Origin of the sequence: Methylobacterium sp. WSM2598, from assembly GCF_000379105.1 — a bacterium.
Classification (GTDB): domain Bacteria; phylum Pseudomonadota; class Alphaproteobacteria; order Rhizobiales; family Beijerinckiaceae; genus Methylobacterium.
Genome location: NZ_KB900609.1, coordinates 3,099,402 through 3,208,274, shown reverse-complemented (window position 1 = coordinate 3,208,274; position 108,873 = coordinate 3,099,402). Strand labels below are relative to the sequence as shown.

117 protein-coding genes, 1 tRNA gene and 10 pseudogenes (2 of these 128 running past the window's edge) are annotated in these 108,873 nt (G+C 70.2%); 56 read left to right on the top strand and 72 right to left on the bottom strand.

Annotated elements, in window-relative coordinates:
- Positions 1-212, top strand: the 3' end of a protein-coding gene (locus MET2598_RS41100) for a hypothetical protein (RefSeq protein WP_157182161.1). The gene continues 766 nt to the left of window position 1, outside the view; 212 of the gene's 978 nt are visible here — the last part of the coding sequence; the start codon falls outside the window, past its left edge; it ends in the stop codon at positions 210-212.
- Positions 213-238: 26 nt separating this feature from the next.
- On the top strand, positions 239-1,480 hold the full coding sequence (locus MET2598_RS0115180) for a TAXI family TRAP transporter solute-binding subunit (protein WP_018261404.1): 1,242 nt from the start codon (positions 239-241) through the stop codon (positions 1,478-1,480).
- Between the two features lie 171 nt (positions 1,481-1,651).
- Here MET2598_RS0115180 and tnpC read toward each other — a convergent pair.
- A pseudogene (tnpC, locus tag MET2598_RS36535) lies at positions 1,652-2,908 on the bottom strand (IS66 family transposase).
- Positions 2,909-3,034: 126 nt separating this feature from the next.
- Positions 3,035-4,225, bottom strand: coding sequence for an ABC transporter substrate-binding protein (locus MET2598_RS39195; protein ID WP_084673846.1), 1,191 nt, complete (start codon positions 4,223-4,225; stop codon positions 3,035-3,037).
- Between the two features lie 127 nt (positions 4,226-4,352).
- On the opposite strand from MET2598_RS39195, the gene MET2598_RS38140 reads away from it, so the two are divergent.
- Entirely contained in the window at positions 4,353-5,090 is a 738-nt protein-coding gene (locus tag MET2598_RS38140; protein ID WP_168169175.1) for a GntR family transcriptional regulator, read from the top strand.
- A gap of 50 nt (positions 5,091-5,140) precedes the next feature.
- Here MET2598_RS38140 and MET2598_RS36525 read toward each other — a convergent pair.
- Positions 5,141-5,434 (bottom strand): annotated as a pseudogene (locus MET2598_RS36525) (IS6 family transposase); the annotation flags it as partial.
- A 105-nt stretch (positions 5,435-5,539) separates the two neighbouring features.
- On the opposite strand from MET2598_RS36525, the gene MET2598_RS0115155 reads away from it, so the two are divergent.
- The 3 genes and pseudogenes from MET2598_RS0115155 to MET2598_RS0115145 form a co-directional block, all read left to right on the top strand.
- On the top strand, positions 5,540-7,048 hold the full coding sequence (locus MET2598_RS0115155; RefSeq protein ID WP_236728722.1) for a cation:proton antiporter domain-containing protein: 1,509 nt from the start codon (positions 5,540-5,542) through the stop codon (positions 7,046-7,048).
- 1,019 nt (positions 7,049-8,067) lie between these two features.
- Positions 8,068-8,325, top strand: a complete 258-nt coding sequence (locus MET2598_RS0115150) for a hypothetical protein (RefSeq protein WP_018261401.1) — start codon at positions 8,068-8,070, stop codon at positions 8,323-8,325.
- 567 nt (positions 8,326-8,892) lie between these two features.
- Positions 8,893-9,948 (top strand): annotated as a pseudogene (locus tag MET2598_RS0115145) (IS256 family transposase); the annotation flags it as partial.
- A 95-nt stretch (positions 9,949-10,043) separates the two neighbouring features.
- Here the strand turns inward: MET2598_RS0115145 and MET2598_RS0115140 are convergent.
- Complete coding sequence (locus tag MET2598_RS0115140) at positions 10,044-11,261, bottom strand: IS110 family transposase (RefSeq protein WP_018261399.1); 1,218 nt, start codon at positions 11,259-11,261, stop codon at positions 10,044-10,046.
- A 265-nt stretch (positions 11,262-11,526) separates the two neighbouring features.
- On the opposite strand from MET2598_RS0115140, the pseudogene MET2598_RS0115135 reads away from it, so the two are divergent.
- Positions 11,527-11,754 (top strand): annotated as a pseudogene (locus MET2598_RS0115135) (IS256 family transposase); the annotation flags it as partial.
- Between the two features lie 99 nt (positions 11,755-11,853).
- Here MET2598_RS0115135 and MET2598_RS41095 read toward each other — a convergent pair.
- Complete coding sequence (locus tag MET2598_RS41095) at positions 11,854-12,186, bottom strand: hypothetical protein (protein ID WP_157182160.1); 333 nt, start codon at positions 12,184-12,186, stop codon at positions 11,854-11,856.
- A 139-nt stretch (positions 12,187-12,325) separates the two neighbouring features.
- On the opposite strand from MET2598_RS41095, the gene MET2598_RS38135 reads away from it, so the two are divergent.
- From MET2598_RS38135 to sfnG, 4 genes and pseudogenes are all read left to right on the top strand, one after another.
- Entirely contained in the window at positions 12,326-12,595 is a 270-nt protein-coding gene (locus MET2598_RS38135) for a hypothetical protein (protein ID WP_157182159.1), read from the top strand.
- A 159-nt stretch (positions 12,596-12,754) separates the two neighbouring features.
- Positions 12,755-13,505: pseudogene (locus MET2598_RS39190) on the top strand (IS66 family transposase); the annotation flags it as partial.
- A 452-nt stretch (positions 13,506-13,957) separates the two neighbouring features.
- A pseudogene (locus tag MET2598_RS36515) lies at positions 13,958-14,651 on the top strand (NAD(P)H-dependent oxidoreductase).
- Entirely contained in the window at positions 14,626-15,759 is a 1,134-nt protein-coding gene (sfnG, locus tag MET2598_RS0115115) for a dimethylsulfone monooxygenase SfnG (RefSeq protein WP_018261396.1), read from the top strand. The pseudogene MET2598_RS36515 and the gene sfnG overlap by 26 nt, the downstream one beginning before the upstream one ends.
- Positions 15,760-15,927: 168 nt before the next feature.
- Here the strand turns inward: sfnG and trxA are convergent, their stop codons facing one another.
- Complete coding sequence (gene trxA, locus MET2598_RS0115110) at positions 15,928-16,251, bottom strand: thioredoxin (protein ID WP_018261395.1); 324 nt, start codon at positions 16,249-16,251, stop codon at positions 15,928-15,930.
- 624 nt (positions 16,252-16,875) lie between these two features.
- Here trxA and MET2598_RS42790 point away from each other — a divergent pair.
- The 14 genes and pseudogenes from MET2598_RS42790 (at position 16,876) to MET2598_RS42160 (ending at position 26,638) form a co-directional block, all read left to right on the top strand.
- Positions 16,876-17,250, top strand: a complete 375-nt coding sequence (locus MET2598_RS42790) for an ATP-binding cassette domain-containing protein (protein ID WP_084673845.1) — start codon at positions 16,876-16,878, stop codon at positions 17,248-17,250.
- Positions 17,202-17,387 (top strand): annotated as a pseudogene (locus MET2598_RS39180) (transposase); the annotation flags it as partial. The gene MET2598_RS42790 and the pseudogene MET2598_RS39180, both read left to right, overlap by 49 nt.
- Before the next feature lie 65 nt (positions 17,388-17,452).
- Positions 17,453-18,414, top strand: a protein-coding gene (locus MET2598_RS39175) for an IS630 family transposase (protein ID WP_085984597.1) whose coding sequence is annotated in 2 segments (ribosomal slippage) — positions 17,453-17,792 and positions 17,792-18,414 — 963 coding nt in all. Because the reading frame shifts where the segments join, the coding sequence is not laid out codon by codon here.
- 315 nt (positions 18,415-18,729) lie between these two features.
- Positions 18,730-19,977, top strand: a complete 1,248-nt coding sequence (locus tag MET2598_RS0115095; protein WP_018261392.1) for an SfnB family sulfur acquisition oxidoreductase — start codon at positions 18,730-18,732, stop codon at positions 19,975-19,977.
- Positions 19,978-19,987: 10 nt separating this feature from the next.
- Positions 19,988-20,923 carry a methanethiol S-methyltransferase gene (gene mddA, locus MET2598_RS0115090; protein WP_236728720.1) on the top strand — a complete coding sequence of 312 codons (936 nt, stop codon included), beginning with the start codon at positions 19,988-19,990 and terminating at the stop codon, positions 20,921-20,923.
- Positions 20,924-21,294: 371 nt separating this feature from the next.
- Positions 21,295-22,332, top strand: coding sequence for an IS110 family transposase (locus MET2598_RS0115085; RefSeq protein ID WP_018261390.1), 1,038 nt, complete (start codon positions 21,295-21,297; stop codon positions 22,330-22,332).
- Between the two features lie 566 nt (positions 22,333-22,898).
- Positions 22,899-23,086, top strand: a pseudogene (locus tag MET2598_RS0115080) (IS481 family transposase); the annotation flags it as partial.
- A 9-nt stretch (positions 23,087-23,095) separates the two neighbouring features.
- Positions 23,096-24,034, top strand: coding sequence for a homocysteine S-methyltransferase family protein (locus MET2598_RS0115075; RefSeq protein WP_026190732.1), 939 nt, complete (start codon positions 23,096-23,098; stop codon positions 24,032-24,034).
- A gap of 173 nt (positions 24,035-24,207) precedes the next feature.
- Positions 24,208-24,879 (top strand): annotated as a pseudogene (locus tag MET2598_RS36510) (transposase); the annotation flags it as partial.
- Between the two features lie 115 nt (positions 24,880-24,994).
- On the top strand, positions 24,995-25,261 hold the full coding sequence (locus MET2598_RS40470) for a hypothetical protein (RefSeq protein WP_018261387.1): 267 nt from the start codon (positions 24,995-24,997) through the stop codon (positions 25,259-25,261).
- 41 nt (positions 25,262-25,302) lie between these two features.
- Positions 25,303-25,668, top strand: a complete 366-nt coding sequence (locus tag MET2598_RS0115060) for a hypothetical protein (RefSeq protein WP_018261386.1) — start codon at positions 25,303-25,305, stop codon at positions 25,666-25,668.
- Positions 25,669-25,681: 13 nt separating this feature from the next.
- The gene (locus tag MET2598_RS0115055) at positions 25,682-25,924 is read left to right on the top strand and encodes a hypothetical protein (RefSeq protein ID WP_012333858.1); all 243 of its coding nucleotides are present in this window, start codon (positions 25,682-25,684) and stop codon (positions 25,922-25,924) included.
- Between the two features lie 113 nt (positions 25,925-26,037).
- Positions 26,038-26,430, top strand: a complete 393-nt coding sequence (locus MET2598_RS0115050; RefSeq protein WP_026190731.1) for a hypothetical protein — start codon at positions 26,038-26,040, stop codon at positions 26,428-26,430.
- A gap of 34 nt (positions 26,431-26,464) precedes the next feature.
- A complete protein-coding gene (locus MET2598_RS42160) occupies positions 26,465-26,638 on the top strand; it encodes a hypothetical protein (protein ID WP_018261383.1) in 174 nt (57 codons plus the stop codon).
- A 793-nt stretch (positions 26,639-27,431) separates the two neighbouring features.
- On the opposite strand, the gene MET2598_RS0115030 is transcribed toward MET2598_RS42160, so the two are convergent.
- From MET2598_RS0115030 to MET2598_RS0114965, 13 genes are all read right to left on the bottom strand, one after another.
- Positions 27,432-28,043, bottom strand: coding sequence for a hypothetical protein (locus MET2598_RS0115030; RefSeq protein ID WP_018261380.1), 612 nt, complete (start codon positions 28,041-28,043; stop codon positions 27,432-27,434).
- Complete coding sequence (locus MET2598_RS0115025) at positions 28,040-28,525, bottom strand: hypothetical protein (protein WP_018261379.1); 486 nt, start codon at positions 28,523-28,525, stop codon at positions 28,040-28,042. Before MET2598_RS0115025 ends, MET2598_RS0115030 begins: the two co-directional genes overlap by 4 nt.
- Positions 28,526-28,722: 197 nt before the next feature.
- Positions 28,723-29,325 carry a hypothetical protein gene (locus MET2598_RS0115015; RefSeq protein WP_018261377.1) on the bottom strand — a complete coding sequence of 201 codons (603 nt, stop codon included), beginning with the start codon at positions 29,323-29,325 and terminating at the stop codon, positions 28,723-28,725.
- Between the two features lie 117 nt (positions 29,326-29,442).
- Positions 29,443-29,670 (bottom strand): hypothetical protein, encoded by a 228-nt coding sequence (locus MET2598_RS0115010; protein ID WP_018261376.1) that lies wholly within the window; start codon positions 29,668-29,670, stop codon positions 29,443-29,445.
- 73 nt (positions 29,671-29,743) lie between these two features.
- On the bottom strand, positions 29,744-30,028 hold the full coding sequence (locus MET2598_RS0115005; RefSeq protein ID WP_018261375.1) for a hypothetical protein: 285 nt from the start codon (positions 30,026-30,028) through the stop codon (positions 29,744-29,746).
- Entirely contained in the window at positions 30,025-34,395 is a 4,371-nt protein-coding gene (locus MET2598_RS0115000; RefSeq protein WP_020493656.1) for a tail fiber domain-containing protein, read from the bottom strand. Before MET2598_RS0115000 ends, MET2598_RS0115005 begins: the two co-directional genes overlap by 4 nt.
- Entirely contained in the window at positions 34,392-34,784 is a 393-nt protein-coding gene (locus tag MET2598_RS0114995) for a hypothetical protein (RefSeq protein WP_018261374.1), read from the bottom strand. The genes MET2598_RS0115000 and MET2598_RS0114995 overlap by 4 nt, the downstream gene beginning before the upstream one ends.
- 73 nt (positions 34,785-34,857) lie before the next feature.
- Positions 34,858-36,819, bottom strand: coding sequence for a hypothetical protein (locus MET2598_RS0114990; RefSeq protein ID WP_018261373.1), 1,962 nt, complete (start codon positions 36,817-36,819; stop codon positions 34,858-34,860).
- Between the two features lie 7 nt (positions 36,820-36,826).
- Complete coding sequence (locus MET2598_RS0114985; RefSeq protein WP_018261372.1) at positions 36,827-37,330, bottom strand: hypothetical protein; 504 nt, start codon at positions 37,328-37,330, stop codon at positions 36,827-36,829.
- 6 nt (positions 37,331-37,336) lie between these two features.
- Positions 37,337-38,371 (bottom strand): phage late control D family protein, encoded by a 1,035-nt coding sequence (locus tag MET2598_RS0114980; RefSeq protein ID WP_018261371.1) that lies wholly within the window; start codon positions 38,369-38,371, stop codon positions 37,337-37,339.
- Positions 38,372-38,383: 12 nt separating this feature from the next.
- Positions 38,384-38,614, bottom strand: a complete 231-nt coding sequence (locus MET2598_RS0114975; protein WP_018261370.1) for a tail protein X — start codon at positions 38,612-38,614, stop codon at positions 38,384-38,386.
- 4 nt (positions 38,615-38,618) lie between these two features.
- Positions 38,619-39,044 (bottom strand): phage tail protein, encoded by a 426-nt coding sequence (locus MET2598_RS0114970; protein WP_026190730.1) that lies wholly within the window; start codon positions 39,042-39,044, stop codon positions 38,619-38,621.
- Between the two features lie 23 nt (positions 39,045-39,067).
- On the bottom strand, positions 39,068-41,803 hold the full coding sequence (locus tag MET2598_RS0114965; protein ID WP_210163405.1) for a phage tail tape measure protein: 2,736 nt from the start codon (positions 41,801-41,803) through the stop codon (positions 39,068-39,070).
- Here MET2598_RS0114965 and MET2598_RS42510 point away from each other — a divergent pair.
- The gene (locus MET2598_RS42510; protein WP_210163404.1) at positions 41,790-42,164 is read left to right on the top strand and encodes a hypothetical protein; all 375 of its coding nucleotides are present in this window, start codon (positions 41,790-41,792) and stop codon (positions 42,162-42,164) included. The genes MET2598_RS0114965 and MET2598_RS42510 overlap by 14 nt on opposite strands.
- Before the next feature lie 376 nt (positions 42,165-42,540).
- On the opposite strand, the gene MET2598_RS0114960 is transcribed toward MET2598_RS42510, so the two are convergent.
- From MET2598_RS0114960 to MET2598_RS0114795, 34 genes are all read right to left on the bottom strand, one after another.
- Positions 42,541-43,062, bottom strand: coding sequence for a phage tail assembly protein (locus MET2598_RS0114960; protein WP_018261367.1), 522 nt, complete (start codon positions 43,060-43,062; stop codon positions 42,541-42,543).
- 53 nt (positions 43,063-43,115) lie between these two features.
- The gene (locus tag MET2598_RS0114955) at positions 43,116-43,643 is read right to left on the bottom strand and encodes a phage major tail tube protein (protein WP_018261366.1); all 528 of its coding nucleotides are present in this window, start codon (positions 43,641-43,643) and stop codon (positions 43,116-43,118) included.
- 66 nt (positions 43,644-43,709) lie between these two features.
- Positions 43,710-44,996 carry a hypothetical protein gene (locus MET2598_RS0114950; protein ID WP_018261365.1) on the bottom strand — a complete coding sequence of 429 codons (1,287 nt, stop codon included), beginning with the start codon at positions 44,994-44,996 and terminating at the stop codon, positions 43,710-43,712.
- Positions 44,997-45,084: 88 nt separating this feature from the next.
- A complete protein-coding gene (locus tag MET2598_RS0114945) occupies positions 45,085-45,597 on the bottom strand; it encodes a hypothetical protein (protein ID WP_018261364.1) in 513 nt (170 codons plus the stop codon).
- Positions 45,598-45,626: 29 nt separating this feature from the next.
- Complete coding sequence (locus tag MET2598_RS0114940; RefSeq protein WP_018261363.1) at positions 45,627-46,397, bottom strand: hypothetical protein; 771 nt, start codon at positions 46,395-46,397, stop codon at positions 45,627-45,629.
- Between the two features lie 18 nt (positions 46,398-46,415).
- Positions 46,416-46,979, bottom strand: coding sequence for a phage tail-collar fiber domain-containing protein (locus tag MET2598_RS0114935; protein WP_026190729.1), 564 nt, complete (start codon positions 46,977-46,979; stop codon positions 46,416-46,418).
- A complete protein-coding gene (locus tag MET2598_RS0114930) occupies positions 46,972-47,634 on the bottom strand; it encodes a phage tail protein I (RefSeq protein ID WP_018261361.1) in 663 nt (220 codons plus the stop codon). Before MET2598_RS0114930 ends, MET2598_RS0114935 begins: the two co-directional genes overlap by 8 nt.
- Positions 47,627-48,622: a baseplate assembly protein gene (locus MET2598_RS0114925; RefSeq protein ID WP_018261360.1), complete on the bottom strand. Its 996-nt coding sequence runs from the start codon at positions 48,620-48,622 to the stop codon at positions 47,627-47,629. Before MET2598_RS0114925 ends, MET2598_RS0114930 begins: the two co-directional genes overlap by 8 nt.
- Before the next feature lie 22 nt (positions 48,623-48,644).
- On the bottom strand, positions 48,645-49,064 hold the full coding sequence (locus tag MET2598_RS0114920; RefSeq protein WP_018261359.1) for a GPW/gp25 family protein: 420 nt from the start codon (positions 49,062-49,064) through the stop codon (positions 48,645-48,647).
- A gap of 1 nt (position 49,065) precedes the next feature.
- A complete protein-coding gene (locus MET2598_RS0114915; RefSeq protein WP_018261358.1) occupies positions 49,066-49,353 on the bottom strand; it encodes a hypothetical protein in 288 nt (95 codons plus the stop codon).
- A gap of 17 nt (positions 49,354-49,370) precedes the next feature.
- Complete coding sequence (locus tag MET2598_RS0114910; protein ID WP_018261357.1) at positions 49,371-49,934, bottom strand: phage baseplate assembly protein V; 564 nt, start codon at positions 49,932-49,934, stop codon at positions 49,371-49,373.
- Positions 49,931-50,704, bottom strand: coding sequence for a hypothetical protein (locus tag MET2598_RS0114905; RefSeq protein WP_018261356.1), 774 nt, complete (start codon positions 50,702-50,704; stop codon positions 49,931-49,933). Before MET2598_RS0114905 ends, MET2598_RS0114910 begins: the two co-directional genes overlap by 4 nt.
- Positions 50,701-51,114 carry a hypothetical protein gene (locus MET2598_RS0114900; RefSeq protein WP_018261355.1) on the bottom strand — a complete coding sequence of 138 codons (414 nt, stop codon included), beginning with the start codon at positions 51,112-51,114 and terminating at the stop codon, positions 50,701-50,703. Before MET2598_RS0114900 ends, MET2598_RS0114905 begins: the two co-directional genes overlap by 4 nt.
- Before the next feature lie 7 nt (positions 51,115-51,121).
- Complete coding sequence (locus MET2598_RS0114895) at positions 51,122-51,457, bottom strand: DUF2190 family protein (RefSeq protein WP_018261354.1); 336 nt, start codon at positions 51,455-51,457, stop codon at positions 51,122-51,124.
- Between the two features lie 89 nt (positions 51,458-51,546).
- The gene (locus MET2598_RS36505; RefSeq protein WP_051086512.1) at positions 51,547-53,268 is read right to left on the bottom strand and encodes a prohead protease/major capsid protein fusion protein; all 1,722 of its coding nucleotides are present in this window, start codon (positions 53,266-53,268) and stop codon (positions 51,547-51,549) included.
- An 88-nt stretch (positions 53,269-53,356) separates the two neighbouring features.
- Positions 53,357-54,019, bottom strand: a complete 663-nt coding sequence (locus tag MET2598_RS0114885; protein ID WP_026190727.1) for a hypothetical protein — start codon at positions 54,017-54,019, stop codon at positions 53,357-53,359.
- Positions 54,020-54,045: 26 nt separating this feature from the next.
- Positions 54,046-55,572, bottom strand: a complete 1,527-nt coding sequence (locus MET2598_RS36500; protein ID WP_018261353.1) for a phage portal protein — start codon at positions 55,570-55,572, stop codon at positions 54,046-54,048.
- Positions 55,573-55,574: 2 nt separating this feature from the next.
- Positions 55,575-55,775, bottom strand: a complete 201-nt coding sequence (locus MET2598_RS0114875; protein ID WP_018261352.1) for a phage head-tail joining protein — start codon at positions 55,773-55,775, stop codon at positions 55,575-55,577.
- Between the two features lie 9 nt (positions 55,776-55,784).
- Positions 55,785-57,842: a terminase gpA endonuclease subunit gene (locus MET2598_RS0114870; protein WP_018261351.1), complete on the bottom strand. Its 2,058-nt coding sequence runs from the start codon at positions 57,840-57,842 to the stop codon at positions 55,785-55,787.
- 3 nt (positions 57,843-57,845) lie between these two features.
- A complete protein-coding gene (locus MET2598_RS36495) occupies positions 57,846-58,430 on the bottom strand; it encodes an ArsR family transcriptional regulator (protein WP_157182157.1) in 585 nt (194 codons plus the stop codon).
- A gap of 139 nt (positions 58,431-58,569) precedes the next feature.
- Positions 58,570-59,172 (bottom strand): hypothetical protein, encoded by a 603-nt coding sequence (locus MET2598_RS0114860; protein WP_018261349.1) that lies wholly within the window; start codon positions 59,170-59,172, stop codon positions 58,570-58,572.
- Positions 59,173-59,289: 117 nt separating this feature from the next.
- Positions 59,290-60,195: a hypothetical protein gene (locus MET2598_RS0114855; RefSeq protein ID WP_018261348.1), complete on the bottom strand. Its 906-nt coding sequence runs from the start codon at positions 60,193-60,195 to the stop codon at positions 59,290-59,292.
- A 371-nt stretch (positions 60,196-60,566) separates the two neighbouring features.
- Entirely contained in the window at positions 60,567-62,342 is a 1,776-nt protein-coding gene (locus MET2598_RS36490; protein WP_018261347.1) for a DNA primase family protein, read from the bottom strand.
- Between the two features lie 34 nt (positions 62,343-62,376).
- Positions 62,377-62,616, bottom strand: a complete 240-nt coding sequence (locus MET2598_RS36485) for a hypothetical protein (RefSeq protein ID WP_018261346.1) — start codon at positions 62,614-62,616, stop codon at positions 62,377-62,379.
- The gene (locus MET2598_RS41090) at positions 62,609-62,776 is read right to left on the bottom strand and encodes a hypothetical protein (RefSeq protein ID WP_018261345.1); all 168 of its coding nucleotides are present in this window, start codon (positions 62,774-62,776) and stop codon (positions 62,609-62,611) included. Before MET2598_RS41090 ends, MET2598_RS36485 begins: the two co-directional genes overlap by 8 nt.
- Positions 62,773-63,291: a hypothetical protein gene (locus MET2598_RS0114835; protein ID WP_018261344.1), complete on the bottom strand. Its 519-nt coding sequence runs from the start codon at positions 63,289-63,291 to the stop codon at positions 62,773-62,775. Before MET2598_RS0114835 ends, MET2598_RS41090 begins: the two co-directional genes overlap by 4 nt.
- A gap of 1 nt (position 63,292) precedes the next feature.
- The gene (locus tag MET2598_RS0114830; RefSeq protein WP_018261343.1) at positions 63,293-63,628 is read right to left on the bottom strand and encodes a hypothetical protein; all 336 of its coding nucleotides are present in this window, start codon (positions 63,626-63,628) and stop codon (positions 63,293-63,295) included.
- The gene (locus tag MET2598_RS0114825) at positions 63,625-63,837 is read right to left on the bottom strand and encodes a hypothetical protein (RefSeq protein ID WP_018261342.1); all 213 of its coding nucleotides are present in this window, start codon (positions 63,835-63,837) and stop codon (positions 63,625-63,627) included. The genes MET2598_RS0114830 and MET2598_RS0114825 overlap by 4 nt, the downstream gene beginning before the upstream one ends.
- Positions 63,837-64,424, bottom strand: a complete 588-nt coding sequence (locus MET2598_RS0114820) for a hypothetical protein (RefSeq protein WP_018261341.1) — start codon at positions 64,422-64,424, stop codon at positions 63,837-63,839. The genes MET2598_RS0114825 and MET2598_RS0114820 overlap by 1 nt, the downstream gene beginning before the upstream one ends.
- A 3-nt stretch (positions 64,425-64,427) precedes the next feature.
- Positions 64,428-65,633: a DUF7146 domain-containing protein gene (locus MET2598_RS0114815; RefSeq protein ID WP_018261340.1), complete on the bottom strand. Its 1,206-nt coding sequence runs from the start codon at positions 65,631-65,633 to the stop codon at positions 64,428-64,430.
- Between the two features lie 4 nt (positions 65,634-65,637).
- On the bottom strand, positions 65,638-66,774 hold the full coding sequence (locus tag MET2598_RS0114810) for a hypothetical protein (protein ID WP_026190726.1): 1,137 nt from the start codon (positions 66,772-66,774) through the stop codon (positions 65,638-65,640).
- A 2-nt stretch (positions 66,775-66,776) separates the two neighbouring features.
- Positions 66,777-67,148: a hypothetical protein gene (locus tag MET2598_RS0114805; RefSeq protein WP_036270379.1), complete on the bottom strand. Its 372-nt coding sequence runs from the start codon at positions 67,146-67,148 to the stop codon at positions 66,777-66,779.
- Between the two features lie 81 nt (positions 67,149-67,229).
- Positions 67,230-67,457 carry a hypothetical protein gene (locus tag MET2598_RS0114800; protein ID WP_018261338.1) on the bottom strand — a complete coding sequence of 76 codons (228 nt, stop codon included), beginning with the start codon at positions 67,455-67,457 and terminating at the stop codon, positions 67,230-67,232.
- Positions 67,458-67,463: 6 nt separating this feature from the next.
- Positions 67,464-67,943 carry a hypothetical protein gene (locus MET2598_RS0114795; RefSeq protein ID WP_018261337.1) on the bottom strand — a complete coding sequence of 160 codons (480 nt, stop codon included), beginning with the start codon at positions 67,941-67,943 and terminating at the stop codon, positions 67,464-67,466.
- 351 nt (positions 67,944-68,294) lie between these two features.
- Here MET2598_RS0114795 and MET2598_RS0114790 point away from each other — a divergent pair, with 351 nt between their 5' ends.
- Positions 68,295-68,603: a hypothetical protein gene (locus MET2598_RS0114790; RefSeq protein ID WP_157182156.1), complete on the top strand. Its 309-nt coding sequence runs from the start codon at positions 68,295-68,297 to the stop codon at positions 68,601-68,603.
- Positions 68,604-68,810: 207 nt separating this feature from the next.
- Here MET2598_RS0114790 and MET2598_RS0114785 read toward each other — a convergent pair whose 3' ends face one another.
- Together MET2598_RS0114785 and MET2598_RS0114780 are read right to left on the bottom strand one after the other, a co-directional pair.
- The gene (locus MET2598_RS0114785; RefSeq protein WP_018261335.1) at positions 68,811-69,011 is read right to left on the bottom strand and encodes a hypothetical protein; all 201 of its coding nucleotides are present in this window, start codon (positions 69,009-69,011) and stop codon (positions 68,811-68,813) included.
- Positions 69,011-69,289 carry a hypothetical protein gene (locus MET2598_RS0114780; RefSeq protein WP_018261334.1) on the bottom strand — a complete coding sequence of 93 codons (279 nt, stop codon included), beginning with the start codon at positions 69,287-69,289 and terminating at the stop codon, positions 69,011-69,013. The genes MET2598_RS0114785 and MET2598_RS0114780 overlap by 1 nt, the downstream gene beginning before the upstream one ends.
- Before the next feature lie 80 nt (positions 69,290-69,369).
- Here MET2598_RS0114780 and MET2598_RS36480 point away from each other — a divergent pair, with 80 nt between their 5' ends.
- The 4 genes from MET2598_RS36480 (at position 69,370) to MET2598_RS0114760 (ending at position 72,548) form a co-directional block, all read left to right on the top strand.
- The gene (locus tag MET2598_RS36480) at positions 69,370-70,461 is read left to right on the top strand and encodes a hypothetical protein (protein ID WP_157182155.1); all 1,092 of its coding nucleotides are present in this window, start codon (positions 69,370-69,372) and stop codon (positions 70,459-70,461) included.
- 523 nt (positions 70,462-70,984) lie between these two features.
- Complete coding sequence (locus MET2598_RS0114770; RefSeq protein ID WP_157182154.1) at positions 70,985-71,260, top strand: hypothetical protein; 276 nt, start codon at positions 70,985-70,987, stop codon at positions 71,258-71,260.
- Between the two features lie 8 nt (positions 71,261-71,268).
- Positions 71,269-71,769: a hypothetical protein gene (locus MET2598_RS41085; protein ID WP_157182153.1), complete on the top strand. Its 501-nt coding sequence runs from the start codon at positions 71,269-71,271 to the stop codon at positions 71,767-71,769.
- Positions 71,770-71,984: 215 nt separating this feature from the next.
- Entirely contained in the window at positions 71,985-72,548 is a 564-nt protein-coding gene (locus tag MET2598_RS0114760; RefSeq protein WP_018261330.1) for a hypothetical protein, read from the top strand.
- A 53-nt stretch (positions 72,549-72,601) separates the two neighbouring features.
- Here MET2598_RS0114760 and MET2598_RS0114755 read toward each other — a convergent pair whose 3' ends face one another.
- Entirely contained in the window at positions 72,602-72,922 is a 321-nt protein-coding gene (locus MET2598_RS0114755; RefSeq protein ID WP_018261329.1) for a hypothetical protein, read from the bottom strand.
- Positions 72,923-73,035: 113 nt separating this feature from the next.
- On the bottom strand, positions 73,036-73,353 hold the full coding sequence (locus MET2598_RS0114750) for a hypothetical protein (protein ID WP_026190724.1): 318 nt from the start codon (positions 73,351-73,353) through the stop codon (positions 73,036-73,038).
- Between the two features lie 26 nt (positions 73,354-73,379).
- On the opposite strand from MET2598_RS0114750, the gene MET2598_RS0114745 reads away from it, so the two are divergent.
- Genes MET2598_RS0114745 through MET2598_RS0114710 form a run of 8 tightly spaced genes read left to right on the top strand, consistent with a single transcriptional unit; the run spans position 73,380 to position 76,626 of the window.
- Entirely contained in the window at positions 73,380-73,769 is a 390-nt protein-coding gene (locus MET2598_RS0114745) for an HNH endonuclease (RefSeq protein WP_018261327.1), read from the top strand.
- A gap of 30 nt (positions 73,770-73,799) precedes the next feature.
- The gene (locus MET2598_RS0114740) at positions 73,800-74,135 is read left to right on the top strand and encodes a hypothetical protein (protein WP_018261326.1); all 336 of its coding nucleotides are present in this window, start codon (positions 73,800-73,802) and stop codon (positions 74,133-74,135) included.
- Positions 74,135-74,773, top strand: coding sequence for a hypothetical protein (locus tag MET2598_RS0114735; protein ID WP_018261325.1), 639 nt, complete (start codon positions 74,135-74,137; stop codon positions 74,771-74,773). Before MET2598_RS0114740 ends, MET2598_RS0114735 begins: the two co-directional genes overlap by 1 nt.
- Before the next feature lie 16 nt (positions 74,774-74,789).
- On the top strand, positions 74,790-75,098 hold the full coding sequence (locus MET2598_RS0114730; protein ID WP_018261324.1) for a hypothetical protein: 309 nt from the start codon (positions 74,790-74,792) through the stop codon (positions 75,096-75,098).
- Entirely contained in the window at positions 75,095-75,583 is a 489-nt protein-coding gene (gene ssb / locus MET2598_RS0114725; RefSeq protein WP_018261323.1) for a single-stranded DNA-binding protein, read from the top strand. The genes MET2598_RS0114730 and ssb overlap by 4 nt, the downstream gene beginning before the upstream one ends.
- Before the next feature lie 20 nt (positions 75,584-75,603).
- Positions 75,604-75,900 (top strand): hypothetical protein, encoded by a 297-nt coding sequence (locus MET2598_RS0114720; RefSeq protein WP_018261322.1) that lies wholly within the window; start codon positions 75,604-75,606, stop codon positions 75,898-75,900.
- Positions 75,894-76,187 (top strand): hypothetical protein, encoded by a 294-nt coding sequence (locus tag MET2598_RS0114715; protein ID WP_018261321.1) that lies wholly within the window; start codon positions 75,894-75,896, stop codon positions 76,185-76,187. Before MET2598_RS0114720 ends, MET2598_RS0114715 begins: the two co-directional genes overlap by 7 nt.
- Before the next feature lie 37 nt (positions 76,188-76,224).
- A complete protein-coding gene (locus tag MET2598_RS0114710; RefSeq protein WP_018261320.1) occupies positions 76,225-76,626 on the top strand; it encodes a MucR family transcriptional regulator in 402 nt (133 codons plus the stop codon).
- A gap of 98 nt (positions 76,627-76,724) precedes the next feature.
- Here MET2598_RS0114710 and MET2598_RS0114705 read toward each other — a convergent pair whose 3' ends face one another.
- Complete coding sequence (locus tag MET2598_RS0114705) at positions 76,725-77,051, bottom strand: hypothetical protein (RefSeq protein ID WP_018261319.1); 327 nt, start codon at positions 77,049-77,051, stop codon at positions 76,725-76,727.
- Positions 77,052-77,137: 86 nt separating this feature from the next.
- On the opposite strand from MET2598_RS0114705, the gene MET2598_RS0114700 reads away from it, so the two are divergent.
- The 4 genes from MET2598_RS0114700 (at position 77,138) to MET2598_RS0114685 (ending at position 79,475) form a co-directional block, all read left to right on the top strand.
- Positions 77,138-77,500, top strand: a complete 363-nt coding sequence (locus MET2598_RS0114700; RefSeq protein WP_018261318.1) for a hypothetical protein — start codon at positions 77,138-77,140, stop codon at positions 77,498-77,500.
- A 110-nt stretch (positions 77,501-77,610) separates the two neighbouring features.
- The gene (locus MET2598_RS0114695) at positions 77,611-77,904 is read left to right on the top strand and encodes a hypothetical protein (protein ID WP_018261317.1); all 294 of its coding nucleotides are present in this window, start codon (positions 77,611-77,613) and stop codon (positions 77,902-77,904) included.
- Positions 77,897-78,223 (top strand): hypothetical protein, encoded by a 327-nt coding sequence (locus MET2598_RS0114690; RefSeq protein WP_018261316.1) that lies wholly within the window; start codon positions 77,897-77,899, stop codon positions 78,221-78,223. The genes MET2598_RS0114695 and MET2598_RS0114690 overlap by 8 nt, the downstream gene beginning before the upstream one ends.
- Positions 78,216-79,475: an integrase gene (locus MET2598_RS0114685; RefSeq protein ID WP_018261315.1), complete on the top strand. Its 1,260-nt coding sequence runs from the start codon at positions 78,216-78,218 to the stop codon at positions 79,473-79,475. The genes MET2598_RS0114690 and MET2598_RS0114685 overlap by 8 nt, the downstream gene beginning before the upstream one ends.
- A 95-nt stretch (positions 79,476-79,570) precedes the next feature.
- Here MET2598_RS0114685 and MET2598_RS0114680 read toward each other — a convergent pair.
- A tRNA-Lys gene (locus MET2598_RS0114680) sits at positions 79,571-79,646 on the bottom strand.
- 101 nt (positions 79,647-79,747) lie between these two features.
- On the opposite strand from MET2598_RS0114680, the gene MET2598_RS0114675 reads away from it, so the two are divergent.
- Positions 79,748-80,833: a hypothetical protein gene (locus MET2598_RS0114675; RefSeq protein ID WP_018261314.1), complete on the top strand. Its 1,086-nt coding sequence runs from the start codon at positions 79,748-79,750 to the stop codon at positions 80,831-80,833.
- A gap of 150 nt (positions 80,834-80,983) precedes the next feature.
- On the opposite strand, the gene tgt is transcribed toward MET2598_RS0114675, so the two are convergent.
- Together tgt and queA are read right to left on the bottom strand one after the other, a co-directional pair.
- The gene (gene tgt / locus MET2598_RS0114670) at positions 80,984-82,120 is read right to left on the bottom strand and encodes a tRNA guanosine(34) transglycosylase Tgt (protein WP_012335216.1); all 1,137 of its coding nucleotides are present in this window, start codon (positions 82,118-82,120) and stop codon (positions 80,984-80,986) included.
- The gene (gene queA, locus MET2598_RS0114665; protein ID WP_018261313.1) at positions 82,117-83,205 is read right to left on the bottom strand and encodes a tRNA preQ1(34) S-adenosylmethionine ribosyltransferase-isomerase QueA; all 1,089 of its coding nucleotides are present in this window, start codon (positions 83,203-83,205) and stop codon (positions 82,117-82,119) included. The genes tgt and queA overlap by 4 nt, the downstream gene beginning before the upstream one ends.
- Before the next feature lie 100 nt (positions 83,206-83,305).
- Between queA and MET2598_RS0114660 the strand changes: the two genes are divergently transcribed.
- Both MET2598_RS0114660 and MET2598_RS0114655 read left to right on the top strand, forming a co-directional pair.
- On the top strand, positions 83,306-83,506 hold the full coding sequence (locus MET2598_RS0114660; protein WP_018261312.1) for a hypothetical protein: 201 nt from the start codon (positions 83,306-83,308) through the stop codon (positions 83,504-83,506).
- Positions 83,507-83,666: 160 nt separating this feature from the next.
- On the top strand, positions 83,667-84,554 hold the full coding sequence (locus MET2598_RS0114655) for a cation diffusion facilitator family transporter (protein ID WP_012335213.1): 888 nt from the start codon (positions 83,667-83,669) through the stop codon (positions 84,552-84,554).
- A gap of 36 nt (positions 84,555-84,590) precedes the next feature.
- Here MET2598_RS0114655 and MET2598_RS0114650 read toward each other — a convergent pair whose 3' ends face one another.
- The 3 genes and pseudogenes from MET2598_RS0114650 to MET2598_RS0114640 form a co-directional block, all read right to left on the bottom strand.
- On the bottom strand, positions 84,591-86,033 hold the full coding sequence (locus tag MET2598_RS0114650) for a methyl-accepting chemotaxis protein (protein ID WP_018261311.1): 1,443 nt from the start codon (positions 86,031-86,033) through the stop codon (positions 84,591-84,593).
- Positions 86,034-86,519: 486 nt separating this feature from the next.
- Positions 86,520-88,342, bottom strand: a pseudogene (ilvD, locus tag MET2598_RS36475) (dihydroxy-acid dehydratase).
- 90 nt (positions 88,343-88,432) lie between these two features.
- Positions 88,433-88,789 (bottom strand): hypothetical protein, encoded by a 357-nt coding sequence (locus MET2598_RS0114640; RefSeq protein ID WP_012335211.1) that lies wholly within the window; start codon positions 88,787-88,789, stop codon positions 88,433-88,435.
- A gap of 190 nt (positions 88,790-88,979) precedes the next feature.
- On the opposite strand from MET2598_RS0114640, the gene MET2598_RS0114635 reads away from it, so the two are divergent.
- Positions 88,980-89,579, top strand: coding sequence for a cation transporter (locus tag MET2598_RS0114635; protein ID WP_012335210.1), 600 nt, complete (start codon positions 88,980-88,982; stop codon positions 89,577-89,579).
- Between the two features lie 48 nt (positions 89,580-89,627).
- Here the strand turns inward: MET2598_RS0114635 and glmS are convergent, their stop codons facing one another.
- From glmS to glmU, 5 genes are all read right to left on the bottom strand, one after another.
- Entirely contained in the window at positions 89,628-91,454 is a 1,827-nt protein-coding gene (gene glmS / locus MET2598_RS0114630; protein WP_018261310.1) for a glutamine--fructose-6-phosphate transaminase (isomerizing), read from the bottom strand.
- Between the two features lie 160 nt (positions 91,455-91,614).
- On the bottom strand, positions 91,615-92,304 hold the full coding sequence (locus tag MET2598_RS0114625) for an anti-sigma factor (protein WP_018261309.1): 690 nt from the start codon (positions 92,302-92,304) through the stop codon (positions 91,615-91,617).
- Positions 92,301-92,465: a hypothetical protein gene (locus MET2598_RS41080; protein WP_018261308.1), complete on the bottom strand. Its 165-nt coding sequence runs from the start codon at positions 92,463-92,465 to the stop codon at positions 92,301-92,303. The genes MET2598_RS0114625 and MET2598_RS41080 overlap by 4 nt, the downstream gene beginning before the upstream one ends.
- Before the next feature lie 331 nt (positions 92,466-92,796).
- Positions 92,797-93,312 carry a DUF4188 domain-containing protein gene (locus tag MET2598_RS0114615; RefSeq protein ID WP_026190722.1) on the bottom strand — a complete coding sequence of 172 codons (516 nt, stop codon included), beginning with the start codon at positions 93,310-93,312 and terminating at the stop codon, positions 92,797-92,799.
- 121 nt (positions 93,313-93,433) lie between these two features.
- Positions 93,434-94,789, bottom strand: a complete 1,356-nt coding sequence (gene glmU / locus MET2598_RS0114610) for a bifunctional UDP-N-acetylglucosamine diphosphorylase/glucosamine-1-phosphate N-acetyltransferase GlmU (RefSeq protein WP_012335205.1) — start codon at positions 94,787-94,789, stop codon at positions 93,434-93,436.
- Positions 94,790-94,950: 161 nt separating this feature from the next.
- Here glmU and MET2598_RS0114605 point away from each other — a divergent pair, with 161 nt between their 5' ends.
- Positions 94,951-96,639, top strand: a complete 1,689-nt coding sequence (locus MET2598_RS0114605; RefSeq protein WP_012335204.1) for a glucan biosynthesis protein D — start codon at positions 94,951-94,953, stop codon at positions 96,637-96,639.
- Positions 96,639-98,750, top strand: coding sequence for a glucans biosynthesis glucosyltransferase MdoH (gene mdoH / locus MET2598_RS0114600; RefSeq protein WP_012335203.1), 2,112 nt, complete (start codon positions 96,639-96,641; stop codon positions 98,748-98,750). Before MET2598_RS0114605 ends, mdoH begins: the two co-directional genes overlap by 1 nt.
- Positions 98,751-99,055: 305 nt before the next feature.
- Here mdoH and MET2598_RS0114595 read toward each other — a convergent pair whose 3' ends face one another.
- A complete protein-coding gene (locus MET2598_RS0114595; protein ID WP_018261306.1) occupies positions 99,056-100,315 on the bottom strand; it encodes an FAD-dependent monooxygenase in 1,260 nt (419 codons plus the stop codon).
- Positions 100,316-100,449: 134 nt separating this feature from the next.
- Between MET2598_RS0114595 and tesB the strand changes: the two genes are divergently transcribed.
- From tesB to MET2598_RS0114575, 4 genes are all read left to right on the top strand, one after another.
- Positions 100,450-101,319: an acyl-CoA thioesterase II gene (tesB, locus tag MET2598_RS0114590; RefSeq protein ID WP_012335201.1), complete on the top strand. Its 870-nt coding sequence runs from the start codon at positions 100,450-100,452 to the stop codon at positions 101,317-101,319.
- A 378-nt stretch (positions 101,320-101,697) separates the two neighbouring features.
- Entirely contained in the window at positions 101,698-102,036 is a 339-nt protein-coding gene (locus tag MET2598_RS0114585) for a P-II family nitrogen regulator (RefSeq protein ID WP_012335200.1), read from the top strand.
- Between the two features lie 71 nt (positions 102,037-102,107).
- Positions 102,108-103,610, top strand: a complete 1,503-nt coding sequence (locus MET2598_RS0114580) for an ammonium transporter (protein WP_012335199.1) — start codon at positions 102,108-102,110, stop codon at positions 103,608-103,610.
- 363 nt (positions 103,611-103,973) lie between these two features.
- Entirely contained in the window at positions 103,974-106,514 is a 2,541-nt protein-coding gene (locus MET2598_RS0114575; RefSeq protein ID WP_018261305.1) for an FtsK/SpoIIIE family DNA translocase, read from the top strand.
- Positions 106,515-106,697: 183 nt separating this feature from the next.
- Here MET2598_RS0114575 and MET2598_RS0114570 read toward each other — a convergent pair whose 3' ends face one another.
- The gene (locus MET2598_RS0114570) at positions 106,698-107,270 is read right to left on the bottom strand and encodes a type 1 glutamine amidotransferase domain-containing protein (RefSeq protein ID WP_018261304.1); all 573 of its coding nucleotides are present in this window, start codon (positions 107,268-107,270) and stop codon (positions 106,698-106,700) included.
- Positions 107,271-107,445: 175 nt separating this feature from the next.
- Between MET2598_RS0114570 and MET2598_RS0114565 the strand changes: the two genes are divergently transcribed.
- A complete protein-coding gene (locus MET2598_RS0114565; RefSeq protein WP_012335196.1) occupies positions 107,446-107,652 on the top strand; it encodes a hypothetical protein in 207 nt (68 codons plus the stop codon).
- Between the two features lie 180 nt (positions 107,653-107,832).
- On the opposite strand, the gene MET2598_RS0114560 is transcribed toward MET2598_RS0114565, so the two are convergent.
- Positions 107,833-108,222 (bottom strand): hypothetical protein, encoded by a 390-nt coding sequence (locus MET2598_RS0114560; protein WP_012335195.1) that lies wholly within the window; start codon positions 108,220-108,222, stop codon positions 107,833-107,835.
- Positions 108,223-108,412: 190 nt separating this feature from the next.
- On the opposite strand from MET2598_RS0114560, the gene MET2598_RS0114555 reads away from it, so the two are divergent.
- Both MET2598_RS0114555 and MET2598_RS0114550 read left to right on the top strand, forming a co-directional pair.
- Positions 108,413-108,733 (top strand): DUF6496 domain-containing protein, encoded by a 321-nt coding sequence (locus MET2598_RS0114555; RefSeq protein WP_012335194.1) that lies wholly within the window; start codon positions 108,413-108,415, stop codon positions 108,731-108,733.
- A 72-nt stretch (positions 108,734-108,805) separates the two neighbouring features.
- A protein-coding gene (locus MET2598_RS0114550) for a hypothetical protein (RefSeq protein WP_018261303.1) crosses the window boundary here: on the top strand, positions 108,806-108,873 show its 5' portion. Its footprint extends 139 nt past the window's final position; only the first 68 of its 207 coding nucleotides appear in the window; the start codon lies at positions 108,806-108,808; its stop codon lies off the right edge, out of view.

The window sequence follows — 108,873 nt, the reverse complement described above, 5'->3', positions numbered from 1 at the left end:
GGGCGGCCTCGGCCGGTGACGCCGACGCGATCAACCTCCTGGGGCAAACCTACGACGAGGCTTTCCTGCACCGCCTGGGCAGTCGAGGGCTGAAGGCCGACCCGAAGCAAGCACGCATGCATGCCGAAGCGGCCGCTCAGGCTCGCCAGGGGAGCGTCCGACTCCAGGCACGAACGGGCTCCACAGGGGTGGCAAACGGGGGGATGACATGAGCTGCAAAAGTCGGACAACGGGATTGATGGCCCTCGCCGTCTCAGCCCTCCTGCTGGCTGGCGTACCCTGCTCCCCGGCAGGCTCGCGGGATACCTCCCAAGCCGCGGGCGCGTCCCAGGCCGCAGGGAAGCAGGCCGTATTGTCGGCCGGCGAGACGGAGCATGCGATCGGTAAACGCATGAACGCCGCGACCGTCTCGATTGTCACCGGCACGCCTGGGGGGACCTACTTCCGTGTCGGAGCGGACCTGGCCTTCGTCCTTGACGACGAGCGCCTGCGCGTCCTGCCCATCCTGGGCAAGGGGGCGGGCCAGAACGCCTACGACCTCCGGTTCCTGAAGGGCGTCGACCTCGCCTTTCTGCGCACCGACACGCAGGAGCAGTTGCGCGAAGACAAGCGCCTCGCCAGCATCGGTTCGCATATCCGCTACATCGCGAAGCTGTTCGACGACGAGCTGCATATCATCGGTCCGAACAGCGTCACGGAGGCGCGGCAGCTCGCGGGCAAGCGGGTGACCTTCGACGTCAAGGGCAGCGGCACCGATTACAGCGGCCGGGCGATGTTCCGGAACCTCGGCGTCACCGTGCAGGCGATCAATGTCGACCAACCGACCGCCTTCGAGATGCTGCGCAAAGGCGAGGTGGACGCGGTCGTCTCCGTGGCAGCCAAGCCCGTGGCGGTGGTGGCGGGTTTCGCTCCAGGCGATCGGTTCCACCTCATCCCCACCAAGTACGGCCCTTCGATCTCGGACGCCTATCTGCCGGCCTCACTGACGCGTCAGGATTATCCGAACCTCGTCCGCGACGAGGATGAAATTGAGACGCTGGCGGTCGGGACCGTGCTGGGGGTCTACAATCACCCCAAGGGATCCGAGCGTTATGCCAGGCTTGCCCGCTTCGTGGATGCCTTCTTCGGCAAGTTCGACGAGTTCCTGGCGCCTCAACGCCATTCGAAATGGCGGGATGTGAACCTCGCCGCCGGGGTCGGCGGATGGATGCGGTTCGAGCCCGCGCAGGAATGGCTTGATGCTCACCATGAGCCGCTCCCCGGCGCCGAGTTCATGGCCTTCCTCAACGAGCGGCGTCCGAGCGCATCGGCCGACAAGGAAGGATTGTACCAAGCCTTTCTGCACTGGCGTCGAGATCGCGGCTCAGCCGATAAGGAAGGATTGTACCAGGTCTTTCTGCGCTGGCGTCAATATCGCGGCCATTCTTTAGCCAGTTCGCCGGAGCATAACTCATCTCTGGTGAAAGTTCAGCTTAGGTAAAATAACAACTCATGTGTTTAGATTTTGTGACAAAGAAGAGAGTCTCTCCACAAGAGGAGCGCCCATGGATGCTTTAAATTAGGCGGGGTGACGTGGGCGATCCCCGTTGCTGCCTTCGCACCGATTCGTGTGAGAGCTGGGCAGTAATTACCCACGCCCGTGGCAGCGGGCTCAGGCGCGGATGGTCTTGAGGATGATGCCGAAGGTGTCGGCACCCGAGAGGCGAGCGGTGTCGACGACCGTGCGCACGTCCGCTTCGCCCGGTAGCCGTTCGTCACCTTCCGCTGCACCACTGCCGGGCGCAGGGCTCGCTCACACCCATTGTTCGTGACCTCCACGCGGACGGGATGGTCGAGGAAGACCAGGAGCTGATCGCGGGCGCGGCTGATCTTGGCTTGCAGCGCACGGGTCAGATCTCACCGGCTCGGGGCGGACAGGATGTCGGACAGCTGCCGTTCCAGCGCCCGCCGCTTGGCCGAGAGCGTCGAGGCAGCCAAGTCGGTGACGCGCTCGGCCAGGCTGAACACGGACCCGAGCCACAGCTACAGGCGCAACGGCACGGGATCGTCGCTGACCTCGGCCGCGTAGGCGACGTCGCGCGCCAGATGCGCCAGGCAGGTCTGGTGGCGCTCGCCGTGCCCTTGCTGGGCGGTGTAGCGGTCCGACAGCCACACCGCAGGCTGACCACCATCGCGTGCACGACGGAGGCAGCCCGCGTCGGGGCGGCGTGATGTACGACCGCCTCGTCCGAGCGGAAGACCCAGTGGTACGAGTTGCAGCCTTCGATCCGGGCGCCAGTCTCGTCCGAGGCGACCACCGCGGCCCGGCGCAGCGCCGAGACCGCCGCTTCGCGACCGGACCGGAACTGCCGCTGGGCGCGACGGAGCAGGTTCATCAGCCCGCCCTGGCTCAGGGTGAGCCCGAACAGGTCAGCCAGCGCCGCCTGCAGGCGACCGCAGGAGAGGGCCTGGAAGGTCTTCAGGTAGGTCGCCACCGCGTGCAACCGCGGGCCGAACGGCGTGCCGCCCACTTCCTTCGGCAGGGGGGGGCGACGACCCGAGTTCCGCAGGACGGGTAGCGCACCGCGAGCCGCTGATGCTGGGTGACGAGCGGCGTCACCTCCGGAAGCTCGACCTGCTCGCGCACGCTGACGATCTCGGCCGGCAGGTCCACAGCCAGAGCGCTGCCGCAGCAAGGGCACTGAACCGGGCGATGCGCGACGACCTCGTCGGGATCGGAGCTGAGCGTACGGCTGTGCTCCTCGTGACCGGGCTTGGCACCGCCAGGCTCGGCCTGCTCGCGCCGCTTCTTGCGATCAGTGGAGGGCGGCTTCAAGGAGGTGCGCGAGGTCTTCTCAGGCCGCTGCAGCCGCAGCACCAGCTCGATCAATTCCTCCTTGCTCAAACGCTCAAGATCACTGCGGCCCATCTCACGAGGGAATCAGCGAAATCAGCTTCCGGCAAGAGTCGCGGCGGGCTCCCTCCAGCGGCCTCGCTTGTGGGTCGCACCGCGCTCGTGCGCACCCCGTGGGTAATTATTCTGGTGAGTGTCGCTTTACTTCCACAAATTGCAGCGACTCTCATCTTTAGTAAACGCTGCTTGTTCGCCTGGGATAACCTCAATTACCTTGTAGTAATCCCACGGATATTTCGACTCGCTCGGAGACTTGACTTGCATGAGATACATGTCGTGTATCATTCGCCCGTCTGCCCGAATGTGGCCACCCGTCGCGAAGAAATCATTGATCGGCATCTCACGCATCTTAGCGACCACCGCATCTGAATCGCTGCTCCCAGCAGCCTTAACAGCTGAAAAATAGTGCCACGCTGCGGAGTAGTCGGCGGCCTGAACAAGAGTCGGCATCTTGGAAGTACGCGCTAAAAATCTTTTGGCCCATGCACGTGTTTTGTCGTTAAGATCCCAATACCAACCGTCCGTCATGTACATGCCCTTTGCGGCATTAAGCCCAAGAGCATGGACATCACTGAGATACATATTCATGGCTACGACTTTCATTTGATCGACGAGGCCAAATTCATCGACGGCCTTGATGGAGTTGATCGTGTCGGTTCCGGCATTCGCCAGTGCTAAGACGTCAGGTCTTGCGGCTTGAGCCTGAAGCAGGTACGACGAGTAATCAGCCGTGCCGAGCGGATGGCGGACAGAGCCGAGGGTCTTTCCACCCTGAGCCTGAACAACATCACGCGTATCCTTCTCGATTGCCGTGCCAAATGCGAAGTCGGCTGTAACGAAATACCAGGATTTTCCGCCTTGCTTGAGGACGGCGGAACCTGTCCCTTTCGAGAGGGCAATTGTGTCGTAGGCGTATTGTACGGTGTACGGCGTGCAGTCCTCATTCGATAGGCGCGACGTGGTTGCACCAATCGGCATGAAAATGCGTTTCTTGTCACGTGAAATCGCGTTGACGGCAAGTGCAACAGACGAGTTCGGGCCTGCTAGCACCATAGTGACACCATCTCGGTCGAACCACTCGCGCGCCTTCGCAGCGCCGATATCCGGCTTGTTCTGGTGATCGGCTGAGAAAAAGGTGATCTTCTGCCCGAGGACCTCCCCGCCAAAATCCTCGATGGCCATCTTCACGGCCTCGGCTCCGCCCGGGCCGTCAGCGTCTGCGAACACGCCGGACATGTCGGTCAGCAGGCCGATCTTAACCGGTGCTTCGCCCGCTCCAGCGCTGGAACATGTGAGACATGCGAGAGCGAAGGTAGCGGCGAAGCGTTGCATTGAGATTTTCTCCCCGGGGTTGGTTGCTTGTCACTCATCCGCATCTGATATGTCAATCGAGGATCAGATGCCACCCTATAACGTGTCAGCGGTGGCTGGCGGTTCGTGACCGCGCTTGGGAGTACGAGTGGTGATTGCGAAGGCTAACGGGCAGGCTTTGGGTGAGGAGAGTTGCCGCGGTGGGACAGCGTCGCCTCACGACAGCGCCGTCGAACCCGCTGCTGCACCCTCACTGCGCGATCAGGCCTACGAGGTGCTTGAAGAGCTCATCACGCTGCGCGTCCTCCCCGCAGGCTCGCTTCTTTCCGAAACATCGCTGAGCAAAAAGCTCGGCTTCGGTCGTACTCCCATACGTGAGGCGCTTCTCCGATTGTCGCTGGAGGGCTTAGTGGTAGTGCTTCCCCGCCGCGGCATCATCGTCGCGGAGATCGACACGCGGACGCAGCTGAAAATCCTGGAAATCAGGGCGGAGCTCGAACGGCTGGTCGTACGTCACGCGGCTCGGCTTGCCGCGCCGGCACAGCGAACGCGAATGCGCGCTCTTGCGGATGAGATTACCGCGACGGCCCATGACGGCGACGGCCGTGCCTTCATGCAGGTGCTTCGAGAGTGTCACGCGATCACAGCTGAGGCGGCAGATAACGAGATTCTCGCTGACATGATTCGTCGGGTGCACGGCCTATCGAGACGGTTCTGGTTCGCTCACTACGAAAAGTACGGCAGTCTCGAGAAGGCTGCTGAGCTGCATGCCGCGCGCTTGATTGCGATGGCCAGAGGCGAGCCAGAGCAGGCGGCGAGCTCATCAGACCATCTCGTGGAGTACCTCGAGAAATTTACTCGATCAACCTTGGGCATCGCGGTTTGAGGAGCAGTTTGATGCCTAACGAATTTCTAGATTTGTCTACTGAGCTTCATCTCTACATCGACCGCCCGCCACGAGTACATACGTCGGCCCTGGATCAGGACCTCCATCTCGTCCAGATCCCACCTGCTGGGCGATCGGAGTCGGAGGCGGCGGAGATTGCGGGCGAACACGAGCCCGAACTTGATCACCCAGCGCCGGACGCTCTCGTAGGTGGTCTCGATGCCGCGCTCGGCCAGGAGCTCCTCCACGTAGCGGTAGCTGAGGGTGAAGCGCAGGTACAGCCAGACAGCGTGGCGGATGATCTCGGGTGGGAACTGGTGGCGAGCGTACGAGATGGGCTGCATGCCCCCTGCCCTACCCCGACCCGAGCCGGCCTGCCACCGCTTCGCGTGACAACGCCACGGTGAGGGTAGAAGCGTCGGGGCGAGTGCGCGGCGGTGGAGCAAAGCTTGAGCAACTACCAATTCGTTGCACTTCTCCTCACCTCAATCGGGCCCGTTCTGGCCCTGGCGCGCATGACGAAGGTGCCAGACTCCATAGTCCTGTTCGGCCTAGGTGTTTTATCGGCCATCCTCCCCGGCCTGCCCGCGACCTCAGTTGATCCGCAATTCGTGCTCAATCTCCTTCTGCCTCCCATCATCTACGCCTCCTCCGTTCGGGTTTCTTGGCACCTCTTACGCTTTACATTCTGGCCAGGTGTTTTGGTTGGTGCGTTTCTTGTCGGGGCGACCACCACCGCAGTTGCTGCCGGAGCCCGCTTCGTCCTGCTACCCGGCCTCTCCTGGACCGGCGCCCTCCTGCTCGGCACTGTCGCGGCGATCTTCGACACCCGCCTGTTCCACGAGGCAAAGGGTCGCCCGGAAGTGCCGCGCGCTATCGCCGATACGCTCAAGGCGCGCGAGCTAACCGGCCGGTTGCTGATCCTCGCGACGTTCACCCTCCTGATCGAGATGGCCCAGGCTGGCGGTTCCACCTCGCCCTGGAACATCGCCGAGCACTATCTCTGGGACCTCCCGGCCGGTGTCGCGCTGGGCTGCACCATTGGCTACGGCATTGCTTGTGCACGCCAGCGAGTTGACCCAGCTCCGGTCGAGATCGCGATCTCCGTCGCGACGCCCTACGGAGCAGCCCTCACTGCCCACGCGCTCGGTCTGTCCGTGGTAGGTGCTATCACGGCTGCGGCCCTCGTCGTCTCGGCGGTGCGCATCGACCGGCGCACGGGCGCCCCGATCTCCTCATCCGAGGCTCGGGTGAGCTCCACGGCCTTTTGGGAGCAGGCGAGCCTCATGATCTCAAGCGCCTTGTTCTTCCTAGCCGGGCGTGCCCTGCCCCAGGCCCTCGAAGGTGTCGAAACCTGGGGCCTCTTGCGTCTCGCCGCAGCAACCGCGGGCGTTCTAGTCCTCGTGCTCACCGTGCAGTTCGTGGCATCGTACCTGGCCGGACACCTACCTCCGATCGCACGCGCCCTTGTGGCCGGAGGCGGCCGATCGGTGCCGTCTGGACGCGATTGCGCCCGAGCCGCCACGGTCATGACATGGTCGTCGACGCGCTCCGTGATTGGCCTCGTGATCGCGCTGTCGATCCCGGCAGCCCTGCCCGACGGCCACCCCTTCCCGGAGCGCAACGTCATCCTCGCGCTCGCGGCCGTGACCATCGTCGCGTCCGTTCTGCTGCAGGGGCTAACGCTCCGCGCCGTGGTCAAGCGGACGGCGCTCGCCGATGAGCAGCAGAGCGAGCAGGAGCGGCATCTGGCCCATCGCGCCATCGGCGAGGCCTTGGCCAACCCGGGTCCGCACCAGGTTAATGGGTTCGACGCAGCTCGTTCGGCTCTGGTGCGCCTGCGTGAGGAGGATCGCATCGGCGACGAAGTGCTGGTCGCGATGCTGCGTGAGACCGACTTGATGGCCCGTGCTGAGGAGGGAGATGCCCTGCCCGGAGCTGGTCCTCCTAATCCCTAAAATGCGAAAGGAGAGGCTGCGCCCAACTCACAGACGAACGGCCATGTCACGACGCATCAGAATTCTTGAATTGCGAGAAATCAGGCTTGAGGGCTGGACCCATATGCCGGCTTGGTGCTGAGATTCGATCCGCGAGACCCCGGAAGGTCCGGTGTTGGGTATTGAGCCGCCGTTCCGGCCGCCCTAATCGAAGGTCCGGAACTGGCGCATCTCGGCCGTTCAGCTGTCAACGGCTATGTCACTCCGAAGTGGTCGCAGCAGGTGCCGCGCTCCTCGGAGTCCCTCTGCTCAGTTGGGAAGTGCCCCCCATGATGGCGTTATCCACCGAGCCGCACCGCCTCGTGTAAAGCTCTTCCCCGCAAGCTGGACGCGAGTGCAACGTCGGCAGGCGCTTGTCACCCCGCGGCACACGGGCGGTTCACGGTTACCCGTACAGCTACCCGGCTTACCAAATGAGCCCTCGTGCAGGGCTAAAATCCCGCGTAAACCCTTTAGATTGTTGGTGAGCGCGCTGGGACTCGAACCCAGGACCTACAGATTAAAAGAAACTTCCTTCAAGCAAAACCTGCTTCGATTTCAATGGGGGCTGTGTCCAAACCGGCCACCCGATGCAGGCATCAACGAAGGCGTTGATGGAGGCGTTTGGACACAGGCCGGAGAAGGTTTGCGAACCGTCTGGGGATGCCTCAGCCTCGAACCATGCGCCCCGCTGATTCGCCCTCCCCCGCCGTCCTCGAACGGTCCCGCGGCCTCGCCAGCCTCTCGCGCTACAAGCATATCCGAGTGGTGGTCGCAGGCTCTCCTGCCTGAACTCGGCCGCTTTGGCCTCGCTGTGCCGTCCCGCCCACGATCCGGAGGATGCTATCGGGCGCCCGTGTTGCTGCAGAGTTAAATCTGCCATTCGAGGAGGTTGAAAATCTTCTGTTCGGCTTGGCTGGAGACACGGCGCCGCCAGACCGGTCTGGTAGCCGTGTGGAGCTACGAGCCGTAAAGTGATTAATTCGTAGTTACGTTGAGCTATGCCCGACACCCCCACCATCGGCGACCTCTACAAGCTCAAGCACGTCACCGACGATCAGCTCGACGCGGCCGTCCGAGACTGCCTGGACGACCCCTCGCCCGGCATGCGGTTTATCGCGGGGGGCGTGGCGCTCAACCTCGCCGCGGTGGTCCTGGCGAACCCATACGCGCGCGAGGTGCTGGCCCGGGCCGGCACGCCCGAGGCGCAGAAGCGGATGGCCGTTCGGACGGCCATCCTGCTGGCGAGGCCGGCCTGAGATTGGCTGACCGGCCTACCTCGCCTGCCAGTGGGTTCTCCCATGTCGCTCGGCCATCGACGGGCGGCCGGGCGTGCCAGGAGCTCCGGCCCGGCCGCCACATGGTCTCGACGGATCAGCCCGCCATGGGACCTCGCGGGCATGGCGGCTTGCGCGGACCGGCCCAGGGCAAGTACGGGGGGGGGGCGAAGGCCTCCCCCGGTCCGACTGAATGGCGACTGTAGCGCGGCGTGCCGGCGCGACATTGATCTAGAGCAGCTTGGGGCGGCGCTCGGTCCGCCTGCAGGTGCCGGACCATCACCCGTAGCGCTGGTTGCTGAAGTCGCGCAGCCCGTAGGTCCCGACGAGCCCGCGTACCTCCGCGGCGGTCAAGGCATGCCGCACCCGGGTAGTGGGTCAGTTTGAAATTTCGGCCGGGCGTTCGTAGCCCATCGAGCGAGCGGGGCGAGAACCGCAGCCGTGCGGCAACTGAGCTATGCGGGAGATTGGGTGACGCGCTGGGCGTGAGGGCGGCGTATCGAGGCGGGTGTCGAGCCTGCCAGAGCCTCTCAGTGAGAGCGATACGCCATGGACAGCCCTACCAACATCGTGCGGCTTCGTCAGCCGGATGAGATCGACGATTCCCTGACCGAGGTGCTGCGCGCCGGCGCCCGCCGCCTGCTTGCGCAGGCCGTCGAGCTCGAGGCCGAGGCCTTCCTCACCGCCATGCAGGACCTGCGGCTGCCGGACGGACGCGCCCGCCTCGTGCGCCACGGGCACGGTCCGGAACGCGAGATCCAGACCGGCATCGGCCCAGTGCCGGTCGCGCGGGTGCGCATCCGGGATCGCGGCGCGAGCAGCCCCGCGGAGCAGATCCGGTTCTCCTCGACGATCCTGCCGAAGTGGGCGCGGCGCACCCGCAGCCTGGATGCCCTGCTGCCGGTCCTGTACCTGCGCGGGATCTCCACCGGCGACTTCCAGGAAGCGCTCGCCGCCCTCCTGGGCAAGGACGCCCCGAACCTGTCGCCGGCCGTCATCTCTCGGCTGACGGCGAGCTGGGCGGACGAGTACGCTCGCTGGCAGGCCCGCGATCTCTCCGCCCGTCACTCCGTCTACGTCTGGGCCGACGGCGTCTACCTGCAGGCCCGGATGGAGGATCAGGCCGAGTGCATGCTGGTTCTGATCGGCGCCACGCCGGAGGGCAAGAAGGAACTGGTCGGCTTCCAGGTCGGGGTGCGCGAGAGCGCCCAGAGCTGGCGGGAGTTGCTGGTGGACGTGAAGCGGCGCGGGCTCTCGATCGAGCCGAAGATCGCGGTCGGCGACGGGGCGCTGGGCTTCTGGAAGGCGCTCGACGAGGTGTTCCCGGGCACGCGCCATCAGCGCTGCTGGCAGCACAAGACCGCCAACGTCCTCAACAAAGTGCCGAAGTCGCTCCAGCTGGCGATGAAGGCGGACCTGCGCGAGATCTCCGGAGCGTCCACCCGAGCGGCGGCCGAGGTGGCGATGGATGTCTTCGTTGAGAAGTACGGGACCAAGTACGCCCGCGCGAGCGAGTGCCTGACGAAGGACCGCGACACCCTGCTGGCGTTCTACGACATGCCCGCCGAGCACTGGGATCATCTTCGGACCACGGATGAGATGGAAAAGACCCGCTGCGCCTTCCATGGTAGTTTTCTCGTTGCGCGGACGACCTCGTGGCGAAGCGCGGAGCCTCGGCTGCAAGCTCCGCCGGGCCGCCGTCATTCGAGCCTTGCCGGTTTGAGGCGTCCGTGCACCGCCTTCGGTGGACGCGGCGTCCAGTGTGCCACGACCCGCTCGTAAGCCGTCTCGGCCCGCCGGGCGATCTCCATCTCCTGTTCGCGCAACGCCTTGACGTTGTAGGCGTAGGCCGGACCGCGCTGGTTGCCCTTCTTTTGCGGTTGCCCCGCCTGCAGTTCGAGCCCGCGGACCTTGGTGGCCACGAGGGCGGGGCGGGCCCAGAGATAGTCGGCCTCCTTGGTCAGCAGGTGCCAGCAGAGCACGGCGAGCTTGCGCGCCGTGGCCACCGCCGCGATCTGGTGACCACGCCGGGCGCGCACCCGCACGAAGAACGCGTGCAGCGGCCCCGGCGCTTTGGCGGCGGCCCAAGCGGCCTCGACCAGCATCGCCCGGGCCTGGCTGCGACCCGCCTTGCTGATGCGCCCGTGCTGGGCGAGCCCGAGGCCGGACTGACGCACGCGCGGATTGAGCCCGAAGTAGCTCACCAGCTTCTGCGGGCTGGAGAAGCGGCGCACGTCGCCGATCGCAGCGGCGAGCCCGGCGGCCACCGTCACGTTGATGCCGGTGACGGTGAGCAGGCGGCGCACCACGGGACTGCCGACCGTCGCCTCGCCGATCGCCCGGTCGAGGACGGCAAGGTCCTCGCCCAACGTGTCGAGCTCGCGCAGGTGCCGCCGTACTGCCGCGTGCTCGTCGTCGGGCAAGGCCTGCCGTTCCAGCCAAGCCCGGCCGACCCGACTGAACAGATCGGCGTGCGGGCATGGCGGCACGAGGTGGGCGTGCAGGATCGCGTGGGTCTCGTTCTTGAGGCGCGTGCGATGGCGGACGACCTGATTGCGTCGCGCCACGAGCCGGCGCAGCCGCTCGGTCGCCGCGTCCGGCGTCCAGACCTCCGGCAGGTAGCCCGCCGCATAGAGGTTGGCGAGCACGCCCGCATCGATCTTATCGGCCTTCACGTGCGCATGAGCGATCGCCTTCACCTGCAGCGGGTTGGCGATCACGACGCGTGCCACGTGCGGCCTCAGCAGGTGCGAGACGGCCATCGCGTTGCCGGTCGCCTCGATCACCACCTCATCGCTGGCCTGCAGGGTGCGGGCAAAGCCCTCCAGTCCGCTGCGGGTCATGTCGACCCGGCCGGCATGCCTGAGCCGGCCGTCCTCCCACACCACCACCTCGGCGAAGGTGCGGTGGAGGTCCATTCCGATCACGCGTCGCATGCGCGCTCCTCCTGGTCAGGTTGCGAGGGGGAGCGGCGGGCGACACGACACCTACGGATCCGCGCTCACGGCGCAACCGGGCGAGTCGCAGAGGCGGCCAGCTACTAACGCGAGCTCGCAGCTCGTCGAATACATCGGCCTGCCCGCACCTTCGTGCTCCCGGTGCCTCTGTCCCGGATGGTCGCACCATACGCCAAGCCCACCAGGAGCTCAGCCGAACCGCGGCACCGCCATCGTCATACCGGTTACGAACCCGATCGAGAGCGTGTTCGCCACGGTCCGACACCGCACCGTGCGGACCAAGGGCGCGCTCTCGCCCACGACCGCCAAGCTGATGGTGTTCAAGCTGGTGATGGCGGCCGCCAAGACCTGGCGGCGGCTGAAGGGCGAGAACCAGTTGCCGAAGGTGGTGGCGGGTGTCACTTTCCGGGACGGGACCGAGGTCGTCGCGAGCCCAGATCACCGCGCCGCCTGACCGCCTCCGTCACCCAAATTCCTGCATAGCTCGAGCCGATGTCGGCGGGTTACGCATGACAAGCGCTTTCGCATCCGGCGTCAAACTTATGCGCAAGGTCTAGTCCGAGTCATTGTCGGCCCGCGGCCTGCGCCGGCGCTTCGGCTTCTCGATAGAAGGGGCGAGCGCTAGTTTTTCCATCCGCACCCGATCGGCAGCAGCAAGCCATCGGTCACGCATCTCTGGCGTCATTATCTCCCACGCCAAGATAGCCGCGATAACATGATCCGGCGTGCCGCTCTCCCAATGTCCGCGCAACTGCCGCGAGACCGTGATCTCTGCAAAGCCGAGCAGTCGAGAAAGGGTGCGCTGGCTCAGCCCCGCCGCCCTTGCCCGCCTCTGCCACGGATGATGCTCCATGGGTTCGGCGCGTACCTCACTGCTATACGTCACGTCTAGCCCTCCGTCGCTCAGCTCAGCGCCTGCGATCTCCGCTGTTGACCCCTTATGCGTAGCGTATAAATATACGAGGCGAACAATTTGAGCAACGTGGCCGCGAGGACCATCGCGCACCGCGACTCGTCGGGGGAACATGCCCGCTACTTTCCGCCCCTTCCGGACGCCCCACGGCGCGTCCGTGCACCTCGCCCCGCACGCCGGCGCCCGCTCCTGGTGCGGCGTGGTCTGCATGGACCCGGTCGAGGGTGAGATCGCGCCCGTGCAATGGTGCGTGCGCTGCACCGCGGCGCTCACCGGCGTGCCCGAGCGCCTGCGCGCCGCGCGGCCGGGCGGCAAGCCCTCTGCCGCAGCGAGACCCCTCGTGTTCCCGAACGCGCGCCGCCCCGGCCACGGCCCGCGCTGAGGCCCAGCGGTGAGCGCGGGGCCTCCTGACTCTGACGAAACCGAGCCGCTGCGCGTCGCGCTACAGACTTTCCCGGCGCAAGAGGACCACAGGCGGCTCAGACAACTTGCGCTCGACGAAGACACGTCGCTGCAGCGCCTCGGCCTGGAAGCCTCGAAGATGAACCTGCTGCGGCGTGCGCAGGGCCGGTTCGTGGAAGGCCGTGAAGCCGCCGTCTCGGCGTTGCGCCGGGCCGCGGTGGTCGCCTCGGACGAGACCGACGTCCGCATCGAGGGCGGTAACGCCTACCATTGGGTCTTCCGCTCGGACGAGGCGGTGGTGTATCACGCTGCCCCGACCCGAGCCGCCGCGGTGGTGCACGCGACGATGGACGGGCACCGGCCCGCGGTGTGGCTGTCGGACCGCTCCACCGCCCAGCAGGGCCACGGCGAGCGTCACCAAACCTGCCTGGCGGCTCTGGCGCGCGAGGTCACTTATGCGGTCGAGGTGAGCGAGGATCAGGTGCCGCTGCGCCTGCAGCTGTGGCTGGGGTCGGTGTTCAGCCTGGCCGAGCGCGTCACCGGCCTGGCCGCCTCGACGCTCGCGGCCAAGCGCCGGGCGCTGGAGCGGCGGCTGTCCGCCATCCTGTCCGCCTCGAGCCGTTGCGATCTGACCCGCGCTCTGCAGGCTAAGATCAGCCGAGCCCGCGATCAGCTTCTGGTCTTCCTCGGCCATCCCGGCCGCGTGGCGGTCACCAACAACGGGTGTGAGCGCGCCCTGCGCCCGGCAGTGGTGCAGCGAAAGGTGACGAACGGCTGTCGGGCCATGTGGGCGGCCGCGGGTGAGGCGGATGGTGCGCACGGTCGTCGACACGGCCCGCCTCTCGGGCGCCGACACCTTCGCCACCATCCTCAAGACCATCGGCGCCTGATCGCCCCTCGCGCCGACCCTCTCATCGCAGGCAAGCTCAGCCGGCTCCGAAGCCGGGCCCGCCCCCCTAAGTAATTACCCAGGCCGCCCATCCGGAAGAAGTTTTTTGTCGACAAGCTGGTTATAAAGAAAGAAATTTACCGTTGACAGACATCCATATTACGTCAATTCTCTGTGTCGCCGGAGGGCGCGTGGATGCGATCGTCGCGATCAGTCGAGCATTCTTAATTTTTTCGATCGTAGAGCACCTGTGTCGCAGGCTTTATTGAAGGACGAGCACATGAGGACGATCAGCTCCAAGGTCATCGCGACCGCCGAAGTGATTTAGCTTCGCCCGCTCCTCAGCACGTGCTGTGAACTGGCACGAGATCCCTGGGCTTCGTTCCCGCCGCGCTTCTCCCGAGCCTGATCATCATCGCCACGAGCTTCGACGGCCGCAGGAGAACTTGTGCCATGCGCCTACCTCGCCTCGTTGCCTTTTCCGGCAGCCCCCGCCGCCCATCTAAGACCCGGAGCCTCGTCGAGACAGTGGCAATCGAGGTAGCGAACAGCAGACAGGTGCGCCTCGACATCTACGATCTCGTCGATGCCGATCCTGGCCTTGGTGCGGCGCTGCAGGGCCGGGATGCGACCCTGCCGGCGGCTCGCATCATCGATGCCACCGAGCGGGCCGCTGCGCTGATTGTCGGCACACCGGTGTACAAGGGCGCCTACACCGGGCTGTTCAAGCATATCTTCGATCTGGTTGATCCCCGTGCCCTGGTCGGCAAGCCGGTGCTGCTCACCGCCGCCGGAGGCGGCCCGCTCCATGCCCTGGTGGTGAAACACGCCCTGCGGCCGCTCTTCGGTTTCTTCGAGGCCCTGACCTGCTCCCACCACAGTCTACGCCAGTGATGCCGGCTTCACCGATGGACAGCTAACCGGCGCCGGCGTCTTGGCGGGTGCAGGCGCCGCTGCACAACAGCTCGCGGGTCTACCCGACGACCTGCAACGCTCTGACGCGCCACCCGAAACCGAGATGGCTGACCGTCACGTCGTTGGAAGGCGAGCCGCAAACCGCTGGGCCAACTCTTTTGACGACATTTTTCGCGTAACCCGTTCTGAGACAGGGATGAAACAACATGAGCACGCCTTCCGACCCGATTAAGTTCGCCTACTGGGTTCCCAATGTCTCCGGGGGCCTTGTCATCAGCAACATCGAGCAGCGTACAAGCTGGGATATCGATTATAACCGCAAGCTTGCACAGATCGCTGAGGCGAGCGGGTTTGAGTATGCTTTGACCCAGATCCGCTTCACCGCAGGCTACGGCGCTGACAACCAACACGAGTCCGTCGCGTTCAGCCACGCGCTCCTGGCAGCAACGACATCGCTGAAGGTCATCGCAGCAATCCTGCCCGGTCCTTGGACCCCAGTCCTCGCGGCCAAGCAGATTGCTACCATCAACCATCTCAGCAGTGGCCGGATCGCCGTCAACATCGTCAGCGGCTGGTTCCGTGGCGAGTTCCAGGCGATCGGGGAGCCCTGGCTTGATCATGATGAGCGCTACCGCCGCTCGGAGGAGTTCATTCGCTCTCTTCGCGGTATCTGGACTGAACGCAGCTTGACCTTCGCAGGCGACTTCTATCGCTTCCGTGACTACTCCATGAAGCCCAAGCCTATCGATCCACAGCCCGAGATCTTCCAGGGCGGATCGTCACGCGCTGCTCGGGATATGGCGGCCCGGGTCGCGGATTGGTACTTCACGAACGGGAACACGCCTGAGGAGATCCGCAAGCAGGTCGACGACATCCACGCTAAGGCGTCCGCGAACAATCACTCCGTTAAGATCGGCGTGAATGCATTTGCCATCGCCCGAGAGACGGAAGATGAAGCTAAGGCTGTCCTCGACGAGATCATCGCCAAAGCCAACCCAGAAGCCGTGCAGGGCTTCGCCGATCAGGCGAAGAATGCCGGCAAGGCCTCACCGGAAGGAGAGGGCAACTGGGCCAAGTCCTCTTTTGCAGATCTTGTTCAGTACAACGATGGCTTCCGCTCGAATCTTATTGGAACGCCGGAGCAGATCGCCGAGCGCATCATCGCGCTGAGGAACGCTGGCGCTGATCTCATCCTGCTGGGCTTCCTGCACTTCCACGAGGAAGTCGAATACTTCGGCAAATATGTGATCCCGCTGGTTCGCAAGCTCGAGGCTGAGAACCTGTCCGATAAGAGGTTTCTAAGAATACGTGCAAGGCCCGCCGCGCTCTTGGGCTCATAGGGCGCACGCCCAGCCGGGGCCCTTCATCAGACGGACAAGCGACTTATCGGACGGGCTCTGAGCAAACAGGAGCTGATCGAACTACGAATAATTTGAACCATTCGAGTATTTGGAAAGGGGGAGCCGGGCCTTGCGGCCCGGCTCTGGCGGAGCACTACGGCAGCGCGGTTAGGCGATCGCGGACTGGATCCAGCGCGACAGGTCGCCCTTCGGCGCCGCCCCGACCTTCTGGCTGGCGAGCTTGCCGTCCTTGAAGATCATCAGGGTCGGGATCGAGCGGATGCCGTACTCCGAGGCGATGCCGGGATTCTCGTCCACGTTCACCTTGGCGATCGTCACCCGGCCCTGCATCTCGCCCGCGATCTCCTCGAGCGCCGGCCCGATCGCCCGGCAGGGACCGCACCACTCGGCCCAGAAATCGACGACGACGGGCTCGGACGCTTCGAGGACATCCTGCCTGAAGCTCGCGTCGGTCACCTTCACGGTTGCCATCGCAAAACCCTCGTTTCTCCGGGACGCGGTAGACCCGGCTTCACCCCCGCGTGAGCGCCGCTTAGCAAGCTGCGAGAGTCCGATCAAGCTGGATAAGTAACGTAATCGAGAATATATGAAATCCAATATCCCAAGATATATTCTATGTACTATCTTGAATTCGGTATTACTCACGCCCCTTGCGCGACGTGGGTTTCCCTGATTCCCTTGAGGGATTGGCCGCAGGTAATTACCCACGCCCGCGGCAGCGGGCTCAGAGCCCGTCCGATAAGTCGCTTGTCCGCCTGATGAAGGGCCCCGGCTGGGCGTGCGCCCTATGAGCCCAAGAGCGCGGCGGGCCTTGCAGGTATTCTTAGAAACCTCTTATCGGACAGGTTCTGAGCGCCAATCCGAGCTGATCGCAGCCGAGTAATCAGGGCGGCCCCTCAGCCATCTTCCACAGAGCATTGGACATGACAATGCCGGGTGTTTCGCTCGAAGTGGCCGCTGCTGAGAAGCTGCGCCCACCCTTCGAAGGGAAGTGGATCTCTTGACCGCAGCCCTCTCGCAGTCCCGCAAGGCTTGCCGTGATGGCACAGAGCGGCGGGATCCCTCCGCTCTCGAACATCGGCGTGTCGTTCGGCGGTGTTGCGGCTCTCGCGGAAGTCACGCTGTCCGTGCGTCGCGGTGAGATCTGCTCGGTGGTTGGCCCCAAACGGGGCCGGGAAGTCATCCCTGAAGAACGTGGTGAGCGGCTTGTACAAGCCCGATCCAGGGACCGTTCGGCTTAATGGGCGAAGCTTTGGCGGGATCCGGTCGGATCGTCTCGGCCATTTGGGTGTCGCCCAAACGTTCCAGAACCTTGCGTTTTTTGGCGGGCTTTCCGTTCGGGACAACGTCAGCTCGGGCCTGACCGAGGCTGTGTTAAACCGCCCTGAACTGCTAAGGTTGTCCCGATCTGAGGAGATCAGGATGACCCGGTCCGCCTCGTCGAAGTGTTCATCCACGAACTCGACCTGACAGCTCCCGGCTTTGCCAGAGCCGTGCCCGAGGCGACCGCCCGTCCGGCCTACGATCCGGCGAGGTTGCTCAAGATCGACCTCTACGGCTACCTCAACCGCATCCCGTCAAGCCGCCGCCTGGAACGGGAGACCAAGAGCGGGTCCCGAGCCGCCAGCGACGGATCTGCGGGTGGCGCGTTGACGGGTGAAGGAGCTTTCCGATGCCCATACCCCTGTCTGTGGACCTGCGCGAGCGTGTGGTTGCTGCCGTGGCGGCAGGGGCCTCCTGCCATCGCGCTGCGGCTCGCTTCGGGGTCAGCGTGTCAAGCGCCAGCCGCTGGTCGGAGCGCTTCCGCCAGGAGGGGCAACTCGCCCCCAAGCCGATGGGCGGCGATCACACGTCGCAGCGGATCGAGCCCCATGCCGAACTGATCCTGGCGACCTCCCAGCAGGAGCCGCGCCTCGTCCTGCGCGAGTTGCGCGACCGACTGGCTGAGCAGGGCGTGCAGACCAGCACGAGTGGTCTGTCGCGCTTCTTCCAGCGGCACCGGATCACCTGGAAAAGGGGGCGACCTACGCATCTGAGCAGGAGCGTGCGGACGTAAGGGCCGCTCGCGAGGCTTGGTTCGAGGCACAGCTGGAGCTCGATCCGGACCGGCTCGTGTTCCTGGACGAGACGGCCACGGCTACCAACATGGCGCGGCGCTACGGCTGGGCTCCCCGTGGCGAGCGCTGCCGGCTCGCAGCCCCGCAGGGACATGACAAGACTACCACCGTCACGGCGGCCCTGCGCACGAGCGGGCTGTGCGCCATCGCGCTGTTGGACGGCCCCACGAACGGCACCCGCTTCCGCAGCTACGTCGCCGAGACCCTGACGCCGGTGCTGCATCTCGGTGACATCCTCGTCATGGACAACCTGCCCGCCCACAAGGTCGCCGGGGTGCGTGGGGCGATCGAGGCCGCGGGAGCGCGGCTGCTCTCCCTCCCGTCCTACAGTCCCGATTTCAACCCGATCGAGCAGGTCTTCGCAAAGCTCAAGGCGCTGTTGCGCAGTGCGGCCGCCCGCACGATCTCGGATCTCTGGGCAGCAATCCGGCAGGCCTTCACCCACTTCACACCGCAGGAATGCTGCAACTATCTCGACGCAGCCGGGTACGAGACCGACTTGGCTGGCGCTACATGACCGGGAACTGCTCTAGCTCGATCAGATCCTGTTTGCTCAGGCGCTCAAGTTCGCTGCGGCCCATCCTAGCAGGGAATCAGCGAAATTCACGCGGCGCAAGGGCGTTTATAATAGCAACTATAGGATCGCCTATATCGTCTTATGTGTTACTTTTCAATCTGCGGGGTAGCGAGATATAATATGGTACATTGTACAGTCAACAATATAAACATACATATATACTTCTAGAGCCTTTGCATGCTTCGCGAATTTGTGCGATTTCTAACTCGGTGGAGAGGGTCGCTCCGCTCCCGCCCCAATGACGGAAACAGCAGCATGACCGTTCAACCGAAGCATCCTGTCGGAAGCGGTGAGCCGGTACCCCCGGTCGAGCGCCCAGAGGGTAAGGCCTACATCATCAAGGATGATGCCGAGGCGATCGCCATTGCACACGATCTTGCGGCGCAGTTCCGGCCGGGAGCATCCGAACGGGATCGGGAGCGGATCTGGCCGAAGGACGAGCTGGATGCCTTCTCCCAAAGTGGCCTCTGGTCGATCAATGTGCCCAAGGCCTATGGCGGACCGGAAGTGTCTTACGTAACGCTCTCGCGCGTTATTGCCATCATCTCGGAGGCCGATCCTTCGCTAGGCCAGCTCCCGCAGAATCATTTAGGTGTTGTGGCAGCAATCCGCACCGTCTCAGACGAGGAGCAGAAACGGCAACTCTTCGCAGAGGTGCTCGCTGGCACCCGTTTTGGCAATGCATTCTCTGAGTTCGGCTCCAGGCGGGCGGTCGACTTTGAAACCAAATTCACCGATGCCGGGGATCATGTCGTCGTCAATGGCCGCAAGTTCTACGCGACCGGCGCGCTGCTGGCGCATCGGGTTCCGATCGTGGCTCTCGATGACCAGGGGCGTGCCTGGTACGCAATTGCCGATCGTGGGGCGCCAGGTCTGACCGTCATTGATGACTGGTCGAGCTTCGGTCAGCGCACGACGCTGTCGGGCACCGTGATCCTCGACAATGTGAAGGTGCCGAAAACGCACCTCGTTCCGGGCTACAAGGGCTATGACCGGCCGACCGCGGATAGTGCGATCTTCCAGATCATGCAAGCAGCAATCGATCTCGGTATCGCGCGGGCGGCCATCGCCGATACAATCGATTTCGTGAAGACCAAGTCTCGTGCCTGGGTCGATAGCGGGATTGATCGTGCCTCCCAGGATCCTTACACGATCCAAGCAGTTGGTGAGCTTTCAGTACGTGCCAGTGCAGCCGAGGCCCTTTTGGACCTGGCCGGGCACGCGGTGGACCGCGCCGTCGCCGAGCCAAATGAGCGGACGGCTGCAGAGGCGCAGGTTGCCGTTATGAGAGCGAAAATCCTCACCACCGAGATCGCCATCCAGGCGCCAAACAAGCTTTTCGAACTCGCCGGCACCCGCTCGACCCTCGCCGAGCACAACCTCGACAGGCATTGGCGGAACGCTCGCACTCACACACTGCATGATCCTGTCCGCTGGAAATACGCGATCGTCGGCAATTACTACCTCAATGGCGTCAATCCGCCGTTGCATGCCTGGAGCTGATCGAAATGCCTTGCTTCGTGCAACTCATTTCGCCTGTCAGGGCTCTGCCGAGCAGGCCCGCTCCGCCGCAGGGCAGTGCGAGGAACGCCTGTTGCGCCTTCTTGGTATCAGTGGGAGCCCGAGCCAGGGCTCCCGTACCGGCCGCCTGATCCGAGAGGTACGGGATTGGGCAGAGCGGGAACCCGATGTTGAAACGGACCTTCTGGAGGTTGCTGCAATGGGCCGGACCAGTGCGCTGCTTTATGGACTGTTTGCGTATGTGCTATTTCTGATCGCGTTTGTGTATGCAATCGGCTTTGTCGAAAACGCCGTTGTGTCCAAAACGATCGACAGCGGCGAGGCGGGCTCGCTCGGACCATCGCTTCTGATTAATATGCTGCTGCTGAGCCTGTTTGCGGTCCAGCACAGCCTCATGGCGCGCCCGTTCTTCAAGCGCTGGTGGCTCAAGGTGATCCCAGCCCCCGTTGAGCGAAGCACCTATGTTTTGTGCGCCAGTTCCGCTCTGCTGCTGCTGTTCTGGCAGTGGCGGCCGCTCCCCACGGTGATCTTTAGTGTTCAGACCTCGCCTTTTGATGCGGCCCTGATCGGGCTGTCCCTGTTCGGCTGGGGCTTGGCCCTGGTCAGCACGTTCCTGATTAGCCATTTCGAGCTGTTTGGACTGCGTCAGGTTTACATGAACTTTATCGGCCGGGACGCTCAGGATAATACGTTCAAAACCGCCGGCCTATACAACGTTGTCCGGCATCCGATCTACCTGGGCTTCATCATCGCGTTCTGGGCAACGCCCCAGGTGACCGCGGGCCGGCTGCTGTTTGCCCTGGTGACCACGGCCTATATTATGGTCGGTATCGCCCTTGAGGAGAAAGATCTGATCGCCGAACACGGCAATCGGTACAGGCAGTACAAACGCCAGGTCGCGATGCTGTTTCCCTTTCGTGTGAGGTGAACGATTAACCGTCAGGGAAATCCGAGATCGTCTCTCGACCCAAAAGCCTGGGTATGGGCTGCGGCCCCAAGCGCAAGGAGCGTACCGTCCCGTTGTTTGCCGATCCCGAATGGCAGGAGGTCATTCTCGACATCGATCCGGGAGAGCATGGGGAAGTGTGGGGGAGAATACCGGGGCTGGGCGTAAGCTGGCGGGTGGTCATGGTCGGGCGATCTCCAGGGTGAGGCTTCGAACGCCGTCACCCTAGATGATGTAACGGGAGCGCTGAACACCTGACCGCTTGAGGTCGGGTGGTCGTCCCTCAGAATGATGGTGGTCGAAGTCAACGGCGTCAGATTTGGGCCTGCGCCAAGCATCATCGAGGAACGACCATGAAGCAGTATGCCGGGATCAACGTATCTCTGGAAGCCTCTTACGTCTGTGTCGTCGATGCTGAGGGGAAGATTGTTCGCGAGGCGAAAGTGCTGAGTGAGCCCGACGCCCTGATCAGCTGGTTCGCCGAGCATCAGGTGGCAATGGAGCGGATCGGATTGGAAGCCGGGCCGCTGTCGCAGTGGCTCTACGCGTCCATGACTAAGGCCGGCTTGGCAGTGGAGCTGCTGGAGACCCGCCACGTGCGCGCAGCCTTCAAGACCATGCCGGTGAAGACCGACAAGAAGGACGCCCGCGGCATCGCTCAGCTGATGCGGCTGGGTTGGTTCCGCCCGGTGCATTGCAAGTCTGTCCCGGCGCAGGAGGTCCGTGCGGTGTTGACGGCGCGCAAGCTGTTGCAGGGCAAGCTGCACGACATGGAGATGAGCCTGCGCGGGATCCTGCGGGGCTTCGGGCTGAAGGTCGGCGCCACCACGCCGAAGACCTATCCGGCCCGGATACGGACGCTGGTCGACGGCCATCCCGCTCTGGAGGTGATCGCTAGCGCGCTGCTGAAGGCGCGAGAGGTGCTCGTTGAAGAGCTGCGCGGCATTGAGCGTCGGGTGCGGGCCATGGCGCGCCAGGACGAGAGGGCGCATCGCTTGATGACCACACCCGGCGTGGGCGTCGTGGTGGCGCTGACCTTCGTGGCGGCGGTGGACGAGCCGGAGCGGTTCCGCTCATCACGAGCGGTCGGACCCCACTTTGGCCTGACGCCTAAGAAGTACCAATCCGGCGAGATGGACTACACTGGGCGGATCTCGAAGATCGGCGACGCTGGGGTGCGCACCGCCCTCTATGAGGCCGCCGATGTCATCCTGACGCGGCCGGTGAAGGGATCTGACCTGAAGACCTGGGCCTTGAGCGTCGCCAAGCGCGCGGGTCCGCGCAAGGCCAAGGTCGCCCTCGCACGCAAGCTCGCAGTCGTGCTGCACCGGATGCTGCGCGACCAGACCACTTTCGTCACTTACAAAGCCGCGCCTCTGGCCGCCGCTTAGACCAGGAGGAGACGAGACACTCTTCGGGCGGGCTCATCACCATCAGCTCCCCGAGGCCGAGTCCCTTCGCCGGGACGATGGATCCGGTCAGGCCGTTCAGTGCACAGCAGCGCCGACGAGGTGACTGCGCGACCCTAGATAGGCCAACCGATCCTCAGCAGGCATCATCAAGCAGCAGCCCCGCGCTGACTGCGGACAGAAGCAAGCCTCCGGCGAAGAGATGACGCCCAGAAGGGATTGACACCAAGGCCCGTTACAGAAGTGCACTAACGCCAACGAAACGTACAAAGATCGGCGGAATTTAGCTCGCAATTGCAATTAGTTGGCGAGCAAGCATGTGGTGCGTTGTCGGCGTCTGTGCACTAGCGACCTGCTGATCGGCCATGACCGCCCAGGGCGGCGCGCTGCCCTCCGCAGGGCTCCGCGCGCCGCCCCAGAACCGTCGAGCCATCGTCCCGGTCGGCTACGGCATCCAGGACGTCGACAGCACGCCGGTCAACGAGGAGGCCGCGGTCAAAGCGGAAGCCTCTTGGGCCGAGCGCACCGAGCCGCGCCTCGACTGCTGGCATCCCTTCGACTGGGCCTGCGAGCAGAACACGGTCGAGCACCGCCTGACCAAGCCGCGCTTTCCATCGAGTAACGGTCAAGTTGAGCTCATGAACCGCACCATCATCTGCGCCATTCCCTGCAACTGTTCGTGGATATCGACAACTATGGCCGTCGGCTGAAGACGCTGCGCGGCCTCACGCCCTACGGATGCCGCATGCCTCAATTCCGAAATTCACTTCCTCAGCTCACCGGCCGCCCATTCTTGACCGAGGGCGGGGTTGCAACCACACTGAAATTCCGAGAAAAGATCGATCTTCCCGACTGTGCTCGCTTCCTCTTGCTCAATAGCACAGAAGGTCGATGTGCGCTCACGCGTTGCGTCGAGCCCTACCTGGAGTTGGCCAGGAAGAATCGGACGGGCCTGATCTTAGACACGCCGACCTGGCGTGCCAATCCCGACTGGGGTGCTAAGCTCGGCTATAACGCTGACGCTTTGGCCGAGGTGAACCGGGCTGCCGTCGGCTTTGTCGACGCACTCCGGCGTCAGCACGCACAGCCCGACCTGCCGTTCGTGCTCAACGGCGTCATCGGTCCACGAGGGGACGGGTACACGGCCGAGGCTACCATGTCGGCCGATGATGCCGCTGCCTATCACCGCCCGCAGATCGAGGTCTTCCAGAACAGCGAAGCCGATATGGTGAGTGCCGACACCCTCACCTTCGTCGATGAGGCCATTGGCATTGCGATCGCGGCCAGGGACGCGAAGATGCCGGTGGCGATCTCCTTCACGCTGGAGACGGACGGGCGTCTGCCTTCAGGCCAAACCCTCGGCTCGGCGATCGAGGAGACGGATGCCGCTACGGGCGCCTACCCGGCCTACTACATGATCGGCTGCACGCATCCGCTGCACATCGAACCCGCTCTGACCCGGGATGCCAGCTGGCTCGCGCGCATTCGCGGAGTACGGGCGAATGCCTCCACGAAAAGCCACGCCGAACTTGATGGAGCGTCCGATCTCGACAGCGGCGACCCGCAGGATCTCGGCTACCGCTACGCGACCCTGCGTAGCCGATTGCCCAACCTGAATGTGCTTGGTGGTTGCTGCGGGACGGACCACCGGCACATTGAGGCGATCTGCGAAGCCTGCCTGTGACCAGGTCAGCCTGGACGCGCTCTCCTGCCGATGTGAGGTCGCCGACTACATCCTGGCGCGCGGGGCCGACTACCTGCTGACACTCGAAGCCAACCAGGGCAAGATCTACGACGAGGTCCGGGCCTGGTTCGCCGCGCACGCCTTCGCCTACGGGGCCGACCTGCGGCTCCACCCGCGGCCAGCCCGCCTACGCACCCTGGCGCCTGGCCCTCGTCACCCTCCTGCAGTTCCGCGAAGGCCTGAGCGACCTCCAGGCCGCTGAGGCGGTGCGAGCCTGGATTGACTGGAAATACCTGCTGGCCCTCGACCTCGCCGATCCCGGCTTCGATCCCAGCGTCCTGTGCGAGTTCCGCGGCCGGCTGCTGCAGCACGAGGCCACTGGACGGCTGCTGGCCCGCATCCTCGAGGCCGCGAGCGACCACGGCGGGCTCAAGGCGCGCGGGCGCCAACGCACCGATAGCACCCACGTGCTCGCGGCGGTGCGCGATCTCAACCGCGTCGAGTTGCTGGCCGAGACGCTGCGGGCGGCCCTCGATGCCGTCGCGACCCTCGCCCCCGACTGGCTGCGCCGTGTCGCCCCGCCCGAGTGGCACGAGCGCTACGATCGCCGGATCGAGGATGCGCGCCTGCCGCCGAGCGGCCCCAAGCGCGAGGCCTACGCGCTCCAGGTCGGGGCGGACGGCTACCAACTGCTCAATGCGCTGGAGGGCGCGGGCACCCCACCACTCGCCACCACCTTGCCCGCCGTCGCCGTGCTGCGCCGGGTGTGGGCGCGGCACTTCGCGCGCGAACGGGACGGCAGCCCGCCCGCCAGCGCCATTCGGCTACGGCCCGCCCGGCCCCGACCAGCTCCACGAGCCTCGGCGCTGGTTCTGCCGCGAGCACCGAGCCGAGGGAATCGCTGCCTGGAAGTCGATGGGCGGCCGATCCGCCGCCGCGCGAGCGTGGAGGAGCTGTGAGATGACGACGATCCGCACCTGCGCCGGCATGGACGAGGACTTCCCGCCGGAGCGCCAGTGGATCGCCCGGCTGGGGAAGGAGATCCCGGCGGTGGCCGGCAGGGCGTTCGCGCCGTCCGCCATCGTCGTGTTCGCCGCCGACCCGGAGGAGCTGCTCGCCAAGGCGCGGGCGGCCGTTGCTGAGGAGGCGATGCTGGCCCGCCGGCAGGCTGCCCGCGAGGCGGCGAAATTCCCTCCCAGGCTTCCGCCCGGGCAACTGCCAAGCTAAAGCCAGCCCCGTCTGACCCCGCGCTACCCAAGGAGATTCGCGTGAACCTTACCGTACCCTGCTCGGACTGCGACGGCACAGGCGACACGACCGGCATCTTGCTCACCAGCATGCCGCCTCAGCCCAAGCCGAGCGCGCCGTGCTCCGGCACCGCGCAGGCGACGGCCGCGACCGGCGACGACCGCGAGGCCGCCCCTGTCCCTCCGGCGAGCCATTGGGACAAGCCACCGCCGATCACCCCCGAGCTGATCGAGGAGCTGCGCCACCGCGCCCGCACCTTCATCCGCCAGAAGTACCCGCTGACCTACGAGCGAGGCCTGATCGAGCTGATATCCACGCCCGAGTGGAAGGCGGCCTGGATCCTGGCCGAGATCCTCAAGGCCGACGCCGCCCCGCGTGCCGACTGAGCGGGACGTGACGATGACCGACGCGGAACGCGACGCGCGCGATCAGGCGCTGGCGGAGATCTTGACCTTTGAGATGCTGGCGGCCGGCGTCGAGGAATTCAAGCGCGCGCAGGTCGCGATCGCGGACGCGGACAAGACCGGCAATGTCGCAATCGGCTGCATCTGCGCCCGCGTGTACCTCGCGATGCGCGCGGCCGAGCCGAACGGGCCGGAGGCGTCGCTGCCGGCCCATGGTCTAACGCCGGGCTGCCAGTAGGCCGCCAATCCAGCGTTTGACGGATCGGCACAGGTTCCTCGGCCGCCCCGAGATTACGGACGGCAAGCCGGACGATCTGATTGGTGGCCGAGTAAAACAGACAAGAGGAAGTGATGAGCGAAGCATTTTGGAAGATCGTTGACGGTCATGGGCTCGATTGCATCCCGAGCGACGAGCACGAGGCACTGTTGACGATCTGCACCCGCCTCGTGCGCGCCGAGGCCGAGCGCGCCGCAGATCACCGCCGCGTCACGAGTGCCCTGGAACTCTCGAATGCGTGGCGCGAGCGGGCCGAAGCTGCGGAGGCCGAGCGCAACAGGCTGCGGGGGGCGCTGGAGAACAGCAACGCCCTCCTGGCGGCCATGCTGCACGAGAAGCCCGACGATGCGGAGATCTCGGCGCAGATCACCGAGAACCGGACGGCGATCCTTGGCCGCGCCGCCGTGGATCCGCCTTCGCGGCGGCGCGGGTTCGCGGTGAAAGACTCGTACTTTACGGACGACTGATCGCAGCGGCCCGGACAGTGGGACGGAGGATGAGATGTGGCTCGCGCAAGCCTTCTACGCCGATGAGCACGGCAAGAAGTGGCAGGTGATCGACGCCGCTTTGACCCCTGATCAGGTTGACGGTGCGATCCGCCGGCACAAGCAGGAGGGCGGCTGCCATCTCGTGGAGCTGTGGCAGCACGCCGGTTGCTTCCACGCAATCGGGTGAGGCGGAGGCGGTTCCGCCCAGGAGAAAGGCCCCGGCTTGCGCCAGGGCCGATCCCGTCTCCGCTGCGAGCGCAGCCGCCGTTTCAATCCGCGCCCCGGAGGGCGATCCCCGCGCTGGCGGGGGAGAACGAGCCGCATCATGGCACTGCCGGCAAGGATCGCAAGGGAGAAGAAGATGCCACACTGCCTGTACGACACCGCCTGGGTCGTGGACGACGACCAGCGCGAGCTGTCCCTGAGTCACCTCCGGGCGCAGCCCTGAAACGCCCGAAAAGCCCCCTGCCGGTCAGGGCAGGGGGCCAGGGGCCTCGAAGGCCAGATGTCGCACGGGGCGCCCCCTTACGGGGCGCCCCTTTCCCGTTCGCCAGGATGCCCTTGGACGGCCCAGATTTGGCCCAGGGCGGCCGCGGATGAGCCGGAGAAGGGCCTGTGGGCGCCCCTTAAGGGGCGCCCCAGCCGCCGGACGGCTGGCCCCCGCCATTGCGGCCCTGCATCTCCCGAAATCGACGCTCGAGCTTGCGATCCTCGTAGTCGGCCCGGATCAGGGCCAGCAGCGCTTCGACGGCTTCCGCCTGGGTCTTGGTGCTCTCGGCAATCGCGACCAGCGCCTCGACCAGCGCCTTGACGGGCGCCGCGGCCAGCAGCTCGGCCGGGTCGATCGGGTGGGGGGGACGTCCGCCTCCTTGCCCCCGCGCCGGTAAGCGGAGAGCCAGATGGCGATCACGACGACGAACATCACGGCGCTGGCGATCCCCTGGAGCCAGGGCGGCAGCGCCGCGATGGCAGTCTGGACTTCAGGCGGCATCGAGTGCGCGTCTCCGCTCGGCATAGCCAACGTCGAGTCCGGAACTCCAGACGTTCCACAGCTCCATGAGCAGGATCAGCCTGTAGATCCCGCAGGCGGCGCCGGGGACCGGGGAACTCCACGCCGAGAGCGTGACCTGAAGCCAGAGACCGCAGGCGAGGAACGCTGTCAGCGCGCGGATGTGGGGCGAGAACCGGAACCCTCGGTAGGTCCCGTTCACCGTCAGGGCTGCGATCCGCAGGCCGGCGACCGCCAGCATGAGAGCCCCCCAGGTTCCCTCGGGGGCGAGGCGGGCGAGGAGCGCCCAAGCCGGCTGGCCCGGGAAGATGTCGGGCGGCGTCCCGAACGTCCAGCCGAGCTGAAGCAGCAGGGCCGCGGCGAACCACTCCGTCGCCCGGAGCCGGAAATGCCCCCAGATCCCGACCAGGAACCGGAGCAGCGCCGCCCGGCGCCGTTCCGCGCGCGCCCAGCGGGCGAGCGACGGGTCGAGCTGGGACAGCGCCCGGATCACCGCCCGCTCCGTCTCGCGACGGGACGGGCGCGCGGCGATCCCGCCGGGGAGCGGAGCTGCCGGGGGGATCTGCCAGGGCATCTCGATCATGCCGCCGAGAGCTGCCGCTTCACGGCGTCGAGCACCGCCGCCTCGCTGGCCGAGGCGTCGAAGGGCAGGGCGCGGAACAGGAGAGGCACGAGGGCGTCGGGCCCGCCCGCCGCCCTGATGATCGCCGCGGGCGCGTGGGCCTGGAGGTAGCGGACGCCGGATGCGATGACCTGGGAGCCGAGGTCGACCGTCAGGGGCTTGCTTGGGGCGGCGCCCGCGACGGCGTTGGTCCCGTAGGCGATCCCGTTCCGAACCATCGTCTCGATCCGCGCCTGGGTGAAGATCAGGCCCAGGACCGGCGCGTACTGCGCGATGGCCTTGGCCAGGACGCCGGTCAGGATCGGGACCAGGAAGGCGGTCGCGATGTCGCTGCCGGCCTTGATCCAGCTGGACACGTCGAAGCTGACGGTCGTGTCGGCCGCCAGGGCCGGGGCGGTGAGGGCGAGCGCGAACAGCGCCGCGAGCAGGGGCAGGCGGGTCATGGGAGGAGACCTCTTAGGAGGGGAGTTCGCGCCGCGGGGCCCAGTGGCGCGCGGGGTGGGAGGAGCGGCCCTATGGCCGCCGCCGGTGGTCAGTCATGCCAGGGCAGCTCGGGCGCCCGGTCGGCGCAGCAGAGGACGCCGGCCAGACAGGCGAGGCAGGTGATGCAGGCCCAGATCATCGCGGGGTCGGCGGGCCGCTAGCCCGCCAGCTCCTTGCCGCACGCGGGGCAGAGGTTCGGCGTGACCCGGGCGTCGGTCGCGCCCGGCTTCGGCGCCGCACGGGCGGCGACCAGCGCAGCCTCGACCGCATCGGCGGAGACGCGCGCCTTGTTCAGCCCGTCGCCCGCGTAGTAGCTCTGCCCGCGGCTGACGGCCCGCTTGAAGCCGGTCGTCGGGGCGAGGACCGGGAAGCTCGCCCACTCCTGGGCGAGCGCCAGCCCGAAGGCGACGTCGGTCAGCTTGCCGGCCGCCCACTTCTCGTAGCCTCGCCGCTTCAGCAAGTGGAACCCCAGCTGATCCTGAAGATCAGGCGAGAACTGTTCCTTGCCGGAGAGGTCAAGTTCCTTGACGAGCCCCTGAAGGGTCGCCTTCATGAACTGGTATCTGCCGGCTGCACTAGAGCCGAAGCGGTTCGTCCAGGCCGTTCCGCTCGCGATGACGTCCGCGATCGTCATCTGAACCAGCGGCGTCGGGAGTTTGCGCTGGTTATTGCCGTAGATGGTGCCGTACCCCTCCGGCGCCTCCTTCGAGGCGATGAAGTCGAGCAGGCGCGCCGCGGGGGCGGGGATGGACTGGTCCATGGACAGCCTCGGGATCAGGGGGGCCGGGAGGGCGGGGGAGGCCCGGCCGAGAGCGCCGGGCCGATCGAAAGGGGGCGCCCGCCAGCAGCACCGCGAGCGCCAGGGCGGGCGCGGTCATCACCGGGCGCCCTTGCCGCGCTGGACGGTCACGAAGCGGACGGTCAGGCCCCTCAGGGCCTTGGGGTCCGCGCTCGCCAGCAGCGTCTCCCCCTCGCCCAGGCAGACGGCCGGGCTCGCGGCCCCGCAGGGACGGGAGAGCTGGTCAAGGGCGACCTCGGGGGTGTAGGCATCGATCGGCGTCCCGGCCGCGCAGACCAGGGCGACCAGAAGAAGGGCTGACGGCATGGGGACCTCCGGGCAGCGGGCAGCAAAAAGCCGCCCGGAGGCGGCTGTGAGGGCGGGGGGATGGGACGGGCGGTCAGCTCGCGGCGAAGAGGGCGGCGAGGTCAGCCTCGGCGTCGGACGCCACCCGGGCGCGGATCGGCGCCAGGGCCGCCTCGACCTGGGCGAAGAGGGCGTCGGCCTTGGCCGCCTCGGCCGGCTGGTAGACGGCGAGCGTCCCCATCCCGCCGACGCGGACCTCGATCGGGACGTCCGGGACGCCGGGGCCGGGGTAGCCCGCCGTGCCCTTGACCACGGTCAGGCCGGAGATGATCTGCTGCGCCCGCTGCTGGATGGCGGTCGCCTGCTCGAACTTGGTCATGGTCCTCTCTCCTTAGGTTGGCGGGCTTCGAGGGCGGCGAGGCGCGCTTCGAGGGCTGCGATGTGCGCCACCTGCCCCCCGATGAGGAGCAGGGCGAGCTGGTCGGGGCGGAAGCCGAAGCGGTCCCCGCCCTCCCATTCGTCGTGACAGACGAGGCCGTAGGCCCGCGGGTCGAGCCCGCGGGCCTCCGCCAGCGCGATCGCCCTCTGGACGGTCAGGCCGAGGTGATGGCGCGCCCCGCCCCCCTTCTCTGCGACGGAGGAGAGGAAGCGGAAGGTTCCGATCTCGGACGCGAGATCCTGCGCCCACGCGACCTCGGCCGGGGCGAGCGGGGCGACCTCGGTCTTTTCCCGGGCGTCGGACGTGTTGATCGACCCGACCTGGGCGTAGACCGTGCTCCAGGGGTTCGCGCTGCTGCCGAGGGTCAGCCCCCCGGCAGTGTTCGGGGTCAGGGCGGTCGTGGAGAGCCACAGCCGGTCCTGGGACCCGTCGTACCAGCGCAGGGTCGAGGCCGAGGCGTACATGGTCCAGTTCTGCGCGGCGCCGCCGCGGTCCTGGACGTAGATGCCGGCCGTCGTGCCGAGCGCCGAGAGCAGGCCGGTCGCGCTGACCGCGCCGCTGAACAGCGCGCCCGTAAGATCAGCCTTCGTCGGGTCGCGATAACCCTCGTGAAAGACCTTGTAAGCGGCGGCACCCGCGGACCATCCTCCGACTTTCCAATAGTTATCGGCGTCGATCCCGAAGTAAGCGGCATAGTAACCGGAGCGATGAAACTGCATATACGCCGCATCGGTCGATGCGCCGTTGCTCTTGATTTCAAGGCGGGCGAGGCTCCCGCTCGAAGTCGCCATCGCGCCGGTCGTGCCCTGGAAGCTCGCCGTGCCGCCCGTGAAGTTGGCGGACGTGCTGAAGGTCACGAGGCCGGAGAACGAGGCCACCGCCGCCGACAACGCCGGGACAGCGAACGTCGAGCCGTTCCAGGACCAGACGCTTCCGTTGGTGGTATCCCAGACACCTACGGCGGTCGCGGTCGCGTACTGGTAGATATTCCGCGAGGTGCCAACCTGGGCGTTCCACGGGTGTTTCTCCGCGGAGCGCGCATCGAGAGCGATGATGTCCGACGCGCTGGACGAGATCGCCGCGGAGAGCGTGAGCCCGGTGAAGGTCGGGCTGCTCCCGGTGGTCAGGCCGGAGATGTCGGCCTGGGCCAGGGCGACCGCTCCAGTCTTCCCGGCCACGGACGTGACCGGGAAGGCGATCGAGGCGGTCCCGACCGCCGTCACCAAGCCCTTGGCGTTGGCCGTGATGACCGGCACGACGGTCGTTGAGCCGAACGAGCCGACGTTGCTGTTGACGGTCGCCAGGGTCGCGGCGGCGGTCGCGTTCGCGGAGCCGTCGAAGCTGACCGACCAGGAGAGGTCCCCGGTCGCGGAGATGGACCGGGCCGCGGCCAGCTTGGTCGCCGTCGCGGCGTTGCCCGAGAGGGTGGCGACCAGCGTTCCGGCGACCGTGAACAGGCTGCCGTCCCAGGACCAGATGTTCCCCGAGGTCGAGTCGTAGACGCCGACCCCGCTCGCGGAAGCGTACTGGTAGACCTGCCTGCCGGCCGCGGTGGTCGCGAGCCAGAGGTTCTTGGCCGCCGCGGAGGCGTCGACCGAGAGGACGTTCGTGGCCGCCGTCGTCAGGGTCGCGCCGACCGTGAACGTGCTCCCGTTCCAGGCCCACACGGTCCCGGCCAGAGAGTCGTAGACCCCGGTCCCCGACGAGGACACGAAGGCATAGACGTTGCGCGAGGTGCCGGTCTGCGCGACCCAGGGGTGCTTCTCGGCGCTCCGGGCGTCGAGGGTCATCAGGTCGACCGCCGTGGTCGCGATCGAGGCGGACAGGGACAGGCCCGTGAAGGTCGGGCTGTTGCCGGTGCCCAGCCCCAGGACTGTGGCGCCGGCCGCCGCGGAGGCGGCGGTCAGGACGGCCCGCCCGGGCGTGCTGCTGTCCGTGATCGCCGTCGAGCCGATGGCGATGGCGGTGGCGCTCGCGGCCGTGACCAAGCCCTTGCCGTTCACGGTCAGGGCGACGGAGGTCGAGGCCGAGCCGAAGCTCCCCGGGGCGCTGTTGACCGTCGCGAGGGTCGCCGCCGCGGAGGCGGCGGCCGACCCGTCGAACGACACGGACCAGGAGAGGTCCCCCGAGGCCGCGATCGAGCGCGGGGTGGCGAGCTTCGAGGCGGTGCTGGCGTTGCCCGAGAGACTGCCGGTGATCGCGCCGCTCGCGGTCAGGTTCGTGACCGAGACGGCGCCGCCGAGCGTCAGCGTCGAGCCGGACCATGACCAGACCGTCCCGTTCGTGGAGTCGTAGACCCCGACCAGGGACGAGTTGGCGAAGGCGTAGATATTCCGCCCGGTCGCCACGGCCGCCACCCACGGCCGGAACTCCGAGCTGCGCGCGTCGACCGAGAAGCCGGTCCCGTAAGTCGAGACGATGGGCCCGGACAGGTAGGCGCCGGCGCTGGTCAGGGTCCCGGAGGCGGTCAGGCTCGCGATCGACACCGTCCCGGCGAGCGTGAAGGTGGTCCCGTCGTAGCCCCAGACGTTGCCGGAGGCGCTGTCGAAAACGCCGACGCCCGAGGCCGAGGCGTACTGGTAGACCTGTCGACCCGCGCCCGTAGTGGCGAGCCAGAGGTTCTTCGCGGTCGCGGAGGCGTCCACGGACAGGACATTGACCGCGCTCGTGGTCAGCGTGCCATTGACCGTGAAGGTCGAGCCGTTCCAGAACCAGACCGCCCCGGCAAGGCTGTCGTAGACGCCCGTGCCGGCGGAGCTGACGGTCGCGTAGATGTCCCGGCCGGTGGCGATCTGGGCCGTCCAGGGATGCCGCTCCGCGCTCCGGGCGTCCATTTGGAGCCCGTCCACGTAGCTGCTGACCAGTGGCCCGGACAGGTAGGCCCCCTGGAAGGAGGGCGCGTCCGTGGCCCCCAGGCCGAGCGCAGAGGCCCCCGCGGCCGCGCTGGCCGCGGTCAGGACAGCCCGGCCCGGGGTCGTGCTGTCCGTCACCTGCACCGCCGGGATCGCGACCGTGGCCGCGGCGGTGGCGTTCCCGGCCCCGTCGAAGGAGATGGACCAGGAGACATGCCCGGTGGCACTGATCGTGCGCGCGGTGGCGAGCTTGGTCGCGGTGTTCGCGTTTCCGGCGAGCGACCCGGAGAAGCTCCCGCTGATCGTCCCGGACGCGACGAGGTTGACGACCGAGACGGTTCCCGCGAGCGCGAAGGTGGAGCCGTTCCAGCTCCACACATTGCCGGACGTCGAGTCGTAGACGCCGACCCCGGCCGGGCCGGCATACTGGTAGACCTGTCGACCCGTCGCGGTCTGGGCGAGCCACAGGTTGACCGTCCGGCCCTGCGCGTCCGCCTTCAGCACGTCGACGGCGGGAGAGACGATGGTCGCGCCGACGTGGAACCCGGTCGCCGGGGTCCAGTACCAGACGTCGCCGTAGGTCGAGTCGTAGACCCCGACCGACGCCGCGCTGGCGAAGGCGTAGGTGTCCCGGCCCGCCGCGACGGTGACGACCCAGGGGTGGACCTCGTGCGCGGTCGCGTCCGCGCGGATGATGTCGACCGCACTCGAAGTGAGCGGGCCGGCCGCGCTGACCGCGTTCGCGGTCAGGACGCCGCCGACGATGAACTGGGTCCCGTTCCAGCCCCAGACGTTGCCCTGGAGGCTGTCGTAGATCCCGACGCCGCTCGCGCCAACGTACTGGTAGGTATTCCGCCCGGCCGCGACGGTGGCGAGCCAGGGGTTCTTCGCGAGCGCGCTGGCGTCGATCGAGAGGACGTTGACCGCGGGCGTCGTGAGGGAGCCCGTGACCGCGAAGGTCGAGCCGTCCCAGGCGTAGACGTTGCCCGCGAGGCTGTCGTAGACGCCCGTCCCGGTCGAGGCGACCCAGGCATAGATGTTCCGCCCGGTTCCGGTCTGCGCGACCCAGGGGTGACGCTCTCCGGTCCGCGCGTCGAACTCGAAGCCGTCGACGTAGGACGACACCAGGGGGCCCGAGAGGTAGGCGCCCCGGAATGCGGGCGCGTCCTCCGGGCCCAGGCCGAGGGCCGCCGCGCCGGCCGCCGCGTCCCCGGTCAGGACCGCGAGGCCGGACGGAGAGGCGTCCGTGATGTCGGCCGCGCGGGTCATGCCGGGCGGGCCGATCGGCCCGCGCTCGCCCGTGTCGCCCTTCTCGCCCCGCTCGCCAGGAGCGCCGGGCGGGCCGATCGGGCCCTGCTCCCCCTGTGGCCCGACCGGGCCGACGAAGCCGGGCAGGAACGGCTGACCCGGAGCCTGCCCGGCCGCGGGGCGCGTGACGGTCAGGCTGGTGATCACCGATCAATCCCTCGCTCGATCAGGGCGGTCCCAGTCACGACCCGGCGCGTCACGCCGTCCGCGAATGCCCGAATATCGAAGACGTATTGTCCGGCCTGGCCCTCCCGCATCTTGAGGACAGGGCAGAGGATCCCGAGCACAGTGCCGTCGCCGCCGACGACGAGGTCGGCGCGCGGCACGCCCGTCGGCGTGATCAGGCTCGGAGAGGCTAGATAAAAATACGCGGCGCCGTCCGTCGTGCCGCGCACGGTGCCGCGAAACATGATCCCGTCGAGCGGGATCGGAACATTGCTCGCATCGGGAAACTGCAATGCATCTCGCCAATCCTCGTTGAGTGCGGTCGTGACTGCGACTGTCAGCAACGGAAGGTCGAGGATCCGGGTCGGCATAACTTGCCTCGTGGCGTGCGAGATGGCACGGCGCCGCCCGAGGAGGGCGGCGCGCGGCGATCGAGAGGCGGGCTCAGTTGAGGGCGACGGAGCGCCAGGCGCCGCCGACGTAGACCCACAAGCGGTTGCCCGAGCTGTCGAGCTGCACGGGCGCGAAGCCGGCCGGGATCCCGACCGGCGCGCCGGTCGGCGCCCCGGCCGTGACCGGGAGCGCCGGCCACCCGTCCGTCGAGGCCGTGGTCATGCCAGAGCGCCCGAGGGCGACCGCGCCGCCGTTCGGGTTGACCATGAGCGGCCGCGTCGTCGAGCCCGGCTTGGCCGCCTGCACCCACGCGTAGGACCCGGCGAGCACGCCGGCGAAAATCCCGTCGTCGGTGGCCGCGCCCGCGCCGGCGCCGAGCTGCAGGCACGCGCCGCCGGCCTGCGCGTCGGAGAACGGCCGGGTCGCGCAGACCACGGACAGCGGGGAATTCGGGCTGGCCGTGCCGACGCCGAGGCTCGCCCCCGCGAGCCCGAACGGCGCCCCGGCCGCCATCACGGAAAAGTGCGCGCCCGTGGCGAGGTTGTTGAGCGCGCCCGAGACGTTGCCGCTCAAATCCGCCGTGATGCTGTAATAATCCGAGGCCCCCGCGGCAATGTCGATGCCGTATTTTTGGTTTTCGTCATGGTTTGCCATGCCGTAGACCGGGCCGACGCGACCGCCGGTGAACGACCAGTGCGAGACGCCGGCAGCAACGTAGACGCCGCTGTAAGTGTTATAGGCTTTGCGCGAGTTAAAACCGATTTGATAGTTTGAGAAATCAACATGCGCGCCGCCCTCAAGTCTCGCGCCCTCGCCGCCGTTGTTGATCGAGCGGCCGCCGACGAAGCTGAGCCCGGAGGTTTGCTGCGGCGTGCCCTTGATCCGGATCCCCGGATATCCGGTCTGCGTGCCGTTCGTCGCCGTCCAGAGGTTCGCGAACGCGAGCGTCGCGACGTTGCCGGTCCCGGCCGGATCGATCAGGAGGCCTTCATACGTCGAGGTGTCGAGGTAGGTATTGACGACGTGAAGTGCCTGCACCGACTGGCCGGACTGCGGATTGACCAGGATCCCGATCCCGCTCAACAAGAGGTCGCCGCCGACGAGCTGCGTCCCGCCATTGTGGCGGATTTCTATTCCCGCCCGGGTCATGCTGCCGATCGTCGGCTGCAGAACCATCACGTCGGCCGCATACGTGCCGAGATCCTGGAAACCGATGCGAATTCCGACGTAACCGCCGCCGGCGACGAGGTTCGCGACCCGGGTCAAAAACGCGTTCGGCCCGCCGTAAATATCGAGGCAGACGTACACGTTGACCGCGCACGCGACGTTCTCGATCTGCGCATTATAGGTGTTGCGCAGCGCGATCGTCGCGCCGGTCGTGCGCGGAACGGACGAAGTAAAGTTGATGTTTCTGACCCGCACGTGCGCCGGATTGACCGGGGCCGAGCCGTCGCCAATCTTGAACACGTCGCCGTCAAAGGTCGAATTGATGCACGACGGGTTCATGCCGTCGCCTTCAAAGGTCAAATTCGACTTCATGACCGTGAAGGGCAGACTGAGCGCGTAGCAAGCGGCCTGCGCGGGAAAGATGACCTTGCCGCCGTTGGGCCCGAACTTCGCCACGGCGCGCGCGAGCGCGTTGTCGATCGTGACCTCGCCGGGCGCCAGAAAGTCGGTGATGTAGCTGGCGCGGCCGAGGACCGCCGCGATCGTGTTGAGGGCGGTCGCGCCGGTCGGCTTGACGCTCACGCCCGAGCAGTCGCCGGTCTCGACGCACGTGCGCGCGGCCGTGACCGGGCGCAACAAGGCCGCGTCGCCGAGGCTGCCGTCCGGGTTGCGATAGAACAGCTTGCGGTCGGCGACGTTGATCGCGACCTCGGCCGTGCCGAGGGGATAGGCGCCGTCGAGCGCCGGGGCGGCGCCGGGCGCCGTGTAGCGGCGCAGGTCGGCCGCGCGCGCGGGAGCGGCCGCCGCCGCGAGTGCGGCGAGCGCCAGGACGATGATGCGGAGCATGGATGCCTCAGACGGCCGGGGGATTGAGAACGAAGGTCGTGAGCTGCCCGGCCCGGCGGGCGGCGATCGAGTAGGTCGGCGGCGTGGTCGAGGTGTCGGCGACCAGCGACCATTGCCCGTCCTGCAGGTCGGCGAGCGCGGGCGGTCCGCTCTTGGCGAGCGCGCGCCCGATCGGCGGGAGCTGGCCGGCGAGGGATTGCGCGAGGGCCGCCTCGTAGGCCGCGAGCATGGCGGCGATCGCGCCGTCGCTGCGGGTGAGCCAGACCTCGAAGCTGGTCACGATCACGTCGCGGCTGCTGGCGCCGCGGATCGTGCGAATGAGGTCGCCGGCGAGCATGTCCGGCGGCGGCGGCGGCGAGGGCGGTTCGCGCCCGGTCGGGGCGACCGCGCCGACGTCGACCTCATACCGCGCTTCCTCGTCGGTGAGCGCGATCTCGGAGCCGATCGCGACCTCTTGGCCGGCGACCCACCCGCCGGAGGCCGCCAGGACCGTGTAAAGCTTCGTCGCCATCGCCGGTTATTCCTCGCTCTCGCCGCGATCATCTTCGCCGGCGCCGCCCTGCGGCTGCTTGAGACTGAGGGTTGTCTCGGCGCTGCCGCGCGTGACTTTGTGCGTCACGCTCTCGATCCGGTACGTGCCATCGATCCCCGGGCGCGTGCCGCTCAGGACGCACGTCCCCTCGGCGCGGGCCGCGACGTCGAGCAGGATCGCGACCTCGCCCGAGCCGCCCTCGCGCTCCGACTCGGCCTTGCGGCCCCGGCCGTGATCCTTCGCGTGATCCTTCGAGGCGCGCGGCGCGGTCGGGAGGTCGAGGACCTCGGGCGCGCCGGGCGCGTCGCCGATCTCGACGTCTTCCGTCTGCCACTTGGCGGCCTTGCGGTCGTAGTAGCGGACCCTGGCCTTCGCGTAGCGCGGCCGGGTTTCCTTGGGGGAAATCCTCCAGGTCAGGAGATTGCCCGGCCGGGTCGCCTCGACGCTCGGCATGGTGCCGCCGGCCGGCGTCGCGCCGGCGCCGCGGGCCGCGAACACCGCCGTATCGCCCTGTATTTTGAAGGTGGCGCCGAGTTCACCGGCGAGTTCCTGGCCGAGCTGCAGAAAGCTGCGGCCCTCGGTCGACCAGTACGCCCGCTTGATCGCGCCGAGCTGCTTGTCGACCTTGACCCCCGAGAGCCCCGCCTCTTTGGCCGCGTCCCTCAAAAACTCCTCCAAGGTCGCGTCATCCTTGTGTTTGTGCAGGCGTTGCTTGGCCTTGCCGCGCTTGTCGACGCTCTTGCACGAGACCGAGAGCGTCATCACCCCGCCGCGCGAGCCCGAGGACTCGGCCGAGTCGACCACGCCCTTGAAGACGGTCACGCCCTCTAGGGCGATCTCGACCGGCGAGCCCTTGCTCGGGAAGCGGACCTGGCCGTCGGTGTCGTCGAATTCGAGCGTCGCGGTGTCGGAGCTGCCGCCGGCTTTGTCCGTGACCTCGATCGAGACGAGGTAAGGGTTCATCGCCGACGACGCGTCGGTGCCGTTGACGCTCACGCGCCATTCCGTCGCCAGGACCATGCGGGGCCTCGATCAGTCGAACAGGGACACGACCTTGCGGGGCGCGCGGGTCGTCGCCCGCGGCGGGTCGGGGAGCGTGACCCGGGTCCGCAGCGGGATCTCGGGCCCCTGGCCGGCGAGGCCCGGGTTCAGTTTCAGCGCCGCCGCCAGCATGGCCGCCGTATTGCCGGCCCGGCCGTAGGCGCGCCACAACAGAAGGTCGAGCGTGATCCGCCGACCTTGCACAGTCACAGTCTGCGGCATGACTTTATCCGAACAGCGACAGGACGTCGGAAATCAGACTGGCGCCGGCGGCCTCGCCCGGATCGTCGACGCGCTCTAACTTGATTTCGTATTTCACCTTGTAGGCGACGCCGGTCGGCGCGATCGCGTCGCCGTGGGTTTCCTTGATCGAGGTGATCACGAACCAGCCGAGCGCGTAGCCGTCGCCGCGCAAAACGAACTGCTCGGTCGCCCCGTCTTTGAGCGCGCGGGCGGCCTCAAGCTCGCTCAGGCCGCCCACGTGGTAGGGCAGGAACTCGCCGCCGAGGGTCAGCGTGTCGTCGCCCGCGCCCGCGACCTCGAAGCCTTTGCGCCGGCTCAGCAAGTCGTGCTTTGAATAATCGAACGTGTCCTCGCGCTCGACACTCGTCACGCTGAAAGGAAACGTGTCGAATATCAGTGGACCAATCATATATTGCACGGCGCGCCCCTAAGTCATGCGAAGTTATCGGAGAGCGCGCCGCGCACGTTCAGACCGGCCGAGGACCCGGCGGCCGAGGACCCGGCGGCCGCGGCCGGGCGGGCGGCGGCCGCGGCGTTGACCCGGCCGATCGAGGCGTTCGCCCCGGTGGCGGCCGAGGCGACCTGGCGCAGGATCGCGAGCGCCCGCTCGCCCTTGGCGATCAGCGCGTCGAGACCGCTGGCGTCGACGTCCGGCTTGACCGTCGCGGCGGTGATCTCGGCCAACTTGCCCTTGGTCTGGTCGCTCTTGGCGTCGAGCTGGTCGAGCCCGGCGGTGTCGACCTTCGGGGCGACCGTCTGAGCGTCGAGAGCCGAGAGCCCCTCGCGCACGCGCTTGAGCCGCTCGGCCGCGCGATCGCCCTGGTCGGCCGGGCCGCGCGTCAGGCCGGGCACGGCCGCCGGCGCCGGCGCGAGCCGGGCCCGCTCGACCTGGCGGTCGATCTGGTCGGCCGGGCCGCGCGCCCGCTCAACTTGGCGGCGAGGCGGCTCGGCTGAGCCCGGCGCGGCCGCCGGCGCCGGCGCGAGCCGGGCCCGCTCGACCCGGCGGTCGATCTGGTCGGCCGGGCCGCGCGCCCGCTCAACTTGGCGGCGAGGCGGCTCGGCTGAACCCGGCGCGGCCTCCGGTGCCGGCGCGCGCTTGTCCCGCACCGCCCGGCGGTCGAGCTGGTCGGCCGGACCCTCGCGCCGGCCCGTGAGCGCGTCGCGCTCGGCCTGCAGCCCCTTGATCCGCGCCTCGGCCTTGCCGACCTCGGCCGTGGTCGCCTTCGCGCGCTCGGCCCCGGCGTCGCCGTCGACGATGTCGGCGAGCTTGCCGATGACGCGGTCGAGCATGCCCGGCTCGGGCGCTGGCGCCGTGAGCCGCTCGATCGTCGCGCGCTCGGCCGCGATCCGCTCGTCGAGGTCGGCCACGGTGCCGCGCTTGCGCTGCGCCTCGGCCAACTCGCGGGCGATCCGCGCGGTCGGCGTCTCCTCGCCCCGGAGCAGGGCCGGGAGGCCGCCCTCGTTCACGGCCTCGGCCGACTCAAGCTTGGCCCCGACGAGAGCCCCGACGCTCAGGGTCCCGGCGGTGATCGCCCCGCCGATCACGGCCGAGGCCGCCGCGAGCACGCCGCCGCCGGCGGCCGCCCCGGCCGCGGTGCTCGCCGCCCCGCCGGCCGCGCCGCCGAGCGCCAGGCGCCCGGCCGCCGCGGTGAGCGCGGTCGCCGAGGCGCGCAGCGAGATCGCCGCGCCGATCAGGCCGAGCGTCCCGGCGCCGGTGGCGATCTTGCCGCCGAGCCAGGCGAGCGCGCCGGCCGCCGCGAGCGCGGGCCGCGGCAGCTCGGCGAGCCCCTGCACCGCGTGCGCGGCCGCGTCGGTGAGGTGGGTCAAAAAGCCCCCCTTGCCGCCGTCGTCGAACGCGCGGCCCGCCGCCGTTTCAAGGTTTTTGATCGACCCTTCGAGGCGCGACATCGCGCCGTCGAACCCGCTCATCCGCTCTTTCGCGATCTTTTCCGAATAGCCCTCGGAATGCCCGAGCAATTCGTCGAGCATGTGCCTAAATTCTTCGGGGTTGCCGAGCGCGTTCGCGATCCGAGCGCCCTGCTTGCTTCCGAAGAACGCGTTGGCGAACGCCGGATTGCCGACGATTGCCTTCATGAGGTCGCCGACCATGGCGTTCGCGTCGACGCCGCGCATCGACGAGTCCCGGAACCGATTGGCGAGCCCGGCGATCGACTTTTTCGATTTCGCGTCGTCGCCGCCCAGATTATCCGAGAGAAGTTTCAGCACGGCCGGCGTGAATTTCGACGGGTCCGCGATCATCTTCTTATCGGTGAAAATCTTGTCGAGGCCTTGCGTCGTGCTCTTGTCGAGCTGCACGCCATACTGCGCCGCGACCGTGCGCTTAAAGGCCTCGGTGTCGATCTTGTCGGGGTTGCGCTGGTAATTCTTATAGTCGAAGCCATTGGCAAGCATGGCTTCTTTCGCTTTGCGGGTCGGCGACAACGCATTCGCGACCAGCGCCCGAAATGCCGTGCCGGCCTGGTCGCCTCCCATATTGGCTTTCTTCGACATCGCGCCGAACGCGAGCAGGGTTTGCTCCGAGAGCCCCGCCATTTGCGCCGGCTGCGCGCCGTAAGTGTAGGTCTGCGAGATATCCTCCGGCGTCATGCCCGAGATTTTCGCGGCCTTGACCTGCACGTCGGCGGTTTGCTTCGCCGATGCCATCGCCTCCTCTAAGGTCGCGATCGGCTTCTTAAAGCCGAAAATCGCGCCCTCCATTTGCCGAACGGCGGCCGGTAGGCTCAGGTCGAGCGACATGCCGAGATTGGCCGCGGGGCTCATCAACCCCATGACGGAGTCCCGCTTGAGGCCGCGCGCGGCCAGCTCGCGCTGCGCTTCGAGCACCTGCACGTCGTTGTATTTCGTGCTGGCGCCCATGTGGATCGCCTGTTCGATCAGGGGCTCTTGCTGTTCGTCGGTGAGCCCCATCACGGCCTTGGCAAAGTGCCGCTCTTTGTCGAATTCCCTATAGGTGTGCAGGACCGCGTGCGTGCCCTCGTGCACTTTGTGGCCGACGTAGAGGCCGCCCATGCTGGCGAGGGTCTTGGCCGCGTCGCGCCGGGCGGTCGCGTGCTCCTCGGCGTCGCGGGCGCGCTTGGCCGCGAGGGCGAGCGCCTCGTCGCGCGCGTCGCGGGCGGCCTGGCCGGCGGCGCCCATGCCCGAGACCATGCGCCGGCTCGCCTCGGCGGCCGCGAGCTGGCGCTGCGTCGACTGGCTCATTTTCGCGGCGACGTCGTGCGTCGCCTGCGCGAGCTGCCCCGCGCCCTTGCCGGCCGCCCGGAGCAAGCCGGGCTGCTTCGCGAGCTGCGCGTTCGCCGCGGCCGTCGCCGAGGCGAGCCCGGTCTCGGCGCCGCGCGCGCCCTCGACGGCGGCGGTCGCGCCGCCGAGGCTGGTCGCGAGGCCGCGCGCGGCCTGCTTTTGCTCGGTGTGCTGGCGCTTGAGCGCGGCCAGCTCGCGGGTGCGGGCGGCCGCCGCCTGGCGGGCCGCGCGCAGGCGCGCCTCGGCCGCGTCGACCTCGCCGGAGGCCTGAAACGCCGCGTAGTTCGCCGAGCCCGAGGCCTTCGAGCGCCGGAAGAACGCGACCTTGCGCTCGGCCGCGGCCAGCTCTTTCGCGGCCGCCTCGGCCGCCTGGCGCGCCTGGCGCATCTTGGCGCCGAGGCCGTCGAGCCCGGCGGCCGCGTTTTTCAGGCGCGCCAGGCCGTCGCCGGCGCCGGCGAGGTTGCGCAGCGCGCCGGCGGCTTTGCCGGCCGGGCCCGAGACGTCATCGGTCAAGCGGATGACGAGCGAGGCAACCTTGTTCGCCACGGCCTAGCCTTTCGGTCTCGCGCTGCGCCGCTCGGCGCACAGCCACTCGCGGCAAAAGTCATCCCAGGCGAGCGCGTCCAGCTCGACCCGGGTGCCGCCGATCAGGTCGATGATGTCCGCCCGGTACTCTCGCCAGCGGGCGGGCTGGAATTCGCGCCCGCGGTCGCTTCGAGAAGCGCCCGCAAGCGGGAAGGCAAAAAATCCGCGACGCGCCCCCAAATCCGCACGTCGTCGTCGTCGTCGAGGACGGCGAGGACCTCGCGCGGGATCGGCGATCCGTCCGCGGCGTAGAACACGGGCAAAAGCCCCTCGCCGCCGGCGGCGAGCGCGTCGAGGTAGGCCCCGACCTCGCCGGCGGTCGGCCGGCGCAGCACGACCTCGGCATAGGTCCGGCCGGCGTAGGCGACGGGATAGTCGAGCGGGATCGCCTCCGAGCGCGCCTTGCCGCCGACGAACACCGGCGGGGGCGGCGCGGCAGGGGCCGGCGCGGGCTCAGGCTTGGCCGTGGGCGACCGTTTGCGGCCGCGCCGGCCCTTGGGCGCCTCGGCGGCCGGCGCGGCCGCCTGCGGCGCGTCCTGGCCCGCCGGCGCGTAGTCGCGCGCGAGGGTCTCGAAGCTGTCCATGGTTCTCCTCCCCTGCGAGGGGCGGCGGCGCGGTCGGCCGCCGCCCGCCCGTGTCAGACGCCGAGCGCGGCGCGATACTCGGCGAAGACGTCGACGCCGCCCGAGAACCATTCCCGGGTGTAGAAGCTCCACTTGAAAATCTGCTCGTTATTCACGACCAGTTCGTAATACGTGACCTCGGTCATCGCGTGATCGCAGTCGATCAGCTCGCCGGGGCTGTGCTCGCCCGGCGTCCACTCCGAGACAATGCCCTGAATGGTCGCGCGCAGCGGGAGCAGCTTGTTCGTGCGCTTGTTCCGCAGGGACGCGGCGAACGTCCACTTGTCGTTGACGCCAGCCGAGAACCCGAACTTGGTCAGCACGTCGAGGTCGACGCCCTTCACCGAGAACTTCGGCTCGATCGCGTCCGCCATCGGCAGCGAATAATTCACGGTGCCGATGCCGCCGCCCGCCGTATGCTCGGCGGTCTTCCGCTTGATCGGCGGCAGCGCCATTTTATTGAGCGTGAACACGCGCGTATCGTCGCCGTCGTCGGCCCGACGCACGTCGACTTCCTCGATAATCAGAATATCCTGAGCCACGGCAGGCTCTCCTTACGGCGGGAGGGAGGCGGGGCCCGCGCCGAGGGGCGGCGCGGGCCGGCAAAATCAGACCGTGGCGCTCATCGGCCCGGCGTTGGCGATCACCGTCGACACCAGCGCGTCGAGGGCCGGGCGGTACTTCCGCACGTCGTTCTGAGCGACGAGGAAGATCGGCGCCTGCTGAATATAGCTCTGGATGCGCAGAAGGCCGTTTTCGACCTGGTTGGCCGAGTTGAGTTCCTTCGTAAAGGCGATCTTGTAGCCGAGGATGTCCGGCGGATCGTTCTTGACGTGGTCGAGCATCGCGAAATTCAGCGAGGCGAGCCAGCTTTCGAGCACGCGCGGGGTCATGCGCTTGCCGAGATACTGGCGGGTGATCTGCAGCTCCTCGACGTCGATGTAATCCTGGCCGCGGACCTGGTGCATCTGCGTCCAGTTCTCGGAGATGTCGCAGGTCTCCCAGCCCAGGAACACGAACCCGGCCTCACTGATCGCGTTCTCGTTCGCGCTCTCGCCGCGCACGATGATCGCGACGTCGCCGGCAAGCATGGTCTGCCCTTCCGTCGAGCCGTCGATCAGCGAGAACGCGACCGGCCGGCTCACGTCGGCGATCCCGTAGACCGGGCGGTTGCAGATGGTGTCGAACGGGCGGCCGCCGAGGTTGTTGTCCGCGGCGATCGCCAGGCCGATCGCGACCGAGCTGGCCGGCATGGTGGTGAGGACCAGCGACCCCGCCACGGACTTGTACGCGCGCACGGCGAGCCCGATCGGCATCATGCGCATAGAGCTGCAGGTCGCGCGCGCCGCGATCGCGGCCTCGGCCGAGCCCGGCGCCACGTCAAAGAAGTTGAACGCGCGCAGGGTGTCGAGGATCGGCGGCAGGGCGGCCACGACGGGGTTGGCGACGCCGGTGCCCTCGGGCTGCTGCGCGGTGTAGCCGGGCACGCCGACCAGGCGCGGCACCTTTTTGACGACCTCGCCGCAGGTCAGGAGCGCGTACAGGCCCGTCGAGCTGCCCGCCGAGCCGACGACGTTGGCGAGCGTCTGGGTCAGCTTCACCGCCGGATCCGAGCTGGTGCCCTCGGCGACCCGGATCACGATCATATCCGCGGCCAGGCCGCGGAGCTGCGCGTTCACGAGCCGCACGGCGTCGGCCAGGTAGCCGCTGCCCAGCTTCGAGACGTAAGCGGTGTCCGTGCTCGAAAAGCGCACGGGCGCGTTGAGCGGGAAGACGCTCGCGTCGGCGTCCTCCGAGGTCGAGACCAGCGCGGCCGCCGAGAAATCGGCGCCGGCGACCGCGATCGGATCGTCGGTGGGCCGGGTCGCAACATAGCCGAGGGTGGGTGCAGTCACGGGCGGGGTCTCCACACACGAAAAAGCCGCCCGGCGAGGGCGGCGCGAGGGACGAAGGGCGCGCCCGGCTCACCCGGGCGGGCGGGACTCAGGCGGTCGGCCAGGTCGCGGCCTCGAAGGCCGCCACGGCGGCCTCGGGCGTGGCGGCCGCGGCGATCGCGGCCTTGGCCGCGAGCCGCGCCGCGCGGATGGCGGCGCCGGCCTCGACCCACGCCGCGGCGGCCGCCCGCGCGGCCCGGGCGACGCCGAGCACGTCGGTGGCCGGGGCCCCGGTCAGCGGATCGATGTCGATCCCGATCGAGGCGGCCAGCATGGGATAATCCGAGGCCTTCACGGCGCCGGAGCTGGCGAGCGCGGCGCCCGCCTGCGCGCGCACCTCCTGGTACTCCATGGCCTGCCCGGCGCCGGGCGTGACCAGGGCGAGCCGCAGGGCCTCCGCCTTGGCGTCGACCAGCGCGGCGAGCTTGGCGCGCACGGCCGGAACGATCACGGCGTCGGGCACGCCGCGGGCGCGCAGAAAGGCGACGGGTGCGTCGCGGAAGCTCTCGGCCCCGTGATCGAGACTGAGCGCGGCGAGGACATCGGCGGAGGTCTGCGGCATGAGCGCGGGATCCTGTCGGGGGCGGGGGATCACGCCGAGGTGAGGCTCGACGTGTAAACGCTGTAGTTGTTCGGGTTGACGCCGGCCGCCACGCCGGAAAAGACCCGGCCCGCGGCGTTCGCGCCGAGCGACCCGCTGAAGTAGAACGAGGAGTGGAAGCCCGCTTCGGTGCGGATCAGCTTGGCAAGACTTCCGGACGGGGCCGCGATGGTGACGTTGTTCGCGTTGATCTGCCCGGAGGTCTGGATGCAGTACGGGAACGTCACGTCCGATGACGGGTTCGGCAGCATGATATCCAGGTAGCCGAAGGTGATATTGGCCGTGCCGGCGATGAACCCGCCCGGAACCCGGCCGTAGAACGGCAGCGGCGAGTTCAGCGCCTCGTTGCGGAAGGTCAACTGGCGCTGAGCCGACGCGTAGGGGGTCGAGTTGTCGGGCGTGTCCAGGGTCGCGCCGACGATCGTGATGTCAGAGTACAGTGCGCGGTAATAATTGAGCTGCACATCGCCGAGGCAGATGATTTCGGTCTTGCCGTCCAGGTAAAGGTTCTCGATCGCCTTGTCGAGGCTACGGTAGGGCGCTTGCAGTGCGCCGGACCCGGTCGTATCGGACCCGTTCGAGGGGTCGACGAAGATCTGAAGCGACCGCGGGCGGTTCTGAAAGTTGTTGATGATGTTTGTGATGTTGGTCACGTTGGTCGCGCCCTGGGCCACGACCTGATTGTAGAGCGTCTGCCACTGCGCGAGCGCGGCATTGACCGCGGTCGTGGCATCGGTCAGGGCGTCGACTACCGTCGTCATCTGCGGAGTTCCTTCGGATCAGAGATGAAAATCGCGCCGCAGCACGAAGCGAATGCCGTCGCGCCAGGATCCCGCCGAGGCGCCGAGCAGCTCGGCGATCGCCGCCGCCCATTCGGGGATTTCCGGCTCCAGGACCGCGAGCGTGAGCGCGTTGGTGGGGATCTGGTCGAGGACGAGATCCATCGAAAACGCCACGTCGGCGAGGGCGGTCTTCGAGGCCAGCACGAACCCCGGCGTCGGATCCGACCAGAGCGCGAGCAGCGTGCCGTCGCTCAGGTAGAACCCGACCTCTCGGATCGCGTACTCCGAGGGGCTCGACGTCTTCGGCACCTCGGCCAGCACGCGAAACCTGGCCTGGCCGGGGGCGCCGAGCTTCGAGCCCGAGATCACCGGGACCCGGATCACCTCGTTCTGCAGGGCCGTCGCATCCTTGCTCGGCGTATACCCTGCGTAAATGAGGCCGGAGGCGACGCCGCGGCCGACCGCAACCCGGTCGACGACGGCTTGCAGGCCGTCGCCCTGCGCGCGCACGCACGCGGCCAGGCCCGGCCGCGTGAGGGTCAAAACCAGGGGATCAGACATCGAGGTTCACCAGCATGAGGCGGATCGAGGAGCGGGCGACGAGGAGGCCGGCGGCGCCGACCGTGGCGGTGCAGCGCTCAAGCGTGTCGGCGTAGGCCGCGACCCGCACCCGCGCGCGGGCGACCGCGCCCGCACCCGCGCCGAGCTGCGTCGACAGCCCCGCCGCGAGCGTGAGGTCGAACGCGCGCGAGACCGGCTTGGCGCGCACCAGGGTCCCGTAAATGATCTTGACCGTGCGCGGGTCGATCAGGTTGCCGCCCGAGTAGAGCGGCGAGTGCACGTGCGCCGTGATCTTGAACGTGTAGGGTTTTCCTTGCGGGGATTGCTGCCACCACTCGGAAATCTCCGCGTCCATGCCGTAGGCGGCGAGCGCCGCCCGGGTCGCGAGCGGCGTGCCCTTGTAGGCGTGGACCTGCGGGGCGTGCGCGATCACGCTCCGGCGCACCGCGTCCGGCCAGTCGGGATCCCAGACGTCGGCCGACCGATCCCAGGCGAGATATGGCTCGATCGCCTCCGGCGTCGTCGCCGGATCCTTGAGCGCGGCGAGCTGCGCCGCCTCGGCCGCGCGATCGTCGAGGCGCGCGTCGGTGTCCATGAGGGCGCGCTCGCGCGGCGTGCCCGGCTGCAGCTCGGCGCGCTTGACGGGGTCAGTCATCGACGACCTCGACCGTCACGGTGATTCCCGTGCAGTAGGGGGCGCAATAGGCCGCCTCGGGCGCGGCCGGGCTGATCGGGCCCGCGTTGAGGTCGCCGAGCGGCGCGAGCAGGTCGACCTGCTCGACCAGGATCGCGCCCGAGCTGTCGGGCACGTAGGCCGCGCCGTAGAGCATCTGCAGCAATTGCGCGGCGCCCGGGCGGTGCTGGCGCGCGGCCTGCGCCGCCAGCCGCCGCTCGGCCGCCGCCTGCACGAAGCTGCGATCGGCGCCGCCGCCGACGTACAGCACGGCCTCGATCCGGTAGGGGATGACCGAGACCGAGGACACGGTCACGAAGTCGGCGACCGGCCGGCGATCGTCGGCGCGCAGGGCCGCCTGCACGGCCGCGATCAGCTCGCCGGACGCGGTGCCGTCGCCGGCGGCGGCGACCAGCGGCACGTGCACGTGCCCGAGCGGGGCGAACGGATTATCCGGGTCGCCGCCAAAGCTCATCGGCCCGTAAGCGGCCGCGGCCTTCACGCCGGGCACGCCGAGGGCGAAGCTCACATAGGCGCCCTCCGGGCCGGCGCCCGAGAGGCTTTCCGGCGCGAGCTGGATCCGGGCGCGAAACGCGTCGTCGCCCTCCCAATCGGTCGCCGCGTCCGTGCCGTAGACGTAGGGGCGCGGGCTGGCGACCAGCGGCAGGCGGGCGACCGCCGGCGTCTGCGTCGCGCCGAGGTGATCGAGGTACGGGCCCCAGCTCGTCGCGAGCAGCACGGCGCGGGTCGCGTCGTCATACGCCGCATAGACGAGCGCCTCGCGGTAGGCGCCGGCGCCTTGGATGATCGCGACCGTGTCGGTGCGCAGGGACCCGACGTCGTAAGGGATCCCGGCCTTGTTGAGCCGGGCCGCGACGTCGGCCATGCGCGCGGCGAAAATCGCGTCCTCGGTCGGCGGCGCCGGGAGGTCCGGCAGGCGCGACAAGTCAATGTCGGTGAAGCGGGTCACGCGGCGGGCTCCGGCAAGAGTTTTACGCGACGCGCGGCAGTCGCACGAGCAATGAGCCGTCCTGCGCGAAGATGTCGAGCGAGCGCGGCCCGCCCTCGACCGTGGTATCGCCGAGATGACCGCGCGGGCGATAGTAGCAAATCAGCGTGAATTTCAGTTGGCCGAGCGTCACCGCGTTGACGGTGTTCCCGGCCGCCGAGACCCGCACGACCTGCAGGCGGGGCTCCCAGGTCGCGACCGCGAGCACCAGGAGCATGCGGTAAGCGCCGATCAGCGCCGGCGTGATGCGCCGGCCGAGCAGCTCGGACAGGCCGGCGCCGAACCATCGCAGCATGACCCGCTCCCCGAGGCGGGTCGCGAAGATGGTCTGCACGGCCTGCGCCACGTGATCGAGGTCGCGCAGGGGCTCGCCCGTCCAGCGATCGAGGCCGCACGAGGCCATGTCAGGCCCCGGCCGAGGGGCGGCGGCCGTGGGGCCCGCGGGCCTCGCCGGCGGCGGGCGCGGCCTCGTCGGCGGCCTCGCCGAGCGGCGGCAGCGCGGCGCGCTCGGCCTCGGTCAGGCCGGCGATCGGCTGCGCCTCGGCCTCGGCGCTGGTCGCGACCAGGTGGCCGAGATCGACCTCATAGGCGACAGCGGCCGGGTGCGCGCGCACCAGCTCGCCCGGGATCACCGGCAGGCCGCGCAGGCGGGCCGGGGCGGTCTCGGTGACGCGATAGAGGGTCTTTTCCATGAGGGGGTCTCCTGCGATCAGGCCGGAACGTCGGTGGTCTCGGCGCCGGATTTCACGCCCGTGTGCTTGTGATCCGCGCCGATATTCTTCGCCTCGTGCTTGACGGTCCCGCCCGTGAACTGATGCGTAGATCCGTCGATGACGAAGGTCGTAGACCCGACTTTCAGAGTGATCTTCTTCGCTTCGACGACGTATTCGCCGCCCTTCTCGGTCGCGGTCATCCCGTTCAGCTTGTGGAACGTGGTCGTATCCGCGTCCGGCGAGGGGTTTTTCTTCTGGTCGGAGTGATCGAAGGGCAGGACCGTGCCCTGCTCCAGGTCGCCGTTGGGCGCGAGCCCGATCACCTGCTCCCCGACCTGGGGCAGGTAGCGGGTGCGGCCGGAGCTGTCGGCCGGCTTCATCCACGGGCTCTTGTCCTCGTCGCTGTCGCCGCGCTTAAAGCGGACGCCCTTCTCGTGGTCGCGCTCGGTCACGGGCCCGACCCGGATGAGGTTGGCGACCCGGGTCTCCAGCGCCTCGTGCCGGCGCTGGAGCGCGAGGTGCGCGGCGAGGAGGTCGCGGATGGCGGCTTCCAGGCTCATGGGGCCTCCTGCGTCTCGACGAGGTCGCCGCGCGCAGTCCCGATCGCGATCTGGCTGACCACCGGCTCGGCCTCGGCGCCCGGGAGCGCGCCCAGGCCCACGCCGTCCATCACCGGCCGGGTCTGCCCGAGCGCCCGCTGCGTCGCCTGCCAGTCCAGCAGCGGCGAGCCCGTGAGCAGGCTCGCGAGGAGATCCGCGAACGGGCTCAACTCGGCATCCCCCCGCATCAGGGCCACGAGTTGATCCCAGGGCGGGGGCACCGCGTCCCGCCCCTGCTCCGGCTCGAGGAGCGGGTCGACCGTGATGATGATCTGGCGCGCGGCAAAGCGCACGCCGTTCTCGGTCGAGGCGCCCCGGCGGGTGAGAAGCTTGCGCACCTCGCCCCGGAAGGTGCGGTAGAGCTCGGCCCACGGGTTGGTCGGGTCCTTCAGGGCCGCCCGTACCTGCCAGGCCATGACGTCGAGGACCGCCTCCATGGCCGCGTCGGAGTGCTGCATCTCGAGCTGCACCGTGCCCGCCTCGATCTCGACCGCCTTGGCGAGCGCCATCTCGATCACGACGTCGAGGTCGCGCTTGCGGTCGCGGGCCCGGCCCGGCAGGGGCGCGCGCTGGTCGTCGTCGATCGACACGACGATCAGCGGCTGGGGCTCGTCGGCGGCCAGCAGGTCGAGCGGCGTGACGAGGCTGTCCTTGACCCGGCCCTCGGCCAGCGTGGCGCCGTGGAGCGCCCGCTTGAGGCAGGTGCGAATCGCGAATCCGGTGAGGCTCACGGGGCAACTCGCACGAGGGGCCAGGTCTGGTCGTCGAGGTCGCTCGGCCCGCGCTTGACGAGCTCGTAGACGGGCTCGCCGGGCCGCTCGGTGAGCGTGATGCGGTCCCCGGGCCTGAGGGCGTGGGGCAGCCCGGCGAGGACGCTGGCGGGAAACCACAAGGCGGCCGGCGCGCCGGCCACGCGCGTCATGCCGTTGAGCTCGGTGCCCCGGCGCACGCCCTGGAGCGTCTCCTCGCCCGGCTTGAGCGAGAAGACGCCCCGGACGAGCGTGGACCCGCGCAGCGGGTCGGGCGTGCGGGCCGCGAGTTCCCCCGCCCCCGTCATCGGCGTGACCAGGACGGCCTCGCCGAAGGTGCGCGCGACGACGGTGTCGGCCGCCGCCATGGCGCGGGCGAAGGGCGAGGGCATGGCGGGCTCAGAACGACCCGTTGAGCCGCACCAGGCCGGTGGTGTCCGCGCTCTGCGCGGCGAGCGCCGCCACGCCGATCTTGGTGTTGGCGCCGGAGGCCGAGGACGTGGTGGCGACCTTGTTGGTGGCGTCCCAGTAGAGCGCGGCGCCCTGGGTCCAGGCTTGGCTGCCCGCCTTTGCCAGGGTGTAGATGCCCCCGCAGGCGATCTCGATGGCATCGCCGATGCCGCCGGAGGTCGCGGCGACGCCGAACATCGTACCCTGCAGGATGAGGTCGCCCGAGGCCGCAGCGGCCGCGAGCGTGACGGTCATGGTGTGACCGGACTTCAGGAAGTTCTTCATGGAGGTTTGGGCTCTCGGACAGGAGGGAGCGGACGCGGATCGGCCGCCCCGCAGACAGGGCGGCCTTATCGCGCTACGGAAGCGTCAGATCAGTTCGGATTCTTCTGGAAACCACGCCAGTCGATGACCTTGGCGCCGACGTCCTGGCGAACCTTCACTTCGATGCCATCGACGTCGAAGCCCATCTTCGTCTCCGTGTAGAGACCCTCCTCGCCCTCCAGGTAGGCGAGCTCGATCAGGTCGATGATCGCCGGATCGGCGGCCAGGTACCAGTTCGAGGCCGAGGCCACGTCGAGGCGCGGCTCCGAGATGGGCACGAGCTTCTTCATCGTCGAGGTCACGACGTCGCCCGACTTGGTCGGGAAGATCTGACCGAGGAACTGCTCGGTCACGGTCTCCAGGGCGGTCGGCACCACGATGTAGGTCGGCGTGATGTTGAGCAGCGTCTTGCCGTCGAGACCGGTTTGCACCCGCATCGCCTGCCGCATCGCGCCCACGGCCGCCGTTGAGATCGCCGCGGCGGTGGCGAGGTTGCCGTGGCTGGCGTGGAACAGGGTGACGTTGTCGCCCATGGCCGGGTTGGCGGTGATTTGGCCCCAGACGAGGTCGCTCTCGAGATTCGCCGCCGCGACACCGAAGGCGCGCGGGATGCGGGTGAAGGCGTCGAGGTCGTCGTTGACGAGGACCTGGCGGGTGATCGCCACGATCTTGCCGTAGGTCGAGATGGCGTACTTCTCGGCCGCGTCGCCCATCGCGCCGCGCTCGAACTCGCCCTTCTCGTTGACCTTGGCGAGCTTCGGCGCCTCGCCGAGCTGGACGCGGCTCACCGACTTGAAGTCCGGCACGGTCACGACGCGCACGAGGGGCCGGAAGGTCTGCGGGGCCGCCTGGTAGCCTATGCGCAGGGTCTTGTTGGCGACGTTAGCGAGCACGTTGGCGAAGTCCGAGGTGGACAGCATGCCGCCGGAGCGGCTCGCCGTGGCCATCCGGGACACGTCCGAGCGGGCTTCGAGCAGCAGCCCGGCCCGCTCCTGCTTCGACATCCCGCGGGTGCGGAAGCCATGAGCCTCCAGGAGGTCGCAGCCCATCTCCAGGATGGTCATGCCGCGGTACTGACGGCCGTGCTCGGTGAGCTCGATCGCGCGGGGATCGTGGCGGTGCAGGAGCGCATTCTCGATCGCCGCGCCGCGCTTCTCCTCGTCGGTCTCGCCGGTGATGCGGGCGCGCTGGGTCGGCCGGGTCATGGTCCGCTCGGCCGCCGTGGCGAGGGCGTCGAAGGCCTGACCTCGGAAGGCCTCGACCGTGACGTTGCCCGTGATGGCGGCCTGGATCTGCTCGGTGGTCAGGCCGGCGCGTGTGCCGATGTCGAGCAGGGTGGCGGAGCGCTCGCGCTCGATGCGGCTGGCATCGGCCGGCGGCGTGGGGGCAGGAGCGGGCGCGGGCGCGGGCGGGGTCGCGGGTGCCTCCAGGGCGCGGATCTCGGTACGCACGGCGTCGAGCTCGCCGACGAGGGCGGCGTGCTCGCCCTCGACCTTGGCGCGCGCCTCGGTGCTCAGGCCGTCGACGAACTCGCCGAACTTCGCCGCGACGCGGCCGACGAGGTCGACCTCCTGGGCCCGCAGGGCGGCCAGCGCCAGCGGGCCGGCGTGGACGAGGCTGTGGCCGTGCAGGAAGGCCGAGAGGTCCGCGAGATGGGGATGGGCCGCGAGCGCGGCCGCCTCGGGAGCGACGAGGCTGGCGACGGCGAGGCAGGCGAGCGAGAGGGCGGCGCCCACCGACAGGGTGGCGACCGCTCGGGTGGAGCGCATCATGATCAGGGTCCGTGGTTGGCCGGGGCGCAGAGCCGGTCCCCTGCGGCCCCGGAGAGAGCGCAGGCGGCGTTTCGAAGCGGAGTGGTCGTCAGGCCCGGAGACCGGCCTGCCGGGCGCGCATCCGCATGCGGGCGCGGGCGAGGTCCGCCGCGTGGCGGACCGCCACCGCGTCGGCGGCGGGATCGAGAACGGTGAGCGGCATGACGAGCGCGTCCGCCGCACGAGTCTGCGCGCCCATGTCGGCCGGCACGGTGACGAAGGAGAGCTCGTAGGGCTGCCAGCGCTCGATGACCCGCCGCTCGATCTCGCCGGCCTTCTGCGGCGACACCACCCGGACCTGGGTGATGAAGTAGCCGACCGAGATGTTGCGGACGATCTTCTGCTGGGCCAGCGCCAGCAGCCGGTCCGAGCGCTCATCGGTACCGGGGGTGGGAAACCGCAGCAGCGCCCGCCCCTCCCCGGCGGCGAGCCACGCCCGCTCGACGACGCCGCGCTGCGATTCCGTCGACCAGGACGAGTGGCTGTCGAGGACTGGGGCGCCCGCCTGCAGGCGGCTGAGGTCCACCGCCTCCTCCGAGACGACGAGCTCCTCGTCGAACGGCACGGCGGTGTCCCAGCCGGTCCAGCGCTGGCGACGCACGGTGGCGCCGGTCGTCCACACGACCTCGATCGTGCGGGCGTCGGCGTCGACGGCGCCGAGCGGCGCGAGGCGGGTCTGCAGGGGCAGGCCCTCGGGGCGGCGAACGGTCATGGGCGGGTAGCCTCGTGCGGGGCGGCCTAGTCGGCCGGAGCCTTCTGCGGCGCGGATCCGTCCTCGCCGCCGGGGGATTGGGCTACGCCGAGCTGCGAGGTCCGGCGCGGGTCGATGTCGAGGACGAGGTTGCCGGGCTGCGCGTCGAGGAGGGCGAAGAAGGCGGTGGTGTCGGCCACCACCTTGCGCCAGTCCTCGCCCCAGGCGCTGATGAAGCGCTGCGGCGTCATCCGCCCGGCCCGGACCGCCAGGATGTCGGCCTCGAGGTCCTTGCGCGGGTCGATCGGCTCGACTGCCGGCATCACGAAGTCCCAGCGGTAGGGCTCGCGGCGGGACCGCAGGACGCCGGCCAGGATCGCCGCCTCCGTCCACCACGCCGTGACCCGGCGCATGAGCTGGGGCACCAGGATGAGCTCCTGCTCCTGCTCGACGAGGCGCCGGTTCTCGACCTTGCCGGCCCGCAGGCTCGAATAGTTCGCCTGCCGGAGATCGCCGGTGAGCTGGTCGTAGGTCAGGCCGACGCCGGCCGCGAAGTCCATCTTGGCCGCGAGGCTGACCGGTTCGAACTGGCCCGAGCCCGTGGGCTGGGCGAAGGCCACCTCCTCGCCCGGGTTAAGATAGTTGATCATCCCCGGCGCGAGCTTCTCGATCTTACGGCGGCCCGACTCGCCTTCCCTGAGGACTTGTCCGAGTGAATTGGGCTGCTGGCCATCCGGCTTGACGAAGGCGGCGAAGCAGGCCTCGGTCTTGGCCTTGACCAGCACCGCGTCCATGAGGTCGGCGAGGTCGCGCGCGGTCATCAGCACCGGCGCGAACACCGGCACGCCGCGCACCTGGCCCGGGCGCAGGGGCCGGTAGAGGTGGATCACCTCGCTCGCCGGCAGGAAGGTCGAGACGAAGGGCGAGCCGTAGAAGTTGAAGTCGCCCGGGTGCTGGGTGTGCAGCCAGTAGCCGGTGCGGCGGTCGAAGTCGCCCAGGCCCACGCCGAGGCGGGAGTGGTGGCCGTCGAAGATCCCGAGGTCCCGGGCGGTGTCGAGGAAGTCGCCCTCCAGCACCTGCAGCTGGAGCGGCACGCGCGGCCCCTCCCCGATCCGGCGCGGGATCCGGCGGATCACCGCCTCACCGCCCTCGTTCATGGTGCGGTAGGAGGCGACCTGCTGGCCGCCGAAGTCGAGGATGCCCTCGACGTCCGACTGGGCGCACCAGTCCGCCCACTCCTGCCGCACCTGGTTGTCGATGCGGTCGGAGCCGTTGTCGGGCACGGCGATGATGCCAGTGCCGATCGCGTGGGCCGTCTTCACGTCGAGGACGCGGGCGCCGGCGGCCGTGTTGCGGGCGAGGTCGCGGGAGCGGTTGCGCAGCCGCGCGAGCGCCCAGGCGAGCTCGACGTTGGCCGAGGTCGCGGCGCCCTGGAAGGACTCGCTGCGCCGGCCGACCTTGGCGCCGTCGTAGGCGCGCGCGTCCGCCATCAGCCCGAGCGCGTGGGCGCGCGTCACCGCCGCCCGCGGCGCCACCCAGGCGAGCGCGGTGAGGGCCTTGGTCGCCAGCGACATCGTCAATCCCGGGAGAAGCTGGCGTAGGTCGTGCGCAGCGGTTCGGGCTTCAGGCCGAGGCTCGCGGCGACCTCGTCGCGCACCGAGCGCATCTCGGCGAGCGAGCGGTAGTAGACTTCTCGCCCGTCGGCGAAGCGCACCTTGCTCGCGCCCGTGGCGATCGCCTGGTTCAGCGCGTCGAGGTCATCGGTCGTCCAGGCCATCGGGGCGCCTCAGAACCAGTCGGTGGAGCGGTCGAACCAGGTCGGCTCGGCCGGTGCGGGTGGCGGGGCCGGCTCGGGAGCCGGGGTCGGGGCGGGTGGCGGCCGCTCGGCGCCGGACGCGCTCAGCTTCTCCGTCTCGACCCTCCGCTTGGGCGTGAAGAGGTCGACGTGCGTGAGCTCGTCCGGCAGGCCGCGGGACCGCGCGAGCGCGGCCCATTCGTCAGGGCTCATCGACGATAGGCCGAGGTACTCGGCCAGTGCGATGGCGTAGATGCGGCAATCATGCAGATGGTTGTCGGTCGATTTCTTCCAGCGGCGATCGACCACCTGTCCCTTGACAATCACGTCCTCAAGCTGCTCGGCCGTGATCTGCCGAAAGTAAGTCTCGTCCTGCCACATGCCGAAGTGGCAGTAGCCGGGCGGATCGACGATCTCGCCGGAGCGGATGCCGCGCTTGTGCAGGGCGTTGTAGAACCAGGACTTGAGGCCCCAGGTCCCGATCGGGTGGAGATGAACCCCGCCCTTGATCTTCCGACCATCGAGGTCGACCTCAACCTCGCGGCGCTGCCCGATCGGTGGCTTCTTCCATCCCGGCACGCCGTCGAGCGCCAGGATCATGTCGCGGCCGGTGTCGAGGTTGATCGTGTTGTTCAGCCGGACGAAGCCGTAGACGGCATTCGACAGGTAGCCGGTGTCGATCCCGAGCGCGTCGACGGCCCGCGTGCGCCCGAAAGCGTCGGGGAAGCGCCGCCGCAGCGTGCGGTCGAGCAGGACCTGGTAGACCTCCGCGCGCGGGTCCGAGGGGTCGCCCGGGATGTAGTCCGCGTCGACCGTCCAGCTCTGTCCGTCCGCCCCGAAGGCCGCGACCTCGTACCAGATGCCGCGCATCTGCACGTCGGCCGCGGCGACGAGGAGGAGCCCCTCCGGCGGCACGTGGTGGCGTTTGAGGCTGTCCTCGCGCCGCTCCATGAGCTGGACGTGGTCCGGCGCGTCGCCGCGCTGGCGGTAAGGCAAGCCGAGGGTGAGGTTCGAGAAGTCCTTGCGCCCGCTCTCGCCCTTCTTCTCGTTCCGAAGCCAGTCCTCGGCGATGGCCTCGTAGCTCATCATCAGCGAGATGAAGGCGTCGATGTGGAACCCGGGGTGTCGGCCCTCCTCCTCGATCGAGGCGATCCAGCGCCCCCCGCGCACCGCCACGACCCGCTCGGCCTCGCTCAGGAGGTGGCCGCAGCGGCACTCGTAGCGGCTGCGGTGCGGGTGTGCCGCGTCGATCCGGAGCCGTGCGAAATCGTGGACGAAAAGGTTCTCGCAGGCCGGGCAGGTCACGTTCCAGAAGCGCTGGTCGGAGCGCTTGAACGAGCGGTCGATCCGGCAGTGCCCGGCCTTCTCCCCGTTCTCGTCACCCGTGTCGATCTCGGGCGTTGAGATTTCCAGGATCTTCCAGTCCTTGGTGGCCCGGAAGGCCGTGAAGCGGCCGAAGAACAGGTCCTCCGGATCGCCGAAGCCCGGGATCATCGCCCACTTCGACAGCTCGTCCTTGACCCCCTTCTTCGTCGTCTTCGACGAGAGGTCCATGACCGAGTTGGCGTTGCCGAGGGCGATGTAGCCGCCCGGGAACTTCTTCTCGTAGGTGGTCGAACCCGAACCGGAGCGGCTGGTCTGCGGCTCGATCACGACCCGCCCCGTGCGCCTCTGCCACGCATCGATCAGAGGCTGGAGCTTCTGCCCGTTGATGTCGCGCAGGGCGTCGATGCCCGGCACGCCGTAGAGCGTGTTCTCCGGCTCCTGGTCGGCGATGTAGAGCATCCAGCCGAGCCCGAGGATGGAGGCGCCCGACTGCTGGCTCTTGCGGATCGTGACGAGGTTGCAGGGGTGCTCCTCCCCGAGGCAGTCGGCGATCTCGGGCAGGTACGGCGCGCCCTCGGCGCTCCAGAACTGGCCCTTCCGGGGGCCGTCGATCAGCACCAGGTTCTCGGACAGCCAGCGCGACACCGACATCGGCGGCCTGGGCCGCATGTCCTGGCCGATCCGGCTCCACACCGTCCTGGCCGAGCCCGGCAACGTGCCCATCCGCTACTCCACCGGCACCTCCTCGTCCGTCACCGGCGCCTCCGCTGCCATCGTCAGGAACGCGGCTGCGATCTTCTCGCGCAGCCTCGCCGCCGCCTTCTTGAGCTCGACGCGCAGGCGGTGCACGTCGTCGAGTCCGAGTGCGATCGCGATGCCCTCGGCCTCCTGCGGCAGCCGGTCGATCAACCGGGCCATCTCGGCGGTGGCCTGGGCGACAGCCGACTCGTACTTGTCCCGGCGCAGCAGCGTCCTGCGCAGGTCACCCACTTCGATGCGGCGCTTCTCGACGTCGTGCCAGGCCTTCTGGCGCAGGGCCTCGTCGTAGCTGTCGCTCAGTTCCACCAAGGGCGGTTGGGGCGGCTTCGGCGCCTGCGCCTTCGAGGGGTCCCCGAAGCGTCCGCGCAGGTGGTCGTACTCGACGACGTTGAGCGCGGCGATCCGGCCCCGGCCGTCGCGCGCCACGGTGAGGCCGTGCTGGACGACGAGGTCGCGGGCCATCTTGAGCACCGCCTCGCGGGTGACGCCGTCGCGCTCCGCGATGCGGGCGGCCGGCCACATCACCTCAGGTGTGGCAACGTCGGTTGGCACGTCTGGCAACCCTGGCAACCGTGATTTTCGACCAGCCTCACTGGCAAAAGCCCGGGGTCTCTCGCCCGTGGGACCCGATCGGCCGGGGAAGGACCCTGACGTTACGCAGCGGGAGAGAGTCCGGGTCGAGCGGCCGAGGTCAGACGCCCAGCACCCGCCCTAGCTCGTGCGCGACGCGGGCTTCGAGGTCGCGATCGACCACCGCTCGCCACGCCGCGACCGAGGCCCCCCTCACCATCTCGTCGGGCAGGTAGAGGCCCGCGCGGACGACCACGAACCGGTCCATGCCGCCCTTGCCCTTGGTGGCGTGCTGCGTCGTGGTCTTGCTGCCGGCCCGCTCGAAGACCTGGCCGTTCCAGTTCGGTTTGGCGACCCGGTGCGGCCACCAGCCGGCCCGCATGAAGGTGTGGGCGAAGACCTGCCGGCGACTCCAGGGTGCGGCCGAGACGCCGGGCCGCGTCTCCCGGGCCTTGAAGTACTTCAGGCGGATGTCGCCGCCCTTGGCGTCGGTGCGGTAGACGAGCGCGCCGGGGCTCGCCTTCGTCACCTTGAGCGCCTTGCCAATGGTCGTGCGCGGCAGGCCGGTCTGGGGGACGAGGGCGCGGGCCGTGGCAGTCTTGGCCTTGTCGCCCGTGTGGTTCGCCGCCCGGGCGAGCACCAGCGGGGCTTTCGCCCCGGCCGCGGCGAGGCCGTTGCCGAAGCGGGCGAGCGGTGCGGTGTCGAGGCGGATCGAGAGGCTCATGGCTACATCTCGGCCCCCGGAACGCGAAAACCCCGGCGGGGTGCGCCGGGGTTCGCTTGAGTCATTCTGATGGCAGACAGAGGAGAACCAAGCTCCAGCCGCGCTGTCAAGCTGCCCTCAGGCTGGGAGGCAAGTCACGTGGATCATAGGAGAATTTCGGCGCGGCGCAGGGCGACGCGGGCGCGACGACTGTGCACGAGGCGGTGCAACGACCCGCAGTTGGCTGTGGACAACGCGGCGCTTGGGCCGGTCGCCCGTCTCCCAGGGGCGCATCGGACGGTCGCACGGCTCCAGCGCGAAGCCGGTGAGAGCCGGGGCGAGATCCTCCCAGAGGAGATCGAGGGCCGAGCGCCAGAGTTCATACTGGCCCCGCGCGACGATCGTGTCGGCCGGATCGGGATCAAGGTAGGGCCTCTGATAGGCGCCCGGCAGCGGATAGCACCGCTTATCCATGCCGTTCACCTCGATTTCGAACGGGCCCGCCTCCCCGATGATCGTCTCACGCCGAAACCACGCGGGCTTGCCGTTCGCGCCGAGCACGAGTTTCACCTCCGGCCGATCCCCCTCCCAGACCGGACAGCGGCCGAGGAGCGCGCAGCGGCGCACGAGCTCGCCGGGCGTGTGGAAGGCACGCAGCTTGCGGCCGCCGGTCTCATCCACGTGGGTGAGGCTCGCGACCGCCCGTGCCACCGCCGCCGCGCCAAGGGCTTCCGGCGCACCGAGATCGCGGATCGGGTTCCAGCCCTCCGGGAGATCGAAGCTGCAGGCCTCGAGGGCCTTCACCGCCTCCGCCGCCCGGAGCGCGTCCGGATGCGCGTCGTCGCGGGCGTAGCGGTCCGGGACGACGCCATAGCGGTTCTCGGAGGCGTCGACCCGGGTGCCGAGGGCGCCGACCTGGAGGACGCCGCCCCAGGGGCCGCCGTAGCCGGCCGGACCCTCCAGGGCGTGGTCCGCCTGCACCTTCGGGAGCTCGTCCCGGTAGGCCCAGCGCAGGAAATCTTCGATCCCGATCCGCTTTCGCATGGCGCAAACCCCTGTCCGCAACGCTGGGGATGGTTCGGCGGGGGTTCTGACCAGTTGAAAAGCAACCCCCGCCGTAATTTTTACGATACCTTTCAAAAGTTTAAGAGTGATTGGCGGAGGTGGCGGGGGTTTTTTCTCACGCTACATATGAAATTTGTCTCGGTGCTTCGGCGCGCCAAGATCCCACCCCTGAACCCCGCACGATTCCTATACGCGTGGAAAACCCCCGCCACCCCCGCCGGGGCACGGCTATCTCGCTGATGCTTTTCAGGAATTCGCCTTAAGGCAGCGCCCGAACCCGCCCCGGAACTCACGCCGCAACCCCCGCCACCCCCGCCGGATCGCCGCGCCGCGGCGGGGGTTCGGGGCGGTCAGTGCCCGAAGTCTTCGGGCTTGCGGGGCTCGCTCGGACGCAGTGGCACGCTGTGCAGCTCGCAGTCAACGTAGTAGTTGCGCCCCTCGATCTCGCTCTTGGCGAAGCGCTGCTTGAGCGTGCGGCCGAACTTGGTCTGCGAGCGCGTGCGCTTGGCGTTGGCGAGCGACCAGGACACGTAGGCCTGGTACATGTCGTTCGCCTGCACCCGCTGGCCGGGCGCGGCGCGGACGCAGGCGGCAAGGAACTCGCCGATCGGGTCCATCTCCTCCCGATACTCGGTCGTGGCGCCCTGGATGCTCGGCGCAATGGCGAGGCCATAGGTGAGGAAGTCGCGGGCGCCGTCGATCAACCAGTTGAGAATGCCGGGCGCCTCGAGGTCGATGAGCTCGCTCACGAACTCCTCGAAGTCGCGCTGGCGCTCCTTCGGCAGGGTCTGATCCCAGTGCACGACGAGGAGGCGGCGCCAGATGCCGTTGTCGGTGCCGTCGACGGTCGGGAAGCCGTTGCCCGACATGTGCGGTGTGGCGAAGCTCTGGAACTCGAAGTAGCCCTTGAACAGGGTGCGCACGGGCAGGGCCTCGCCGCCGGTGAGGCGCTTGATCAGGTCCTCCTGCAGGGGCGCGTCGGCCTTGAGCTCGGTGATGCGCACGAAGCGTTTGCCGTAGAGCCGCACGAGGTCGGGCGAGGCCGCACCGGCCGAGCGCTCGGAGGCCCCGACGATGGATTCACGCGGCAGGCCCACGGCCAGGCCCGGCCCGAGGAGGCGCGAGATCGTCTCGAGGAACACGCTCTTGCCGTTGGCGCCGAGCCCGTAGTGGAACATCACGTACTGGACCGGCAAGCCGAGCAGGCCCAGGCCAGCGAATTGCTGAACCGTGCGGCGCTTGTCAGCGTCCGGCAGCATTTCCTCCAGGAAGGCATGCCAGCGCCGCGCCACCACGGTCTCGTCGTAGGCGACGGGCACCACCGCGGTGATCCAGTCCGTGCGGGTGTGGTCCGGCACGGCGTGCAGCTCGACGCGGTAAACCCGGGCCGCCGCCCGGTAGGCCTCCTCGTCGAGCCCGTCGTGCGCCTCCTCGTCGAGCGCTCGCTTGAAGCTCAGCGTGTGCGTCAGCGTCGCGAAGGTGAGCCGGCCCGGGTTGAAGTGGTCGGGCGAGCGCCGCAGGTGCGGGGCAGCGCATTCGAGTGCGGATTCCATCCGGTTCTTGTTCTTCGAGGTGACCGCGAAGGTGCGCCGCCGGCTCCTGCGCTGGTCGAGCGCCTTCTCGGCCCGGGTCTTGGCGTCGATCGCGGCCCGGTCCTCGTTCGTGCGCTCCTCAGCCTCCTTCTTGAGGGCCGCCTTGCCGCGCTTGATCGCCTTCAGCTCGTCGGGCGTGTGGGCGAGGTAGGCAGCCTCGAGGCCGATGCGGTCGCCGAGCTTCTGGGCGATCATCCGCACCCGGGCGGCACCGGCCGCGAGATCCCAGTGGGTGCCGGTCCAGCCGAGCCAGTCGCCGCCGGGCGTGCCCTCCTGGGCCATCACCACGAGGTCCTGGCCGAAGTGGCGGCGCAGGCGTAGGCCGTTGTCGGTGTCGGAGTGGTCGAGGCCGGCGCAGGACTCCACGACGCTGACGTCGACCGCACCGAGGCCGACGCCGGACGGCTCCTCCCCGTCCTCGGCGAAGTCGTCGGCCGCGGGGTCGAACGCCTCCCGGTCCTCGGGTTCCGGGCCGCCGGCGAGCGGGGCGGGCGTGAAGGCGCGCGCGATGCGCTCTGCGGGATCGTCGGACACGGGCGGACTCGCGGAACGAAGTACGGAGAATTGGTCAGACCTGGAGTGGGCCGACCCGGCGCTCGGTGGCGTCGCCGGAGGCGGCGAGCACGGCGCGGGCGAAGGCGCGAGCCTCCGAGCGCTCCAGGGTGAGGACGAGGGTGGTATGGCGGCCCTCCCCCGCCTCCAGGGTCAGATCGAGGTTGACGCGACCGTCCTGGGTGGGGACGGGCGAGAGGGACCAGGCGACGGCGCTGGGGAGGAGCGCGGCGGCGAGGTGAGCGGTGTCAGGCATGGGCCTCCTCCGGAGGGGCGGGGTCGCGCGGCGCCTCCGGCTCGGCAAAGAGTTCGCAGAGCATGGCGGCCGGGATCTGGAGGGTGACGGTGAGGAGAAGCTCGAAGGTCGCGGCTTGGATCACGAGGAGCTCGAGGCGGGAGTGGCGGTGCTCCGTCATGCGGCGCGCGCCTTCAGCGCCGCCGGTCCGCCGTACCAGCCCGCCTTCTGCAGGGCCGCGAGGAGGTGGCGCGCCTGCTTCTGGGCCGAGGCGTCGAGGCGGCTCTCGCCCCAGCCCTCCCGGCAGAGCAGGACGAAGAGGTCGAGCGCCTCGTGGACGGGCGAACCTTCCGCAAGGTCGAGGTGGCCGGCGTCGATGAGATCCGCCACGAAGTAGTAGAGCACCATCGCGAGCTTCAGGCCCGCCTGGCTATCGATGCTCCTGACCGCCTCGAGAGCGGCGCGGGCGCTTCGGCGCAGGATCTTGAGGCGCGCGGGCTTTGGAAGGTCCGCGACCACGGCACCGAGGCTGTCGGCGAGGATCGCCCGGAGTTTGCCGAGCGCTTGGCGCGCGAGGGCCGGGTCTTCCCCTTCATCCGAGGCGACCACGAAGCCGTCGCTGTGGACGAGGCTCACCAGGAGGTGGGTGGGGATCGCGAGCTCGACGCGGGCGCGGTCGGTGAGATGGCGGGGCATGTCAGGCGGCCTCCGGGGCGGGCAGGCTCGCGGTCGTCGTCGCCGGCTCCGGCCACGCGACCAGGATGTGCTCCAGGCCGAGCATCAGGGCGGCCACGCAATCGTGGCGGCCGTCGATGACCTGGAAGCGCTCGCCGACCCACTCGCCGCGCGGGCAAGGCCAGGGCTGGTGGTCCCCGAGTTGGAGGCGGCGCTGGTAGGCGCGATCGACGTCGCCGATCGCCATGCGGGCGCGGCAGCCCAACACGATCTGGTCCACGTGCACGTAGCCGGTGACGACGCGGCGGCCGGGCGGGACGGCGAGGGAGCGGTCTTCGGCGAAGAGGATCGGGGTCATGCGCCCAGTCCAACCTTGAGGGTTGTCGGTGACACGTCGACCGCGATGAGGTTCATCACGTCCTGTGGGGTCGCGTCCCGCCAGCGCACCGGATCCGGGTGCGGAGCGCTGGTCCTCTCCTCAAGCTGGAGGATGACCCTGGCGCCCTCCGGACGAAGCCGGTAGCGGCCGGTCACGTGGAATACAGGGGCGCACGGGTAGCCGGGCATCACGCCCCCTCCCCGTTCAACACCGCCGCCAAGGCAGACTCCCGCCCGATGCACTGGCGCAGGAGCGCCTCCGTGCTCTCCGCCATCGCCAGGGTGACGCGCGCCTGGGCCAGCTGGACCGCAAAGCACTGAGGCGTGGTGCGGTCGGCCTCCGGATCGCGGCGGGTCGAGCGGTCCTCGTAGAGGCCGGAGGCGAGCAGCTCCGCGTGGAGGAGCGCGTCGCGGGCACGGACGAGGTGCTCCACGGCGACCTCATGGAGCTGCGCGAGGCTGAACCCCCCGAGCACATCCGTGAGGCCACGGCGCGGGGCGATGGTGATGGCGGCAGGAGAAGGCGCGACCGGGATGGGGCGGAGCTGGCGCTCCTCGTCGGAGCGACGGCGGCGGGCTGCCTCAGCGGCGGCGCGCACGGTCTGGGCAAGCCCCGGCAGGATGCCCGAGAAGCTCGGCGCAGGCGCGGGGCTGCGCGCGCCCTCCCCTGCCCCAGGCCGCGGCCCGGCCCGGCGCAGGCCTCCGGGCGCGGCGCTGGGAGCGGGCATCCGGTCGATCATGATGGTCGTGGAGACGGGCGGGGCGTAGGGGGCCATGATTCAGGCGGCGCTCCTCAAGACGTCGTTGAAGTCCTGCCCCTTGGGCGCGGGGGCGATGTGGACGGTGAGCCCCGGGCGGGCGAAGCGGCGGGCGGCGCGCTCCATCGCGAGCCCCGTGGCGAAGGGGTCGGAATCGCCGTCCTGGCAGAGCCAGAGCTCGGTGACCGAGGGCGGGATCGGGATCGCCGGGCCGGGGTCGTTGGCGGGGATGCCGTTCGGGACGCGGCGCGGGCGGGCGCGGCCGGCGCGATCGACGTGCGTCTCGCGCGGGTGCGCCAGCGTGCCGGCCGCGCGGCCGGCGATGTTGCCGAGCGAGACGCCGGACCAGAAGGCGCAGCCCTCGACGAAGTCGGGGCGCAGGCGCCGCAGGGCCTCCCAGGCCGAGAGCACGGTCTCGATGCCCTCGCCGAGCACCAGGCGCACGGGTTCCGGGTGGCGCACGAGTTCGATCCGGCCGCCGCCGATCGAGCCGCGGGCCTTGCGGGCTGGGACGAATTCGCCGGTGGCGGGGTCGGCGAGGCGGAGTTTCCCGTCGGGAGCCGCGAGGTCGATCCAGGTGGCGTGAAGCCCGGTGAAGCGGCCCTCTGGCGCCAGGATCGCGGCGAGGAGGGCAGGCCCTTCGTGGATCACCTCGGCCTTGGGACCGCCGTGGGCGAACAGCGGGTGGCGCAGCGCGCAGCGCAGGTGGGCGCCGGGCGGGGCCGTGAGGCGGCGCAGGGCAAGATAGGTCTCGGCCGGCGTGCCCGCGAGCGGAAGCGCGGCGCGCCAGAGGCGGTAGAGGCGGCGGCGCTCGGCCTCGCGGAAGCGCGCGGAGGCCTGGGCTTCGGCGTCGGCCTTGGCGGCGATCTCGGCCGCGCGGGCCTCCTGCGCGGCGCGGCGCGCGGCGCGCTCGGCCTTGTTTTCCACCTCACGGCCCGGCGCGGGCCGCCCGGTCAGGATCTCGACGGCGCGGGGGAAGTCGCAGCCCTCGGCGTAGCGCACGAGATCGATGACGTCGCCGCTCTCGCCCGAGCCGCGGCAGAGCCAGACCCCATGCGGGCCCTTGCCGGGGCGGATCGCGAAGCGGTCGCTGCCGCCGCAGACCGGGCAACGCCCGACCCATTCGCGGCCGGCGCGCTTGAGCCAGGGCGCATAGGCCTTCGCCCGCGCGACGAGGTCGACGGCGCGGGCGTCCGCGATCCAGTCCTCGTGGGCGAGCGGGCGCATGCGGTCAGCCCTCCACGCACGCCGCGGCCGGCGAGGAGCCGCCGCGGATGAGGGCGGCGCGCAGCGCGTCGCCGTTGACCGGCAGGCCGTCCGAGGGCGGGACCTTCGCCTCGGGGTAGAGAGTCGGGCAGTGCTGGTAGAGGTCGGCGAGGGAGAGGAGGTCGCGCCGGGCGATGTCGCGCCGCCACGCCCTCAGGTCGGGATCCTCGCCGAATGCGTCGGCCGGTAGCGCCTCCGCGCGCTTGCGCAGCGCAGCCGCCATCATCTTCGCGCCCTGCCCGCCCGGCGGCGGAGCAGCGCGGAACAGGTCTGCATTCGGGAAGTCGCTTGCGACCCGGCCGCGGTGAAATGCAGCCTGGACGGTCACGACGGGACGGGCGGTGGCCAGCGGGGCTGCGGGGCGGGCGACGGCCGCGAGCTGCTGGGCTTCGGCCTTCGCGACGATGGTGGCGCCGATCGTCGGGACGGTGGCAGAGGGGCGGCGCTGGGGCGGAGTGGGGGGTGCCGGCGGGGCCGGCGCGGGCGCCTGGCGCTCGGCCGCGTCCGGCCGGGCCGCGCGGCGGACGTTTGCCTCAGGTGCCTTCGCGGGCGGTTGCGTCTCCGCCCGCAGGCGATCGTAGGCGGCGATGTCGACCCCCGCGACCCGGCCCTGGGTGTCGCGGACGACGGCAAGGCCGTGCCGCTCGACCAGCCGCTTCACGTGGAAGGAGGCGGCAGCCGGCGTGACACGATCGCGGCGGGCGATCTCGGCGATCGGCCGCATGGTGACGGCGGGGACGGCGGGCGCCAATGCGACGGGCGGTGGGGACGAAGCGGGCTCGACAATCGGCGCGGCCTCGGTGGTCAGACCTTCCACCGCGGCGAGCGTGGGGCTGACGAAGACGGGATCGGCCAGAGGGCGCGGGGCGTGGGCGCGTGCGCCCTGGTCGGCGAGGAGGCGGGCGCGGGTCTCGTCGAGGGCGGCGAAGAGCGCGTCGAGGTCGAGGGGCGCGGCGCAGACCGGGCAGCACGGGGCGGGTGGCGCGGCTGCGGCGAGCGGCGTTACCGGCACCGCCTCGGCGGCGGGCACGGGCGCCGGGCGAGGCGTCGGCGCCGCGCGGCGGATGTCCTTGGGCGACCAGACGGGGCGGGGCTTGGCCATGCTCACCTCCGGGCCAGGAGAGAGGTCGGCCGCCCCTCGCCCGTGGCGACCAGGAGGTGCCCGGCGATTGGCAGTGGCGCCCGGCGCGGATGCGGGGCCGCGCAGCGGGGGGTGTCCCGGTAGGGCGCGGGGCTGTGGGCGTAGAGGTCGGCAAGCGCCTGCAGGCCCTGCGCGGCGCCGACCAGGCGGTCGCGCTCCTCGGCTTCCTCGTCGGTGAGGCCGCGCTGGGCGACGCAGGCGCGGCGCAGGAGGTACTCGGCTTCCTCGCGCAGGAGGGCCGCGTAGGCCGGAGCCTCGGGCGAGCCCGGCGGCGGAGCGCAGGCGAGGAGCGACGCGGGCACGGCCACGCGTCGGACGACACGGTCGGGTGACATCGAGAGCCTCTGAGAACACGCTCCGCCGCGTCCGGGCGGGTGGCGGTGGCCGGGTGCCCGGTGATCCGGGTCTGGCGGCTGTTAGGTGGTGGGCGACGGCGGAGGGGCCGGCGCCGGGGTGTCGCGGTCGGGCGGGCCGGTGCCGGGTGGGGGATAGAGGGCGTCGGCCTGGGCGCGGTGGAGGCGCGCCCGCGCCATCGCCTCGTCACCGCGCGCGCGCTCCCGCACGGCAACGGCGTAATGCGCGGCGGCGGTGCTCCGCAGGTCGCGGGCGCGGGCGCGGTACCAGAAGGCGAGGAGCCATCTCATCGCCGCTCAGACCTCCGCCCCTGGGTGAGCCAGACGCCCCAGCGCGTTCGCCGATTGCCGCGCCTCACGAGCCGCGCGCCGGAGCTGATCAGGATCGACCCGACCGCCCGCCGCATCGCAGCGGGCAGCCAGGCGCTCCAGAGACTCAGCCACCGCAGCGAACGTCTGGCCGTGGTCCGCCATCTCGCGCTGGCGCTTGGTGTGGGCGGCACGGATGGCATCCATCTCCTCCGCGCCAATGCGGCGGGCCTCCCGCCGCCAGATGTCTTCGGCGCGTCCATAGCGCATGGGCTCCTGGAGAAACGCGGACGCGCGGCGGGCCGCACGGTCGATCGCCGCCTTCACGGAATCGCCGGCCGGGCGGGGCTCGGCGAGGTCCCGCAAGAGGGCGGACGCCTCATCGATCGTCGTCATGCGGCGGCCCTCGGAAGGGCGTTCCGAGCGCTCGGAATCTTTTTCCGAATTCTCGGAGAAGAATTCCGACATCTCGGAAGCCTCCTGTGGTGAACTGTTAACACCACAGCGGAGCGGCCCTGGCGGGCCGGATCAGAAGAGGAGGCGAGAAGGTGGTGGTGACGCGCACGGCGGGCTCTGGCGGGCACGGGCCGGGCGCGACGAGGATCGACCCCAAAGAGGCCGGAGCCATGAAGGCTCCGGCCAGTCAGGGAGGAAACGCCCGATGAGGGCAGCGTCCCGGCCGCCGTGTCACCGGCCGGGACCTCGGACCGGCGCTGGCGGGCGCCGGAAGCGGGGGGAAAGGGGTGATCGGCCGGGTCCTTACGGAGCTCGGCCGACCCCGCGACCATCGGAGCTGCGACCCAACCGATGGAGCGAGCGGTGGCAGAGACGGTGTTCGGAGACGGCGAGATCGCGGCCTGGGGTGACGCGCTGGAAGGCAAGCGCCCCCGCGAGATCGAGGAGATCGAGTGGTTCGGTTTCCCCCAGGTCGAGAGCTTTACGGCCGCACTCACGAACGTGGCGATGGCGTTCCGCTTCGTCGATCGAGACGGCAAGGTGATCGACTGCCTGATGAACCCTGTGGTGGCGCGCGCAGTCGCGGTGACGATTCTCAACGGCGGGATCGAGGCGGGATGGCTGGACGCGAAAGGCACCGTCATCGCGCCCCTCCGGCCGAAGGAGCATTGATGAGTTGAGCGACGAGGGTGCCGTGGATCGGCTCGGCGCGCGTGGGTGCGCGGGCGCCGAGCCAGGCCGCACCGAGAGGGAGGGGAAGCGGGCCGGGTCCGAGCGGGGACCCGGCCGCCCCTGCGGTCGCCCCCCGGCCGGCGGGTGACTGGGCGGGCAGCGACCGAGGCGAAGGGCCGAGGGGCCGAAGGAAGCGCCGCCGGAGCATCACGCCGCCTCCCGCTCGCGCGTGACCCGCGGCCGGGGCAGGCGCGTCGCCTCGAAGGTGGCGCGCAGGGCCGCAATCTCGCGCTCGAGGCGGCGCAGGTCCCCGGCCATCAGACCAACCGCGAGGATGGCGCCCATGACGCCTCCTCCGAGGAGGCTGGCGAGGGCGATGAGGGCGGAGAGGGTGGCGGGGGAGAGCATCACGCCGCTCCTGCTTCAGCAGGGGTGGGGGTGGGCTCAGGACGCTCGACGCCCGCGGGCCACGGCACGTCGGCGGGCCAGTGGTCGGCGAACCATTGGCAGGCGCGATCGTAGGTGCGGATCCGGAACGATGCAGCAGGCGCGTCGCCGACCTTGTCGAAGAAGCGCCAATCCCCGCATGCGGCCTGCGCCACCGTCGTCGAGGACGTGCCCGTGTGGGCGCAGTACGCGTCGCGGAGGGCAAACAGGTGGTCGCGGAGCGTCTGTTCCATGGCCATCAGAAAACATCAGATTTTGCTGACGGTCAATCAGAAACTTCCGGCTAGGTGGAATGCCCGAGCTATCGGATAATTCCGATATGAACACGCTGAAGGAACGGGTGGACTATCTCTTGAGGCTGCGCGGCCTGTCTCAGGCCGATGCTGGCAGGCTCGGCGGATTTAAAAATCCTGCGTTCATCAATGATTTAGTCATCGGCAAGAAAAGGAGCATCCGGGGCGAGAGCGTGCCGAAGCTCGCTCGCGCTCTGCGGACGAGCGAGGACTTCATCCTCGGAAAGACACAAGACCCCGACGCCGGGGTGGCGGCCAACGACTCTGGCCCGATCTTAGGCGCCAAGGCGCCTCCAATAACTGATCATAAACCTCCGAAGACAAGACCAGAAGCGGCCGGCGGCGACTCGAGCCATCCAATCCTCACCCGTGTGCTTGAGCGCATGGCCGAGGTTGGCCTCTCTGAAGACGACCTTTCGGAACGGGCGAAGCTGTCCGACCCCCTCGATCACCTGCGGCTCTCGTTGCAGGCGGTGGCGGGCAAGCCGCGGCTCGACATCGCCCTCCTCAACACCCTTGCGAAGCCGCTCTCGACCACAGCCACATGGCTCATCACCGGCATCGGAGCCGGGCGGCCGGGAGTGCCGGCGGCGATCCTCGCGCCCGCTCTCACGGATCCGCCCGCCGAGGATGAGGTGGTCCCCTCAACCAGCCGGATCGTCGACGCCGTGTTTGGAGGTATCGTGGAGGCTGGCACATTCCGCGAGGTGGATGAGTTCTCCGACGTTGCGCCGCCGCGCGTGTCCGCCCTTGCGGATGATGAATATCCCTACGCCCGGATGTTGGTCTTTGACGTGCGGGGCGATTCGATGGACGCGCTGCGCCCTCAGGCGATCCCCGATGGGAGCCGCGTTTCGGGTCTTGATTTCGAAAGCCTCCGCGGCCGCGTCGCGCTCTACACGGGGATGGTGGTAGTGATCGAGCGCACGCGCGACGGCGGCCACCTGCGCGAGCTGTCGGTAAAGCAGCTCGAGATGTACGAGGACCGGTACGAGTTCCACCCGCGGTCGACGAACGAGCGGCATAAGCCGATCGTCGTGCCGCATGAGCGCGACCCGGACGACGGACAAGAAGTGCGCCTGCTCGCGTGGGTGCGCGAGATACGTCACCGGGTCTGAGACGCAGCCCGCCAGATCATTAGGCGCCGTCTGCAAAATGTCCAAGGACCCGGCCTTGTCCAGAGCCGCACGCTTGACAAGCAAATGGAATATTTCTGATCATGTGGCGCACCATAGCGTCAATAGACTTGGGATCAAGGCGCCGCATGCCAAGAGTTATATGCGGGTAAGTCTCGTTACCACAGCCAAAGCAGCGGACCCGAAGCTTTCTTCTGTGCTCGACAAGCCCTCCGACACAATCCACCCCCACAACCATGCCGAGCATCCATGCGCGCGTCTGTTCACATTCCGTTCTCATTCCGCGGCCATGTCAAGGCGGGCGGAAGCACCATCAACGCACGACCGCGGCCGCTGACCGTAATCGCGGCAGTCGCGAGCGCTGTCGCGTTCACGACGCCCGCGCGAGCTGCGGATGAGTGCGCCTTTCTCACGGAGCAAGTTGCGCGGGCGACCGAGGCGACGGCGGTCGACCGCACGCCGGGGGGCGGGTGTGCACTTCAAGATCTGGTCGGATCGGTCGATCATGCTGACCTGCTACCCTTATTTCGGTGTCGACGCGCAGTGGGGCTCCCGCCTTCCGCCCGAGGTGTTCTTTCGCGCTATCGCCAAGGCGGGCGAGATGGTGACGGGACAGCCGGCCGCCGCTCTGGAGGCCGCCTCGCGCCGCTGCTATCGCCGCGCGCTCGCAACGCCGAACGACTACGACAACGTTGAGGTGCCCGGCGCCCGGGTCTGGTGCAGCACGGATCGCGACAACCCGTATTTCAGCGTCGATATTCGGCGCCCACAGGGAAAGTGAGGCGAGGTATGATCCGTGGCCCTTTTCTGAGCGCTACCTGCCTCATTTTCAGCATCGCCGCCGCGCATGCGGCTGAACTTACCATCGCTTTCGCAGACGCCGGACCAGCCGTCACAGCGGCCTCGACACGCCTCGGCGATCATCTCGACTGGGGTGCGGCAGAATGTGGAGAGCCGAAATATCTCAGGAACGTGTGTGTTTGGGAACTCGGAACGAAGTTCAGCTTTACAGCGAGCGCCATGGGTGAGGCGAGCAGGGCTCTCATGCTCGTGACGCAGTGGCGCAAACCAGATCTCTCTGACCCATCTGAGACCAAGGCTTTTCGACTTGCCTGCGACGCGCTGGTGGCGGCCCTGAGGCCGACTTGGTCCGCATCGCAGGTCCGCCAGTTCACGACTCGCCTGCGCGGCAAGATGCGCGCAGATCGATCGGTGGTGGATGGGGGCATTCGCTTCTCTTTCTACACATGGCCGGAGACGCTCACCTGCGAGGCGCAGCCGGACGCGTGATCTTCCTGATGCGTCTGAAGCCGCAGCAGCGCAGCCATCAGAAAAATCTGCTTTCTGATTGACTATCAGAAAAAACTGACACAGGATCTTGCCCATCGCCCGCCAGCGATGGAGCCCGCCCCGTGTCCGCGCCCCCTGATGTTCCCGCCCTTCCGGGCGGAGGTAATGGTCCGTCCGATTCTGTCGTGATCGGGCCCCGGGCGGGAGGCGGCCCGATGAGCGCCGGCCGTCCTCCCCTCTCCGGCGCCGATGTCGTCCGGGCGTTCCTCGGCAAGATGCTGGCGGAGTGCCCCGGCCCGATCCTGTCGGGGGCCGTGGTCTACCGCGCCTATGTGGGCTGGTGCCGGCGCGAGAGGACTGCGCCGCTCGGCTCCGCGGCCTTCCGGGACGCGGTCGCGGGCCTCCTGGCCCCGGGCTCGGTGACGCCGCAAGGCGCGCTGCTCCGCCACACCTTCAAGGACCCGATCGCCGGCTTCCTCGCCACCGACACCAGGCCGGCGCCCGGCTTCTTCCTCTCCACAGGCGCCCTCTACCGCCGCTACGCCGACTGGTGCACCGACACGGGGGAGCGGCCGCTCACCCCTGGCCACCTCAACGTCCGGGTCGCGGCCCTGCTCGGCCAGGACCTGACCCGGCTCGACGGCGCGCGCGGCCCGACCTGGCTGTGGTCCGGTATCGCTCTCGACGACGGCCTGCCCGTCGAGGCGGTGGCCCCGGGCGATCTCACCGATGCGGCGGAACTGCGCGCTCTGCCGGCGGATGCGCGGGAGGTGGCGTGATGGAGGCCACAGCCCCTGAGATGGTCACGGCGCTCCGCGCCTGGAGGGCTCGCTCAGTGCCCGCCCGTCTTCGGCGTGCAGACCTGCGCCTCGGCATCGAGCAGCGTCTCCCTCAACATCGTCGCGACCTGCGTGAATGCGACCCCGGGCGTGACCCCATCGGGGAGAGGCTGCTGCAACTCCGTGAGGTCCGCCACGACGCCCCGCATCAGCTCCCGGTTGACCAGCGCGAACCCGCCCGGCACCGCCGTCTCATAGGCGAGCGCCAGCCGCAGGAGGGTCTGCTCCAACAAGCCGTAGGCCACCTCCGCCTGCATGGCGCGGTCCTCGGCGGAGGGCTCCTCGTCACCTTCGGGGAACTGCTGATTCGCCATGGTCTGAAGCGTAGGGGAGGCGCCTGATGCGCACCACCCCGCGCTTCACCCGCCAGCAGGTCCTCAGCGCCTACGCGCTCGGCCGCTCGGACAGCTTCGCGGACCTGCCCTGGTCACTGCCGGCGTTCGTCCGAGAGCACGATCGCCTCGGTGGCACGGAGCGTCTCGCGCAGCTCCATCGCGATCTCCACCAGGACGGTGTCCGCCGCGACCCCATCGGGGAGTTTGTATTGGAGATCGCGAAGATCGGCGACGACGTCGCGCATCAGCGCGCGGTTGAGGCACTCGAACCGGCCCGGGGCTGCCCGCTCGAAGGCGAGCGCCAAGGTCTGATAGGCGCGCTCCAACAGGCAATAGGCAACCTCCGCCCGCAGGGCGCGCTCCTCGGGGCCGTGGTCGCACTCGGTCTCGCAGCGCTGCTGGTCAGCCATGACCTGAGACATAGGGAGGGGCGTTGATGCGCACCACCCCGCGCTCTCCCCTGACGCCTTCGCAGAAGCTTGCCCTCCTGGAGTCCCAGGACCACGTCTGCCCGCTCTGCGGTCGGGAGATCTACCCGGGCGACCGGCCCCGGCATGAGCATCTGCGGGCGCTCGGCCTCGGCGGCACGAACGCCTTCGCCAACCTCGCCATGGTCCACGGCCGCTGCGCCGACGTCAAGACCTTCGGGCCCGAGGGCGACCTGACAAAGATCGCCGACGCCAAGCGCATTAAGCGCAAGGCCTTCGGCTTCGAGGTGCCTCGCCGCCCGATGCCTGGCGGCCGATCCGACAACCGCAAGCGCACCATCGGCGGCGGTGTCGTCGACCGCGCCACCGGCCTCCCCTTCCCTCGCCCGCACGTCTGATCGCCCCCGCCCGCCCGAGGTCGCCCCGCCATGTTCTGCCCCCAAGACGCCCACGCCCGCACCACGGTCCTGCAGGACCTGCAGGCCCATCTTGCCGGGATGCACCTCCCCGGCGGCTCGGTCGACACGTGGCTCGAGGAGGTGCCGACCTTCTGCCTCGGCGCCATCCGCCATCCCGACCCGCGCGACACCGCCCAGGCGCTCCTGATCCTGGTCGGGCGCTGCCGCGGCGCACACCTCATCGACCCGCTCGTCGATCCCTTCACGGCCGACCTCACCAACGTCGCCCAGGCGCCCCGCGCCTATGCGGCCATCAACCGCTGGGCACAGCGCATCCTGGCCCGCGACGGGCTTCAGGTGGCGTGATGGCCGCCCAGCCCTGGATCCCCTCCCGCTCCGGCCTGCCCATCGACCTCGTCAGCCCCAGCGAGACCCAGGTCGACTTCCGCGACGAGGCCTGGGCGCTCGCCCACCTCAACCGCTACGGCGGCCACCCAGACACGCCCGTGTCGGTCGGCCTGCATCTCCTGATCGGCTTCGAGATCCTGGGCGACCTGGGCGAGCACGCGGTGAAGCCCTGGTGGCTGCTCCACGACACTCACGAGACCCGGATCGGCGAGCGCACCTCTCCGACGCTGGTGGCCGAGTGCGCGATCGCCGCCGAGATATACGGAGGCACCTTCGCGGAGCAGCTGCGTGCCGTGCGCCTCGCCTTCGCGGGCCGCCACGACGCCGCGATCCATCGCGCGGCGGGGCTCCCCCTGCCGACCGCCGCCCAGCGCGAGGTCATCCGGCGCGCGGATCTGATGGCGCTCGCCACCGAGCGCCGGGACTTCCTGCGCCGGGGACCGGCCGCCCTGCGCCGCCCCTGGCTGATCGACCAGCTCGGCATCCCCGAGGGCCGCAAGGCCTGGAGCTTCATCGCCCCGGCCGACGTCGCGGCCTGCCTCTACCGCCTCTTCCAAAGCCATCTGCCGGCGCTGATCGCCGGCCGCGCCGCGTAAGCCCGAGTCCCCTGCCATGCCCCGCTGCCCACACGACGAACACCGCACCCTGGTCGCCTTCGCCGACTGGCTGGAGGCCGACCCCGACGCCGGCTTCGTGGTCGCCACGATCCAGCCCGGCACGCCGGAGACCGGCGGCCTCACCCGGATGGGGGATGTCGGTTGCAGTCCGGTCGAGCTGCTCCTGTTCGCCTGCCGCCTCCTGGATCTCGTCTCGGACCAGCTGCGCGCCGGCCCGGCGAGCGAGGTGGACCGACGCGTGGTCGGTTCGATCGAGACGGCGCTCGCGGCCCTCGGCGTGCGCGCCACGGAGATCGCGGCATGAGCGGCTCCCTCAACCGCGCCACCCTCGTCGGCCACCTCGGCAAGGATCCCGAGACCCGCACCACCCAGCGCGGCGACAAGGTGGTCACCCTGCGCCTCGCCACCTCAGAGTCCTGGAAGGACAAGGCGACCGGGGACCGCCGCGAGGCCACCGAGTGGCACACGGTGGTGATCTTCAACGAGCCCCTCGCCCGGGTCGCCGAGCAGTACCTGAAGAAGGGCGCCAAGGCCTACGTCGAGGGCCAGCTCAAGACCCGCAAGTGGCAGGCCCAGGACGGCTCGGACCGCTACAGCACCGAGATCGTCATCGGCCAGTACGGCGGCACCCTGCTCCTGCTGGATCGTGCCGAGCGCACCGCGCCGGACGAGGGCGCCTACGGCAGCCCGCGCACCCGCGAGCCCTCCTACGCCGACGCCCGCAACGGCACAGCCCGGCCGGCGCCGCAGCGGCCCGCCGACCTCATCGATGACGACATCCCCTTCTAGGACCGGAGACCCGCGCATCCATGGCCGCCCCCTCGAAAGTCGCCGCTGCTCTCTCCGCCCCCGATCGCCTCGACCGCATCGCCCACATGGCGCGCGTGATGCGCGAGCGAAAAGCCGCCGACGGCGCCTGCACCTTCGCCCACCTCGCCGCAGCTGGGTTCTCGGAGGCGGAGATCGAGGCCTACCGCGACGACGCGCGTCAGATCCTCTCGGGCCGCCCGATACCGATCACCCTGCCTGCCGGCCGCATCGAGGGCCTCGCCCTCGTGCGGCAGGCGCAGGTGGTGCGGGCCCGCCGGGAGGCACCCGCATGCTGACCGAGCACGAGTCGGACGCCGGGATCCCGATCACGTGCGGGCTCGGCGTCTCGGCCGAACGCGGCTACGTCGTCCTGGTGCGCATCGGTGAGGAGCGCCCGGCCGGCTTGACGCCCGCCGAGGCGCTCCAGTTCGCCGACCTCTGCATCGCGCGCCACCGCGCCGTGGGCGCGATCCTCGCCGAACGCCTCCGCCACCATGCAGCGCTCGCCGCGCAGCTCAACGCCGATCCGGCCGCGTGCGCCCACCTCCCCCAACTCGCCCAGCCCGCCGCGGGGCGGGCCTGAGCTGTCCCCGCCCCTCTCCCGCCTCCGGAGACGCCCGATGGCCTCCTCTGTCTCACCATCCCTGCAGCGCACCGCCGACCTCGTCTGCGCCTACGTGACCAAGAACCCGATCCCGGCCGCCGAGCTGCCGGCCCTGATCGCGCGCGTGCACGACAGCCTCATCGCCCTCGACGCGCCGCCCGCGCCCGAACCGGCACCGCTCGTCCCGCCAGTCCCGATCCGCAAGAGCGTGACCGAGGACGCCATCATCAGCCTTGAGGACGGCAAGCCCTATCAGTCGCTGAAGCGGCATTTGACTGCCCGTGGTCTGACGCCTGCGGCCTACCGCCAGAAATGGGGCCTGCCGCCGGACTACCCGATGGTCGCGCCGGCCTATGCGGCGCGGCGCTCGGAGGCCGCCAAAGCGAACGGCCTCGGCCGGCACCGTGACGTGGCCTGACCATGACCAACCTCGTCACTGGCCGCCCCTCCTGGACCATGTGGACGGGGCGGCCGACCCTTCGCGGTCAAGTGCGTCGGCACTCGCTCGCGAACCGATCAGTCACAGGCTCGCACGTAGCGGTTCTTCAACGGATTGAAGATCATCTCGCAGTCGCCGTAGCCGCCGTAAGAACTCATGAGGTACCCACCGGCCGCGCCGCCCCAGCCGATGGGGTAGAAGCCGCCATGCCGGTGGAAGCCGCCGTGGCCCCACCCGCCATGGTGGCCGCCGAACCCGCCGGGGTGCGGTTCACCGACCGCGATCCCGCGGCCTCGGCCGAAACCGCGTCCACCGCTCCCGCCACGCGCGTCAGCACCACTCATGCCAGCGGCCAGCGTCGCGAGGGCGAGGCTCGCCATCATCATCGTCTTGATTGCTTTCATGTTTTATCTCCCAGGTTGGGAGAATTACCCTGCGCTTGGCAGCATCTCGCGACTGTGATGCGTCTCACACTCGCCGGGCGACCTGCATGACCTTCCCCATCCTCGCCGGTCTCCGCGTTCGCCTTCCCCTCGCCCCGAGCGAAAATCCCGACGAGGTCGGCGTCGTGCGCTGCGCCGACGGCCACGAGGTCTTCACCGTCAACACCGCGGGCTCCTGGCCCAACGCGACCGCTCACGCGGTGGCGGCCTTCCTGGTCGCCCGGATCAATGCTGATGCGCCCCGCACGCCGGCCGAGAGCGCCGAGGTCCTGCGCTCTGCCCTCGGGTCTATCCGGGCGATCCTGAACTCCGTCGCGGAGGAGAGCGAGGCGGCGATGGCTGCGTTCCAGGTCGCAGAGGATGCGCTGGCGGAGGTCGTGCCCCTGCAAGCGCCGGAGCCGTCCGCATGACCGCGCCGGTGCGTTTAAACTCACCCGCTCCGAAGGCTCAGGAACGGGAAACAGCCCCGCTTCCGGCGCCCCGGACCTGCCTGGAGTGCGGAGAGCCCTTCCGCCCCTCCATGCGCCACGGCGAGTTCTGCGCCCCGCCCTGCCGCCAGCGCTTCAATAACCGCCGGCTCCAGCGCGGGGCGGAGGTCTACGACCTCTGGATGGCGTTCCGCTTTCAGAGGTCTCTCGCCCGCGCCCTCAAGCTCCTCTCCTGCCTCAACCGCCTCGCTCACCTCTACCGCCAGGAGGACCTTGCGGAGCGGGCCGGGCGCTCGTCCTGGCGGGCGCCCGAGGTGGTACTGGCGGGCCGGCCGTACCTGCGGGCGGTGCGGCTGGTGCAGCGGCGGAGGGCGCGCGATGCCTAAGACCGCACCCCAAGCCTGCGTCATCCGCTTTCGCGTCGAGCCGGGCGACGTGCCGCCGGAGAAAGTGGCGCGCCGGCTGCACCTGACCCTTGCGGCTTTCGAGGCCTGCAAGACGCGACTGTTCCTGCGCGGCTTTCCACGGCCGGACCCGGACACCGGCATGTACGACCTGGAGGCCGTCGACCGCTGGCGTCACCGCCGACATCCGACCCTGTTCCCCGAATTGACCGCCGCCGACGAACCGCCGACATCTAAGGCGCCCGCAAAGAGCCTGGGAGCGATTGCGCGTGAGGCCGAGGAGCGGCGCCGGAATGGTTGACCTGCCGCGCCACGTCCGCGGCCGTCCGAATCCGACCGGGCGGATGTACTACTCCTACGAGAAATTTCGCGGCACGCCGCGGGCGTGGCCGGTGGTACCGATCCCGGACGATCCGCGGGATGACGCCTTCTGGCGCCGATGTCGGCAGTGCGAAGGGCTGAGCGCCGAGCGGCGGGGCGAGCACTGGACGTGGACTTGGACCGGCGCGACCGGGCGCGCCCATCCACTGCCGGCACCGCGTGGCGAGGGCGGGCCCGCAGCGTTCTGGACGGCTGTCGACGCGGCCGAGCGGCGCGACCGCACGGCGGACGGGAGCGAGCGCAAGACCTTCGGGGCGCTGATCGACCTCTACCTCGCTCATCCCGCCTACGCGAAGCTCTCGGAGCTGACGAAGCGCGACTATGACCGCCACCTGCGGGTGATCCGCCAGGACTGGGGCGACCATCCGGTGGCGGCGCTGACGGCCGTCGACGCGCAGGAGGCGATCGATGCGCGCGCCGCCACACCGGCCGTGGCGCGCTATTACCGATCCGTCCTCTCGAAGCTCCTGTCCTTCGGCATTCCGCGCGGCTTCTGCACGGCAAACGTCGCTAAGGGTACCGAGAAGGTCGCGCACACGGTCGAGCCGCACGTGCCCTGGACCGACTGGGCGTTCGAGGCCTTCTTCGAGCACGCCCGCCCGGGCCTTCACCTGCCGGTGTACTCCGCGCTCTACACGGGCCAGCGCTCGATCGACGTGATTCCCATGCGCCGGCCGGCGGTGGGCGCCAACGCGATCGAGATGATCGCCCGCAAGACGGGCGCCCACGTCTTCGTCCCGATCCACTCGGAGTACCGGGACATCCTCACTCACATGCACATCGACCATCCGGCGCTGCACCTGCGGGAGGATGGCCTGCCTTGGACGCTGGGGGCCTATCGCACGGCCTGGCAGCGGGACTTCACGGGCATCAATGCCAAGGGCCAGCCCACCACGGCGTCCCCGGCCAAGAGGGCGGCGATGGCACGCCTGCGCGAGGCGGGATTCGTCTTCCATGGCCTGCGCAAGAACGCCGTCAACATGCTGCTCGAGGCCGGCAACACCGAGGCCGAGGTCTCGGCGATCGTTGAGATGAGCGAGCAGATGGTGCGCCACTATGCCCGCGACGTGAACAAGCGCCGGCTTGCGGTGAACGGGATGCGCAAGCTGGAGGAGGCGTGGAAGGAGACCCGCGCCAACCTGTTCGGCACCGGCCACTCGACGCACCGCTGAGGTGGCGTTTGGACACACGTTGCCAATTCTTGGACACAGGCCGGCACTGGCCGCAGCCAGCAAAATCGACAACCCCTTGCAAAGTAAGGAGAATCTGGTGAGCGCGCTGGGACTCGAACCCAGGACCTACAGATTAAAAGTCCGTTGCTCTACCAGCTGAGCTACGCGCTCGCTTCCGCGCGGGCCCGGCGCGGGGAGCCCGGTGATCCGTGAGCGGAGCAGGCGCCGATGTAGGGGGTTGACGCCGCCGGGTCAACCGCCGAACGAGGGGCGTGACCCGCCCCGCGCCCCCGAGCGATCCCCGTCCCGACCCCGCGCCGCCCGCCGCCTGGCGCCGCTTCCTCGGCCTCGCCCTGGGCACGGCCGCCGCCGCCGGCGCGGCGGCGTTCGTGTTCATCGCCGCGATGGACCCCTACGGCCTGCGCGCCGCGCCCGGGCGCCGGCCGGGGCCGGTCATGGACCTCAACCAGCGCTTCATGTACCCGCAGATCGTGCGCGGCGGTGCCTTCGACGCCGCCGTGTTCGGCACCTCGACGGCGCGGCTCCTCGACCCCCAGGCGCTCGGGCGCGCCTTCCCGGGGCGCTTCGCCAACCTCGCCATGAACGCCGCGACGCCGTGGGAGCAGATGCAGCTCGCCCGCTTCTTCCTCGGCCGGGTGCGGGCGCGGGCGGTGATCCTCGGGCTCGACGCGAGCTGGTGCGACCCCGCGGCGGACGAGAAGCGGCTCACCTTCCGCCCCTTCCCGCCCTGGCTCTACGGCGAGGATGCGCCGTGGCGCGGCCTCCTCGCGCAGTGGAACCTCCAGAGCCTGGAGATCGCCGGCCGGGTGCTCCTGCACCGCCTCGGGCGGATGCGCGAGCGGATCCGCGGCGACGGCTACGAGGTGTTCACGCCGCCGGAAGCCACCTACGACGCGGCCCGCGCCGCCGCGCACATCCGCGCCATGGCCGCCGCCCAGCTGCCAACCGCCCCGCAACCTGCTGCTCCTGGCCGGACCTTCCCGGCCCTCGTCTGGCTCGACGGGTTCCTCGCCGCGGCCCCCTCCGACGCGCTCAAGGTGGCGGCCTTCATGCCGGCCCACGTCGCCGTCCAGCCGCGGCCGGGCTCGCCGGAGGCCGCGCAGGAGGCCGCCTGCAAGGAGGAGGTCGCGGCGATCGGCCGGCGCCACGGCGCCACGGTCGTGGATTTCCGCATCCCCTCCCCGGTCACGGCCCGGGACGCGAATTACTGGGACGCCCTGCATTACCGGCTGCCCATCGCCGAGCGGGTGCTCGACGGGCTGCGGCGGGCCGTCGCCACGGGCGCGGACGATCCCGAGGGCGTCTACCGGGTGCTCGCCCGCCCGCCCCAAGGCTGACCGGCGCGCCGCCTCCCTCATCCGACATCCGGTCGATGGCTTCGCCATCTCCCATATCGGCCATGCGGATGTCGGCTTCGCTCAGGCGCCGCGCTCAGGCGCCGCGCAGGCGCGTGATCCGGGATCCGCTTCGATCAAGCGGATCCCGGATCAGCCGCCCGCCCGGTCGCGCTCGGCGCGCGCCCAGCCCTCGCGGGTCTCGCCGACGAAATCGTCGAGCCGCCCTGCCGCGATGGCCCGGCGCAGGCCCGCCATCAGGTCCTGGTAGTAGGACAGGTTGTTCCAGGTGAGCAGCATCATGCCGAGGATCTCGCCCGCCCGCACGAGGTGGTGGAGATAGGCCTTGCTGTAGAGGTGGGCGGCCGGGCAGGCGGAATCCGGGTCGAGGGGCGCGGCGTCCTCGGCGAAGCGGGCGTTGCGCAGGTTCATGCGGCCGTGCCGGGTGTAGACCATGCCGTGCCGGCCGGCGCGGGTCGGCATCACGCAGTCGAACATGTCGATCCCGCGGCGCACCGCCTCCACGATGTCGTCGGGCGTGCCCACCCCCATCAGGTAGCGGGGCTTGGCCGCCGGCAGGTGGGGCTCCACCGCCTCGATCATCGCCAGCATGGTGCTCTGCGGCTCCCCCACCGCCAAGCCCCCGATGGCGTAGCCCTTGAGGTCGAGGCCGACCAGGGCCCGCGCGCTCTCGACGCGCAGGGCCGGGACGTCCCCGCCCTGCACGATGCCGAACAGGGCCCGCCCCGGCTGCTCGCCGAAGGCGATGCGGCAGCGCTCGGCCCAGCGCAGCGACAGGCGCATGGCGCGCTCGATCGCCGCCGGCTCGGCCGGGAGCCGCACGCACTCGTCGAGCTGCATCTGGATGTCGGAGCCGAGCAGGCCCTGGATCGCGATCGAGCGCTCGGGGGTCAGCACGTGGGCGCTGCCGTCGAGATGCGACTGGAACGTCACCCCGGTCTCGTCGAGCCTGCGCAGGCCCGACAGGGACATGACCTGGAAGCCGCCGGAATCGGTGAGGATCGGGTAGGGCCACTGCATGAAGGCGTGGAGCCCGCCGAGCCGCGCCACCCGCTCGGCGCCGGGGCGCAGCATCAGGTGGTAGGTGTTGCCGAGCACGACGTCGGCGCCGAGCGCCTTCACCTGCTCGGGATACATCGCCTTGACGGTGCCGGCCGTGCCCACCGGCATGAAGGCCGGGGTGCGGATGACGCCGCGCGGCATGCGGATCTCGCCGGTGCGGGCGGCGCCGTCGGTCGCCGCGACGGTGAAGCGGAAGCTGTCGGTCATCGGCCCTCGGCCCGGAACAGGAGGCTCGCGTCCCCGTAGGAGTAGAAGCGGTAACCCTGCGCGACGGCGTGCGCGTAGGCCGCCCGCATCGTCTCGAGCCCCGCGAAGGCGCTCACCAGCATGAACAGGGTCGAGCGCGGCAGGTGGAAATTCGTCATCAGGACGTCCACCGCCCGGAAGCGGTAGCCCGGCGTGATGAAGATGTCGGTCGCCCCCGCGAAGGGCCGGATCGTACCGTCGGGCTCGGCGGCGGATTCGAGGAGGCGCAGCGAGGTGGTGCCGACCGCCACGATCCGCCCGCCCTCGGCGCGCGCCCGGTTGAGCCGCGCCGCCGTGCCGGGCGTGATCTCGCCGATCTCGGCGTGCATGCGGTGGGCCTCGGTGTCCTGCGCCTTCACGGGCAGGAAGGTGCCGGCCCCGACATGCAGCGTGAGGCGGGCCTCGCCGATCCCGGCCGCGCCGAGCCGCGCCAGGAGGTCGGGCGTGAAGTGCAGGCCCGCGGTCGGCGCCGCCACGGCCCCGGGCTCGCGGGCGTAGACGGTCTGGTAATCGGCGGCGTCGCGGGCATCCGCCGGGCGCCGGCCGGCGATGTAGGGCGGCAGGGGCAGTTCCCCGAGCCGCGCCACCGCCTCGTCCAGGAAGGCGCCCGCGAGATCGAAGGCCAGGGTGATCTCGCCCTCCTCCCCGCGCGCCGCCACCGTCGCGTCGAGGTGGCCGAGGTCGCAGGCGCTCCCGTCCCGGCCGCTGCCGAAGCGGATGCGGTCGCCCTCGCGCAGGCGCTTGCCCGGCCGGGCGAAGGCGCGCCAGCAATCCGGCCCCTCGCGCCGGTGCAGCATCGCCTCGACGCGGACGCTCGACCCGTCCGGACGGGCGCGCAGGCCGCGCAGGCGGGCCGGGATCACCCTGGTGTCGTTGAAGACGAGGCAGTCGCCCGGCCGCAGCAGGGCGGGCAGGTCGCGCACCCGGGCCTCGGCCAGGGGGTGGCCCGGCGCGACGCGCAGCAGGCGGGCCGCGTCCCGGGGCTCGACCGGGCGCAGCGCGATCAGCGCCTCCGGCAGGTCGAAATCGAACAGATCCACGCGCATGGGGGCCAACAGCACGGATCGGCCCTGCGGATCAATGCCCGGTGGCGCGGCCGGCGCGCCCGCGCCATCTAGAGGCAGCCGCGAAGGAGGGATCCTGGCGATGTCGAACCATCCGACGCTCGATGCGGAGCTGGTGACCTGGTGGGAATGCGAGGCCGAGCGCCTGGAGGCGCTCGCCGCCTCGGCCCATTTCGGCTTCCTGCGCCGCCACTACGCCCGCAAGGCGGCCGCCGCGCGGGCGCGCGCGCAGGTGAGCCGCGTGCGGGAGGAGGCGCGCCGGGGCGCCCCGGCCGTCTCCTGAGCCTCGCCGCCGGCGCCACCGGCGCGGCGGCGATCATCCCGCCCCGCTTCCGGCGGGGGCTTAGCCCCGGCTAAGACATGTGCCGTGGCCTTCCCGGGGGAGCGCCGCTTATGAGGCCGGCGCCCCGCCCGGCCGGGGCGTCGCCGATGGAATTCGTGAGATGGAACGCGCGCAGGCCGCGGCCCTGGTGAGCACGGGGCTCGGGATCGTCGTGCTCGCCCTGAAGTTCGGCGCGTGGTGGCTCACGGGCAGCCTCGCGCTCTACTCGGACGCGCTCGAGAGCATCGTCAACGTCGTGGCGGCCGCCACCGCCTTCGTCGCCCTGCGCGTGGCCGCCCAGCCGGCCGACCAGGAACACCCCTACGGCCACCACAAGGCCGAGTACTTCTCGGCGGTGATCGAGGGGGCGCTGATCGTGGTCGCGGCGATCATGATCCTGAAGGACGCCTACGAGGCCTATCTCGCCCCGAAGGCGATCGACCTGCCCCTGCTCGGACTGGCCGTGAACGGCGCGGCGACCGTCGTCAACGCCGCCTGGGCTTGGATGCTGCTGCGCCGCGGCCGGGCGTGGCGCTCGCCGGCCCTGGTCGCGGACGGCCGCCACGTGATGTCCGACGTCGTGACCTCGGTCGGCGTGCTCGCGGGCGTCGGCCTCACCACCGCGACCGGCTGGCTCCTCCTCGACCCGGCCATCGCCGCGCTGGTCGCGCTCAACATCCTGTGGTCGGGCTGGGGGATGGTGCGGGACTCGGTCAACGGCCTGATGGACCAGGCGGCCGCCCCCGAGATGCTGGAGCAGATCCGCGGCCTGATCTCCGAGCACGGGGCGGGCGCCCTCGAGGCGCACGACGTGCGCACGCGCCACGCCGGCCAGGCGACCTTCATCGATTTCCACCTCGTCGTGCCGGGCGAGATGACGGTGGCGGAGTCGCACGCGATCTGCGACCGCCTGGAGGAGGCGATCGAGGCCGCGCTGCCCGGCGCCGTGGTGTCGATCCACGTCGAGCCGGGCGACCACGCCAAGCAGCGCGGCGTCCCGGTGCTGTAGCGGCGCACCGCCGTCCGCGCGGGCCGCGCCGGCGCCTCAGCGCGCCAGCACGCGGGCGGCGTCCTTGGTGGTCTCCACCGCCTGCGAGACGCTCTCCACCGCCTGCGAGATCGCCACGATGTTCTGCGCGAAGGCGCTCACCGCGCTTGCCGCGTCCTGCATGCTGGCGGACATGTCCCGGGTCACCGCGCTCTGCTCCTCCACGGCCGCGGCCGTGCGCACGACGTGGTCGCGCATGGTGCCGACCGAGCCCTGGATCTCCTGGAGCGCGTCGACCACCTGCTGGGACACCGACTGGATGTTGCCGATCTCGCCGGCGATCCGATCGGTGGCGCGGGAGGCTTGGTGGGCGAGGTTCTTCACCTCCTGGGCCACGACCGCGAAGCCGCGGCCGGCCTCGCCGGCGCGGGCGGACTCGATCGTCGCGTTGAGCGCCAGCAGGTTGATCTGGCTGGCGATGCTCTGGATCATGCCGACGATGCCGTTCATCGCCGCCGCCGTCGCGGTGAGCGTCTGGGTCAGCTCGCCGGCCTGCTCGGTCTGGTGGTGGGCCGCGTCGCTGGCGCCGCGGGCCCGGCTCATGCTGGCGGCGATCTCCTGGATCGACTGCGCCAGCTCGTCGGCGGCGGCGGCCACGGATTGGACGCTGCCGGAGGTCTTGCCGGCCGCCTGCCGGGCTTGGTCCGCCTGCGCGTTCGACTCTCCGACGGCGCGGTCCACGTCGACGAAGTTGCTGTCCATCAGGCGCTTCAGCTCGGTGAGCCGCGTCACCTCCGCCGTGACGTCGCTCGCGAACGTGACGATCTTCGAGACCGCCCCGTACCGGTCGAGGATCGGGTTGTAGGAGCCCTCGATCCAGACCGGCTGGCGGTTCCGGGCGAGGCGCTTGAACTGCGAGGCCTGGTACTCGCCGCGCCGCAGCCGCTCCCAGAACGCGGCGTAGTCCGGCCCCGCGGCCACCTCCGGCTCGACGAAGATGCGGTGGTGCTTGCCCCGGATCTCCTCCAGCCCGTAGCCCATCAGGGTGAGGAAATTGCCGTTGGCCGTGACGAGGGTGCCGTCCGGCCTGAACTCCGCCACCGCCTGCGAGCGGCCGATCGCGGCGATCTGGCTCGAATAGTCCAGGTTGAGCAGGCGCTCCCGCGCGTCGCTCCACTCCACGACGTAGCCCAGGCGCCGGCCCTCCCGGCACACCGGCGAGACCAGCAGATCGAAGACGCGCGTGCCGACCCGGATCGTGGCCGCGTGCGGTTCCTCAAGGGCGGCGAGCATGCGCCGCTGGTGCGACGGATCCGTGTGGAAGACGTCGATCGTGCTGCCGATCAGCGCCGCCGCATCGAAGCGCGGCAGCTCGGCCTTGATGTCGGCCTCGGCGGCCCGCATGAAATCCTGCAGCGCCGGATTCATGTAGGTGATCCTCATGTCGGCGTCGGCGATCATGACGTTGGTCCGCAGCGCCGCGAGAGCCGCACTCTCCATCCGGTTCCGGCTGGGCCTCCGGGCGTGTGTCCACATTCCAAGACACTCCATTCCTCGGCATGAAGCGAATGAAATCCTGCATCGCCCCGATGCTGCGGCTTCCGATCGCCGTGCCGAGGCATTATTGCAGCGCATCCATGAACATTCCGCTAATCCGCGCCGACTCGGAAGCTATGATCCTGTTATGAATTAAATATCAATCCACGGCGGGTGATACTGTCTGTTTTATCAATGCATAGAATTGAGGCATCATGCAGGAAATTGCATCCTGGTTCGACGGATCTGTCCGCGGCGGAGCGACCGCGATCCGGCGATGAGATGCACTTCCCTTAGGGAATGCGGCGCGCGGCCTAGCGCGGCCGCGCGGGCCGGCGGGATCGTGCCGACGCACCGGGCCGCCGCCCCTCTTGCTTCGCCGACCCGTGCCGATGGCGCGACGACGGGTCGAGAACGAAGCCCGGCGGTCGTGAGCCGTGACCGCCGGGATCAGACCCGCCGCACGGCCCCCTGCGCCGCGCTGGTGGTGAGGAGCGCGTAGGCGCGCAGGGCCCGCCGAGACCTTGCGGCGGCGCGGCGGGCTGCCAGCCGCGCGCCTCCTGGGCGGCGCGCCGCCGCTCCAGCTCGGCCTCGTCGACCGCGAGGTGGATGCGCCGCGCGGGGATGTCGATCTCGATGCGGTCGCCCTGCCGGACGAGGCCGATCAGGCCGCCCTCGGCCGCCTCCGGCGAGACGTGGCCGATCGAGAGGCCGGAGGAGCCGCCGGAGAAGCGCCCGTCGGTCACCAGCGCGCAGGATGTGCCCAGTCCCTTCGCCTTCAGGTAGCTCGTCGGGCAGAGCATCTCCTGCATGCCGGGCCCGCCGCGCGGCCCCTCGTAGCGGATCAGCACCACCTCGCCGGGCCGCACCCGGCCGCCCAGGATGCCCTCCACGGCGTCCTGGCTCTCGAAGACGTGGGCCGGGCCGGAGAAGCGCAGGAGGCCGGCATCGACGCCCGCGGTCTTCACGATGCAGCCGTCGCGGGCGAGGTTGCCGGAGAGCACCGCGAGGCCGCCATCCTGGGCGTAGGCGTGGGCCGCGTCGCGCACGACGCCCGCCTCCCGGTCGAGGTCGAGGGCCTCGGCGCGCGCCTCCTGGCTGAAGGCCTCCTGGGTCGGCACGCCGCCGGGCGCGGCCCGGTAGAAGGCGTGGACCGCCGGGCTGTCGCTGCGGCGCACGCCCCAGCGCGCGAGGGCGGCGGCGAGGCTCCCCGCATGGACCGATCCGGCCGTCGCGTCGATGAGCCCGGCCCGGTCGAGCTCGCCCAGGATGCCCATGATGCCGCCCGCCCGGTGCACGTCCTCCATGTGCACGTCGGGCACCGCGGGGGCGACCTTGCACAGGACCGGCACAAGCCGCGACAGGCGGTCGATGTCGCCCATGCCGAAGGCCACCCCCGCCTCGTGGGCGGCGGCGAGGAGGTGCAGCACCGTGTTGGTCGAGCCGCCCGTGGCGATGTCGAGGGTCATGGCGTTCTCGAACGCCCGCTTGTCGGCGATCGCGCGCGGCAGCACGGAGGCGTCGTCCTGCTCGTAGAAGCGCCGGGCGAGGTCGACGATCAGGTGGCCCGCCTCGACGAAGAGGCGCCGCCGGTCCGCGTGGGTCGCCAGCACCGAGCCGTTCCCGGGCAGCGCCAGGCCGAGGGCCTCGGTCAGGCAGTTCATCGAGTTCGCCGTGAACATGCCCGAGCAGGAGCCGCAGGTCGGGCAGGCCGCGCGCTCGATCACCTCCACCTCCGCCGCGGCGACGCGGTCGTCGGCGGCGGCCACCATGGCGTCGACGAGGTCGATCTTGCGGCGCTGCCCGCCGAGGACGACCTTGCCGGCCTTCATCGGGCCGCCGGAGACGAACACGGTCGGGATATCGAGGCGCAAGGCCGCCATCAGCATGCCGGGGGTGATCTTGTCGCAGTTCGAGATGCAGACCATGGCGTCGGCGCAGTGCGCGTTGACCATGTACTCCATGGAATTTGCGATCAGCTCGCGCGAGGGCAGCGAGTAGAGCATGCCGTCGTGGCCCATCGCGATGCCGTCATCGACCGCGATGGTGTTGAACTCCTTGGCCACGCCGCCCGCCTGGGCGATCTCGCGGGCGACGAGCTGGCCGAGATCCTTCAGGTGGACGTGCCCGGGCACGAACTGCGTGAAGGAATTGACCACCGCGATGATCGGCTTGCCGAAATCGGCGTCCGTCATGCCGGTGGCGCGCCAGAGGCCGCGGGCGCCGGCCATGTTGCGGCCGTGGGTGGTGGTGCGGGAACGGTAGCGGGGCATCGGTCGGTTCCGGGAGACGCGCGCCTTCTGCGCGCGGGCGCGGCCGGATTCGGCGCGCCCGGATTCAAGGCGGCGCGCCCGCCGGCCGCCTCAGTAATCCTGGGGGACCGGCTCGCCGCTCTCCAGGCGAAAATCCTGCGGACGGCCCCAGACCACGAGGCCCGCCGGCCCGCCCGCCGTCACCCGCACGTTCCAGGCCGGGCCGCCCGCGACCGGCCTCACCGCGCCCAGGCGCAGCACGGCGAGGCCGGGCTTGGCGACGAGGCAGCCGTTCTCGGCCAGCCAGCCCGGATCCTGCGCCGCCTTGGCGGCGACCGCGAAGCTGAAGGGGGAGACGCAGAGGAGCGCGCCCTCGCGCACCTGCAGCCGCCGCGGCCGGGCGCCCTCCTCCGCCGCGGCCGCGAGCGGCACGCCGATCACGCCGAGTGCGATCAACCCCCGCCGCATGGTCCGGTCTCCGGCTGTCCCGCGGAACGTCACGGCTCGCAATTGCAATGGTCAACTAACACAACTCGAAGGCGCAGGCACGCGCGCGGCCGCCCGGGCGGACGGCTTGCCGGGCGCGCGCCGGCCCGCTACGCCCCGGCCGGGGGACCGCGGGAGCCATGCCGGTGTCGCACGACGGGAAGACCGGCCGATGACGGGCGCCGGCCAGGATCCGGGCGGTCTGCGCCGCGTGGTGGCGATCGTGGCGGCCCTCAACCTCGGCTATTTCGGGGTCGAGTTCGCTGTGGCGCTCGCCATCGGGTCGGTGTCGCTCTTCGCCGACAGCGTCGACTTCCTGGAGGACGCCGCGGTCAACCTGCTGATCCTGGTGGCTTTGGGCTGGCGCGCGCGCCTGCGCGCCCGGGTCGGGATGGCGATGGCGCTGATCCTGCTCGTGCCCGGCCTCGCCACCCTGTGGACGGCCTACGAGAAGTTCGCCGCGCCGGTGCCGCCGGAGGCGGTGGCGCTCTCGCTCACCGGGCTCGGCGCGCTCGCGGTCAACCTCGCCTGCGCGCTGATGCTGGCCGCCTATCGCGGCCACAGCGGCAGCCTGACCCGCGCGGCCTTCCTGTCGGCCCGCAACGACGCGGTCGCCAACGTGGCGATCGTGCTGGCGGGCCTCGTGACGGCCTTCCTGTGGCCCTCCGCCTGGCCGGACCTGCTGGTCGGGCTCGGCATCGCCGCCATGAACGCGGACGCGGCCCGGGAGGTCTGGGAGGCGGCGCGGGAGGAGCACCGCGCCGAGGCCTGAACCCGCGGCGGCGGGAGCCCCGGCGCGCGGACGCGTCCCCCCAGCGGATCACTCGACGGTGACGGACTTGGCGAGGTTGCGGGGCTGGTCGACGTCTTTGCCCAGCACCACGGCCGTGTGGTAGGCGAGGAGCTGGATCGGCACCGCGTAGACGATCGGCGCCACCACGGCATCCAGCGCCGGCATCCGCAGCGTCGCGAGCGTCTCCAGCCCCGCCGCGTCCGCCCCCGTCGCGTCCCCGATCAGCACGATCCGGCCCCCGCGCGCCGCCACCTCCTGCATGTTCGACACCGTCTTCTCGAAGATCGGGTCGTGCGGCGCGATCACGATCACCGGCACCGCGTCGTCGATGAGCGCGATCGGGCCGTGCTTCAGCTCGCCCGCCGCGTAGCCCTCCGCGTGGATGTAGGAGATCTCCTTCAGCTTCAGCGCGCCCTCCAGCGCCATCGGGTAGGCGGTGCCGCGGCCGAGATAGAGCACGTCGCGCGCCTTCGCGATCTCGCGCGCCAGCACCTCGATCTCCTCCTCGCGCTTGAGCGCCTCGGCCATCAGGCCCGGCACCGTGATCAGCGCGTCGATCAGGCGCCGCTCCTGCGCCGGATCGAGCGTGCCGCGCGCCCGTCCGGCCGCGATGGCGAGGCAGAGGAGGACGGTGAGCTGGCAGGAGAAGGCCTTGGTCGAGGCCACCCCGATCTCCGGCCCGGCGAGCGTCGGCACCACCGCCGAGGCCTCCCGGGCGATCGTCGAGGTCGGCACGTTCACCACCGCCAGCACGTGCTGGCCCTGGGCCTTGGCGTAGCGCAGGGAGGCCAGCGTGTCGGCGGTCTCGCCCGATTGCGAGATCACGAGGGTCAGCCCGCCCGTCTCCAGGGGCGGCTCGCGGTAGCGGGTCTCGGAGGCGACGTCGATCTCGACCGGCAGCCGCGCCAGCTGCTCGAACCAGTACTTGGCCACCAGCCCGGCATAGTAGGCGGTGCCGCAGGCGGTGATCGACAGGCGGGTGAGCGAGGCGAAGTCGAAGGGCAGCGCCTCGGGCAGGCTGATGCGGCCGGCGGCGAGGTCGACGTAGTGGGCGAGCGTGCGGCCCACCACCTCGGGCTGCTCGTAGATCTCCTTGGCCATGAAGTGGCGGTGGTTGCCCTTGTCGACCAGGAAGGCCTGCGTCGCGATCCTCTGCCGGGGCCGGGCGACCACCGCGCCCTGCCGGTCGCGGATCTCGGCGCCCTCCCGGGTCAGGATGGCCCAGTCGCCCTCGTCGAGATACGTGATCTCGTCGGTGAAGGGGGCGAGCGCCAGGGCGTCGGAGCCCAGATAGGTCTCGCCCTCGCCGAAGCCGATGGCGAGCGGCGCGCCGTGGCGGGCGCCGATCAGGAAGTCCTCCTCGCCGGCGAACAGGAAGGCGAGCGCGAAGGCGCCGCGCAGGCGCGGCAGCACGGCCGCCACGGCGGCGACGGGGGAGAGGCCCTCGCGCATGGCCTGGGTGACGGCCTGGGCGACGACCTCGGTGTCGGTCTCGGTCTCGAAGACGCAGCCCTTCGCCTGCAGCTCGGCCTTCAGCTCGCGGAAATTCTCGATGATGCCGTTGTGGACGACCGCGAGGCGGTCGGTGGCGTGCGGGTGGGCGTTGGTCTCGTTGGGCCGGCCGTGGGTGGCCCAGCGGGTATGGCCGATGCCGATCGCGCCCGAGAGGGGGTACTGGAGGAGCTTGAGCTGCAGGTTGGTGAGCTTGCCCTCGGCGCGGCGGCGCTCCAGGCGGCCCTGCTCGAGAGTCGCGATTCCTGCCGAGTCGTAGCCGCGGTACTCGAGCCGCCGCAGGGCGTCGATCACCTGTCCCGCCACGGCCTCACGGCCCACGATACCCACGATGCCGCACATGCTGATCGCCTCGTTCCTGGTCGGCGGCGCCCCGATCCGGGACGGCCGGCCGCCTGTGCACCCGCCCGCCGCAAGCGCCGGACCGCCCGCGCGCGGGCCCTCAGGCGGGCCAGTCTAGCCGCAGCGGCCGCCCGCCCGCCAGCCCATCCGGGCGGGCGCCTCACTCGCGCACGAGCCGCCCGCTGTAGACGACCGGCCCGGTCGGGTTGCCGGAGGGCGAGCCGCCGGGCGGCTCGACCGTGACGGCGAGCATCGCGCCGTCGAGGGCGGCCCGGTCGGCGGCGGGCAGGACGAGCCGGGTGCGCGGCGCGTCGGCGACGAGGCCGAGGGAGCGGGGCGAGGCTCCCTGCGCGACGAACCAGAGTTCGAGGCTGCGCTCGCGCGGCGCCTCGGCGGCGAGGGCGCGCACCTGCACGATCCCGGTCCGCGCGTCGAGGCCGACGACGAGGGCCGGCAGGTCGCCGCCGCGGTCGATCACCGCCAGGTAGCGGGCCTCGGGCGGGTCCGGATGCAGGCCGTCGAGGGCGATGACCAGGGCGAGGCCCGCCGCGAGCGCGCCCGCCGCGAGCGCGATCCGGCGCCAGCGCCGCAGGGCCGGCACCAGGTCGGTCGCGGGCGCGGCGGCGGGCCAGCGCTCCGGCAGGGCGTCGCGGATCGCCGCCCACAGGCCGGCGCTCGGCACCACGGGCGGCACCGCCCCGGCCAGGGGCCCGAGCCGCGCCTCCCAGAAGGCCTGGGCCGCGGCGAGCTTCGGGTCGGAAGCGCGGTCGCGCTCGAAGGCGGCGCGCTGCGCGGCGTCGAGGGTGCCCAGCACGTATTCGGCGGCGCGCAGGTCGGGATCGTCGCTCATCCGGCCCGCTCCAGGCCGCCGCGCAGGATGCGGTCGCGCCGCGCCGGCTCCAGGATGCGCAGGCCGTGCAGGAGGGCCTCGCGGTCGAGGATCTCCGCCTCGCCGTCGCGCGGAGCGGCGATGCGGGCCTGCCAATCCTCTCCGTCCTCACCCTCCGGCATGGGGCCTCCGTCCTGCGGCGGACGACGTCGATGGCGCGATGGCGCGCGACCGCGCTGAGCCGCGCCATCGGGTTCCCGGTCTCCGGCACGGAGGTCGCCGCGCCCTGCCAGATATGCAGGATGACGCCGAGAAGTTTCGATGCGGTGAGGCCGGAGAGCGCCCTCAGCGCCGCCTCGTCCCGGCGGGCGGCCCGGCGCGGCCCTCCCCCGGCGTCAGGCCGACGTTTCCCGCCCCGCGCCCCGCGCCCCGCGCCCCGCCCCGCGCGCCCGGGCGCGGCCCGCGGCCGATGCTCCGGGCCGACCCGCCGCCACGGTCCCATCCTCGCCCGGCCTACGTGGCCGGCTGGACGTCCGGCGGGTTCTCGGCGGGAAGGTGACCGAGATCCGCCTGCCCATAGGCCTGGTGCCGGCTCCGCAGCGAGCCGCGGGCCTGCTGCAGCGGCAGGAAGGCCGAGAAGCCCGTCGCCCGCGGGTCGCTGTAGATCGCCTCCATGCCCCCGCGCATGTGATAGGTCTCGTGCCAGATCGCGGTGCCGCCGCTATCCTTGAGGAAGTTCATCCACCAGGTCCGGTGCGGCTCCGATTTGGCGAAGCGCTCCAGGCTTTCCATGTCGCGCCAGTACCAGCGCATGCCGACATGAAGCGGAAAGAATCCGTAGATGATGTTGTTCTCGTAGTGCAGCAATCCGCCCGGTCGGCCGAGTCCGGCCTTCTCGATCGCCGGGCCGAGGCCGAGCAGAGTCTTCAATCCGAAGAGTGCGCGGACATGCATCCCGAGATACATGACGACGAGATCCGGATACCCGGAGAAGTCGGGGACTCTGCCGGTGTCAGGGCGTCCGATCATGGCCCTTCTCCCCTCCCTGCCGCGACGAGGAGAGTACAGGCATCGGGCAGGTTCCGCCACCGGGCGCGCCGACCCGGTGGGCCGGCCCGGACGGGCCGCGGCCCTCCCGGGCCCGGCCGTCTCAGCCCCTGTCCTTGTCCTTGGCCTTGGCCCAGCCGGGCTTCACCACCTGCCGGCCGCGGCCGAGGGCCAGCGCCTCGGGCGGGACGTCGTCGGTGATCACCGAGCCCGACCCGACATAGGCCCCCTCCCCGATCGCCACCGGCGCCACCAGCGCCGAGTTCGAGCCGACGAAGGCCCCCGCGCCGATCACGGTGCGGTGCTTGCGCAGGCCGTCGTAGTTGCACGTGATGGTGCCGGCCCCGAGATTCGCCCGCGGCCCCACCTCGGCATCGCCCACGTAGGAGAGGTGGTTGACCTTGGCGCCCGCGCCGATCGCGGCGTTCTTGACCTCGACGAAGTTGCCGATGCGCGCCCCCGTCGCCAGCACGGCGCCGGGCCGCAGGCGCGCGTAGGGGCCGATGACCACCCCCGGCTCCAGCACCGCCTGCTCCAGGTGCGAGAAGGCGTGGATGACGCAGCCGTCGCCCACGCTCACGCCCGGCCCGAACACCACGTGCGGCTCCACCACCACGTCGCGGCCGAGCCGCGTGTCGTGGCTGAGGAAGACGGTCTCGGGGGCGATCAGGGTCGCGCCGCCCAGCATCGCGGCCCGCCGCAGCCGCTGCTGCAGGGTCGCCTCGGCGGCGGCGAGCTGGACCCGATCGTTGACGCCCTGCGCCTCGGCCTCCTCGACCGGCACGACCGCGACCCGCCCGCCCGCCCGCACGGCGAGGGCCACCGCGTCCGGCAGGTAGTACTCGCCGGCCGCGTTGGCGTTGCCGATCCGGTCGAGGAGGTCGAGGGCGAGCCGCCCCGACAGCGCCATCAGCCCGGCATTGCTCAGGCGGACCCGGCGCTCCTCGGGGCTCGCATCCTTCTCCTCGCGGATCGCCACCACCCGGTCGCCCTCGGTGAGCACCCGCCCGTAGCCGGTCGGGTCGGCGGCCTCGAAGGCCAGCACGGCGAGGGCGGCCCCCTCGGCGAGGGGCGCGCGCAGGCGCGCGTAGGTCTCGGGCCGGATCAGCGGCGTGTCGCCGAAGGCCACCAGCACGTCGTCGTGGCCCGCCTCCAGGGCGGCCCGGGCCGCCAGCACCGCGTGCGCGGTGCCGAGGCGCTCGGCCTGAGGGAAGACTTCCGCGCCCGGCGCCGCCGCCGCCACCGCCGCCGCCACGTCCGCCCGGCCGGGCTCGGCCACCACCGCGAGGCCGGTCGCCCCCGCCTCGCGCACCGCGGCGAGCACGTGGGCGAGCATCGGCCGGCCGGCCAGCGGGTGCAGCACCTTCGGCAGGTCGGAGCGCATGCGCGTGCCCTTCCCGGCCGCGAGGACGACGCAGAGGAGCGAGCGGGCGCCCGCGGGTGTCGGGGTCGAGGTCATCGGGCTCATCGTCGAGTGGCGCTCCGCCCGATCTAGCCGGATCCCGCGCCCGGGCAAAGCCGAGGCCCGGGCCCGGCGGGAGCGGCCCCGGCACAATCTTAACGTCCAGTTCAGCCTCCGTCGTGGTAAACGGCGCGGGAGCCCACCCCCGGAACGGATGCATGACGCGACGACGCCCCGCCTCGCCCCGGCCGACCCACGCGCGAGAGATCCAGGCCCCCGCCCGCGACGCGGCGGCCGGCCTCGACCGCCGCGCCGTGCTGGCGCTCGCCGGTGCCTTCGCGGCGGGCGGCGCCCTCGCGCCGACGGGCGCCCGCGCGGAGGATCCGCCCGCGCCGCCGGCGCTCGGGGACGGCGAGCGCTTCGACCCGGCCGCGGTGGTGGCCCTGGCCCGGGCGCTGGCGGCCAAGCCCTACGCAGCCCCGCCCTCCGCCCTGCCGGACGCCTTCGGCAAGCTCACCTACGAGCAGTACATCGCGATCCGGCCGAAGCCCGAACTCCTGATCTGGCGCGGGGAGGGCCGCGGCTTCGTGGTCGAGCCCCTGCACCGGGGCTACCTGTTCACGAACCCGGTCAGCCTGCACACGGTCGAGGACGGGATCGTCCGGCGCATCCCCTACGACCGCGACCTGTTCGAGTTCCGCAAGACCGCCCCGCCCGAGGCCGGCCGCGACCTCGGCTTCTCGGGCTTCCGCCTCTACGGGAGCTTCGGGGGCGGGCCGCCCGCCGATTGCGCGATCTTCCAGGGCGCCTCGTTCTTCCGGGCCCTCGCCGCGGGCCAGAGCTACGGCATCACCGCGCGCGCCCTCACCCTGCGCCCGGCCGAGGCGCGGGGCGAGGAATTCCCGCTCTTCCGGGCCTTCTGGCTGGAGCGGCCGGGCCCGGCCAGCACCCAGATCGTGATGCACGCGCTGATCGATTCCGACTCCGCCGCCGCGGCCCTGCGCATGACGCTGCGCCCGGGCGACGCCACCATCGTGGACATCGAGGCGACCCTGTGCCCGCGCACCAGCCTCGACCATGTCGGGCTCGGCGGCATGACGGGCGCCTACCTGTTCGGCCCGGCCGACCACCGCAACACCGACGACGCCCGCCCCGCCGCCCACGAGATCGGCGGCCTGCAGATCCGCAACGGCGGGGGCGAGGCGCTCTGGCGGCCCGTGCAGAACCCCGAGACGCTGCAGATCTCCTCCTTCCTCGACCAGGACCCGAAGGGGTTCGGCCTCGTGCAGCGCCACCGCGACTACGCGGATTACCAGGACGACGTGCAGCACTGGGAGCGCCGCCCGAGCCTGTGGATCGAGCCCTTCGGCACCTGGCAGCCCGGCCAGGAGCAGCGCGGCTGGGGCCCAGGCGCGGTCCAGCTCATCGAGATCCCGAGCGAGTCCGAGGTCAACGAGAACATCCTGGCCTATTGGCGGCCCAAGGAGCCGATCGCCAGGGAGACCGCCTTCACCTTCCGGCAATACTGGTGCTGGGACGTGCCGGGGGCGCCGCCCCTGGCGCGCTGCACCGGCACGCGGATCGGCAAGGGCAGTTCGGGCAAGCGCCGCCTCTTCCTCGTCGACTTCGCGGGCGACGCGCTCTTCGCCCCGGAGGTGAGGCCCGAATCCCTGAAGCTCGCGGTCACGGCCTCGCCGGGGACGATCGTGCAGCCCAAGCCCGACGCGCCGCCGGTGAAGCGCGACCCGCAATTCCGCCCCCTCCTCTATCTCTATCCCGAGCGCAAGACGGTGCGCGCCGTCTTCGAACTGGACCCGGGCGGCGAGACCGCCTGCGAGATGCGCCTCGTCGTCAAGAACGGCGACCAACCCGTCAGTGAGACATGGCTGTTTCGTTGGACCCCGTGATGCCGCGCGCCTCCGGCGCACCGGCGGTGCCGCCCGAGGCGCCCCTCGCCATGCCGGTGCAGGACCTGCGCCGCTGGTCCCCCCTCGCGGCCCATCGCGGCGCGGCGCATCCGAGCCCGAGGGCCGCGCGGCTGTTCGTGTTCGGGGCGGCGGCCCTGCTCACCGCCTACGGCGCCTACGAGATGTACGAGGTCGTGACGGTGGCGGGCAGCGCCACCGTCCTGCAGCTGCTCCTGCTGCTGCTGTTCACGCTCAACTTCTCCTGGATCGCCCTCGCCTTCACCTCGGCGCTGCTCGGCTTCGGGGCGCTGCTGCGCCGCCGCCCCGCGGCCGCGCCGCGCGGGCCCCTGACGCGCCGCACCGCCGTCGTGATGCCGGTCTACAACGAGGCCACCGCGCGCACCTTCGCGGCGATCGAGGCGATGCGCGAGTCGATCGAGGCCACCGGCGAGGGCGCGCGCTTCGACTACTGGATCCTGTCGGATTCGACCCAGGCCGATGCCTGGATCGCCGAGGAGCGGGCCTTCCTCGCCCTGCGCGAGCGGCTCGGGGCCGGGGCGCGCCTGTACTACCGCCACCGGCCGAAGAACCACCACCGCAAGGCCGGCAACATCGCCGACTTCGTCACCCGCTGGGGCGGGCACTACGACCACATGCTGGTGCTCGACGCCGACAGCCTGATGAGCGGCGAATGCGTGGTGCGGCTCGCCGCCGCCATGGAGGCGGATCCGGATGCCGGCATCGTCCAGTCGCTGCCGCTCATCATCAACCGCAACACCCTGTTCGCCCGCGTGCAGCAATTCGCGGCCCGGATCTACGGGCCGGTCATCGCCACGGGCCTCGCCCTGTGGTCGGGGCGGGACGGGAATTACTGGGGCCACAACGCGATCATCCGCACCCGGGCCTTCGCGGAGCAGTGCGGGCTGCCGGACCTGCCGGGCCGGCCGCCCTTCGGCGGCCACGTGCTCAGCCACGACTTCGTCGAGGCGGCGCTGATCCGGCGCGGCGGCTGGAGCGTGTCCATGCTCCCCGACCTCGCCGGCTCCTACGAGGAGAGCCCGCCCTCGCTGATCGACATCGCCGTCCGCGACCGGCGCTGGGCGCAGGGGAACCTGCAGCATTCCCGCATCATCGCGGCGGCGGGGCTGAAGCTCGCCTCCCGCCAGCACTTCGCGACCGGCATCGCGGGCTACGTCGCCTCGCCGCTCTGGGCGGCGCAGCTCGTGGTCGGCATCGCGCTCGCCCTGCAGACCGCCTATATCCGCCCGGAATATTTCCCGAGCGAGTTCCGGCTCTACCCGGTCTGGCCGCGCTTCGACCCGGTGCGCGCGCTCCAGCTCTTCGGGCTGACCATGGGCATCCTGCTGGCGCCGAAGCTGTTCGGCCTGATCCTGGCGCTCCTCGACGCGACGGTGCGGCGGGCCTGCGGGGGGGCGCCGCGCCTCATCCTGTCGGCGCTGATCGAGACCCTGCTCTCGGCCCTGATCGCGCCGATCGCGATGCTGATCCAGTCGGGCTCGGTGCTGCAGATCCTGCTCGGGCGCGACACCGGCTGGAACCCGCAGCGCCGCGACGACGGCTCGATCCCGCTGCGCGACATCGTCCGGCGCCACCGCTGGCACACGCTGCTGGGCCTCGTCTCGGGGGCGGCCGCCTTCGCGATCGCGACCTCGCTGTTCCTGTGGATGTCGCCGACGATCCTCGGCCTCGTGCTGGCGATCCCGCTCTCCTGGGCGAGCGGCCAGCTGGCCTGGGGCCTCGCCCTCAAGCGGCGCGGCCTTCTGATGACGCCCGAGGAGCGCGCGCCGCCGCCGATCGCCGTGCGGGCCCGGGCGATCGAGGCCGAGAACGCCGCCCGCGGCTTCGACGAGGCCGACGCGCTCTGGGCACTCCACGCCGAGCCGGCCCTGCGGGAGGCCCACCTCGCCATGCTGCCGCCCCCGGCGTCGCGGCGCCGCGGCGCGATCGAGGCCGAGCGGGTGCTGGCCGAGGCGAAGCTCGGCGAGGCCGTGAGCGTCGGCGAGGCGGCGTCCTGGCTCACCCCGAAGGAGCGGATGGCGGCCCTGCACGCGCCCGCGCTGGTGGCGCGGCTGGCGGAGCTGCCGCGCTAGGGCGCGGGACCGCGGCGGGAGCCCGGAAGCGACCCGGCGCGCCCCGCCCGCTGCCGGATCCGCCCGATCCCGTCGGGACGGCGGCCCGGCCATCCCGGATTGTCGACATCAAAGGCTTGGCGACTCAGAGGCTTGGCCAGTCAGAGGCTTGGCGACGATCCGAGAACGGAACCAGCGGTCATGTCTCATGATACCAAATCCGCTTGATCCCTTCGGGATTGCGGATTTGGGCTTCGCTCAGGCGCCGCGCAGGCGTGTGATCCGGGATCCGCTTCGATCAAGCGGATCCCGTATGGCCGCTGATTTCAGAGCGCCTCGCCGCGCATCAGCCGCGGCTGTGCGCCGCGCAGGCCCGCCGCCTCCCGGATGAACAGGCGCTTGAGCGCGGGCAGCCGGTCCACCAGCCCGAGGCCGAGGTCCCGCGCGAGGCGGACCGGCAGGGCGTCGTTCGAGAACAGGCGGTTGAGCCCGTCCGTCGCCGCCCCCATGGCGAGCGTGTCGGCCCGGCGGCTGCGCTCGTAGGAATCCAGCACCTCGGGCCCGCCCGGATCGAGGCCGAGCCGCATCGCGTCGGCGAGCACCTCGGCCAGCGCCGCCGCGCTCTTGAGGCCGAGATTGAGGCCCTGGCCGGCGATCGGGTGGATCAGGTGGGCGGCGTCGCCCAGGAGCGCGAGGCGCGGGGCGTGGAAGCGCCGGGCCATCCCGAAGGCGAGCGGGTAGGCGCGCAGGCCGGTCTCGAGGGCGATCCGGCCCAGGGTCAGGCCGAAGCGGCGCTCGACCTCCGCCAGGGCCTCCTCGGGCCCGCCGCCGAGCAGCGCCGGCACGTCGGCCTGCCGCTCGGTCCAGACGATCGAGGAGCGGTGGCCGAGGGACCCGCCCGGCGACAGCGGCAGCACCGCGAAGGGGCCGGAGGGCAGGAAGTGCTCGATCGCCCGGCCCTCGTGGTCGCGCTCGTGCGAGACCGTCGCGACGATGCCCGATTGCGGGTAGGACCAGCCGATCCAGCTGATCCCCGCCGCCTCCCGCAGGCGCGAGCGCGCCCCGTCCGCCGCCACGACGAGGCTCGCGCGCAGGGCGCGCCCGTCCGCGAGGCGGGCCGTGATCGCGTCGCGCTCCGGCACGGCCGCCGCGACCGGGTTCGGGTCGAGCACCGCGCCGGCCGCCTCCGTGGCCCGCCGCAGGGCTTGCAGGAGGGCGGCGCCCTCCACCATGTGCGCGAAGGGCTCGCCCTCCTCCACCTCGCCCGCGAAGGTCAGGAAGGCCGGCCGCACCGGGTCGGACAGGCGGCTGTCGGTGATGACCATCTCGCGGATCGGCTGCGCGCCCGCCGCCACCGCCTCCCAGACGCCGAGCCGGGCCAGCATCCGCCGCCCGCCCGCCGCCACCGCGTAGGCGCGCAGGTCCGGCTTGGCGCGCGGATCGGCGGCCCGCGCGAAGGCCGGGTCGCAAACCGTGATCCGCACCGCCTCGCCGAGGGCGCGCCGCAGGCCGAGCGCCAGGGACAGGCCGGGCAGCCCGCCCCCCGCGACGACGATCTCCCGATGAGGCCGAGCCCGTTCCGCCATGCCGCCCTCCCTGCGCCGCCCCCCCATAGCATGCCGGGCGCGGCGCCGCCGCTTGACGGGCCGCGCGACCCCGCGCCAGATCGCCCCTCCCCGCCCCCGGGCGGCCGAACGGACGAGCCCGAGCGGACAAGCCGATGACGCGTGCGGTCGACGACCTCCTCGCCCTCCTCGATCTGGAGCAGCTGGAGCAGAACCTGTTTCGCGGCCGCTCGCCCAAGGACCGCTGGCAGCGCGTCTTCGGCGGTCAGGTGATCGGGCAGGCCCTCGTGGCGGCGACCCGCACGGTGCCGGCCGAGCGCCGGCCCCACTCGCTCCACGCCTATTTCCTGCTCGGCGGCGACCCGCGCGTGCCGATCATCTACGAGGTCGACCGCATCCGCGACGGGCGCAGCTTCACCACGCGGCGCGTCAACGCGATCCAGCACGGCCGCCCGATCTTCTCGATGTCGGCCTCCTTCCACCTGGAGGAGCCGGGCTTCGACCACCAGCTGCCGATGCCGGACGTGCCCATGCCCGAGGCCCTCGGCGACGAGAGCAGCCTGAAGGCCACGATCATGCCGGGCATGCCCGATCCGGTCCGGGCCTATTTCGAGCGCGAGCGCCCGATCGAGCTGCGGCCCGTCGAGTTCGAGCGCTACGCCGCGCCCGCCCCGCGCGCGCCGCGCTTCCACGTCTGGATCCGCGCCACCGGCCCGCTGCCCGACGACCCGGCCGTGCACCAGAGCGTGCTCGCCTACGCCTCCGACATGACGCTGCTCGACACCTCGCTCGTCGCCCACGGGCGGACCGTCTTCGAGCGCACGATCCAGCCCGCGAGCCTCGACCACGCGCTGTGGTTCCACCGGCCGTTCCGCGCCGACGAGTGGCTGCTCTACGCCCAGGACAGCCCGAGCGCCTCGGGCGCCTGCGGCTTCGCCCGCGGGCTGATCTTCACCCGCGACGGCACCCTGGTCGCCTCCGTGGCCCAGGAGGGCATGATCCGCCCGGTCCGCGAGGAGGCCTGATCCGTTTTCCGGAAGATCACTTCCGGAAAACGGATGCCAAGCCCGCGCGGCGCCTGAGCGAGGCCGACATCCGCATGGCGAAGCAAGCAATCGGATGTCGCAGGAGGCCGGGCCGGCGCGCCGCCCCGGCCCGCTTTTGCTTAATCGATTTGCAACTGCTTATATTTTGTTCAGTCCTGCCGGCCCGATCGGCTTCAATCTCCGCAATCGGCTCAGGAACCGGGCAGCTTGTCCGTAAGGCCCGGTGCCGACGCTGGCACGTTCCTTGATACGCCGGGCCGCGAACGGGAGCGCAGCGACCTCAGTGCTCCCCGCTCACGCGTCCGTCCGGATCCTCACGGGGCGGACCGGGCGCCAATCGGAAAGGGGGCACGACCCATGAAGATCGTCATGGCCATCATCAAGCCGTTCAAGCTGGAGGAGGTCCGCGACGCCCTCACCAGCATCGGCGTGCACGGCCTGACCGTGACCGAAGTCAAGGGCTACGGGCGGCAGAAGGGCCATACGGAGATCTACCGCGGGGCCGAGTACGCGGTGAGCTTCCTCCCCAAGCTGAAGATCGAGGTGGCGGTGGCGGCCGACCTCGTCGCCAGCGTCGTCGACACGATCGCGGCCGCGGCCCGGACCGGTCAGATCGGCGACGGCAAGATCTTCGTGCTGCCGCTCGAGAAGGCGGTCCGCATCCGCACCGGCGAGACCGACGCGGACGCGCTCTGACCCGCCCCGCCCGCGAGGCGCCCCTGCCACCTGACCCGCTTGTGACGAGACCGATCGGGAGTTCCGTTTCCATGAAGCTTCGCAACCTCTTGGCTCTCGGCCTGGGAGGCGCCGCCCTGGCGCTTCTCCTGGTGGAGCCGTCGCTGGCGCAGACGCCGGCCCCCGAGGCCGCGCCGGCCGCGGCCGCCGCGCCGGTGCCCAACAAGGGCGACACCGCCTGGATGCTCGTGTCCTCCGCCATGGTGCTGCTGATGTCGGTGCCGGGCCTCGCCCTGTTCTACGGCGGCCTCGTCCGCACCAAGAACATGCTGTCGCTGCTCACTCAGGTCTTCGCCATCGTCAGCCTCGTCGGCATCCTCTGGGTGTTCTACGGCTACAGCCTGTCCTTCACCAACGGCGGCGGCCTCAACGACTTCGTGGGCGGCTTCTCCAAGGCGTTCCTGAAGGGTGTCGACGCGAACGCCACCGCAGCCACCTTCTCGAACGGGGTCTACATCCCCGAATACGTCTACATCTGCTTCCAGATGACGTTCGCGATGATCACCCCGGCGCTGATCGTCGGCGCCTTCGCGGAGCGGATGAAGTTCTCGGCCCTGATGCTGTTCATTACGCTGTGGGTGACCTTCATCTACTTCCCGATGGCGCATATGGTCTGGTACTGGGCGGGCCCGGACGCGGTCGGCAACGCCGCCAAGGCGCTCGCCGCGGCGACCGACGAGACCGCCAAGAAGGCCGCGCAGGACGCCCTCGACGCCGCCAACGCCGATGCGGGCATGCTCTTCAAGTGGGGCGCCCTCGACTTCGCGGGCGGCACCGTGGTGCACATCAATGCCGGCATCGCGGGCCTCGTCGGCTGCCTGCTGATCGGCAAGCGCATCGGCTACGGCCGCGACCTCCTCGCCCCGCACTCGCTGACCATGACCATGATCGGCGCCTCGCTCCTGTGGGTGGGCTGGTTCGGCTTCAACGCCGGCTCGAACCTGGAGGCCAACGGCAGCGCGGCGCTCGCGATGCTCAACACCTTCGTGGCCACCTGCGCGGCGGGCCTGTCCTGGCTCTTCGTCGAGTGGGCGGCCAAGGGCAAGCCCTCGCTGCTCGGCATGCTGTCGGGCGCGGTGGCCGGCCTCGTCGCCGTCACCCCGGCCTGCGGCTTCGCCGGCCCGATGGGCTCGATCGTCCTCGGCCTCGTGGCGGGCGCCGCCTGCTTCGTGATGTGCTCGGCGGTGAAGAACGCCATCGGCTACGACGACAGCCTCGACGTGTTCGGCGTGCACTGCATCGGCGGGATCATCGGCGCCCTCGCGACCGGCATCCTGGTCAACCCGGCCCTCGGCGGCACCGGGGCGCCCGACTACGCCACCAAGCCCGGCGAGATGGTCGCGGCGGCCTACGAGTTCGGTCCCGCCTTCCTGTCCCAGGCCAAGGCGGTCGGCTTCACCATCCTGTGGTCGGGCATCGGCTCGGCGATCCTCTACAAGGTCGTGGACCTGATCGTCGGCCTGCGCGTCACCCAGGAGGAGGAGCGCGAGGGCCTCGATCTCGCCGATCACGGCGAGCGCGCCTACAATTACTGAGATCGGGCGCCGCCCGGAACGGGCGGTCCCTCACGGCGGCGCGAGCCCCGGTCCTCACGGGCCGGGGCTCGCCTCGTTGAGGGGCCGCCCCGGATCGGCGGCGGCCCGCCGTCGCTCGCCCGCGACCCGGCTGCGGGTCGCCCGCGACCCGGTTGCGGGTCGCCGCAATGTTGTCATGGAATCGCCGCGCGCGGACCCCGATCTGTCGCGATCGGTCGGGCGGCTGGACCGATGTTCGGCCCTCGGCCCCGCGGCGGTGCGCGGCCGATACGGGCATTGTCGGCGATCCATTAGCCTTAAACGCGCATTAAGGCGCGCGAACCTAGGATCGGGCAGGTCCCGCGTACCCGGTATCGCTCCCGCATGCGTTCGCTTCGCCGCTCGGCATCGCCCTACGATGCACTCGTCGACACGCTCCGCTCCTTCCTGAAGCGGCGCGTGACCGAGCTGGCGGGGCTCTCGCTCCTGCTCGGCGCGGTCGCCTTCGTGCTCGCCCTGGCAACCTGGTCGATCGACGACCCGAGCCTCAACCACGCCACGAGCCGCCCGGCCCGCAACCTCCTGGGTTCGGTCGGCGCCGTCGTCTCCGACCTCGGCATGCAGCTGATCGGGTTCGGCTCCCTCGCCCTCTCGCTGCCGCTGGCGGTGTGGGGCGTGCACTTGCTGCGCACGCACCGGCTCGGCCGCCTGCGGGCCCGGCTCGGCCTCTGGCTGGCCGGGGCGGGCGCGGCGAGCGCGGTGGCGAGCGCCCTGCCGCCGACCGCCCGCTGGCCGCTGCCGAGCGGCCTCGGCGGTGTCGCCGGGGACGGGCTGCTGGCCGCCGCCAAGGCGGTGCTGGGCCCGCTCGGGGCGGTCGCGGGCTTCGGCTTCGCGGCGGCGGCGGTGATCTGCGTCACGGCCGCCTGCAACCTCTCCGAGGGCGATGCCGAGGAGGATCTCGACCTCGACCTGCCCCCGCCCACGCGGGTCGCGGGCCGCCGCCCGGCCGGGCGGCGGCCGGCCGAGGAGGAGGGCGTGGGCTTCGGGGTCGCCAGCCTCGACGCGCTGGCGCAGCTGGTCCTGGGCGCCCGCGATCACGTGGCCCGGCAGGTCGGCACGTGGCGCGCGGCGCGCTCGGGCGCGGCGGTGGACGAGGCGGACGAGGCCTCCCCGGCCCTCGCGGCCCGGCGCGCCTTCGCGGAGGGCGACGAGGCCCTGTGGGACGAGTCCCCGGCGGCGCCCGGCCGGCGCGAGCCCACCTTCGACGACCCCCGGCCGGCGCCCGCCCCGCCGCGCGCGCCGGCGCCCGAGGCGGCGCCGCGCACCCGCGTCGCCCCGCCCCCGGCGCCCCTCGCCGGCCGCCGGGCGCCGCCCCCGCCCCAGGCGGAGCCGGGCAGCTACGAGATGCCGGCCATGGCGCTCCTCGCCGAGCCGCGCAGCCCCGCCCCGAGCGCCGCGGTCTCGACGGACGCGCTGGAGCAGAACGCCACCCTGCTCGAATCGACGCTGGAGGATTTCGGGGTGCGCGGCGAGATCCTGGCCGTGCGGCCCGGCCCCGTCGTCACCCTCTACGAGCTCGAACCGGCGCCGGGCACCAAGTCGTCGCGGGTGATCTCGCTCGCCGACGACATCGCCCGCTCGATGTCGGCGATCTCCGCCCGCGTCGCCGTCGTCCAGGGCCGCAACGCCATCGGCATCGAGCTCCCCAACGCCAAGCGCGAGACCGTCTACCTGCGCGAGATCCTCAGCAGCCCCGCCTTCGCCGAGACCAAGCAGAAGCTCGCCCTCTGCCTGGGCAAGAACATCGGCGGCGAGGCGATCATCGCCGACCTCGCCCGCATGCCCCACCTGCTCGTCGCCGGCACCACCGGCTCGGGCAAGTCGGTGGCCATCAACACCATGATCCTCTCCCTCCTCTACCGCATGAAGCCCGAGGAGTGCCGCCTGATCATGGTCGATCCCAAGATGCTCGAACTCTCCGTCTACGACGGCATCCCCCACCTGCTCTCGCCCGTGGTGACCGACCCCAAGAAGGCGGTGATCGCCCTGAAATGGGCGGTGCGCGAGATGGAGGAGCGCTACAAGAAGATGTCGAAGCTCGGTGTGCGCAACATCGACGGGTTCAACGCGCGGGTGGCGGAGGCGCGCGAGCGGGGCGAGGTGATCACCCGGACGGTGCAGACCGGCTTCGACCGGGAGACCGGGGAGGCGGTGTACGAGGACGAGGTGATGGACCTCGGGGCGCTTCCCTACATCGTGGTGATCGTGGACGAGATGGCCGACCTGATGATGGTGGCCGGCAAGGACATCGAGGGGGCGATCCAGCGGCTGGCCCAGATGGCGCGGGCGGCGGGGATCCACCTGATCATGGCCACGCAGCGCCCGTCGGTGGACGTGATCACGGGGACGATCAAGGCGAACTTCCCGACGCGGATCAGCTTCCAGGTGACGAGCAAGATCGACTCGCGCACGATCCTGGGCGAGATGGGGGCCGAGCAGCTGCTGGGCCAGGGCGACATGCTGTTCATGGCCGGGGGCGGGCGCACGACGCGGGTGCACGGCCCGTTCGTGTCGGACGACGAGGTCGAGGCGGTGGTCGCCCACCTCAAGCGCCAGGGCCGCCCCGCCTACCTCGACGCCGTCACGGCGGACGAGGAGGAGGCGGCCGAGGCCGCCGCGGCCGAGACCGCGGTGTTCGACCAGGGCAGCTTCGCCGATCCGGGGGCCGACCTCTACGAGCAGGCGGTGGCGGTGGTGCTGCGGGACAAGAAGGCGTCGACGAGCTACATCCAGCGTCGGCTGCAGATCGGCTACAACCGGGCGGCCTCGCTGATGGAGCGGATGGAGAAGGAGGGCATCGTCGGCCCCGCCAACCACGCCGGCAAGCGCGAGATCCTGGTCGAGGCCGAGGATTGCGACGCCTGAACCCGGGCGGCGGGCGCGCGGCGACCGCCCGCGCCCGCGGATCCCGGCCTCCTGCGCCGGGACGGGACCGCGCGGGGCGGTCCGGCATGGACCGGCGGTGATCCGCGACGACCGCCGGCCTCGGGAGCTTCCGGATCCCGCCGGGGGCCTTTGGATCCCGCCGGGGGCTGCGGACTCCCGCGCTCAGGCGGCCGCGCGGTCGTGGCGGCCCTCCTTGACCTCCTCGATGATCTTCGCCGAGAAGGCGTCGAGGTCGCCGGGATTGCGGCTGGTGATGATGCCCTTGTCGGTCACCACCGCCTGGTCGAGCCACTCGGCCCCGGCATTGACGACGTCGGTCTTGATCGACGCGTAGGAGGTCATCCGGCGGCCCTTGGCGGCGCCGACCTCCACGAGGAGCCAGGGCGCGTGGCAGATCGCGGCCACCACCTTCCCGCTCGCCAGGAAGGCGCGCAGGATCTCCAGCGCCTTCGGCTCGAGCCGGAGCTTGTCGGGGTTGATCTGTCCGCCGGGCAGGACCAGGGCGTCGAATCCGGCCGGGTCCACGCTCTCGATGTCGGCGTCGACCTTCACCGGGCGGCCCCAATCCTTCATGTCCCAGCCCCGGATCGCCTCGGGGGTCTGGCGCGACTTCGGCGCCGCCACCGTGACCTGCGCGCCGGCCTCGCTCAGCTTGGCCTTCGGCACTTCCAGTTCGGACTGCTCGAAACCGTCCGTCGCCATGATGAGGATCTTCGCCTGCCGGATATCGGGCATGCTGCGTCTCCGCGGGTTGAGGGGTTCGGCGGGGCAACCGACGCAGGGGCAGGCAGTTCCGGCCTGCGGCCGTTTGGCCCCCACCCCGGTTCCCGACCGGCGCACCCGACACCGCGCCGGAACCGCCCGGACAGCCCTCGGTTGTTCCCCGACACGCGAGACAGGAGGCCCGCCCATGGCCAATCCCGGTCTGCCCAATCCCGGCGGAACGCCGCCGACCGACGTGCCGCCGCGTCCCCCGGACGAGCTGCCCGATACCGGCCCGACCGGGCCGCGCAGCCCGTACCCGGTCAACGATCCCGGCGTGAGCGACCCCAGGGGACCCGGCTCCGAGCCCGACTACCTGCCGGGCGCCCCGACCGATCCCGGGACGCGCTTCTGACGCCTCAGGTCAACGGCCCGGGATGCAGACGCATCGGGCCGTTGACCCTCCCGGATTGTCGACACCAAGCCTATGGCTTGGCGCGAAAGATGGCTTGGTGCGGGAGCTAGCTTGGCGCGAGAGCTAGCTTGGCGCCAATTCGAGAACCGAACCGGCGGTCATCAGACATGAGCGCCGGGATCAGTGGCCGCCATGCGACGTGCGTACGTCGCGCGGCGCGTTCAGGATCTCGGTGAGGCTCGTCGCCACGTGGCGGGCCTCCTCGTCCGTGAGGCGCAGCTGGAAGGGCGGCAGCGCGCCGGCCTGCAGGGCCACCACCGCCTGGCCGCTCTCGTCCGTCCCCACCTCGATCACCGGCGAGGTGACGTCCAGCATCGCGACGTCCTCCTCGCTCATCTCGCTGGCCGCATCCCCCTCCTCGCCCTCGTCGATCGCGGTCAGGAGCTGACCGACCGCGCGCACCAGCGCGCGGGCCGCCCGCGCATCCATGATCACCGCGGTGGCCTGATCGTCCTTCTGGAACGAGAGCTGGATGTTGGAGCCTTCGAGGGAAACCGAGATACCCGCCATGAACGATCCGAGTGTCAGCGCACCCGTTCTATATGGGGAGTGCGGCACGGAAGCGACAGGCAAGGTCGCGGAGCTGGCCTGAACCGCGTGCACGGGCGAAACGGCGGGCCGCCTCCCCGCGTTGTCGGGGCGGAGCCCCCGCCGGAGAGGCCCGCGCGGGCTCCGCCCGCCGCCGCAGAGGGAGGCCCCCATGGCCCGCACCACGCCCGCGCAGAAGCAGACGATCGAACGGGTGATGCACGCGTTCAAGGAGGGCGACCTCGCCCAGAACGGCGGCCGGCCCGTGACCGACCCGAAGCAGGCCATCGCGATCGCGCTGCGCGAGGCCGGCGCCTCCAACCAGCAGAGCCCGGAGGCGAACCGCGCCAGCTTCCGCCGCACCCGCCGCGAGGAGAGGGCGGCCCGGGCGCGGGCGAGCCGCGCCGAGCTCTACGCGGAGGCGAAGCGCCGCAATATCCCGGGCCGGTCCCGCATGAGCCGGGGCGAACTGGAGCAGGCCCTCGATCGTTGAGCCAGGATCCGCCCCGCGAGGGCCCCCTCCGCGAGGGGCCCACGCCCCGCGGGGCCTCACGAAGGCAGGCGCATGAGTTCGAAGCAGCCGAAGACCACCACCCCCACCGATGCGGACCTCAAGGGCAATCCCGGCATCGG

Coding starts and splice junctions, on each gene's coding strand:
- MET2598_RS0115180 (WP_018261404.1), top strand. CDS start 239: ATGGCCCTCGCCGTCTCAGCCCTCCTGCTGGCTGGCGTACCCTGCTCC.
- MET2598_RS39195 (WP_084673846.1), bottom strand. CDS start 4,225: ATGCAACGCTTCGCCGCTACCTTCGCTCTCGCATGTCTCACATGTTCC.
- MET2598_RS0115150 (WP_018261401.1), top strand. CDS start 8,068: ATGCCCGACACCCCCACCATCGGCGACCTCTACAAGCTCAAGCACGTC.
- MET2598_RS0115140 (WP_018261399.1), bottom strand. CDS start 11,261: ATGGACCTCCACCGCACCTTCGCCGAGGTGGTGGTGTGGGAGGACGGC.
- MET2598_RS38135 (WP_157182159.1), top strand. CDS start 12,326: ATGCCCGCTACTTTCCGCCCCTTCCGGACGCCCCACGGCGCGTCCGTG.
- sfnG (WP_018261396.1), top strand. CDS start 14,626: ATGAGCACGCCTTCCGACCCGATTAAGTTCGCCTACTGGGTTCCCAAT.
- trxA (WP_018261395.1), bottom strand. CDS start 16,251: ATGGCAACCGTGAAGGTGACCGACGCGAGCTTCAGGCAGGATGTCCTC.
- MET2598_RS0115095 (WP_018261392.1), top strand. CDS start 18,730: ATGACCGTTCAACCGAAGCATCCTGTCGGAAGCGGTGAGCCGGTACCC.
- MET2598_RS0115085 (WP_018261390.1), top strand. CDS start 21,295: ATGAAGCAGTATGCCGGGATCAACGTATCTCTGGAAGCCTCTTACGTC.
- MET2598_RS0115075 (WP_026190732.1), top strand. CDS start 23,096: ATGCCTCAATTCCGAAATTCACTTCCTCAGCTCACCGGCCGCCCATTC.
- MET2598_RS40470 (WP_018261387.1), top strand. CDS start 24,995: ATGACGACGATCCGCACCTGCGCCGGCATGGACGAGGACTTCCCGCCG.
- MET2598_RS0115055 (WP_012333858.1), top strand. CDS start 25,682: ATGACCGACGCGGAACGCGACGCGCGCGATCAGGCGCTGGCGGAGATC.
- MET2598_RS0115050 (WP_026190731.1), top strand. CDS start 26,038: ATGAGCGAAGCATTTTGGAAGATCGTTGACGGTCATGGGCTCGATTGC.
- MET2598_RS42160 (WP_018261383.1), top strand. CDS start 26,465: ATGTGGCTCGCGCAAGCCTTCTACGCCGATGAGCACGGCAAGAAGTGG.
- MET2598_RS0115030 (WP_018261380.1), bottom strand. CDS start 28,043: ATGATCGAGATGCCCTGGCAGATCCCCCCGGCAGCTCCGCTCCCCGGC.
- MET2598_RS0115025 (WP_018261379.1), bottom strand. CDS start 28,525: ATGACCCGCCTGCCCCTGCTCGCGGCGCTGTTCGCGCTCGCCCTCACC.
- MET2598_RS0115015 (WP_018261377.1), bottom strand. CDS start 29,325: ATGGACCAGTCCATCCCCGCCCCCGCGGCGCGCCTGCTCGACTTCATC.
- MET2598_RS0115010 (WP_018261376.1), bottom strand. CDS start 29,670: ATGCCGTCAGCCCTTCTTCTGGTCGCCCTGGTCTGCGCGGCCGGGACG.
- MET2598_RS0115005 (WP_018261375.1), bottom strand. CDS start 30,028: ATGACCAAGTTCGAGCAGGCGACCGCCATCCAGCAGCGGGCGCAGCAG.
- MET2598_RS0114995 (WP_018261374.1), bottom strand. CDS start 34,784: ATGCCGACCCGGATCCTCGACCTTCCGTTGCTGACAGTCGCAGTCACG.
- MET2598_RS0114990 (WP_018261373.1), bottom strand. CDS start 36,819: ATGCTCCGCATCATCGTCCTGGCGCTCGCCGCACTCGCGGCGGCGGCC.
- MET2598_RS0114985 (WP_018261372.1), bottom strand. CDS start 37,330: ATGGCGACGAAGCTTTACACGGTCCTGGCGGCCTCCGGCGGGTGGGTC.
- MET2598_RS0114980 (WP_018261371.1), bottom strand. CDS start 38,371: ATGGTCCTGGCGACGGAATGGCGCGTGAGCGTCAACGGCACCGACGCG.
- MET2598_RS0114975 (WP_018261370.1), bottom strand. CDS start 38,614: ATGCCGCAGACTGTGACTGTGCAAGGTCGGCGGATCACGCTCGACCTT.
- MET2598_RS0114970 (WP_026190730.1), bottom strand. CDS start 39,044: ATGATTGGTCCACTGATATTCGACACGTTTCCTTTCAGCGTGACGAGT.
- MET2598_RS42510 (WP_210163404.1), top strand. CDS start 41,790: ATGCCCGAGACCATGCGCCGGCTCGCCTCGGCGGCCGCGAGCTGGCGC.
- MET2598_RS0114965 (WP_210163405.1), bottom strand. CDS start 41,803: ATGGTCTCGGGCATGGGCGCCGCCGGCCAGGCCGCCCGCGACGCGCGC.
- MET2598_RS0114960 (WP_018261367.1), bottom strand. CDS start 43,062: ATGGACAGCTTCGAGACCCTCGCGCGCGACTACGCGCCGGCGGGCCAG.
- MET2598_RS0114945 (WP_018261364.1), bottom strand. CDS start 45,597: ATGCCGCAGACCTCCGCCGATGTCCTCGCCGCGCTCAGTCTCGATCAC.
- MET2598_RS0114940 (WP_018261363.1), bottom strand. CDS start 46,397: ATGACGACGGTAGTCGACGCCCTGACCGATGCCACGACCGCGGTCAAT.
- MET2598_RS0114935 (WP_026190729.1), bottom strand. CDS start 46,979: ATGTCTGATCCCCTGGTTTTGACCCTCACGCGGCCGGGCCTGGCCGCG.
- MET2598_RS0114930 (WP_018261361.1), bottom strand. CDS start 47,634: ATGACTGACCCCGTCAAGCGCGCCGAGCTGCAGCCGGGCACGCCGCGC.
- MET2598_RS0114920 (WP_018261359.1), bottom strand. CDS start 49,064: ATGGCCTCGTGCGGCCTCGATCGCTGGACGGGCGAGCCCCTGCGCGAC.
- MET2598_RS0114915 (WP_018261358.1), bottom strand. CDS start 49,353: ATGGAAAAGACCCTCTATCGCGTCACCGAGACCGCCCCGGCCCGCCTG.
- MET2598_RS0114910 (WP_018261357.1), bottom strand. CDS start 49,934: ATGAGCCTGGAAGCCGCCATCCGCGACCTCCTCGCCGCGCACCTCGCG.
- MET2598_RS0114900 (WP_018261355.1), bottom strand. CDS start 51,114: ATGCCCTCGCCCTTCGCCCGCGCCATGGCGGCGGCCGACACCGTCGTC.
- MET2598_RS0114895 (WP_018261354.1), bottom strand. CDS start 51,457: ATGAAGAACTTCCTGAAGTCCGGTCACACCATGACCGTCACGCTCGCG.
- MET2598_RS36505 (WP_051086512.1), bottom strand. CDS start 53,268: ATGATGCGCTCCACCCGAGCGGTCGCCACCCTGTCGGTGGGCGCCGCC.
- MET2598_RS0114885 (WP_026190727.1), bottom strand. CDS start 54,019: ATGACCGTTCGCCGCCCCGAGGGCCTGCCCCTGCAGACCCGCCTCGCG.
- MET2598_RS36500 (WP_018261353.1), bottom strand. CDS start 55,572: ATGTCGCTGGCGACCAAGGCCCTCACCGCGCTCGCCTGGGTGGCGCCG.
- MET2598_RS0114875 (WP_018261352.1), bottom strand. CDS start 55,775: ATGGCCTGGACGACCGATGACCTCGACGCGCTGAACCAGGCGATCGCC.
- MET2598_RS0114870 (WP_018261351.1), bottom strand. CDS start 57,842: ATGGGCACGTTGCCGGGCTCGGCCAGGACGGTGTGGAGCCGGATCGGC.
- MET2598_RS0114860 (WP_018261349.1), bottom strand. CDS start 59,172: ATGAGCCTCTCGATCCGCCTCGACACCGCACCGCTCGCCCGCTTCGGC.
- MET2598_RS0114855 (WP_018261348.1), bottom strand. CDS start 60,195: ATGCGAAAGCGGATCGGGATCGAAGATTTCCTGCGCTGGGCCTACCGG.
- MET2598_RS36485 (WP_018261346.1), bottom strand. CDS start 62,616: ATGCCTGACACCGCTCACCTCGCCGCCGCGCTCCTCCCCAGCGCCGTC.
- MET2598_RS41090 (WP_018261345.1), bottom strand. CDS start 62,776: ATGACGGAGCACCGCCACTCCCGCCTCGAGCTCCTCGTGATCCAAGCC.
- MET2598_RS0114835 (WP_018261344.1), bottom strand. CDS start 63,291: ATGCCCCGCCATCTCACCGACCGCGCCCGCGTCGAGCTCGCGATCCCC.
- MET2598_RS0114830 (WP_018261343.1), bottom strand. CDS start 63,628: ATGACCCCGATCCTCTTCGCCGAAGACCGCTCCCTCGCCGTCCCGCCC.
- MET2598_RS0114825 (WP_018261342.1), bottom strand. CDS start 63,837: ATGCCCGGCTACCCGTGCGCCCCTGTATTCCACGTGACCGGCCGCTAC.
- MET2598_RS0114820 (WP_018261341.1), bottom strand. CDS start 64,424: ATGGCCCCCTACGCCCCGCCCGTCTCCACGACCATCATGATCGACCGG.
- MET2598_RS0114815 (WP_018261340.1), bottom strand. CDS start 65,633: ATGCGCCCGCTCGCCCACGAGGACTGGATCGCGGACGCCCGCGCCGTC.
- MET2598_RS0114810 (WP_026190726.1), bottom strand. CDS start 66,774: ATGGCCAAGCCCCGCCCCGTCTGGTCGCCCAAGGACATCCGCCGCGCG.
- MET2598_RS0114805 (WP_036270379.1), bottom strand. CDS start 67,148: ATGTCACCCGACCGTGTCGTCCGACGCGTGGCCGTGCCCGCGTCGCTC.
- MET2598_RS0114800 (WP_018261338.1), bottom strand. CDS start 67,457: ATGAGATGGCTCCTCGCCTTCTGGTACCGCGCCCGCGCCCGCGACCTG.
- MET2598_RS0114795 (WP_018261337.1), bottom strand. CDS start 67,943: ATGTCGGAATTCTTCTCCGAGAATTCGGAAAAAGATTCCGAGCGCTCG.
- MET2598_RS0114785 (WP_018261335.1), bottom strand. CDS start 69,011: ATGCTCTCCCCCGCCACCCTCTCCGCCCTCATCGCCCTCGCCAGCCTC.
- MET2598_RS0114780 (WP_018261334.1), bottom strand. CDS start 69,289: ATGGCCATGGAACAGACGCTCCGCGACCACCTGTTTGCCCTCCGCGAC.
- MET2598_RS36480 (WP_157182155.1), top strand. CDS start 69,370: ATGAACACGCTGAAGGAACGGGTGGACTATCTCTTGAGGCTGCGCGGC.
- MET2598_RS0114770 (WP_157182154.1), top strand. CDS start 70,985: ATGCTGACCTGCTACCCTTATTTCGGTGTCGACGCGCAGTGGGGCTCC.
- MET2598_RS41085 (WP_157182153.1), top strand. CDS start 71,269: ATGATCCGTGGCCCTTTTCTGAGCGCTACCTGCCTCATTTTCAGCATC.
- MET2598_RS0114760 (WP_018261330.1), top strand. CDS start 71,985: ATGAGCGCCGGCCGTCCTCCCCTCTCCGGCGCCGATGTCGTCCGGGCG.
- MET2598_RS0114755 (WP_018261329.1), bottom strand. CDS start 72,922: ATGGCGAATCAGCAGTTCCCCGAAGGTGACGAGGAGCCCTCCGCCGAG.
- MET2598_RS0114750 (WP_026190724.1), bottom strand. CDS start 73,353: ATGGCTGACCAGCAGCGCTGCGAGACCGAGTGCGACCACGGCCCCGAG.
- MET2598_RS0114745 (WP_018261327.1), top strand. CDS start 73,380: ATGCGCACCACCCCGCGCTCTCCCCTGACGCCTTCGCAGAAGCTTGCC.
- MET2598_RS0114740 (WP_018261326.1), top strand. CDS start 73,800: ATGTTCTGCCCCCAAGACGCCCACGCCCGCACCACGGTCCTGCAGGAC.
- MET2598_RS0114735 (WP_018261325.1), top strand. CDS start 74,135: ATGGCCGCCCAGCCCTGGATCCCCTCCCGCTCCGGCCTGCCCATCGAC.
- MET2598_RS0114730 (WP_018261324.1), top strand. CDS start 74,790: ATGCCCCGCTGCCCACACGACGAACACCGCACCCTGGTCGCCTTCGCC.
- ssb (WP_018261323.1), top strand. CDS start 75,095: ATGAGCGGCTCCCTCAACCGCGCCACCCTCGTCGGCCACCTCGGCAAG.
- MET2598_RS0114720 (WP_018261322.1), top strand. CDS start 75,604: ATGGCCGCCCCCTCGAAAGTCGCCGCTGCTCTCTCCGCCCCCGATCGC.
- MET2598_RS0114715 (WP_018261321.1), top strand. CDS start 75,894: ATGCTGACCGAGCACGAGTCGGACGCCGGGATCCCGATCACGTGCGGG.
- MET2598_RS0114710 (WP_018261320.1), top strand. CDS start 76,225: ATGGCCTCCTCTGTCTCACCATCCCTGCAGCGCACCGCCGACCTCGTC.
- MET2598_RS0114705 (WP_018261319.1), bottom strand. CDS start 77,051: ATGAAAGCAATCAAGACGATGATGATGGCGAGCCTCGCCCTCGCGACG.
- MET2598_RS0114700 (WP_018261318.1), top strand. CDS start 77,138: ATGACCTTCCCCATCCTCGCCGGTCTCCGCGTTCGCCTTCCCCTCGCC.
- MET2598_RS0114695 (WP_018261317.1), top strand. CDS start 77,611: ATGCGCCACGGCGAGTTCTGCGCCCCGCCCTGCCGCCAGCGCTTCAAT.
- MET2598_RS0114690 (WP_018261316.1), top strand. CDS start 77,897: ATGCCTAAGACCGCACCCCAAGCCTGCGTCATCCGCTTTCGCGTCGAG.
- MET2598_RS0114685 (WP_018261315.1), top strand. CDS start 78,216: ATGGTTGACCTGCCGCGCCACGTCCGCGGCCGTCCGAATCCGACCGGG.
- tgt (WP_012335216.1), bottom strand. CDS start 82,120: ATGACCGACAGCTTCCGCTTCACCGTCGCGGCGACCGACGGCGCCGCC.
- queA (WP_018261313.1), bottom strand. CDS start 83,205: ATGCGCGTGGATCTGTTCGATTTCGACCTGCCGGAGGCGCTGATCGCG.
- MET2598_RS0114660 (WP_018261312.1), top strand. CDS start 83,306: ATGTCGAACCATCCGACGCTCGATGCGGAGCTGGTGACCTGGTGGGAA.
- MET2598_RS0114655 (WP_012335213.1), top strand. CDS start 83,667: ATGGAACGCGCGCAGGCCGCGGCCCTGGTGAGCACGGGGCTCGGGATC.
- MET2598_RS0114650 (WP_018261311.1), bottom strand. CDS start 86,033: ATGGAGAGTGCGGCTCTCGCGGCGCTGCGGACCAACGTCATGATCGCC.
- MET2598_RS0114640 (WP_012335211.1), bottom strand. CDS start 88,789: ATGCGGCGGGGGTTGATCGCACTCGGCGTGATCGGCGTGCCGCTCGCG.
- MET2598_RS0114635 (WP_012335210.1), top strand. CDS start 88,980: ATGACGGGCGCCGGCCAGGATCCGGGCGGTCTGCGCCGCGTGGTGGCG.
- glmS (WP_018261310.1), bottom strand. CDS start 91,454: ATGTGCGGCATCGTGGGTATCGTGGGCCGTGAGGCCGTGGCGGGACAG.
- MET2598_RS0114625 (WP_018261309.1), bottom strand. CDS start 92,304: ATGAGCGACGATCCCGACCTGCGCGCCGCCGAATACGTGCTGGGCACC.
- MET2598_RS41080 (WP_018261308.1), bottom strand. CDS start 92,465: ATGCCGGAGGGTGAGGACGGAGAGGATTGGCAGGCCCGCATCGCCGCT.
- MET2598_RS0114615 (WP_026190722.1), bottom strand. CDS start 93,312: ATGATCGGACGCCCTGACACCGGCAGAGTCCCCGACTTCTCCGGGTAT.
- glmU (WP_012335205.1), bottom strand. CDS start 94,789: ATGACCTCGACCCCGACACCCGCGGGCGCCCGCTCGCTCCTCTGCGTC.
- MET2598_RS0114605 (WP_012335204.1), top strand. CDS start 94,951: ATGACGCGACGACGCCCCGCCTCGCCCCGGCCGACCCACGCGCGAGAG.
- mdoH (WP_012335203.1), top strand. CDS start 96,639: ATGCCGCGCGCCTCCGGCGCACCGGCGGTGCCGCCCGAGGCGCCCCTC.
- MET2598_RS0114595 (WP_018261306.1), bottom strand. CDS start 100,315: ATGGCGGAACGGGCTCGGCCTCATCGGGAGATCGTCGTCGCGGGGGGC.
- tesB (WP_012335201.1), top strand. CDS start 100,450: ATGACGCGTGCGGTCGACGACCTCCTCGCCCTCCTCGATCTGGAGCAG.
- MET2598_RS0114585 (WP_012335200.1), top strand. CDS start 101,698: ATGAAGATCGTCATGGCCATCATCAAGCCGTTCAAGCTGGAGGAGGTC.
- MET2598_RS0114580 (WP_012335199.1), top strand. CDS start 102,108: ATGAAGCTTCGCAACCTCTTGGCTCTCGGCCTGGGAGGCGCCGCCCTG.
- MET2598_RS0114575 (WP_018261305.1), top strand. CDS start 103,974: ATGCGTTCGCTTCGCCGCTCGGCATCGCCCTACGATGCACTCGTCGAC.
- MET2598_RS0114570 (WP_018261304.1), bottom strand. CDS start 107,270: ATGCCCGATATCCGGCAGGCGAAGATCCTCATCATGGCGACGGACGGT.
- MET2598_RS0114565 (WP_012335196.1), top strand. CDS start 107,446: ATGGCCAATCCCGGTCTGCCCAATCCCGGCGGAACGCCGCCGACCGAC.
- MET2598_RS0114560 (WP_012335195.1), bottom strand. CDS start 108,222: ATGGCGGGTATCTCGGTTTCCCTCGAAGGCTCCAACATCCAGCTCTCG.
- MET2598_RS0114555 (WP_012335194.1), top strand. CDS start 108,413: ATGGCCCGCACCACGCCCGCGCAGAAGCAGACGATCGAACGGGTGATG.